At 67.0% G+C, this 115,343-nt stretch carries 101 protein-coding genes and 3 tRNA genes (2 of these 104 running past the window's edge); 49 read left to right on the plus strand and 55 right to left on the minus strand.

Annotated features, from left to right (window positions below):
* From fusA to ACJH5R_RS02520, 4 genes are all read right to left on the minus strand, one after another.
* A protein-coding gene (fusA, locus tag ACJH5R_RS02505) for an elongation factor G (RefSeq protein WP_406756269.1) crosses the window boundary here: on the minus strand, window positions 1-1,992 show its 5' portion. It extends 111 nt beyond the left edge of the window; the window shows 1,992 of its 2,103 coding nt (coding positions 1-1,992); it begins with the start codon at window positions 1,990-1,992; the stop codon falls past the left edge of the window.
* Between the two features lie 74 nt (window positions 1,993-2,066).
* Window positions 2,067-2,537 (minus strand): 30S ribosomal protein S7, encoded by a 471-nt coding sequence (gene rpsG / locus ACJH5R_RS02510; protein WP_024441009.1) that lies wholly within the window; start codon window positions 2,535-2,537, stop codon window positions 2,067-2,069.
* Window positions 2,537-2,911, minus strand: a complete 375-nt coding sequence (rpsL, locus tag ACJH5R_RS02515) for a 30S ribosomal protein S12 (RefSeq protein ID WP_007767794.1) — start codon at window positions 2,909-2,911, stop codon at window positions 2,537-2,539. The genes rpsG and rpsL overlap by 1 nt, the downstream gene beginning before the upstream one ends.
* 264 nt (window positions 2,912-3,175) lie before the next feature.
* Window positions 3,176-3,805 (minus strand): TetR/AcrR family transcriptional regulator, encoded by a 630-nt coding sequence (locus ACJH5R_RS02520; protein ID WP_406756270.1) that lies wholly within the window; start codon window positions 3,803-3,805, stop codon window positions 3,176-3,178.
* Window positions 3,806-3,942: 137 nt separating this feature from the next.
* Between ACJH5R_RS02520 and ACJH5R_RS02525 the strand changes: the two genes are divergently transcribed.
* Both ACJH5R_RS02525 and ACJH5R_RS02530 read left to right on the plus strand, forming a co-directional pair.
* Entirely contained in the window at window positions 3,943-4,308 is a 366-nt protein-coding gene (locus tag ACJH5R_RS02525; protein ID WP_406756271.1) for a DUF3060 domain-containing protein, read from the plus strand.
* Entirely contained in the window at window positions 4,305-4,715 is a 411-nt protein-coding gene (locus tag ACJH5R_RS02530; protein ID WP_406756272.1) for a DUF3060 domain-containing protein, read from the plus strand. The genes ACJH5R_RS02525 and ACJH5R_RS02530 overlap by 4 nt, the downstream gene beginning before the upstream one ends.
* Window positions 4,716-4,899: 184 nt before the next feature.
* On the opposite strand, the gene ACJH5R_RS02535 is transcribed toward ACJH5R_RS02530, so the two are convergent.
* From ACJH5R_RS02535 to ACJH5R_RS02585, 11 genes are all read right to left on the minus strand, one after another.
* Window positions 4,900-5,661, minus strand: a complete 762-nt coding sequence (locus tag ACJH5R_RS02535) for a crotonase/enoyl-CoA hydratase family protein (protein ID WP_406756273.1) — start codon at window positions 5,659-5,661, stop codon at window positions 4,900-4,902.
* The gene (locus tag ACJH5R_RS02540) at window positions 5,658-6,371 is read right to left on the minus strand and encodes a PaaX family transcriptional regulator C-terminal domain-containing protein (protein WP_406756569.1); all 714 of its coding nucleotides are present in this window, start codon (window positions 6,369-6,371) and stop codon (window positions 5,658-5,660) included. The genes ACJH5R_RS02535 and ACJH5R_RS02540 overlap by 4 nt, the downstream gene beginning before the upstream one ends.
* A 29-nt stretch (window positions 6,372-6,400) precedes the next feature.
* Window positions 6,401-7,336: a crotonase/enoyl-CoA hydratase family protein gene (locus tag ACJH5R_RS02545; protein WP_406756274.1), complete on the minus strand. Its 936-nt coding sequence runs from the start codon at window positions 7,334-7,336 to the stop codon at window positions 6,401-6,403.
* A gap of 14 nt (window positions 7,337-7,350) precedes the next feature.
* Window positions 7,351-8,991, minus strand: coding sequence for an acyl-CoA dehydrogenase family protein (locus ACJH5R_RS02550; protein WP_406781239.1), 1,641 nt, complete (start codon window positions 8,989-8,991; stop codon window positions 7,351-7,353).
* Between the two features lie 339 nt (window positions 8,992-9,330).
* On the minus strand, window positions 9,331-14,022 hold the full coding sequence (locus tag ACJH5R_RS02555) for a PGRS repeat-containing protein (protein WP_406781240.1): 4,692 nt from the start codon (window positions 14,020-14,022) through the stop codon (window positions 9,331-9,333).
* Between the two features lie 391 nt (window positions 14,023-14,413).
* Window positions 14,414-15,172, minus strand: a complete 759-nt coding sequence (locus ACJH5R_RS02560; protein ID WP_406756277.1) for a deoxyribonuclease IV — start codon at window positions 15,170-15,172, stop codon at window positions 14,414-14,416.
* A 62-nt stretch (window positions 15,173-15,234) separates the two neighbouring features.
* Window positions 15,235-16,716 (minus strand): glutamate--cysteine ligase, encoded by a 1,482-nt coding sequence (locus ACJH5R_RS02565; protein ID WP_406756278.1) that lies wholly within the window; start codon window positions 16,714-16,716, stop codon window positions 15,235-15,237.
* A gap of 164 nt (window positions 16,717-16,880) precedes the next feature.
* On the minus strand, window positions 16,881-20,831 hold the full coding sequence (locus ACJH5R_RS02570; RefSeq protein ID WP_406756279.1) for a DNA-directed RNA polymerase subunit beta': 3,951 nt from the start codon (window positions 20,829-20,831) through the stop codon (window positions 16,881-16,883).
* 38 nt (window positions 20,832-20,869) lie between these two features.
* Complete coding sequence (locus ACJH5R_RS02575) at window positions 20,870-24,394, minus strand: DNA-directed RNA polymerase subunit beta (RefSeq protein ID WP_406756280.1); 3,525 nt, start codon at window positions 24,392-24,394, stop codon at window positions 20,870-20,872.
* Window positions 24,395-24,779: 385 nt separating this feature from the next.
* A complete protein-coding gene (locus tag ACJH5R_RS02580) occupies window positions 24,780-25,832 on the minus strand; it encodes an ABC transporter ATP-binding protein (RefSeq protein WP_406756281.1) in 1,053 nt (350 codons plus the stop codon).
* A gap of 95 nt (window positions 25,833-25,927) precedes the next feature.
* Window positions 25,928-27,442 carry a carotenoid oxygenase family protein gene (locus ACJH5R_RS02585; protein ID WP_406781241.1) on the minus strand — a complete coding sequence of 505 codons (1,515 nt, stop codon included), beginning with the start codon at window positions 27,440-27,442 and terminating at the stop codon, window positions 25,928-25,930.
* A gap of 60 nt (window positions 27,443-27,502) precedes the next feature.
* On the opposite strand from ACJH5R_RS02585, the gene ACJH5R_RS02590 reads away from it, so the two are divergent.
* Window positions 27,503-28,222, plus strand: coding sequence for a TetR/AcrR family transcriptional regulator (locus tag ACJH5R_RS02590; protein WP_406756283.1), 720 nt, complete (start codon window positions 27,503-27,505; stop codon window positions 28,220-28,222).
* Between the two features lie 51 nt (window positions 28,223-28,273).
* Here the strand turns inward: ACJH5R_RS02590 and rplL are convergent, their stop codons facing one another.
* The 3 genes from rplL to ACJH5R_RS02605 form a co-directional block, all read right to left on the minus strand.
* Window positions 28,274-28,660: a 50S ribosomal protein L7/L12 gene (gene rplL / locus ACJH5R_RS02595; protein WP_308485633.1), complete on the minus strand. Its 387-nt coding sequence runs from the start codon at window positions 28,658-28,660 to the stop codon at window positions 28,274-28,276.
* Between the two features lie 53 nt (window positions 28,661-28,713).
* Window positions 28,714-29,340: a 50S ribosomal protein L10 gene (rplJ, locus tag ACJH5R_RS02600; protein WP_406781242.1), complete on the minus strand. Its 627-nt coding sequence runs from the start codon at window positions 29,338-29,340 to the stop codon at window positions 28,714-28,716.
* Window positions 29,341-29,600: 260 nt separating this feature from the next.
* On the minus strand, window positions 29,601-30,041 hold the full coding sequence (locus ACJH5R_RS02605; protein ID WP_406756285.1) for a DUF1772 domain-containing protein: 441 nt from the start codon (window positions 30,039-30,041) through the stop codon (window positions 29,601-29,603).
* A gap of 71 nt (window positions 30,042-30,112) precedes the next feature.
* Here ACJH5R_RS02605 and ACJH5R_RS02610 point away from each other — a divergent pair, with 71 nt between their 5' ends.
* Genes ACJH5R_RS02610 through ACJH5R_RS02620 form a run of 3 tightly spaced genes read left to right on the plus strand, consistent with a single transcriptional unit; the run spans window position 30,113 to window position 32,064 of the window.
* On the plus strand, window positions 30,113-30,436 hold the full coding sequence (locus tag ACJH5R_RS02610) for a winged helix-turn-helix transcriptional regulator (RefSeq protein WP_406756286.1): 324 nt from the start codon (window positions 30,113-30,115) through the stop codon (window positions 30,434-30,436).
* A 45-nt stretch (window positions 30,437-30,481) separates the two neighbouring features.
* Window positions 30,482-31,570 carry a dihydrodipicolinate reductase gene (locus ACJH5R_RS02615; RefSeq protein WP_406756287.1) on the plus strand — a complete coding sequence of 363 codons (1,089 nt, stop codon included), beginning with the start codon at window positions 30,482-30,484 and terminating at the stop codon, window positions 31,568-31,570.
* Window positions 31,567-32,064, plus strand: coding sequence for a carboxymuconolactone decarboxylase family protein (locus ACJH5R_RS02620; protein ID WP_406756288.1), 498 nt, complete (start codon window positions 31,567-31,569; stop codon window positions 32,062-32,064). Before ACJH5R_RS02615 ends, ACJH5R_RS02620 begins: the two co-directional genes overlap by 4 nt.
* Before the next feature lie 6 nt (window positions 32,065-32,070).
* Here the strand turns inward: ACJH5R_RS02620 and ACJH5R_RS02625 are convergent, their stop codons facing one another.
* From ACJH5R_RS02625 to ACJH5R_RS02635, 3 genes are read right to left on the minus strand one after another with little or no spacing between them, the layout of a single operon-like run.
* On the minus strand, window positions 32,071-32,985 hold the full coding sequence (locus tag ACJH5R_RS02625) for an ROK family protein (RefSeq protein WP_406756289.1): 915 nt from the start codon (window positions 32,983-32,985) through the stop codon (window positions 32,071-32,073).
* Window positions 32,985-37,154 (minus strand): NEW3 domain-containing protein, encoded by a 4,170-nt coding sequence (locus ACJH5R_RS02630; RefSeq protein WP_406781243.1) that lies wholly within the window; start codon window positions 37,152-37,154, stop codon window positions 32,985-32,987. Before ACJH5R_RS02630 ends, ACJH5R_RS02625 begins: the two co-directional genes overlap by 1 nt.
* 9 nt (window positions 37,155-37,163) lie before the next feature.
* The gene (locus ACJH5R_RS02635) at window positions 37,164-38,123 is read right to left on the minus strand and encodes a helix-turn-helix transcriptional regulator (RefSeq protein ID WP_406781244.1); all 960 of its coding nucleotides are present in this window, start codon (window positions 38,121-38,123) and stop codon (window positions 37,164-37,166) included.
* 61 nt (window positions 38,124-38,184) lie between these two features.
* Between ACJH5R_RS02635 and ACJH5R_RS02640 the strand changes: the two genes are divergently transcribed.
* The 6 genes from ACJH5R_RS02640 to ACJH5R_RS02665 all read left to right on the plus strand — a co-directional run bounded on the left by ACJH5R_RS02640 (window position 38,185) and on the right by ACJH5R_RS02665 (window position 43,662).
* Window positions 38,185-38,709 (plus strand): DinB family protein, encoded by a 525-nt coding sequence (locus ACJH5R_RS02640; RefSeq protein WP_406781245.1) that lies wholly within the window; start codon window positions 38,185-38,187, stop codon window positions 38,707-38,709.
* Between the two features lie 4 nt (window positions 38,710-38,713).
* Window positions 38,714-39,316 carry a DinB family protein gene (locus tag ACJH5R_RS02645; protein WP_406781246.1) on the plus strand — a complete coding sequence of 201 codons (603 nt, stop codon included), beginning with the start codon at window positions 38,714-38,716 and terminating at the stop codon, window positions 39,314-39,316.
* A gap of 50 nt (window positions 39,317-39,366) precedes the next feature.
* On the plus strand, window positions 39,367-40,725 hold the full coding sequence (locus ACJH5R_RS02650; RefSeq protein WP_406756294.1) for an ABC1 kinase family protein: 1,359 nt from the start codon (window positions 39,367-39,369) through the stop codon (window positions 40,723-40,725).
* Window positions 40,726-40,730: 5 nt separating this feature from the next.
* Complete coding sequence (locus tag ACJH5R_RS02655; protein ID WP_406756570.1) at window positions 40,731-41,636, plus strand: alpha/beta fold hydrolase; 906 nt, start codon at window positions 40,731-40,733, stop codon at window positions 41,634-41,636.
* A gap of 115 nt (window positions 41,637-41,751) precedes the next feature.
* The gene (locus ACJH5R_RS02660; protein ID WP_406756295.1) at window positions 41,752-42,615 is read left to right on the plus strand and encodes a cyclopropane mycolic acid synthase family methyltransferase; all 864 of its coding nucleotides are present in this window, start codon (window positions 41,752-41,754) and stop codon (window positions 42,613-42,615) included.
* A 156-nt stretch (window positions 42,616-42,771) separates the two neighbouring features.
* Window positions 42,772-43,662 carry a cyclopropane mycolic acid synthase family methyltransferase gene (locus tag ACJH5R_RS02665; protein ID WP_406756296.1) on the plus strand — a complete coding sequence of 297 codons (891 nt, stop codon included), beginning with the start codon at window positions 42,772-42,774 and terminating at the stop codon, window positions 43,660-43,662.
* Window positions 43,663-43,725: 63 nt separating this feature from the next.
* On the opposite strand, the gene rplA is transcribed toward ACJH5R_RS02665, so the two are convergent.
* From rplA to ACJH5R_RS02720, 11 genes are all read right to left on the minus strand, one after another.
* Complete coding sequence (gene rplA / locus ACJH5R_RS02670; protein WP_406756297.1) at window positions 43,726-44,433, minus strand: 50S ribosomal protein L1; 708 nt, start codon at window positions 44,431-44,433, stop codon at window positions 43,726-43,728.
* Window positions 44,434-44,570: 137 nt separating this feature from the next.
* Window positions 44,571-44,999, minus strand: a complete 429-nt coding sequence (gene rplK / locus ACJH5R_RS02675) for a 50S ribosomal protein L11 (protein ID WP_406756298.1) — start codon at window positions 44,997-44,999, stop codon at window positions 44,571-44,573.
* 25 nt (window positions 45,000-45,024) lie between these two features.
* Window positions 45,025-45,837: a transcription termination/antitermination protein NusG gene (gene nusG, locus ACJH5R_RS02680; RefSeq protein ID WP_406756299.1), complete on the minus strand. Its 813-nt coding sequence runs from the start codon at window positions 45,835-45,837 to the stop codon at window positions 45,025-45,027.
* A gap of 23 nt (window positions 45,838-45,860) precedes the next feature.
* Entirely contained in the window at window positions 45,861-46,304 is a 444-nt protein-coding gene (secE, locus tag ACJH5R_RS02685) for a preprotein translocase subunit SecE (protein WP_406756300.1), read from the minus strand.
* Between the two features lie 77 nt (window positions 46,305-46,381).
* Window positions 46,382-46,454, minus strand: a tRNA-Trp gene (locus tag ACJH5R_RS02690).
* A 159-nt stretch (window positions 46,455-46,613) separates the two neighbouring features.
* A complete protein-coding gene (gene hadC / locus ACJH5R_RS02695) occupies window positions 46,614-47,114 on the minus strand; it encodes a (3R)-hydroxyacyl-ACP dehydratase subunit HadC (protein ID WP_406756301.1) in 501 nt (166 codons plus the stop codon).
* 12 nt (window positions 47,115-47,126) lie between these two features.
* The gene (gene hadB, locus ACJH5R_RS02700) at window positions 47,127-47,555 is read right to left on the minus strand and encodes a (3R)-hydroxyacyl-ACP dehydratase subunit HadB (protein ID WP_406756302.1); all 429 of its coding nucleotides are present in this window, start codon (window positions 47,553-47,555) and stop codon (window positions 47,127-47,129) included.
* Window positions 47,542-48,018, minus strand: a complete 477-nt coding sequence (hadA, locus tag ACJH5R_RS02705; protein ID WP_406756303.1) for a (3R)-hydroxyacyl-ACP dehydratase subunit HadA — start codon at window positions 48,016-48,018, stop codon at window positions 47,542-47,544. The genes hadB and hadA overlap by 14 nt, the downstream gene beginning before the upstream one ends.
* 12 nt (window positions 48,019-48,030) lie before the next feature.
* Window positions 48,031-48,198: a 50S ribosomal protein L33 gene (rpmG, locus tag ACJH5R_RS02710; RefSeq protein WP_024440978.1), complete on the minus strand. Its 168-nt coding sequence runs from the start codon at window positions 48,196-48,198 to the stop codon at window positions 48,031-48,033.
* Window positions 48,199-48,235: 37 nt separating this feature from the next.
* Window positions 48,236-48,309 (minus strand) — tRNA-Met (locus ACJH5R_RS02715).
* Window positions 48,310-48,348: 39 nt separating this feature from the next.
* Window positions 48,349-48,421, minus strand: a tRNA-Thr gene (locus ACJH5R_RS02720).
* Window positions 48,422-48,607: 186 nt separating this feature from the next.
* Between ACJH5R_RS02720 and ACJH5R_RS02725 the strand changes: the two genes are divergently transcribed.
* Both ACJH5R_RS02725 and ACJH5R_RS02730 read left to right on the plus strand, forming a co-directional pair.
* Window positions 48,608-49,324 (plus strand): MBL fold metallo-hydrolase, encoded by a 717-nt coding sequence (locus ACJH5R_RS02725; RefSeq protein ID WP_406756304.1) that lies wholly within the window; start codon window positions 48,608-48,610, stop codon window positions 49,322-49,324.
* Between the two features lie 11 nt (window positions 49,325-49,335).
* A complete protein-coding gene (locus ACJH5R_RS02730) occupies window positions 49,336-50,169 on the plus strand; it encodes a hypothetical protein (RefSeq protein ID WP_406756305.1) in 834 nt (277 codons plus the stop codon).
* A gap of 45 nt (window positions 50,170-50,214) precedes the next feature.
* On the opposite strand, the gene ACJH5R_RS02735 is transcribed toward ACJH5R_RS02730, so the two are convergent.
* Genes ACJH5R_RS02735 through ACJH5R_RS02745 form a run of 3 tightly spaced genes read right to left on the minus strand, consistent with a single transcriptional unit; the run spans window position 50,215 to window position 52,188 of the window.
* Window positions 50,215-51,267 (minus strand): patatin-like phospholipase family protein, encoded by a 1,053-nt coding sequence (locus tag ACJH5R_RS02735; RefSeq protein WP_406781247.1) that lies wholly within the window; start codon window positions 51,265-51,267, stop codon window positions 50,215-50,217.
* 10 nt (window positions 51,268-51,277) lie between these two features.
* Window positions 51,278-51,739, minus strand: coding sequence for a cyanase (cynS, locus tag ACJH5R_RS02740; protein WP_406756571.1), 462 nt, complete (start codon window positions 51,737-51,739; stop codon window positions 51,278-51,280).
* Between the two features lie 11 nt (window positions 51,740-51,750).
* A complete protein-coding gene (locus ACJH5R_RS02745) occupies window positions 51,751-52,188 on the minus strand; it encodes an SRPBCC family protein (protein ID WP_406756307.1) in 438 nt (145 codons plus the stop codon).
* A 44-nt stretch (window positions 52,189-52,232) separates the two neighbouring features.
* On the opposite strand from ACJH5R_RS02745, the gene ACJH5R_RS02750 reads away from it, so the two are divergent.
* Genes ACJH5R_RS02750 through ACJH5R_RS02765 form a run of 4 tightly spaced genes read left to right on the plus strand, consistent with a single transcriptional unit; the run spans window position 52,233 to window position 54,776 of the window.
* Window positions 52,233-52,745 carry a redoxin family protein gene (locus ACJH5R_RS02750; protein WP_406756308.1) on the plus strand — a complete coding sequence of 171 codons (513 nt, stop codon included), beginning with the start codon at window positions 52,233-52,235 and terminating at the stop codon, window positions 52,743-52,745.
* Window positions 52,742-53,602 carry a cytochrome c biogenesis CcdA family protein gene (locus tag ACJH5R_RS02755; protein WP_406756309.1) on the plus strand — a complete coding sequence of 287 codons (861 nt, stop codon included), beginning with the start codon at window positions 52,742-52,744 and terminating at the stop codon, window positions 53,600-53,602. Before ACJH5R_RS02750 ends, ACJH5R_RS02755 begins: the two co-directional genes overlap by 4 nt.
* Window positions 53,603-53,650: 48 nt before the next feature.
* Entirely contained in the window at window positions 53,651-54,166 is a 516-nt protein-coding gene (locus ACJH5R_RS02760; RefSeq protein ID WP_406781248.1) for a hypothetical protein, read from the plus strand.
* Window positions 54,159-54,776, plus strand: a complete 618-nt coding sequence (locus tag ACJH5R_RS02765; protein WP_406781249.1) for an RES family NAD+ phosphorylase — start codon at window positions 54,159-54,161, stop codon at window positions 54,774-54,776. The genes ACJH5R_RS02760 and ACJH5R_RS02765 overlap by 8 nt, the downstream gene beginning before the upstream one ends.
* 80 nt (window positions 54,777-54,856) lie before the next feature.
* On the opposite strand, the gene ACJH5R_RS02770 is transcribed toward ACJH5R_RS02765, so the two are convergent.
* The 5 genes from ACJH5R_RS02770 to ACJH5R_RS02790 are packed head-to-tail and all read right to left on the minus strand — an operon-like array spanning window position 54,857 to window position 59,246.
* Window positions 54,857-55,615: a class I SAM-dependent methyltransferase gene (locus ACJH5R_RS02770; RefSeq protein ID WP_406756312.1), complete on the minus strand. Its 759-nt coding sequence runs from the start codon at window positions 55,613-55,615 to the stop codon at window positions 54,857-54,859.
* The gene (locus tag ACJH5R_RS02775; RefSeq protein WP_406756313.1) at window positions 55,608-56,732 is read right to left on the minus strand and encodes a 6-phosphofructokinase; all 1,125 of its coding nucleotides are present in this window, start codon (window positions 56,730-56,732) and stop codon (window positions 55,608-55,610) included. Before ACJH5R_RS02775 ends, ACJH5R_RS02770 begins: the two co-directional genes overlap by 8 nt.
* The gene (locus ACJH5R_RS02780) at window positions 56,729-57,895 is read right to left on the minus strand and encodes a zinc-binding dehydrogenase (RefSeq protein ID WP_406781250.1); all 1,167 of its coding nucleotides are present in this window, start codon (window positions 57,893-57,895) and stop codon (window positions 56,729-56,731) included. The genes ACJH5R_RS02775 and ACJH5R_RS02780 overlap by 4 nt, the downstream gene beginning before the upstream one ends.
* A 37-nt stretch (window positions 57,896-57,932) precedes the next feature.
* Window positions 57,933-58,760, minus strand: coding sequence for a cytochrome c biogenesis CcdA family protein (locus ACJH5R_RS02785; protein WP_406756315.1), 828 nt, complete (start codon window positions 58,758-58,760; stop codon window positions 57,933-57,935).
* The gene (locus tag ACJH5R_RS02790; protein WP_406756316.1) at window positions 58,761-59,246 is read right to left on the minus strand and encodes a protein disulfide oxidoreductase; all 486 of its coding nucleotides are present in this window, start codon (window positions 59,244-59,246) and stop codon (window positions 58,761-58,763) included.
* Between the two features lie 71 nt (window positions 59,247-59,317).
* On the opposite strand from ACJH5R_RS02790, the gene recC reads away from it, so the two are divergent.
* From recC to ACJH5R_RS02830, 8 genes are all read left to right on the plus strand, one after another.
* Window positions 59,318-62,617: an exodeoxyribonuclease V subunit gamma gene (recC, locus tag ACJH5R_RS02795; protein ID WP_406781251.1), complete on the plus strand. Its 3,300-nt coding sequence runs from the start codon at window positions 59,318-59,320 to the stop codon at window positions 62,615-62,617.
* Window positions 62,617-65,904 carry an exodeoxyribonuclease V subunit beta gene (recB, locus tag ACJH5R_RS02800; RefSeq protein WP_406781360.1) on the plus strand — a complete coding sequence of 1,096 codons (3,288 nt, stop codon included), beginning with the start codon at window positions 62,617-62,619 and terminating at the stop codon, window positions 65,902-65,904. Before recC ends, recB begins: the two co-directional genes overlap by 1 nt.
* Window positions 65,901-67,649, plus strand: a complete 1,749-nt coding sequence (recD, locus tag ACJH5R_RS02805; RefSeq protein WP_406756318.1) for an exodeoxyribonuclease V subunit alpha — start codon at window positions 65,901-65,903, stop codon at window positions 67,647-67,649. The genes recB and recD overlap by 4 nt, the downstream gene beginning before the upstream one ends.
* A gap of 51 nt (window positions 67,650-67,700) precedes the next feature.
* Window positions 67,701-68,009, plus strand: a complete 309-nt coding sequence (locus ACJH5R_RS02810) for a hypothetical protein (RefSeq protein WP_406756319.1) — start codon at window positions 67,701-67,703, stop codon at window positions 68,007-68,009.
* A gap of 181 nt (window positions 68,010-68,190) precedes the next feature.
* Complete coding sequence (locus ACJH5R_RS02815; protein WP_406756320.1) at window positions 68,191-69,075, plus strand: NYN domain-containing protein; 885 nt, start codon at window positions 68,191-68,193, stop codon at window positions 69,073-69,075.
* 137 nt (window positions 69,076-69,212) lie between these two features.
* Window positions 69,213-70,391 carry a glycosyltransferase gene (locus ACJH5R_RS02820; RefSeq protein ID WP_406756321.1) on the plus strand — a complete coding sequence of 393 codons (1,179 nt, stop codon included), beginning with the start codon at window positions 69,213-69,215 and terminating at the stop codon, window positions 70,389-70,391.
* Window positions 70,388-71,410, plus strand: a complete 1,023-nt coding sequence (locus tag ACJH5R_RS02825; RefSeq protein ID WP_406781252.1) for a glycosyltransferase — start codon at window positions 70,388-70,390, stop codon at window positions 71,408-71,410. Before ACJH5R_RS02820 ends, ACJH5R_RS02825 begins: the two co-directional genes overlap by 4 nt.
* Window positions 71,407-72,885 carry a glycoside hydrolase family 130 protein gene (locus ACJH5R_RS02830; RefSeq protein ID WP_406756323.1) on the plus strand — a complete coding sequence of 493 codons (1,479 nt, stop codon included), beginning with the start codon at window positions 71,407-71,409 and terminating at the stop codon, window positions 72,883-72,885. The genes ACJH5R_RS02825 and ACJH5R_RS02830 overlap by 4 nt, the downstream gene beginning before the upstream one ends.
* Before the next feature lie 21 nt (window positions 72,886-72,906).
* Here the strand turns inward: ACJH5R_RS02830 and ACJH5R_RS02835 are convergent, their stop codons facing one another.
* Genes ACJH5R_RS02835 through ACJH5R_RS02850 form a run of 4 tightly spaced genes read right to left on the minus strand, consistent with a single transcriptional unit; the run spans window position 72,907 to window position 78,547 of the window.
* Window positions 72,907-74,547, minus strand: coding sequence for a peptide chain release factor 3 (locus tag ACJH5R_RS02835; protein ID WP_406756324.1), 1,641 nt, complete (start codon window positions 74,545-74,547; stop codon window positions 72,907-72,909).
* A 34-nt stretch (window positions 74,548-74,581) separates the two neighbouring features.
* Window positions 74,582-75,235 carry a TetR/AcrR family transcriptional regulator gene (locus ACJH5R_RS02840; protein WP_406781253.1) on the minus strand — a complete coding sequence of 218 codons (654 nt, stop codon included), beginning with the start codon at window positions 75,233-75,235 and terminating at the stop codon, window positions 74,582-74,584.
* A gap of 10 nt (window positions 75,236-75,245) precedes the next feature.
* Window positions 75,246-78,119 carry an RND family transporter gene (locus ACJH5R_RS02845; protein ID WP_406781254.1) on the minus strand — a complete coding sequence of 958 codons (2,874 nt, stop codon included), beginning with the start codon at window positions 78,117-78,119 and terminating at the stop codon, window positions 75,246-75,248.
* Complete coding sequence (locus ACJH5R_RS02850) at window positions 78,116-78,547, minus strand: MmpS family transport accessory protein (RefSeq protein ID WP_406756327.1); 432 nt, start codon at window positions 78,545-78,547, stop codon at window positions 78,116-78,118. Before ACJH5R_RS02850 ends, ACJH5R_RS02845 begins: the two co-directional genes overlap by 4 nt.
* A gap of 235 nt (window positions 78,548-78,782) precedes the next feature.
* On the opposite strand from ACJH5R_RS02850, the gene ACJH5R_RS02855 reads away from it, so the two are divergent.
* Entirely contained in the window at window positions 78,783-80,201 is a 1,419-nt protein-coding gene (locus tag ACJH5R_RS02855) for an SDR family NAD(P)-dependent oxidoreductase (protein WP_406781255.1), read from the plus strand.
* 6 nt (window positions 80,202-80,207) lie between these two features.
* Here the strand turns inward: ACJH5R_RS02855 and ACJH5R_RS02860 are convergent, their stop codons facing one another.
* The 3 genes from ACJH5R_RS02860 to ACJH5R_RS02870 form a co-directional block, all read right to left on the minus strand.
* Entirely contained in the window at window positions 80,208-81,044 is an 837-nt protein-coding gene (locus ACJH5R_RS02860) for an SDR family NAD(P)-dependent oxidoreductase (RefSeq protein WP_406781256.1), read from the minus strand.
* Between the two features lie 2 nt (window positions 81,045-81,046).
* Window positions 81,047-81,523, minus strand: a complete 477-nt coding sequence (locus ACJH5R_RS02865; RefSeq protein ID WP_406781257.1) for a nuclear transport factor 2 family protein — start codon at window positions 81,521-81,523, stop codon at window positions 81,047-81,049.
* A gap of 153 nt (window positions 81,524-81,676) precedes the next feature.
* Window positions 81,677-81,811: a hypothetical protein gene (locus ACJH5R_RS02870; protein ID WP_268811455.1), complete on the minus strand. Its 135-nt coding sequence runs from the start codon at window positions 81,809-81,811 to the stop codon at window positions 81,677-81,679.
* Window positions 81,812-82,035: 224 nt separating this feature from the next.
* Here ACJH5R_RS02870 and ACJH5R_RS02875 point away from each other — a divergent pair, with 224 nt between their 5' ends.
* A complete protein-coding gene (locus tag ACJH5R_RS02875; protein WP_406781258.1) occupies window positions 82,036-82,446 on the plus strand; it encodes a hypothetical protein in 411 nt (136 codons plus the stop codon).
* 139 nt (window positions 82,447-82,585) lie between these two features.
* Here the strand turns inward: ACJH5R_RS02875 and ACJH5R_RS02880 are convergent, their stop codons facing one another.
* Window positions 82,586-84,250, minus strand: a complete 1,665-nt coding sequence (locus ACJH5R_RS02880) for an ABC-F family ATP-binding cassette domain-containing protein (protein ID WP_406781259.1) — start codon at window positions 84,248-84,250, stop codon at window positions 82,586-82,588.
* Between the two features lie 420 nt (window positions 84,251-84,670).
* On the opposite strand from ACJH5R_RS02880, the gene ACJH5R_RS02885 reads away from it, so the two are divergent.
* From ACJH5R_RS02885 to ACJH5R_RS02920, 8 genes are all read left to right on the plus strand, one after another.
* Window positions 84,671-84,919 (plus strand): hypothetical protein, encoded by a 249-nt coding sequence (locus tag ACJH5R_RS02885; protein ID WP_406781260.1) that lies wholly within the window; start codon window positions 84,671-84,673, stop codon window positions 84,917-84,919.
* Complete coding sequence (locus ACJH5R_RS02890; protein WP_406781261.1) at window positions 84,919-87,591, plus strand: Z1 domain-containing protein; 2,673 nt, start codon at window positions 84,919-84,921, stop codon at window positions 87,589-87,591. Before ACJH5R_RS02885 ends, ACJH5R_RS02890 begins: the two co-directional genes overlap by 1 nt.
* Window positions 87,588-88,583, plus strand: a complete 996-nt coding sequence (locus tag ACJH5R_RS02895) for a PD-(D/E)XK motif protein (protein ID WP_406781262.1) — start codon at window positions 87,588-87,590, stop codon at window positions 88,581-88,583. Before ACJH5R_RS02890 ends, ACJH5R_RS02895 begins: the two co-directional genes overlap by 4 nt.
* Window positions 88,580-90,604 carry a hypothetical protein gene (locus ACJH5R_RS02900; RefSeq protein ID WP_406781263.1) on the plus strand — a complete coding sequence of 675 codons (2,025 nt, stop codon included), beginning with the start codon at window positions 88,580-88,582 and terminating at the stop codon, window positions 90,602-90,604. The genes ACJH5R_RS02895 and ACJH5R_RS02900 overlap by 4 nt, the downstream gene beginning before the upstream one ends.
* Window positions 90,601-91,494, plus strand: a complete 894-nt coding sequence (locus tag ACJH5R_RS02905; protein ID WP_406781264.1) for a hypothetical protein — start codon at window positions 90,601-90,603, stop codon at window positions 91,492-91,494. Before ACJH5R_RS02900 ends, ACJH5R_RS02905 begins: the two co-directional genes overlap by 4 nt.
* Window positions 91,491-92,663, plus strand: a complete 1,173-nt coding sequence (locus ACJH5R_RS02910) for a hypothetical protein (RefSeq protein ID WP_406781265.1) — start codon at window positions 91,491-91,493, stop codon at window positions 92,661-92,663. Before ACJH5R_RS02905 ends, ACJH5R_RS02910 begins: the two co-directional genes overlap by 4 nt.
* Window positions 92,664-92,761: 98 nt before the next feature.
* The gene (locus ACJH5R_RS02915; protein WP_406781266.1) at window positions 92,762-93,172 is read left to right on the plus strand and encodes a very short patch repair endonuclease; all 411 of its coding nucleotides are present in this window, start codon (window positions 92,762-92,764) and stop codon (window positions 93,170-93,172) included.
* Window positions 93,173-93,212: 40 nt separating this feature from the next.
* Window positions 93,213-94,481: an ATP-binding protein gene (locus ACJH5R_RS02920; protein ID WP_406781267.1), complete on the plus strand. Its 1,269-nt coding sequence runs from the start codon at window positions 93,213-93,215 to the stop codon at window positions 94,479-94,481.
* A gap of 26 nt (window positions 94,482-94,507) precedes the next feature.
* On the opposite strand, the gene dcm is transcribed toward ACJH5R_RS02920, so the two are convergent.
* On the minus strand, window positions 94,508-96,463 hold the full coding sequence (gene dcm, locus ACJH5R_RS02925) for a DNA (cytosine-5-)-methyltransferase (RefSeq protein ID WP_406781268.1): 1,956 nt from the start codon (window positions 96,461-96,463) through the stop codon (window positions 94,508-94,510).
* A gap of 325 nt (window positions 96,464-96,788) precedes the next feature.
* Between dcm and ACJH5R_RS02930 the strand changes: the two genes are divergently transcribed.
* The 10 genes from ACJH5R_RS02930 to ACJH5R_RS02975 all read left to right on the plus strand — a co-directional run bounded on the left by ACJH5R_RS02930 (window position 96,789) and on the right by ACJH5R_RS02975 (window position 106,912).
* Window positions 96,789-98,051, plus strand: coding sequence for a hypothetical protein (locus ACJH5R_RS02930; protein ID WP_406781269.1), 1,263 nt, complete (start codon window positions 96,789-96,791; stop codon window positions 98,049-98,051).
* A gap of 123 nt (window positions 98,052-98,174) precedes the next feature.
* On the plus strand, window positions 98,175-98,939 hold the full coding sequence (locus ACJH5R_RS02935) for a S1 family peptidase (protein WP_406781270.1): 765 nt from the start codon (window positions 98,175-98,177) through the stop codon (window positions 98,937-98,939).
* Window positions 98,940-99,113: 174 nt separating this feature from the next.
* Window positions 99,114-99,386, plus strand: a complete 273-nt coding sequence (locus ACJH5R_RS02940; RefSeq protein WP_406756334.1) for a sigma factor-like helix-turn-helix DNA-binding protein — start codon at window positions 99,114-99,116, stop codon at window positions 99,384-99,386.
* Window positions 99,383-101,002: a carotenoid oxygenase family protein gene (locus ACJH5R_RS02945; RefSeq protein ID WP_406781271.1), complete on the plus strand. Its 1,620-nt coding sequence runs from the start codon at window positions 99,383-99,385 to the stop codon at window positions 101,000-101,002. Before ACJH5R_RS02940 ends, ACJH5R_RS02945 begins: the two co-directional genes overlap by 4 nt.
* 160 nt (window positions 101,003-101,162) lie before the next feature.
* A complete protein-coding gene (locus tag ACJH5R_RS02950) occupies window positions 101,163-101,654 on the plus strand; it encodes a sigma-70 family RNA polymerase sigma factor (RefSeq protein ID WP_046283350.1) in 492 nt (163 codons plus the stop codon).
* A complete protein-coding gene (locus ACJH5R_RS02955) occupies window positions 101,651-102,370 on the plus strand; it encodes an anti-sigma factor family protein (RefSeq protein WP_406781272.1) in 720 nt (239 codons plus the stop codon). Before ACJH5R_RS02950 ends, ACJH5R_RS02955 begins: the two co-directional genes overlap by 4 nt.
* 86 nt (window positions 102,371-102,456) lie before the next feature.
* On the plus strand, window positions 102,457-104,208 hold the full coding sequence (locus ACJH5R_RS02960) for a thiamine pyrophosphate-binding protein (RefSeq protein WP_406756337.1): 1,752 nt from the start codon (window positions 102,457-102,459) through the stop codon (window positions 104,206-104,208).
* Window positions 104,186-104,851, plus strand: coding sequence for an SRPBCC family protein (locus ACJH5R_RS02965; RefSeq protein ID WP_406756338.1), 666 nt, complete (start codon window positions 104,186-104,188; stop codon window positions 104,849-104,851). The genes ACJH5R_RS02960 and ACJH5R_RS02965 overlap by 23 nt, the downstream gene beginning before the upstream one ends.
* A 7-nt stretch (window positions 104,852-104,858) precedes the next feature.
* Window positions 104,859-105,881: a 3-oxoacyl-ACP synthase III family protein gene (locus ACJH5R_RS02970; RefSeq protein ID WP_406756339.1), complete on the plus strand. Its 1,023-nt coding sequence runs from the start codon at window positions 104,859-104,861 to the stop codon at window positions 105,879-105,881.
* The gene (locus tag ACJH5R_RS02975) at window positions 105,878-106,912 is read left to right on the plus strand and encodes a pyridoxal phosphate-dependent aminotransferase (protein ID WP_406781273.1); all 1,035 of its coding nucleotides are present in this window, start codon (window positions 105,878-105,880) and stop codon (window positions 106,910-106,912) included. Before ACJH5R_RS02970 ends, ACJH5R_RS02975 begins: the two co-directional genes overlap by 4 nt.
* 4 nt (window positions 106,913-106,916) lie before the next feature.
* Here the strand turns inward: ACJH5R_RS02975 and ACJH5R_RS02980 are convergent, their stop codons facing one another.
* Genes ACJH5R_RS02980 through ACJH5R_RS02990 form a run of 3 tightly spaced genes read right to left on the minus strand, consistent with a single transcriptional unit; the run spans window position 106,917 to window position 109,473 of the window.
* A complete protein-coding gene (locus ACJH5R_RS02980) occupies window positions 106,917-107,933 on the minus strand; it encodes an NAD(P)/FAD-dependent oxidoreductase (protein WP_406781274.1) in 1,017 nt (338 codons plus the stop codon).
* Window positions 107,930-108,430: an isoprenylcysteine carboxyl methyltransferase family protein gene (locus tag ACJH5R_RS02985; protein WP_406781275.1), complete on the minus strand. Its 501-nt coding sequence runs from the start codon at window positions 108,428-108,430 to the stop codon at window positions 107,930-107,932. The genes ACJH5R_RS02980 and ACJH5R_RS02985 overlap by 4 nt, the downstream gene beginning before the upstream one ends.
* Window positions 108,431-108,432: 2 nt before the next feature.
* Entirely contained in the window at window positions 108,433-109,473 is a 1,041-nt protein-coding gene (locus ACJH5R_RS02990) for a type III polyketide synthase (RefSeq protein WP_406781276.1), read from the minus strand.
* Window positions 109,474-109,617: 144 nt separating this feature from the next.
* Between ACJH5R_RS02990 and ACJH5R_RS02995 the strand changes: the two genes are divergently transcribed.
* Window positions 109,618-111,951 (plus strand): MMPL family transporter, encoded by a 2,334-nt coding sequence (locus ACJH5R_RS02995; RefSeq protein WP_406756343.1) that lies wholly within the window; start codon window positions 109,618-109,620, stop codon window positions 111,949-111,951.
* 17 nt (window positions 111,952-111,968) lie between these two features.
* Here the strand turns inward: ACJH5R_RS02995 and ACJH5R_RS03000 are convergent, their stop codons facing one another.
* Complete coding sequence (locus tag ACJH5R_RS03000; protein WP_406781277.1) at window positions 111,969-113,396, minus strand: protein adenylyltransferase SelO; 1,428 nt, start codon at window positions 113,394-113,396, stop codon at window positions 111,969-111,971.
* 34 nt (window positions 113,397-113,430) lie between these two features.
* Here ACJH5R_RS03000 and ACJH5R_RS03005 point away from each other — a divergent pair, with 34 nt between their 5' ends.
* Together ACJH5R_RS03005 and ACJH5R_RS03010 are read left to right on the plus strand one after the other, a co-directional pair.
* A complete protein-coding gene (locus tag ACJH5R_RS03005; RefSeq protein ID WP_406781278.1) occupies window positions 113,431-114,216 on the plus strand; it encodes a hypothetical protein in 786 nt (261 codons plus the stop codon).
* A gap of 70 nt (window positions 114,217-114,286) precedes the next feature.
* Window positions 114,287-114,754 carry a hypothetical protein gene (locus ACJH5R_RS03010; protein ID WP_406781279.1) on the plus strand — a complete coding sequence of 156 codons (468 nt, stop codon included), beginning with the start codon at window positions 114,287-114,289 and terminating at the stop codon, window positions 114,752-114,754.
* Between the two features lie 19 nt (window positions 114,755-114,773).
* On the opposite strand, the gene ACJH5R_RS03015 is transcribed toward ACJH5R_RS03010, so the two are convergent.
* Complete coding sequence (locus ACJH5R_RS03015; protein ID WP_406756347.1) at window positions 114,774-115,184, minus strand: hypothetical protein; 411 nt, start codon at window positions 115,182-115,184, stop codon at window positions 114,774-114,776.
* A 5-nt stretch (window positions 115,185-115,189) separates the two neighbouring features.
* Window positions 115,190-115,343, minus strand: partial view of an enoyl-CoA hydratase/isomerase family protein gene (locus ACJH5R_RS03020; protein ID WP_406781280.1) — the final stretch only. 629 nt of this gene lie beyond the right edge of the window; the window shows 154 of its 783 coding nt (coding positions 630-783); its start codon lies beyond the right edge, outside the window; the stop codon is at window positions 115,190-115,192.

Raw genomic sequence — 115,343 nt, forward strand, 5'->3', positions numbered from 1 at the left:
GTCTCCGACGTAGCCGAACATCTCCGACAGCGGCACCTGCGCCTTGACGACGCGCGCACCGCTGCGCTCCTCCATGGCCTGGATCTGACCACGGCGGGAGTTCAGGTCGCCGATCACATCGCCCATGTAGTCCTCGGGCGTGGTGACCTCAACGGCCATGATCGGTTCCAGGATCACCGGCTGCGCGGCAGCGGCAGCCTTCTTCAGCGCCTGCGAGCCGGCCACCTTGAAGGCCATCTCGGAGGAGTCGACGTCGTGGTACTGACCATCGGTCAGGGTGACCTTGATGTTGACCAGCGGGTAGCCGGCCAGCACGCCGTACTGCATGGCGTCCTGGGCCCCGGCGTCCACCGCGGGAATGTACTCGCGGGGCACGCGGCCGCCGGTGACCTTGTTCTCGAACTCGTAGGTCGCACCGTCTTCGCCGGTGAACGGTTCGATGTCGATGAGGACCTTCGCGAACTGGCCCGAGCCACCCGTCTGCTTCTTGTGGGTGTATTCGACCTTCTCGACCTTCTTGCGGATGGTCTCCTTGTAGGCCACCTGCGGCTTACCGACGTTGGCCTCGACCTTGAACTCGCGGCGCATGCGGTCCACCAGGATGTCCAGGTGCAGCTCGCCCATGCCGCCGATCACGGTCTGGCCGGTCTCCTGGTCCAGGTGCACCTTGAAGGTCGGGTCCTCTTCGGCCAGCTTCTGGATCGCCAGGCTCAGCTTCTCCTGGTCACTCTTGGTCTTGGGCTCGATGGCCACCTCGATGACCGGAGCCGGGAACGTCATCGACTCGAGCACGATCTGGTTGGCCGGGTCGCACAGGGTGTCGCCGGTGGTGGTGTCCTTGAGGCCGATCATCGCGTAGATGTGGCCGGCGAACGCCGAGTCGACCGGGTTCTCCTTGTTGGAGTGCATCTGGAACAGCTTGCCCAGCCGCTCCTTCTTGCCCTTGGTCGAGTTGACCACCTGCGTGCCCGACTCCACCTTGCCCGAGTACACCCGGACGTAGGTGAGCTTGCCGAAGAACGGGTGCACCGCGATCTTGAACGCCAGCGCCGAGAACGGCTCGTCGATGCTGGGCTTGCGGCTGATGACTTCGTCTTCCTTGCCGGGCACGTGGCCCTGCACCGACTCGACGTCCAGCGGCGACGGCAGGTAGTCGATCACCGCGTCCAGCATCGGCTGGACACCCTTGTTCTTGAACGCGCTGCCGCACAGCACCGGGTACAGCTCCGAAGAGACCGTCAGCTTGCGGATGCCGCCCTTGATCTCCTCGATCGAGAGCTCCTCGCCGCCGAGGTACTTCTCCAGCAGAGCCTCGTCGGTCTCGGCGACCGCCTCCAGCAGAGCGGTCCGGTACTCGTCGGCCTTGTCGGTCAGGTCGGCCGGGATCTCGATGGTCTCGTAGGTCTCACCGAGCTTGGTCTCGCCGCGCCACACCTTGGCGTTCATCTCGACCAGGTCGACGATGCCCTCGAAGTCGTTCTCCGCACCGATCGGCAGCTGAATCACCAGGGGACGAGCGCCGAGGCGCTCTTCGATGGTGCGCACGGTGAAGTAGAAGTCCGCACCGAGCTTGTCCATCTTGTTGACGAAGCAGATCCGGGGCACGTCGTACTTGTCGGCCTGCCGCCACACCTGCTCGGACTGCGGCTCCACGCCCTCCTTGCCGTCGAACACGGCAACGGCGCCATCAAGGACACGCAGGGAGCGCTCCACCTCGACGGTGAAGTCGACGTGGCCCGGGGTGTCGATGATGTTGATCTGGTTCTTGTTCCAGAAGCAGGTCACCGCGGCGGAGGTGATGGTGATGCCGCGCTCCTGCTCCTGCTCCATCCAGTCGGTCGTGGAGGCACCGTCGTGCGTCTCACCGATCTTGTAGTTGACGCCGGTGTAGTACAGGATCCGCTCGGTCGTCGTCGTCTTACCAGCATCGATGTGCGCCATGATGCCGATATTGCGGACCTTGTTCAGGTCAGTCAGCACATCCTGTGCCACAGCAGTCTTCCCACTCTTTCGGTTACTTCAATTGCTTGTTGTCGCAGGTGTGTCGGTTGGTTAGACCGACGTGGTCACCAGCGGTAGTGCGCGAACGCCCGGTTGGCCTCGGCCATCTTGTGGGTGTCTTCACGCCGCTTGACGGCGGCACCGAGGCCATTGCTGGCATCCAGGATCTCGTTCGCGAGGCGCTCGATCATGGTCTTCTCGCGGCGAGCCCGCGAGAAGCTCACCAGCCAGCGCAGCGCCAGCGTGGTGGAGCGCTCGGCACGCACCTCGACCGGCACCTGGTAGGTGGCGCCACCGACGCGGCGGCTGCGGACCTCGAGGGCCGGCTTGACGTTGTCCATGGCACGCTTCAGCGTCACGACCGGGTCGGTACCGGTCTTGTCGCGAGCCTGCTCGAGCGCGCCGTAGACGATGCGCTCGGCCAGCGACTTCTTGCCGTCCAGCAGCACCTTGTTGACCAACTGGGTGACCAGCTGGGACCCGTAGACGGGGTCGTTAACCAGCGGACGCTTGGGTGCGGGGCCCTTGCGCGGCATCAGCTCTTCTCCTTCTTCGCGCCGTAGCGGCTGCGGGCCTGCTTGCGGTTCTTGACTCCCTGGGTGTCCAGCGAGCCGCGGATGATCTTGTAGCGCACACCCGGCAGGTCCTTCACACGACCACCACGCACCAGCACCATCGAGTGCTCCTGCAGGTTGTGACCCTCACCCGGGATGTAGGCGGTCACCTCCACCTGGCTGGTCAGCTTGACGCGGGCCACCTTGCGAAGCGCCGAGTTCGGCTTCTTGGGGGTGGTGGTGTACACGCGGGTGCACACGCCCCGACGCTGCGGGCTGCCCTTGAGGGCCGCGGTCTTCACCTTGGCGACCTTGTCGCGGCGACCCTTGCGGACCAGCTGCTGAATGGTTGGCATCTACCGGCTTCCTGTATCGCTGTTCAAAACTCTCGTAAATCCTGCGGTCTGTGCCCCACCGCTACCCCGCGGTCGGGCGTGTCGCATGGGCCGCTGCGGATTCCTCCGCTGCATAATGGACATGCGAATTAGGCCAGGCGCGCGCGTTATGTCACCAAACGCGCCTCGGTGGCCAGGCACGAGCTACCACAATACCCGGCAGCACTCCAGCAGGTCAAAGCGCGTGCCCAGCGTCCCCCGCGGCCCCTCCCACCTGCTCGGTGTCTACTGGGTGCGGCTGTCCATCGCCGAGGCCAGCCTGCGCACCATGTCGGAGAAGACGGCGTCGGTGTCCACGTCATCCATCACGCCGGTCATCTCCAGCAGGACAAATCCGTGCATGGCCGCCCAGAACTCCAGGGCGGCGTGAAACGCCCGGTCTCCTTCGAGCCCGTAGGACGCCAAAACCTCGATGACCGGGGCGGCGGCGCGGCTGGCCGCGGCGGTGTACTCCGGGTCGTCGCCGCCCAGCGGCATCCGGGTGAACGCCGAATACCGGCCCGGGTGGTGGTGGGCGTAGCTGCGGTAGGCGCCGGCCATCACCAGCACCGCGTCGTCGCGGGCGCGGCCCTGGCCGACCTGGGTCAGCATCTCCAGAATGTCGTCGATGACGCGCATGCGCATGGCGCGGCGCAGGTCACCCAGGCTGTGCACGTGGTTGTACAGCGACGGGCCCTTGGTGCCCAGCTGGGTGGCCAACGCGTTGATGGTCAGCGCGTCCCAGCCCTCCCGGTCCAGGAAGTTCAAGGCCGCGTTGACGATGGCTTCGCGGCTCAGCTTGACCGGGCGCGCCCCCGATTTGCCGTTGGCGCGCGAGCGACCCGCCGCGGCGGGCGGGTCTGGTCGAGCTGACATGGCGTACGCCCTTCGTATCGTGCGGCAGGAGATCAGCACAGAACTCTAATCGAACGATTAGTAGGGGAACCCGAGTACGCGCCAGCTGGTGCGACGTAAGCTTTGCCGAAATTGCGTCCGCCGAGAGGGGCCCGGAGATGAAATGGACTGCGCTGGCTGGTGCGCTGCTGGGTCTGGCCGCCGGTTCACTGGGGGCAGCCACAAGCGCGCACGCCGTGCCCGGCGACATCCACATCTACGGGGTGCACGAGACCCACACCCTGGACTGCAACGGCGGGACGCTGTTCATCAACGGCGTCAACCTCACCATCCATGCGATGGGAACCTGCTGGGCGGTGACCACGCAGGGTTCGCAGAACACCGTGATCGCCGACACCATCGTCAACGACGTCACCGTCTACGGCAACGACACGACCGTGTACTACCACAACGGCGACCCGCTGCTGTTCGACCGCGGTCGTGAGCTGGGGATGACGAACCGGCTCGCGCGCGTACCGGCGTGACCCAGGTTCGCCACGTAGCACTGGGCTCGTTGCTCGCCGGCGGAATGACACTGCTGGCGACCGTGCTCACCGGCTGCGAGTCGGCCGCGCCGCCCAAATCCGCCCGGATCTCGAAGAACTATGACGGGCAGTTCTCCAACACCATCAGCCTCGAGTCGTTCGGCTCGACGTCGCCGGTGGACTGCGCCGACGGCAAGTCGCTCAATGTGCTCGGGTCGAACAACAAGCTGACCGTCCGGGGCCGCTGCGAGGCGGTGAGCGTGACCGGCTCCGACAATCGGATCACCATCGAGCGGGTCGACAAGACGCTGCAGATAACCGGACTCAACAACACCATCAGCTATCGCGGCGGCGATCCGAAGATCGACAACCGCGGGCCGGGCAACACCATCGCCGACAAGCGCTGACCCGACCCAGGCCTCGCTACGCCGCCCGGCGGTCGCAAGCGCGGCGAAGCCGGGCGCAGCGGGCCGCCGGCATCAGGCCGCCCGGCGGTCGCAAGCGCGGCGAAGCCGGGCGCAGCGGGCCGCCGGCATCAGGCCTCCCGGCGGTCGCAAGCGCGGCGAAGCCGGGCGCAGCGGGCCGCCGGCATCAGGCCTTAGCGCCGTGGCGGCCGGCCCCGCCGGCGAAGCGGCCCGCCCCGCGCAGCGCCTCCTCGGCCACCCGCTCGATGCTCTCGAATTCCTGTTCCATGGCATGAGATTCGCTCATGCCCCACTGCCGTAGCGCCGACAGCCGATCCGAGCGCAGGCAGCCCTGCGGCAACTCGGCCAGTTCCAGAGCCAGCTGCTCGGCTGCCGCGCGAGCCTGCCCGACGGGGACCACCCGATTGGCCAGTCCGATCGCCAGCGCCTCCTCGGCGTTCACCGCACGGCCGGTCAGGATCAGGTCCATGGCGCGGCTGTGGCCGATCAGTCGGGGCAACCGCACGGTGCCGCCGTCGATAAGCGGCACACCCCAGCGGCGGCAGAACACGCCGAAGGTCGCGTCGGCCTCGGCCACGCGCATGTCGCACCACAGCGCCAGCTCCAGGCCGCCGGCCACTGCGTAGCCGCTGACCGCGGCAATCACCGGTTTGGACAACATCATTCGGGTCGGACCCATCGGACCCGGCCCGCTGCGGTGAGTCTGGTTGGCGTTCGGGGTGCCCAGCGCCTTGAGATCGGCTCCCGCGCAAAAGGTTCCGTTGTCTCCCCACAGCACGGCCACCGACGCGGTGTCGTCGCGGTCGAACTCGTCGAATGCCTGGTACAGCGCGGCGGCGGTCGGGCCGTCGACGGCGTTGCGCGCGTGCGGACGATCCAGGATCACCGTGGTGACCGGGCCATTGCGCTCCACGCGCACCGCGCTCATCGCAGCACCGCCTCTCGGTCCGCATCGCGTCGCGCGACCAGTTCGGCAGCGAACTCCGCGTAGCGACTGCGGATCCGGGTCCCCGGCCAGTCCGCCGGAAGCAGTTCCGGTGGCAGCACCGGGTCACGACGCAGGTGGCGGACCATGGCCGCGGCGATGACGAAACGGCTTGGCACGTCCTGGGCATCGGCCATCGCGGCGAGCAGTTCGTGGCCGGTCTGCGTCCAGCCCGCCAGATCCCACAGCGTGGCGGCCAATTCGGCCGGCTTCTCGTCACGCGCGGTGAGCAGCCGGGTGTAGCCCTCGAGCCCGTCACCCAGCTCGACGTCAATGTTGTCCGGGCGCATCCAGAAGCCTTCACGCAGCTCGGCGAACCGCCGCTCGGCCAGCCCCGAGCGCAAGGCGGCCCGGGTTCGGGCGTCACAGCCGATGCTGGTGATCACCACGGCCAGCCAGTCGCCGTCCCAGTTCCTGGTCTGCGGATTGAGCGCCGCATCCTGTTGGCGTTGGCGCGCCAGCAGACGCTCGGAGAGTCCGTAGCCCTCTGCTGAGCGGACCAGGTCTCCGGCGGCGACCAGTCGGGTGAGCGCCACCCGCAAGGCCGTTTCTTTGATACCGAAATCTGTTGTCAGCCGAAGCAATTCAGCAGCGGTTGCCGACGCAGGGTGAGCCCCCAGCAGCACCGAAAGGACTACCGATCGGGCCGTCATACGCACTGTGTCGGACATCGGGTTGTCTCCTAAACCCCGGAGGTCTTTCGACCGTAGTCCCCGAACGGCTCGTCGCGGTGGCGCACCGCGTCACGGAACCCGTGCTCCACCGCGTCGGCGACGAATGCGTGCCCCTCCGGCGTGTGGCGCGCCACCCCATCGAACACGGTGCTGACCATCCTGCTGGTGGTCACGCCCTGCTGCAGCAGCGCGGTGTTGAGTGCGAGCTTGGCCATGATCAGCTGGTTGACCGGCATGGCGGCGATGCGGGCAACCAGGCGTTCGGTGCGCTCATCGAGATCAGCCGGGTCGGGGGCCTCGATCGCCAGACCCCATTCGGCGGCCTGGGCTCCGGTGATGCAATCTCCGGTCAGCAGTAGGCGTTTGGCGCGCTGGTCGCCGAGCCGGTGCGCCCAGAGCCCGGCCGCCGGCACCCCCCACACCCGCATCGGCGGGTACCCGATCTTGGCATCGGAAGCCGCGATCACCTGGTCGGCGTGTAGGGCGATGTCGGTGCCGCCGGCCACGCAGTAGCCGTGGATCTTGACCACGGTGGGCTTGTCGGCGTGCATCAGCGAGGCGAAGCCGCGGACGAAGCGGCTCATCATCTGGTAGTCGATCATCGGGTCCCACGGCTGATCCGGCCGGTGGTTGGTGGCCTGGGTCTTACCGTCGAGCACGCTGCCCCGGTAGTTCTCCCCGCCCGCCGACGACGACCCTTCGGCGTAGGCACCCAGGTCGAATCCGGCGCAGAATCCCTCGCCGCGGCCCGACACCAGGATCACGTGCACGTTGGGATCCAGATCAGCACGCTCCACCAGAGCCGACAGTTCCAGCGGGGTGTCCGCGGTGATCGCGTTTCCGTGCTCGGGCCGGTTGAAGGTGATCCGGGCGATGCGGTCGGTGACCTCGTAGGTCATGGTCCGCAGGTTGTCGAATTCGACCGGGGCGATGTGGTGTCGCATGGCGTGCGCCGACCTCAGCCCTTGACCAGAGCACGCTCGAGGATCGGCCCGAGGTCGAGGCCGGCCGGCAGGGTGCCGAACGCACCGCCCCATTGGCCGCCGAACCGAGTCGCCAGGAAGGCCTCGGCGACGGCCGGATGGCCGTGACGCACCAGCAGCCCGCCCTGCAGCGCCAGGCAGATGTCCTCGGCGATCTTGCGCGCCTGATACTGGGCGGCAACCACGTCGGCGCCCAGGCCCGCCAGTTGGCCCTTCAGCGCGTCGACGTGGGCGTCAAGCCGGCGATCCTGCCCGGCCGTCTCGGCCAGCTCGTCGAAGAGCACCGCCACCGAGTCGGGTTGAGTGGCCAGGGCACGCAACGTGTCCAGAGCGCTGACGTTGCCCGACCCCTCCCAGATGCCCATCAACGGCGCCTCCCGGTACAGCCGCGGCATCAAGGAGTCCTCGATATAGCCGTTGCCGCCCAAGCACTCCATCGCCTCGGCGGCGTGCGGGGTGGCGCGCTTGCACACCCAGTACTTGGTGGCCGCCAGGCCGATCCGGCGCAGCAGGCCCTCTCGTTCGTCGCCGCGGACCGCCTTGTCGGTGGCACCGGCCATCCGCATCGACACCATGGTGGCGGCCTCAGCCTCCACGGCCAGGTCGGCCAGGACGTTGCGCATCAGTGGTTGATCGATCAGATAGGCGCCGAACGCCTTGCGGTGCTGGGCGTGGTAGATGGCGCGGGCCAGGCCCATCCGCATGCTGGTAGCACTGCCCAGCGCACAGTCCAGCCGGGTGAGGTTGACCATCTCGATGATGACCGAGACCCCGCGGCCCTCCTCCCCCACCAGCCAGGCGGTCGCGCCGTCGTACTCGATCTCGCTGGAGGCGTTGGCGTGGTTGCCCAGCTTGTCCTTGAGCCGTTGCAGCCGCATCCGGTTGCGGGTGCCGTCGGGCAGGATCCGAGGCAGGAAGAAACAGCTCAGTCCGCCGGGAGCCTGCGCCAGCACCAGGAACACGTCGCACATCGGCGCGGAGGTGAACCACTTGTGCCCGGTCAGGCTGTAGCTGCCGTCGGCTCCCCGCACCGCCTGGGTGGTTCCGGCGCGCACGTCGGAGCCGCCCTGCTTCTCGGTCATCGACATGCCCGCGGTGATACCGGCCTTGGCGGCCGGCACCTTCAGCTCGGGGTCGTAGACCCGGCTGGTCAGCAGCGGCTCGTAGGTCTTGGCGAGTTCGGCGTTGTTGCGCAGCGCGGGCACGATCGCGTACGTCATCGAGATCGGACAGACGTGGCCCGGCTCAGCGGTCCACACCCCGGTTTGAGCGGCGCGCACCACGTGCGCGCCGGGCCGCGGGTCGGCCCACGGGGCGGCGTGCAGACCGTGGGCGATCGCGGTGCGCATCAACTCGTGGTAGGCCGGGTCGTACTCCACTTCGTCGATCCGGTTACCGACGACGTCGTGGGTGTGCAGCACCGGCCGGTTGCGGTCGGCCAGCGCGCCCCAGCGTTGCACCTGCTTGGATCCGGAGAGCGCCCCGAGGTCGGTGACCTCGTCGACGCCCCATTGACCGCCCTCGCGGATCAGCGCCTCGATGAGGACCGGGGACGACGCGGGATTGAAGCCTTCCAGCGGAAGGACCTGGTTGGTGACGATATGCGTGTCGGCCATAGCCGAATATTACATTTTTTGTACGCACGCACAATAGGTGTAATCAAATTGGTGCTCGGCAAACAAAAACGGCGGTCACGGCCCGGGGTCGGGAGGTTCCGGGCTGTGACCGCCGTCGTTTTTGGGCGCCGGACTAAGGGCTGCGCAGTCCCCCCACACCATGCTGGTGTCGCTCAGGCATTTGGACCCCCTCCAGTCCCGAGTCGTCTGCGCAGCTGCCGCGGTCACGGCGCTTAGCAAAGTTGTAGCACACAACCGACCCAATGTCGCCTACTAAGCGCCAAATCAGTCAAAACGGATGTTTTCTGGCGCACCAGCGCCCGGGCAGAACCCGTGGTTCTACCCGGGTATGCCGGCTTGGCCGGGGGTGCCATCGGCGCCGCCCGCTTCGCCCGGCGTGCCGCTGGGGCCGGGGCCTTCCGAGCCGGGACCGGTTCCGCCAGCACCTCCGCGGCCGCCCGCGCCGTCGCCGTTGGGGCCGACCAGCCCGCCCTGCCCGCCGGCTCCGCCGGCGCCACCCCAGCTGCGTTCGAACGCATCGCCGCCAGTGCCACCGGCACCGCCGACGCCGCCGACCGCCCCGGCACCCTTGGCGTCACCGCCGTCGCCGCCGGCGCCGCCACGGCCGCCCGAAGCCCAGCTTGACCCGGAGTCCCAGGAGTCCAAGTACTCGGCGCCGGTGCCGCCGCCACCACCACCGCCACCACCACGGCCACCGTCGGTGCCGATCCCGCCGCTGCCACCGTTTCCTCCGGGGATGGCTTTCCCGCCGCCACCGTTGCCGCCGTGGCCGCCCTGGCCGTTGATCCCGCCGGTACCGCCGTTCCCGCCGGTTCCGCCGCGGCCGCCCTGGCCGGTCTCGTGGCCTCCCGATGGACCGACTCCGCCTGCCGCACCGCCAGCACCGCCGTCGCCGCCGTGGGCGCCGTCACCGCTGCCGATGCCGCCGTCGCCGCCGCGTCCGCCGTCGCCGCCGTGCGCGCCGTTGCCGCGGTCACCGCCGGCACCGCCGGCCCCACCGGCGCCGCCGGACTGCACGCCGTCGGCGGTAGCGGGCGCCCCGTCGCCGCCCTTGCCCCCGTTGCCGCCGGCACCGCCGGCTCCGGTGTTGCCGGCATGACCGTCGGGAGCCCGGGTGCCGTCCTCCCCGATGCCGCCGTGACCGGCGTTCCCCGCGGCGCCGCCGTACTGGCTGCCGGCACCGCCGTTGCCACCCTGGCCGGCTGCGGCACCGTTGCCGCCGCCGGCCCCATTACCGCCGTCGCCACCGGCCCCACCGTCACCGCCGTTGCCAGCGTCGCCGCCTTGCCCGCCGGCGCCGTGGCTGGCGTTGCCGCCTTGGCCGCCGTTGCCACCGACGCCGCCGTTACCGCCGTCGGTGCCGTCAGTGCCGTTCCCGCCGGAACCGGCCTGGGCGTCGGTGCCAGCCGCACCGTTGACCGTCCCACCAGTCCCGCCGGTCCCGCCGTCGCCGCCGTTGCCGGCCTGGCTGCCGCCAGCGCCGCCGTTTCCGCCAGTGCCACCGGCGCCGCCGTTCAGGCCGACACCGGCGCCGGAGCCGCCCGTACCCCCCGCGCCACCGGTCCCGCCGTCGCCGATCGCCGCGGCGGCACCACCGTTGCCTCCGGTCCCGCCGGCCTGAACGGTCGTGTTGCCGGCGGGGTCGGTGATGATCTGGCCGTCGCCACCTTTACCGCCGGTGCCGCCGACACCGTCCTGGCCGACCGCGCCGTCGCTACCGGCTGGGACGTGCCCGGGCGTACCGGAGCCGCCGGGCGCCCCGGCGCCGCCGTCGCCGCGGACACCGCCGGTCCCACCGTCGCCGCCGTGGCCGGCGCTGGCACCGTCACCACCGCCGGCGCCTGCACCGCCTTGTCCGCCGATCCCGCCGGCGCCGCCCTGACCACCGGTCCCGCCGATGCCGCCTACACCGAACGGGGCCTGGGTACCGCCGACCTGACCGCCGGCACCACCGTTGCCGCCGGCGCTGGCCGCGCCACCGACACCGCCGTTGCCGGCCGTGCCGCCGTGGCCACCGTCGCCACCGCTTCCGGGTGCGGCATTGGCGCCGTCGAGACCGGCGCCGCCGGCGCCGCCTTGACCACCGACGCCACCATTGCCGCCGTTACCACCCGCGCCGGGTACCGGAATGCCGAGGATGACCCGGCCGTTGCCGCCGGTCCCGCCGTCACCGGCGGCACCGGCCTTGCCTCCGGCACCGCCGTCACCGCTGACGCCCACGGTGCCGTTGGTGGCGCTGCCGCCCTGGCCGCCGACACCGCCGTTGCCGCCGGTCCCGCCGTCTCCGCCGTCGCCGCCCACACCCCCGACGAAGGGTTCCACATCGGCACCGTCGCCGCCGCGGCCACCGCTGCCCCCGGTGCCGCCGACGCCACCGGTGCCCCCCGCCCCGCCGTTGCCGGAGATCGAGCCGCCTGCACCGCCGGCCCCGCCTACTCCTCCCTCACCCCCGGTCCCGCCGTCGCCGCCATTGCCGGCAACCGGGTTCATCAAGTTCCCGTCGGCACCCCGCGGACCGGCCGTGCCGACGCCGCCGCTACCGCCGGTGCCGCCCTGGCCGCCGCCGCCGATCGAACCCGCCGCCCCGCCGCGTCCTCCCGCACCACCGTTCTGCGCTCCGCCGGGCAGCACCTGCCCGTCGCCTCCCCTGCCCCCGGAGCCGCCATCGCCGCCGGTACCGGCTTGTCCTGTGGCACCACTGGCGGCCGGTCCGCCGGCCCCAGCGCCGCCGCGCCCGGCCACCCCGGCCTGCCCGAAATCGGCGCCGTTGCCGCCGGCCCCACCGGCCCCAGCAGTGTCACCGGTACCGCCACCGGCACCGGCGCCACCGGCGCCCGCAACACCGGCATCGCCCCCGTCACCGGCATTGCCGCCGTGGCCGCCGACACCCCCGGTCGAGACGCCGCCGGCGCCACCATGACCGCCGGCGCCACCGGAACCGGCGCCACCACCGTTACCGCCAGCCGCACCCGAATCCGCGGCCGCATCCCGACCGACACCACCGTCACCACCACGACCACCGACCCCGGCGTTACCACCCGCGCCCCCGTTGCCCGTGGTCGCAGCACCACCGACACCACCGTCACCACCGCGGCCGGCGGCAAGACCCGCACTGCCGTTGCCGTCAGTTCCGGTCAGCCCGTTCGCCCCGTCGGCACCGGCACCACCAGCACCGCCGGCGCCACCGTTCGCGCCACCGCCGGCGGCACCCCCGACACCACCGGCACCACCGTTCTGGGCAACCGCCGCACCGCGGGCGTCGGTGATCACCACACCGTCAGCACCCCTCCCGCCGGCACCGCCATCGGAATCGGCTCCGACCGAACCCGCGGCACCGTCGCCAGCGGCCGTGCCCGCCGCACCACCGGCGGCACCAGCACCGCCCCTACCACCGGACCCGGCGGTGTCACCAGCACCACCACCGGCACCGGCACCACCGGTGCCCGCGATTCCGGCGTCCCCACCACTGCCGGCGTTGCCGCCGCGTCCGGTCGCGCCGTGCGCCGCCGTGCCGCCGGCGCCCCCGGTGCCACCGGCCCCACCGGCACCGGCGTGGCCGCCATCACCGCCGGCGGCACCCGACCCCGCGGCCGCATCCCGACCGACACCCCCATCGCCGCCGCGACCGCCTGCCCCGGCGTTACCGCCCGCACCACCGTCACCCGCCACACTGCCGCCGGCCCCACCGACCCCACCGGAGCCGCCGTGCCCGCCGGCCACGCCCGCGGTGCCGTCCCCGTCGGCACCGGTCACCCCGTTCAGCCCGCCGGCTCCGGCACCGCCGATACCACCGGCACCACCGTTGCCGTGATCCCCGCCGGCACCACCGACACCACCGGCACCGCCGTCGGCCGGAGTGCCGTCGGACAGCAGGCTGGTCCCGGCGATACCGGCGCCGCCGGCACCGCCGGCACCACCGTGGCCGCTCAGGACGGCGCCCGGCTGTACGAAGCCGGCGGCGCCGATGTCACCGCCACGGCCACCGGCCCCGCCGTTGCCGCCGCCCAACAACCCGTCGCCCCCGGCACCGCCGGCGCCGCCCTCGCCGGCCAGGCCGGAATAGTTGCCACCTTGGGCGAACAGCAGTGGGCTGGCGCCCAGGTGCAGCCCGAAATGTCCGCTGCGCCCACCGACGCCCGCGTCACCACCGGCGCCACCGGCGCCACCGTTGCCGCCGGGACCATCGGGTGGCGACACACCCGCACCGCCAGCGCCACCGACACCACCGTTGCCGCCCAGCCCGCCGGTGCCGATGATCCACCCGGCGCGGCCACCGCTGCCGCCATGCCCGGCGTCGCCGCCGGCAGCACCGCCGGTACCGGCCAGGCCCGCACCTCCGGTGCCGCCGGCACCACCGAACCCGAACCACGCCCCGGCGTCGCCGCCGGCACCGCCGATACCACCGGCCAGCGCAGTGGTGCCGACGCCGCCAGCGCCACCGGCCCCGCCGTCACCGAACAGCCACCCGCCCGCGCCCCCCGCACCGCCAGCCGCAGCGGCGGCCCCGATACCGCCGGCACCACCATTGCCGAACATTCCGGCCATCCCGCCGACGCCACCGGCGCCGCCGTCGACCCCGGCCGCGCCGGTTCCGCCGTCGCCGAACAGGAATCCGCCGTCACCGAGGTCGCCGAACAGACCCGAACTCCCCAGGATCGACTCGTTGGCTCCGGTGAACCCGTCGATCCCGTCGCCGATCAGACTGCGTCCGAACAACTCGATGAACGGTGTGTTGATCAGGCTGAGCAGCTGCTCGTTCTGACCGATGAAGTCGTCAACAAGGTCGTGCAGCGGCAGGTAGAAGAGGTCGTGGTACCAGCCGGCAACCGCCACATCGAACGCACCGAGCGGATCCGACCAGTCGATGTCGGCCACGCCGAATCCGGGCGCCGCGGACGCCTCTGCGGCGCTCGCGACGATTCCGTCGAGAAACTCATCGGCGATATCCGCGTGCGCTACCGGCGTCGTCCCAAACGCCAGGAACGCGGCAACCGCGGAACTGACGCCCACCCCGCGACGCAGCCTTCGCGTTTGCCCCTGACGGCCGCGACCACCCGAGAACCGACCTACCGGACGTGACATTCCCAGCCTTCCGTCAGAGCTGTGAAAAGGCTAGCCGTGACACAGCAAACTGTGAGTATTTTTACCTACGTACATAACCCCACTTATATAGCCTGCACAACGGATTGCCCGAAATCGTCTCAAATATCGCCATGAACTGGACTTTTGCGCGCCGCATACAACGGTTCACCCAAATCCCAATGCGGCCGTTACCTGAACAAAAACTGAGCGAATCGGCCGATTTTCACGCCCGAGGGATCCATCAGGTTGATATCCGTCCACCTGCGCGGAACCGACTGGCAGGTAGCGCACCGACGATCACCACCGGTGTGTGGGAGGGCTACCGCAGCCGGTCTTTGAGGAACGCTATGTCGGCCTTGCGGCCCTCTTCTGCGGTCTCGCAGATGACCGGGGCGCCGGCGGCCTCAACCACCGCGACCAACAGGTCCGGCTCGATCTGGCCGGTACCGAAGTTGGCGTGCCGGTCGCGCCCGGAGCCGGGGGCGTCCTTGGAGTCGTTGCAGTGCACCAGATCGATGCGTCCGGTGATGGCCTTGATGCGCTCCACCGCGTCGGGCAGCGATTCCCCGGCCGCCCAGGTGTGGCAGGTGTCCAGGCAGAACCCGACGCCGGTGTCGCCGATGTGGTCCCACAGTTTGGCGATGGTGTCGAAGTGCCGGGCCATCGCATGATCACCGCCGGCGGTGTTCTCCAGGTACACCGGGACGCTGGTCTCCAGCCGGTCCAACGCCTTGCGCCATCGAGCGAACCCGGCCTGCGGGTCGTCGTCATCGGCGGTCACGTGTCCGCCGTGCACGATCACCGCGACGGCGCCGATGTCGGCGGCCGCGTCACAGGTCTGCTGCAGGATGGTGCGCGACGGGATACGCACCCGGTTGTTCGGCGAAGCCACGTTGATCAGGTACGGCGCGTGCACATAGATCGGCAGCGCCGCCTCGCGAAGCTGCGCCGCGTCCTCGCGCGGTTTGGGGGGCTTCCAGCTCTGCGGGTTGCCGAGGAAGATCTGCACCACGTCGGCACCCTCGGCTTCGGCGGCAGCCAACGGATTCTGCGGGCGCACATGGGATCCGATCAACACGGCGGTCAGCCTAGTCCGGCGACGATGCGGGCGAGGGACGAGCCGGTTGAGGAGCCGGACAATCAGGCCAGTCCGGTCGGCCAGGTATGCACCGGCTCGTTGGTGTGCATGTGCCTGCAGTACCGGCTCAGCATCTCCGCCAGCGCCTCGGGCCGACTCAGGCCCTGAGCCTGCAATGCGCGGACCGTCGACACCTGCCAGGTGGCGCCGTTGCGTCCCGTCGCCGCCCGATCCGCGATGATGCCGAGGAACCGATCGGCCACCTCGGCGGCAACACCCCACTCGTCAAGGCCTTGGCGGGCCAGTGGCAGCAGCTCGCGCTGAGTCAGTTCCGCCACACTCACCTCGCCCAGCTCCGGCCAGAACAGTCGCGCGTCCATGCCGTGGCGAGCGGCCCGGCGAAAGTTGTCGTGCGCCACCGCAAAACTCATCTGGGTCCACAGCGGGCGCTGCTCGCGGGCCAGGCTGCGCAGCAGACCGTAGTAGAAGACCGCATTGGCGACCATGTCGGCGACGGTGGGGCCCGAGGGCAGGACCCGGTTCTCCACACGTAGGTGCGGCCGTCCGTCGACCACGTCATAGACCGGGCGATTCCAGCGGTACACGGTGCCGTTGTGCAGACGCAGCTCTGCCAGTTGCGGGGCGCGTCCCTGCGCGAGTTCGTCGGCCGGATCCTCCTCGGAGACCTCGGGCAGCAGCGACGGGAAGTAGCGCACGTTCTCCTCGAACAGGTCGAAGATCGACGTAATCCACCGCTCCCCGAACCAAACCCGGGGCCGCACTCCCTGGTTCTTCAGTTCGTCGGGACGCGTGTCGGTGGACTGGGTGAACAGCTCGACCCGGGTCTCCGCCCACAGGCGGTGGCCGAAGAAGTAGGGAGAGTTGGCACCGATCGCCAGTTGTGGACCGGCCAGCACCTGCGCGGCGTTCCAATGGTTGGCGAACTCGGCCGGCGAGACCTGCAGGTGCAACTGCATGCTGGTGCACGCCGACTCCGGAGCGATGTTCTCTGCATGCAGGTTCAGTGGTTCGGGGCCGTCGATGTCGATATCGATGTCTTCGCCGCGCGCGGCGAAGATCGAGTCGTTGAGTGCTGCATAGCGTGCCGAATCGCTCATCCAGTCACCGGCCAGATGCTCGGGCATCAGCGTCGGCAAGATGCCGATCATGACAATGCCCGCGTCGTGTTTCCGGGCCTTGGCCTGCGCGTCGTTGAGGCTGGCCCGCACCTCTGCTTCCAGATCCAGTGCGGCCCGCTCCGTGAACTGGCGGGGCGGCACGTTGAATTCGATGTTGTAGGAACCTAATTCACGTTGAAATGCCGGATCGTCGATCGACGACAACACGCCGGCGTTCGCCATGGCCGGCCGGTAGTCGTCGCCGATCAGGTTGCCCTCGATCTCCATACCGGTCAGCGGCGGCTCACACTCGAAGCTGGCCTGCGCCAACATCGTCTCGAAGACGTCCAGGCACTGCTGAATCTTGTGCCGGTATTGGCGGCGCTGGGTGCGGGAGTAGCTGGTGCGGTCGACTTCGTCCCCCATCTCAACGATGCAACCTGGTCGGCTGCGGGGCCGCAACCCGGCGCGTCCGCCGAGTGTGAATCCTGCGACACGACACGCCGCGGGGACGTCGCAGGATGCACACTCGGCGACAGATACGAAAAGAACCCCGGGGGTATACGCCCCGGGGCTCTTTTCGTCGTCGACTAGCGGTAGTCGCTGTACCCGTAGTCGTCCAGCGGAACCGCGGCACCGGTGGCGGCGCCGAAGTCCGGGCTGTAGTACTGATCCTCGTAGGACGGGATCGTGTACGCAGCGGCCCGGGCCTCTTCGGTGGGCTGCACGGCGATGTTGCGGTACCGGTTGATACCGGTGCCGGCCGGGATCAGCTTGCCGATGATCACGTTCTCCTTCAGGCCCTGCAGCTTGTCGCTGCGGCAGTTGATCGCCGCATCGGTCAGCACGCGGGTGGTCTCCTGGAAGGAGGCCGCCGACAGCCACGAGTCGGTGGCCAGCGACGCCTTGGTGATACCCATCAGCACCGGACGTCCGGCCGCGGGCTCCAGACCCTCGGCCACCACGCGACGGTTCGCGGTCTCGAACTCGGCCCGCTCGGTCAGCGAACCGGGCAGGAACTCCGTGGCGCCCGAGTCGATGATGGTCACCCGGCGCAGCATCTGCCGGACGATCACCTCGATGTGCTTGTCGTGGATCGACACACCCTGGGCCCGGTAGACCTGCTGGACCTCGTTGACCAGGTGGATCTGCACCTCACGCGGGCCCTGCACACGCAGCACCTCGTGCGGGTCCGCCGAGCCCTCCATGAGCTGCTGGCCGACCTCGACGTGGTCGCCGTCAGACAGCAACCGCTCCGAGCCGTCCTCGTGCTTGAACACGCGCAGCCGCTGACGCTTGGGCAGCTTGTCGTAGACCACTTCCTCGCCACCGTCATCCGGCACGATCGTGATCTTGTAGAACTTCTCGCCCTCTTCAAGCTGCACCCGCCCGGCGACGTCGGCGATCGGCGCCTTGCCACGCGGAATCCGGGCCTCGAACAGCTCCTGCACACGCGGCAGACCACCGGTGATGTCGTCACCGACACCACCCTGGTGGAAGGTACGCATGGTCAGCTGAGTACCGGGCTCACCGATGGACTGGGCGGCGACGATGCCGACCGCTTCACCGATGTCGACCAGCTTGCCGGTGGCCATCGATCGGCCGTAGCACGTGGCGCAGACCCCGGTTCCGGTGGCGCAGGTCAGCACCGAACGCACCTTGACGCCTGTGATGCCGGCAGCCAGCAGGGCCTCGATCGACGGGTCGCCGAGGTCGTGACCGCGCTCGATGACGACCTTGCCCTTCTCATCGACCGCGTCGACGGCCAACGTGCGGGCGTAGGCCGACGTCTCGATGAACGGGTTGCGGATCAGCGATCCATCCGCGGCCACCTCGGCGAGGTCCACCATGATGCCGCGCTCGGTGCCGCAGTCGTGCTCGCGCACGATCACGTCCTGAGAAACGTCGACAAGACGACGCGTCAGGTAACCCGAGTCAGCGGTACGCAACGCGGTGTCCGCCAAGCCCTTTCGAGCGCCGTGGGTGTTGATGAAGTACTCCAACACCGTCAGGCCCTCACGGAACGAGGACTTGATCGGGCGCGGGATGAACTCACCCTTCGGGTTGGTCACCAGACCCTTCATGCCTGCCAGCGTCCGGGTCTGGGTGAAGTTACCCGTAGCACCGGAGTCGACGATCGTGATGATCGGGTTGTCGGCCGGGTAGTGGTCACGCAGCGCCTGACCCACTTCCTCGGTGGCTTCCTTCCAGATCTCCACCAGCGCCTCGTTGCGCTCTTCGCGGTTGAGAGCACCACGCTGGAACTGCTTCTCCAGCTTGTCGGCACGCTCCTCGTAGGAGTCGAGGATCTCCTTCTTGCGCGGCGGCACCAGCACGTCGGCCATCGAGACCGTGACTCCCGAACGGGTGGCCCAATGGAAGCCGGCGTCCTTGAGCTTGTCGACGGTCTGGGCGACCACGATCATCGGGTAGCGCTCGGCCAGGTCGTTGATGATGACGGCCTGAACCTTCTTGTGCATCTGCTTGTTCACGAACGGGTACCCGGTCGGCAGCAGCTCGTTGAACAGCACCCGGCCCAGCGTGGTCTCGGCGATCCAGGCGCCGCCCGGACGCCAGCCGTTCTCGCCGAACAGCTCGGTCTCCACCTCGGCCGGCGGCCGCAGCTGGTCCAGACGCACCTTGATCTTGGCCCGCACGGAAAGCGCACCGCGGTCGACAGCCATGATCGCCTCGGCCGGCGAGGAGTACACACCGGTCTCCGGACGGTCCTTGGCGGCCGGGGTGTATTCGCCTGCGTCACCGGAGATCTCGGTGGTCAGGTAGTACAGCCCGGTAACCATGTCCAGTCGCGGCATGGCCAGCGGACGGCCCGAGGCCGGCGACAGGATGTTGTTGCTCGACAGCATCAGGATGCGGGCCTCGGCCTGCGCCTCGGCGCTCAGCGGCAGGTGCACGGCCATCTGGTCACCGTCGAAGTCGGCGTTGAAGGCCTCACAAACCAGCGGGTGCAGCTGAATTGCCTTGCCTTCCACCAGCTGCGGCTCGAAGGCCTGGATACCCAGGCGGTGCAGCGTAGGTGCCCGGTTGAGCAGCACCGGGTGCTCGGCGATGACCTCTTCGAGGACGTCCCACACCTGGGGGCGCTGCCGCTCCACCATCCGCTTGGCGCTCTTGATGTTCTGCGCGTGGTTGAGGTCAACCAGTCGCTTCATCACGAACGGCTTGAACAGCTCCAGAGCCATCAGCTTCGGCAGACCACACTGGTGCAGCTTGAGCTGCGGACCGACCACGATGACCGAACGGCCCGAGTAGTCGACACGCTTGCCGAGCAGGTTCTGACGGAACCGGCCCTGCTTGCCCTTGAGCAGGTCGGACAGCGACTTCAGCGGACGGTTGCCCGGTCCGGTGACCGGCCGGCCGCGGCGGCCGTTGTCGAACAGCGCGTCGACGGACTCCTGCAGCATCCGCTTCTCGTTGTTGACGATGATCTCGGGCGCACCGAGGTCGATCAGTCGCTTGAGGCGGTTGTTGCGGTTGATGACCCGGCGGTACAGGTCGTTGAGGTCGGACGTGGCGAACCGGCCACCGTCGAGCTGCACCATCGGACGCAGCTCCGGCGGGATCACCGGCACCGCGTCGAGCACCATGCCCATCGGGGAGTTACCCGACTGCTGGAAGGCGGCGACCACCTTGAGGCGCTTGAGAGCACGAAGCTTCTTCTGCCCCTTGCCGTTCTTGATGATGTCGCGCAGCAGCTCGGCCTCGGCGTGGATGTCGAAGGTCTCGATCAGCTTCTGGATCGACTCCGCACCCATGGCACCGGTGAAGTACTCGCCGTAGCGGTCCACCAGCTCGCGGTAGACGGTCTCGTCGACGATCAGCTGCTTGGGAGCCAGCTTGACGAAGGTGTCCCAGATGTTGTCGAGGCGGTCCAGCTCACGCTGCGACCGGTCGCGCAGCTGACGCATTTCACGCTCGCCGCCGTCGCGAACCTTGCGGCGCACATCGGCTTTCGCACCCTCGGCCTCCAGCTCGGCCAGGTCGGCCTCCAGCTTCTGGGCGCGGGCTTCCAGGTCGGCGTCCCGCTGGTCCTCGACAGCCTTCTTCTCGACGACCATCTCGGCTTCCAGCGTGGACAGCTCGTTGTGGCGCATCTCGGTGTCGACACTGGTGATCACGTAGGCCGCGAAGTAGATGATCTTCTCGAGGTCCTTGGGCGCCAGGTCCAGCAGGTAGCCCAAGCGCGACGGCACGCCCTTGAAGTACCAGATGTGGGTGACCGGGGCGGCCAGTTCGATGTGGCCCATCCGCTCACGACGCACCTTGGCGCGAGTCACCTCGACGCCACAGCGCTCACAGATGATGCCCTTGAAGCGCACCCGCTTGTACTTGCCGCAGTAGCACTCCCAGTCGCGAGTCGGTCCGAAGATCTTCTCGCAGAACAGGCCGTCCTTCTCGGGCTTGAGCGTGCGGTAGTTGATCGTTTCCGGCTTCTTGACCTCACCGTAGGACCATTGCCGGATGTCCTCCGCGGTCGCCAGGCCGATGCGGAGCTCATCGAAGAAGTTGACGTCGAGCACGTAACTCCCTTTCCCCTTGCGGGTTTAGTAGCGAGTAATTAAGCGAGGTCCTCAACAGAGGCGGATTCGTTGCGGGACAGGTTGATTCCCAGGTTGGCGGCTGCCCGCTCCAGGTCCTCGTCCTCGCCTTCGCGCAATTCGATCGCCGCACCGTCCTTCGCCAGCACCTCAACGTTGAGGCACAGCGACTGCAGCTCTTTGAGCAGCACCTTGAAGGACTCCGGGATACCCGGCTCGGGGATGTTCTCGCCCTTGACGATCGCCTCGTAGACCTTGACACGGCCGACCGTGTCGTCGGACTTGATCGTCAGCAACTCCTGCAGCGTGTACGCCGCACCGTAGGCCTGCATGGCCCAGCACTCCATCTCACCGAACCGCTGGCCACCGAACTGCGCCTTACCACCCAACGGCTGCTGGGTGATCATCGAGTACGGGCCGGTGGAACGGGCGTGGATCTTGTCGTCCACCAAGTGGTGCAGCTTCATGATGTACATGTAGCCAACGGTCACCGGGTACGGGAACGGCTCACCGGAGCGACCGTCGAACAGCATCGCCTTGCCGTCACCGTTGACCATGACCTCGCCGTCGCGGTTGGCCAGCGTCGAGGAGAGCAGACCCTGCAGCTCCTCTTCGCGGGCACCGTCGAACACCGGGGTCGCGGTACGGGTGTCCGCTCCGGCCGAGTACAGCTCCTCGGGGAGCTTGTCCGCCCAGTCCGGCACGCCGGCCGCCACATCGATGTTCCAGCCGGTCTTGGCGATCCAGCCCAGGTGGGTCTCCAGGATCTGACCGATGTTCATACGACGGGGCACACCGTGGGTGTTCAAGATGATGTCGACCGGGGTGCCGTCCGGCAGGAACGGCATGTCCTCGGCCGGCAGGATCTTGCCGATGACGCCCTTGTTGCCGTGGCGTCCGGCCAGCTTGTCACCGTCGGAGATCTTGCGCTTCTGCGCGACGTAGACGCGCACCAGCTCGTTGACGCCGGCGGGCAGCTCGTCGTCGTCCTCGCGGGAGAACACCCGGATGCCGATGACCTTGCCGGACTCACCGTGCGGCACCTTCAGCGAGGTGTCGCGGACTTCGCGGGCCTTCTCGCCGAAGATCGCCCGCAGCAGCCGCTCCTCGGGCGTCAGCTCGGTCTCACCCTTGGGGGTGACCTTGCCGACCAGGATGTCGCCGTCGCGGACCTCGGCGCCGATGCGGACGATGCCGCGCTCGTCGAGGTCAGCCAGCACCTCATCGGAGACGTTCGGGATGTCCCGAGTGATCTCCTCGGCGCCCAGCTTGGTGTCGCGGGCGTCGATCTCGTGCTCCTCGATGTGAATCGAGGTCAGCGTGTCCTCCTCGACCAGCCTGTTGGACAGGATGATCGCGTCCTCGTAGTTGTGCCCTTCCCACGGCATGATCGCCACGAGCAGGTTCTTGCCCAGGGCCATCTCGCCGTTGTCGGTGCACGGGCCGTCCGCGATCACCTGGCCGGCCTCGACACGCTGGCCGGCGTCGACGATCGGACGCTGGTTGGCGCAGGTGCCGTGGTTGGACCGGTTGAACTTGCGCATCCGGTAGGTCTGCCGGGTGCCGTCATCGGCCATCACCGTGACGTAGTCGGCGGACACCTCCTCGATGACACCGGTCTTGTCGGCGACGATCACGTCGCCCGCGTCGATCGCGGCCCGCAGCTCCATGCCGGTACCCACCAGCGGCGCCTCGCTGCGCACCAGCGGAACCGCCTGACGCTGCATGTTGGCACCCATCAGGGCACGGTTGGCGTCGTCGTGCTCGAGGAACGGGATCATGGCCGTGGCCACCGACACCATCTGGCGCGGCGAGACGTCCATGTAGTCGACCTCGGCCGAGGACACGTACTCGACCTCGCCACCCTTACGACGGACCAGAACGCGGTCCTCGGTGAAGCGGCCGTCGTCCTCCAGCGGCGAGTTGGCCTGCGCCACAACGTGGCGGTCCTCCTCGTCGGCGGTCAAGTACTCGATGTCATCGCTGACCACACCGTCGTTGACCTTGCGGTACGGCGTCTCGATGAAGCCGAACGGGTTGACCCGCGCGTACACCGACAACGACCCGATCAGACCGATGTTGGGGCCTTCCGGGGTCTCGATCGGACACATCCGGCCGTAGTGGGACGGGTGCACGTCACGAACTTCCAGGCCGGCCCGCTCACGGGACAGACCACCCGGGCCCAGCGCCGACAGGCGGCGCTTGTGGGTCAGACCCGACAGCGGGTTGTTCTGGTCCATGAACTGGGAGAGCTGGCTGGTGCCGAAGAACTCCTTGATCGCGGCGACCACCGGGCGGATGTTGATCAGGGTCTGCGGCGTGATGGCCTCGACGTCCTGGGTGGTCATCCGCTCGCGGACCACGCGCTCCATCCGGGACAGCCCGACCCGGATCTGGTTCTGGATCAGCTCACCCACGGTGCGCAGACGCCGGTTGCCGAAGTGGTCGATGTCGTCGACCTCAACGGGAACCTCGACGCCGCCCGGCACCGTCATGGTGGCGGACTGACCATCCTGAGCGGCCTGGTGCAGGCGCACCAGGTACTCGATGGTGGCCACGATGTCCTCTTCGGTCAGCGTGGTCGGCTGCGACTCGCCCGGGTTGGCGGTCAGGCCCAGCTTCTTGTTGATCTTGTAGCGACCCACGCGCGCCAGGTCGTAGCGCTTCTCCTTGAAGAACAGGTTCTCCAGCAGGGTCTGCGCGGATTCCTTGGTGGGGGGCTCGCCCGGACGCAGCTTGCGGTAGATGTCCAGCAGCGCCTCGTCGGGGCTGGCGGCACTGTCCTTCTCCAGCGTCGACATCATGATCTCGGAGAAGCCGAAGCGCTCCCGGATCTGCTCGGAGGTCCAACCCAGCGCCTTGAGCAGGATGGTGACCGGCTGACGACGCTTGCGGTCGATACGGACGCCGACCAGGTCGCGCTTGTCGACGTCGAACTCCAGCCAGGCGCCGCGGCCCGGGATCACCTTCACCGAGTGCAGCGTCTTCTCGGTGGACTTGTCGATGTTGGCGTCGAAGTACACACCGGGCGAGCGCACCAGCTGGGAGACCACCACCCGCTCGGTGCCGTTGATGATGAAGGTGCCCTTCTCGGTCATCATCGGGAAGTCACCCATGAACACCGTCTGGCTCTTGATCTCGCCGGTGTTGTTGTTGATGAACTCCGCGGTGACGAACAGCGGGGCCGCGTAGGTCATGTCCTTGTCGCGGCACTCCTCGACCGGAGCCTTGACCTCGTCGAACCGCGGGTCAGAGAACGACAGCGACATCGAGCCGGAGAAGTCCTCGATCGGGGACAGCTCTTCGAGAACCTCTTCAAGGCCACCCTTGGGCGCAGCACCGGTCTGCTGGGCCCTCTTCTCGCGCCACTCCGACGCCCCGATCAGCCACTGGAACGAGTCGGTCTGCACGTCCAGCAGACCCGGAACCTCAAGCGGTTCGCGCAGCTTGGCAAAGGAGACCCGATTCGGGGCCCCGGGCACAGAACTATTGGGAGAATTCTGGGTAGTAGAAGCGTTCTTTTTGCTCTGGCGGGAGACTGCCAAGATGCATCCTTCCAGCACCTAATGCGGCCAGCGGATCCCGGCTCTCACCGGACCCCGTTCGCTGCGAATATTCGACCGTTGGTTCGGCTGGCGAACGATCTGTCCGGTCTCACGCACAGCCAAACCACGAGGTAACAAGCCAAAACGAGCCAAAACGTGACTCAGGCTGGTAACGCGGTGTTCGGGTGCGGGTAAGGGATGGGCAGGAGGAAGCCAGCGCAACGTCCAACAATAGCGCAGGCTGACGCAATCCTCAACTGCGATGTCCCGGGGCCCTGTCGGTGCTGGCTGACCTCCGCCGGGCTCTCCGCACGTGTGCTGGTGACCAGATTGGACCGTTTAGGTCCGTCCGTCAAGAGCTGACACGGCGCGAGCCTGCACGGATTCAGCCAGGCGGGGTCGGGATCGACGCGGTGGGAGCCTCTTCGTCTGCCGGGAACTCGTGCACGGCGTACTTGTGAGTGCCCTCGAGATCGTCCCGGATGGCCGCCTGCGCGTTGGGCGGCAGGGTGTGCAGGATCTCGCGCACCCGGGCCCTGCGACGTGCCACGCCCATGCGCTCCGGCAAGCCGGGAGTCGCGCTGAGCTGGGGCGGCACGCCCTCGATCTCTTCGACGCCGCCGTCGCTCTGGCCGGCGGCGATCATGGCCTCCTCGGCCGCCGCGGTCGCCTGGTCCTTCTCCTCGGACATGCCGATGGGACCGATGCGCCGGCCGTTGAGGAACTGGCGGACCACCGGCTCCTCGGACGTCAGCAGCACCTCGCGGGGCCCGAACATCACCAACTCCTTGCGGAACAGCATCCCGATGTTGTCCGGCACGGTGCGCGCGATGTTGATGTTGTGCGTAACGATCAAGATGGTGGCGTCGATCTGGGCGTTGATGTCGATCAGCAGCTGGCTCAGGTACGCCGTGCGGACCGGGTCCAGACCGGAGTCCGGCTCGTCGCAGAGGATGATCTTCGGGTCGAGCACCAGGGCGCGGGCCAGACCGGCACGCTTGCGCATACCGCCGGAGATCTCACCCGGGAACTTGTAGCCGTCATTAGGCATACCGACCATCTCGAGCTTCTCCATGACGATGTCACGGATTTGGCTCTCGGACTTCTTGGTGTGCTCACGCAGCGGGAAGGCGGTGTTGTCGTAGATGTTCATCGACCCGAACAGAGCGCCGTCCTGGAACAGCACGCCGAACAGCGTGCGGATCTCGTAGAGCTCCTTGGCCGAACACTGCAGGATGTCGGTGCCGTCGATGACGATCGAACCGCGCTCGGGGCGCAAGAGGCCGATCAGCGACTTCAAGAACACGGACTTGCCGGTACCGGAGGGTCCGAGCAGAACGCTGACCTCTCCCTCGGGAATAGTCATAGTGACGTCTTCCCAGATCCGGGCCGATCCGAAGGACTTGGTAAGCCCCTGTACCTCGATGGCGACACCCATTAGTGAGGTCCTTCCGCAACGTCTGTTCGTGCCACGACTGGCTTGTGGCTTGGGCCACTGTAGCGCACAGGTGCGACCCTTATCGGCGGTCCGCCTCAGTCGGCGGGTGTCCAATTGCCATGGAAGCCCATCGGAACCCGTTGTGGCAGGTGAACGGTGGCTACAGGCTCACAGGTCGCGGCGTCGAGTATGACTAATTGCCCCTCGTTCTGGCCGCGGTGGTGGCCCATTCCCATCAGAATGCCGTCGTCCTCGGCCAAATTCTCGTTCAAGCCCCCCGGGCGCGGCACGAATGACATCTCGCCGAGCACGAGCTGCGGGTCGATCGGAGCGGTGATACTCGAGCCGGTCAGGTAGTCGTGCTTGTACAGCGTGGTCGACATCTGGGCCTGGACGTCGCCGATGAAGCCGCCGTTGATCCCGACGGCGTAACCGAAGCGGTGCTTGGACCCCAGCAGCGCGTCGTTGATCCGGGGAAATTCCTGCGGTCGGTCATCACGAGACTCGGTGCGCACCGCGCCGGTGTCGAGGTTGATGGTCCAGCGGTCCAGCATTGGCGGGGCGTCGCCAGGGCCGCGCCGGTCGACGTCGAAGACCTTCGCGTAGCGCACCACGTCGAGCACCAGCAGTTCGTGCCCGGCCGGCGAGACCTCGGTGTAGGCGTTGAGCGGGTGGAAGACATAACAGGGCTCGACGTCGAACCACCGCACCTTCGGCTCGCCTTCACGCGGCATCACTCCGATGCGCGCCGGATAGTCGGCATTCCACGAGTACGGCAGCCCGCCCGGCGGCCGGCTGTCGCGATTGACCATCGCGGTGATCGGGCTGGGCACCCGAACCCGGCCGACCAGGCTGCTCAACACCATCCGTGCGGGCGCCTTGAGCCAGCGGGGCATGCTCACCGGCAACACCTGCGCCGAGTCGAAGGTGACCGGTAGGTCATAGACCACGACGTACTTCTCGGTCAGGGAGAAGTCGTGCATCATCGGCGAGCCGGTGACTTCGATGTCGACGGTGCGCCGGGCACGCCCGGCGGTGTCGATGACCGAGTACTGCACGGTGTTGCCCCGCGCGAACGAGTACGAGACGGCGTGCAACTCACCGCTGACCGGGTCGCGGTGCGGGTGCGCCGTGTAACCCCCGGCCAGGGTGCCGTCGAAGTCGCAGGTGCCCACCGTGTCGAGTTCCTCGGTGAGCTCATAGTTGGCGACGCCGCCTTCCACCAGCGCGAGCGTCTTGCCGGCATGGCCGAGCACATTGGTGTTGGGGCCGACGGACTGCATGCCGGCCCGCACGTCGATTCGGCCCGGCAGCGGTTCGCCCAGCGCGGCACAGACCGCCGGCGTGCGCACCCAGCGGTTGCGGTACCAGCGGGCCCGGCCATCGCTCAGCGCCACGCCGTGCACCATCGGGTCACCGGTGAACCAGTGATAGCTGGCCGGATCGACCTCGGCGACCGGATTGGGCCCGTTGCGCAGGTAGCGGCCGTCGAGATAGTCCGGGATCTGTCCGGTGACGTGCAGGTCGGTGGCAGTCAGCTCGACCTGCACGGGCCCCATGACGCCCTCGAGATACGGGTTCGCGACGGGGGCTGTCTGGCTGGTCGTCATACCGACTCCTATAACATTGTTATTTCAACGTTATGAGCACCGTACGCTGGCTGTGAAACGATGGCAACCGTGACTTCGCAGCCCGAGCGGACCGTACGCGACGACCTGCTTGCCGCGGCCCTCACCCTGCTCGACCAGCACGGTCCCGACGCCTTGCAGACGCGCAAAGTGGCCGGCACAGCTGGAACTTCAACGATGGCGGTCTACACCCACTTCGGTGGAATGCCGCAGCTGATCGCGGCAATCGCCGAGGAGGGCCTGCGCCAGTTCGATGCGGCCCTGACGATCCCCGCCACCGATGATCCCGTCGCCGACCTCTTGGCCACCGGCATCGTCTACCGCAATTTCGCGATCGAACGGCCGCACCTGTATCGGCTGATGTTCGGCAGCACCAGCGCGCACGGCATCAATGCGCCCGCCCACAACATGCTCACCCTCGGTACCGCCCAGATAGACGTCGAGGTACCCAGCTTCGCGCACCTGGTCCGGGGCGTACACCGATCAATACAAGCGGGGCGGCTCACCGTGGCCCCGAGCGACACGGCCGACACCGCTGACGCCGCCGTGGTGGCGGCCGCCGCGCAGTTCTGGACGGTGATGCACGGCTTCATGATGCTGGAGCTGGCCGGCTTCTTCGGCGACGTCAACGACGGGCTGTCCGCGGCGATACAGGTGTTGAGCCCGATGACGCTCAGCCTCCTGGTTGCCCTCGGCGACACCCCCGAGCGGGCGGCACAGTCGCTGGCCGCGGCGGGCGCCGGGCTCAATACCGCCGAATAGCAGAAGCCCCCGGAACCTCGCGGGTTCCGGGGGCTTGCGCCGTAGTACGAACTACTTGACGGTCACGGTGGCGCCAGCCGCCTCGAGCTTGGCCTTGGCGTCCTCGGCAGCCTCCTTGGCGACCTTCTCCAGCAGCGGCTTGGGAGCGCTGTCGACCAGGTCCTTGGCTTCCTTCAGACCCAGGCCGGACACGACCTCGCGGACGACCTTGATGACGCCGATCTTCTTCTCGCCAGCCGACTCCAGGATGACGTCGAACTCGCTCTGCTCCTCGCCAGCCTCAGCGGCGGGGGCAGCGCCCGCGACGGCGGCCACGGCGACCGGAGCCGCAGCGGTGACGTCGAAGGTCTCCTCGAACTGCTTCACGAACTCCGACAGCTCCAGCAGGGTCATCTCTTTGAAGACGTCGAGCAGCTCTTCGGTGGAAATTTTGGCCATGATTTCGGTCCTTTCTGATTCCGGTTAGGGAAGTTGGGTTGGGTTGTGGCTAGTTATTCGGCGGCTTCGGCCGGAGCCTCGGCGGTCTCCGCCGGAGCTTCGGTCTCGGCCGGGGCCTCGGCCTCCGCGGGAGCCTCGGCCGGGGCCGCGGCAGCAGGTGCCGCCTCGGCAGGCTTCTTCTCCTGCAGCGCGGCCGCCAGGCGAGCCATCTGCGATGCCGGCGCGGCGAACAGTCCGGCAGCCTTGGACAGGTTGGCCTTCATGGCACCGGCCATCTTGGCCAGCAGCACCTCGCGCGACTCCAGGTCGGCGATGCGCTCCACCTCGGCGACGGTCAGCGCGCGACCGTCCATGTAGCCGCCCTTGATGACCAGCGCCTTGTGGTCCTTGGCGAACTTCTTGATGGCCTTGGCGGCATCCACGGGCTCGCCCTGGACGAACGCGATGGCCGTCGGGCCCGTGAAGAGCTCGTCGAGCCCTTCGACTCCGGCCTCGGCCGCGGCCAGTTTGACCAGGGTGTTCTTCGCCACCGCGTAGGTTGCCGCACCGCCGAGCGAACGCCGCAGCTCCGCCAGGTTCGCAACCGTCAGACCGCGGTACTCGGTGATCACGGTGGCGGCCGAGCCGTTGAACTGCTCGACGATCTCCGCGACGGCGGCGGTCTTGTCAGCCCGCGCCATGCATACCTCCTCGGTGTCGCTGTTGTTGTCTCAAAAGTTTGTTCCACCCGGGAAATAACGAACGCCCCGACGCAGGATGCGGTCGGGGCGTCACAATGTGTGCCGGCGATGCCGGTGCCTCGTCCTCCTGCGTGGGCCGCCGGGATGTTCCCGGACCTTCAACCGATTGCTCGGTGACCGACGGTCTGTGGTGGATCGCCACACACCATAGCGTGACGAGGGCCGATCGACCAAAACGGCGTCCGCCGACCCAGCCGGACCTAGGCCTGCACCACGCCGATCGCCAGCAGCACGAAGATCACCGCCAGCATCGCCACGCGCAACCAGTGCAGCCGATCCCAGCGCGCGGCAAGCACTCGGGACACCTCGTCGGGGGCACGCCAGGCCGCGATCTTGTTGTTGATCGGCACCAGCACCGCCACCGACAGGATCACGACGGCCACCATCAAGATCGCGCCGGCACCGATGAGCCAACGCTGCGAGCCCGCGACGGCGGCGACCCCCAGCAGCAGCGCGAACGAAGCCAGGTACCAGAACGGCATCACCTTCCCCAGCAGCCCGGCTCCGTCACCGCGCGCGACCCAGAAGGCGTCGTCGGGCAGGCGTCCGAGGATTGGGCGCAAAAACGCCGCCACCGCGAACTCCGAACCCAACAGGGTTCCGACCACTACCAGCGCGAGAATCTCCACAATCTGCTTCACAACAACCGACTGTGATGGCTATGCTGACAAAAAACAAGGTACTGACAAATTAGTCAGCATAAGGAGCGCTGGTGGCGGCATCGAAGACACTGATCAGCGACTGCCCGATCGACGCCGCACTGTCGGTGATCAATGGCCGTTGGAAGGGCACCATCCTGTGGCGCCTGGCCGACGGGCCGATGCGCACCGCCGAGCTACGCCGCAGCATCCCGGGGATCACCGAGCGAATGCTCATCCGTCATCTGCACGAGCTCGTCGCCGACGGCGTCATCGACCGCCATGACGCCGGCACCGTGCCGCCGTGTGTGCACTATTCGGTCTCCGAGTACGGGATGACGCTGGCCCCGGTGCTGGCCCAGCTCTGCGATTGGGGACGGATCCACCTTTCGCGTTGACTCGGGGCCCCCAGTGGCCAACCAATCGCTTGCTAGGCTCCTGTGATGAGCGACACCATTCCCACCCTCGTCTGGGGCACCGGGAACGTCGGACGGCTGGCCATCCGCGCCGTCGACGCCCACCCGGCACTCGAACTCGCGCACGTCATCGTTCATGACCCGGCCAAGGTCGGCCGCGATGCGGGTGACCTGGGCGGGCTCGGCCGCACGCTCGGGGTCGCTGCCACCGATGACGTCGAAGCCGCCCTCGCCGCAGGTCCCCGCGCGGTGGTCTACGCCGCCTCCGGCGACATCCGCCCCGACGACGCCCTCGCCGACGTCTGCCGCGCGATCCGCGCCGGCGCCGCCGTGGTCACGCCGTCGCTCTATGCCCTGTACGACCACCGCAGCGCCCCGCCCGAAATTCGCGAACCGGTCGAGAAGGCCATCGCCGACGGCGGCGGATCGTTGTTCGTGTCTGGCATCGACCCCGGCTGGGGCAACGACATCCTGCCGCTGCTCGTCAGCGGGCTCGCCGCCCGTGTCGACGGGATCCGCTGCCAGGAGATCTTCGACTACACGACCTACGACCAGCCGGATTCCGTCCGCCACCTCGTCGGTATGGGGCACCCGCTCGAGTACGACCCGCCGATGCTGATGGCGACCGTCCCGTCGATGGTGTGGGGCGGCCAGGTCCGGCTGATCGCTCGGGCGCTGGGTATCGAACTGGACGACATCCGCGAGCACGTCGAACGCCGCGCCCTCGACCGCACCGTGACGACCGCCGCGATGGGCGACTTCGAGGCGGGCACCCAGGGCGCCGTGCGGTTCGAGGTCCAGGGCATCGTCGACGGCGAGGCCCGCATCGTCATCGAACACGTCACCCGGATCGACCCGTCCTGCGCGCCCGACTGGCCGCAGCCGCCGGACGGCGACGACGGCGCCCACCGCGTCATCATCGAAGGAAGCCCCCGGGTAGAGGTGACCGTCGAAGCCACCGAAAACGGCAACCGCTCCGAGGGCGGCAACGCCACCGCGGTCGGCCGCATCGTCGGCGCCCTCGACTGGCTCGTCGCCGCCGGTCCCGGCCTGTACGACGCCCTCGACGTCCCGCTGCGCTGGATCCCCGGCCGAACCTTCGGAGGTACGAAGTGAACATCGACATCCCCGAGGGCCAGGACGCCATCGAGTACGTCTGGGGCAGCCTGGTGCCCGGGATCGGCCCGGCGGCGGCGAACTTCTCCCTGGCTGTCTACGCCCACTCGACGCTGGGCCTGCGCGAGTTCGAGGCCGCGCGACTGCGCATTGCCCAATTGAACGGCTGCCTGTTCTGCCAGGACTGGAGAACCGAACGCGACGGCGTCAAGGTGGAAGAAGAGTTCGCCGAAGCAGTAGAACAGTGGCGCACAACAGACCGCCTGGACGACAGGGCACGCCTGGCCGCGGAATACGCGGAACGCTACGTCCTGGACCATCACGGCTTGGACGACGAGTTCTGGACCCGCTTCGCGGGCCACTACGACCAGCGTGAGGCCGTGGAACTGACGATGTCCCTGGGCTCCTGGCTGGCCTTTGGCCGGTTGAACAGGGTCTTCGGCCTGGACGCGATCTGCTCCCTGCCCAGCCACGCGATGACGCAGACCCCCTAAGCAGCGTCAAGGCAAGGTGGCCAGCACGGCCGCCCCCACCAACCCGGCGTCGCCGCCGAGTTCGGCGGGCACCACCTGCAGGCCGACCACGAAGTCCAACCCGGCACGCTGCGCCAGCGCGGCCCGCAGCGGGTCGAACAACAAGGCACCGGAGCGGGCGACTCCCCCGCCGATCACCACCAGATCCAGGTCGCACACCGCGGCCACCGAGGTGATCATCACCGCCAGCGCGTCGGTGCCGCGCCGAAAAGCCCGCAGCGCCACCGGGTCACCGGCGTCGGCGGCCGCGGCGAGCGTCTTGGCATCTGCCCCGGGAGCTTCCGGCGCCCAGCCGTTGGCCAGCGCCCAGCGCACCATCGACGGCCCGGAGGCGATGGTCTCCACGCAGCCGCGGCCACCGCAGCGGCACCGCTCCCCATTGGGATCGACGACGACGTGCCCGACGTGGCCCGCGTTGCCGGTTCTGCCATGAACCGGTGCGCCGTCGAGCACCAGACCCCCGCCCACCCCGGTCGAGACCACCATGCCCAGCATGGAGCGGGTGCCGCGCCCGGCGCCGTGCCGATGTTCGCCCAGCGCCATGCAGACGCCGTCGCCGCCCAACCGGACCGCTACCCCGGGCACCGCGGCAGCCACCCGGTCCCGCAGCGCGAACCCACGCCAGCCCGCGATGTTGACCGGGCTGACCGTTCCGGCGTTGACATCGATGGGTCCGGCCGAGCCGATCCCGACGGCGTCCACCCGCCCACCGGCCCGTTCCAGGGCGTTCTCGATCAGCTCGGCAACCACCGCCCACACCACCTCGGTGCCCTGGTCCGCTCGGGTGGGCAGGGTGGCGGTGTAGGACAGGGCCCCGTCGGGGTCGACCAGGCCGACGGCGATCTTGGTGCCGCCGACGTCCAGTGCCAGGACCGGGGCCATCAGTCGACACCCACCGTGACGGGCGCCCGCACCGCCAGTCGCGCCGCGGTCGAATAGGCCAGCGCACCCGCCCCACCGACCCGGACCAGCGCCCACCAGGTGCCCGGCCCAGCCCATACGGGCGGGGCGATGTCGAAGGTCACCGCCACCTGACCACCGGCCGGCACCACCGCACCCAGCGCCGGTGGGCCGGCCCATTCCCAGCTACCCCAGGGGCTGATCAGGTGCGCCTCGACCGCCAAGTCGGCATGCGCGTCGGTGCCGACCGTGACCGTCAGCCGAGCAGAGCGGCCGGCAGTGACTTCAACGTCGGGCGGATCGTCCACGTACAGCAGCCGGTCAAGACCCGGATCGCCGACGCGGACCACCGCCACGTCTTCGACCTGCTGGAGCCAGGCCCGCGGCACGTCACCGGACAGGCCGAGTCGAGCGCGCAGCGGATAGAGCCCCGGGGCGGCGTCCCCTGGAACCGTCACCGCCACCGGGACACGCATGTGGTCCCCGGCCGCCAGCCGCACCGGTTGTTCGGTCGGTGTGACCACCCAGCCCGGCGGGCACCGCCACGTCACCGCACCGGACAGGGCGGCGTCGATGCAGTCACTGGCCACGGTCAGCTCCAGTTTCAGCAGTGCGCCCGGATCCGCGTCGACCCGGTGCGGATGCAGAGCCGGGGTCACCGGCAGACCGCCCAGTGGCGCCGGGCCGCGGTTGTGCAGCCAATAGCGGGCGTAGAGCGGTTGGGCTGCCTCGGATTCGGGTGCCATGGGACGGCCGGTGCCCAGGTTTTCACTATCGAGGCGCGCGGTGACGGTGGCGATCTCGTAGCCGTGCAGCCGGTCCGGGGCCGGATGTTCGCGGGGCTGTTCCAGCAGGTCGGCGCGGCCCAGCACGGTCACCGGCCCCAGGTCGCTGCGCAGCGTGACGGCGGCGTCGGCGCCGCGGGTCTCGACCAACCGCAGCGCGACGGTGTTCGGGTCGACCGGCTGCGCGCTGCCGCGCGCCATCGGGTTGCCCGCCGCTTTGAGCGCCCCCAGGCCGACCCCCTCGGCCGGGTCAAGACGCAGCAGCGAACCACTCGCGGGCAACGGCCCGCCGGCCCCGGCGACCGGAACGGCCAGCAAGGGATCGCCGAATGCGGCGCTGCGCTCAGGAATCGCCGCCTGGCGCCAATCGCCGTCGCCGGTCACCAGTGCGTAGTCGAACGTGTGCGTCCAATGCTGCAGTTGATACGCGCTGCCGTCGGGCGCCGTACGGCGCGGGTCGTCTTCCCAGGCCGCCGACGGCCAGCTGGTGCACGAACGCAGCAGCGCGGTGTGCAACGTGCCAGCGGAGTCCACCGCGAAACTGGGCACGCCGCGGTTGATCAGGGCGACGGTGCGCGCCTCGAAAGGCTCCATCTCCGCGCGGGCGTCCTGGTCCACCGCGATCTCGGCGTCGGCCAGGTCGTCGGCCACCCGGGCGATCTCGGCCACCAAACTGTCGTCGTCGCGGCCGGCGATCACCAGCACCGGCAGGTCGCGGGGGCCGGTGAGGTCCGCCCCGGGAACCCAGACCTGCGCGAGGGGTTTGGCCGCCGGCACCCACACCCGGGCCCGGCCGTGGCGCTCGAGCTGGCGGTGCAGCTCGTCGGTGTAGGCCGGATCGGCGGCGGCCAGCACCGCGCGGGTGAAGGCGTTGCACTCCGGCCCACCCAGCGCGATGCGGGTGTCGGGCAGGTTGGAGTCGACGTCGAGGTTGCCATAGCGGGGCCCGTCGGCCGCCGAACTGGTGGCGGTGACACCGGCGCGCACCAGCGCGACCATCAGCTCCCGCGCCGGCGTGCCATCGGTAATCACTTCGGCCACCGCGACCGCCCGGCTGCCGTCGCCGACACTGATCCGGGCCGTCGCGGACAGACCGAACCAGCGGTTGGCGGGGGTATCGAGGGTCCGCGGGTGCTGCGCGGCGTCCACCGAGCGACCGCTGGGCTCATGCAGCAGGCCGAAACCGCGGCCGATGACGGCGTCGGCCACCTCGGCGACCGGCATGGCACCGGGCACCGGGCAGGGCCAGCGCAGCCGCAACAGATGATCGGCGCCGGTGAACTCCTCAATGGTGGTGGAGCAATCCACCCGATCCATGCCGTGCCACAGGGTCAGGGTCTGGGTGTAGGTCAGCACGTTGCGGATCCGCCCGGACACCACCAGCCGCTCCCCCAGCGGCCCGCGGTAGGCCTGGACGGTGACGTCGCGGGCGACCGCGGAGGTGAACAGGTTCCCGCTGGGCACCAGGTGCCAGGGACCTTCCCCGGACTGCGGGTGCCGCGGGTATTCGTCGTAGACGGCGAGCTGGTTGCCCAGGCCGCCGTCGATGATCATTTCGCGCCCCTGGTGCTGCCACGAGGTGATGCCGCCGCCGCGGTCCGGGTCCGCGATCAGCTGGTGGTACTCGTTGCTGATCCCTGCGCCGGCCACCGGTTGCCAGCCGTGGGCGTCGCCGGTGGGCCTGAGCCGGTAGGCCTGCCAGCCCAGCGACGGCACGTGCGCCAGCCAGCTGACGGTGCTGCCGCCATCCTCAACGTGGGCCGGGCATTCGGTGCCGTCAGGGGCAACCACGCGTACCCCGGCCGACAGCGGTGTTTTCAGGTGCACCGTGACGAGGTCGGTGCGGTCGGCGGCCACCGGGTTCCACACCACGGCACCGGCACCGCCACCGTCACCGGAATCGACCAAGCCCGACAGCACCGCCAGTGCGTTGTCGCGAGCGTCGGTGCCCAGCTGCCAGGCGTCGCGCCAGCCGGTCAGCAGGTCCAGGTAGACCTGGTCGGCCTCCGACCCGGTGATGGCGTCATGGTGGGCGCCGTAGGAAAGTTGCGCCCAGGCCTTGGCCAGTGCCGCCTCCGGGTAGTCCGCCCCGGTCAGCGCCGCGGCGAACACCGCAAAGCGCTCCGCACCCAGGACCGCCTGCTCGGCGGCCCGGTTGGCCTGCTTGGTGTCGATATAGGAGACGTGGCAACCGGTGTAGATCGGGTTCATGTCGCGGGTCTGCGGGGACGGGTCCGCGCCGCGTTGCTCCAGTTCGGCGCGCACCGCGGCGAAGAACTCGCTCGGCAGGGCGCAGACGAACTTCGGCCAGGTGTAGCGGGCGTTCCAGGCCCGGTGGATGTCGGTGATCCAGCGGTTCGGCGGGGTGAAGTCGGTGCCCACCGGCAGCAGAACGTTGCGGGTGGCAGCGACCTTCTTCATCTCGGTGAACAACCGATAGACGTCGTCCTCGGCGGCGGCCAAGGTCGCACACGAATCCATCCACCACCCGGCCGCATAGTGCGCCGGCATGTAGTGGGTCAGCAGGCCACGCCCGGACGGCGCGATCCATTCGAACTCGGATGCGAACTGCATCCGGCGCGGGTCGCCCCGATCGGCCATCGGGCCCCACTGGTGAAACGGCCCGCGCGCCCAGGCGCTGGCGGACAGGCCGGCGTCGGCGACCAGCCCGGGGAACTGCGGATCGTGGCCGAACACGTCGAGCTGCCAGGCCGTCGCCGGTTCGGCGCCCATGATGTCGCGCTGAAAGCCCATCCCGGCCACCAGATTGCGGATCGTGGTCTCGGCGTCGGTGAGGTTGGTCGACGGCTCGTTGTAGGTGCCGCCCATCACCTCGACCCGGCCCTGCTCCATCAGCCGGCGCAGCTCGGCGCGGTCCTGCGGGTGGGTGTCCCAGTACGGCTTGAGGTAATCGACCTCGGCCAGAACGAACTTGTACTCGGGGTTGTCCCGCGCCCAGTCCAGGTGGCCACGCACCAGGTTGAAGCCGTTGGTCTGCCGGCACGCGCCGAGCGGGCTCTCGGTCCACACGCTGGTGTAGTTGGCCTGGGTGTTCCACCACACCGGGTCGTAGTGGAAGTGGCCGACCATGAACATCGTCCAGCCGGGCTCCGCCACGGTGAACGTGAAACGGCTGTCATTGACCTGGGCGGACCGCTGTTGTCCCGGCACCGGATCGTCGACGGTCACCGGCACCTCGATGACACCGCTTCCGGGCTCGGCGACGGCCTCGCCGAACAGGCCGTCGCCGACGATACGAACCGCTGTCGCCACGTCGGCGTCGCGGTAGTCCACCCGGACCAGTTGCGCGGGCCCGTTGGCCGGCCCGACGAACTTCTCGGTCGATTCGACCTCGAGGATCCGCATGCCACAAACCTACGGATGCCCGGCCGCCGCGCGGAGCCTTTCGGCCACCGTGCGCGCCGCTGCCATCACCTCCGGCGGCTCCAGGATTTCGAACGCAGCACCCACCATCGCGAAGTACAACACCATCCGCTCCGGATCGTCGGCCCCCGCGGTGACGATGCACGCGTGGTCACCGTCGGGCTCGATCGTCACCGCCGTCGGCGAGAAATGCTGCGCAACGATGTCCTTGGCGGCGTAGTAGCGCACCCTCGCGACGTGCCGATAGGGCGAGGCGGTGATCGCCTGCTGCACATAGCCGGCGGCATCCGGTGCTGGCCGCGGTACGAACGTCGTGCCCAGCGCCTGCACCGCGGCCATCCGGTCCAGCCGCAGACTGCGCCAGTCGTTGCGGTCCCGGTCGTAGGCCAGCAGATACCAGCGGCGGCCGGTGGTCACCAGCTGATAGGGCTCGAGTCGGCGCTGGGTTCGTGCCCCGGCGCGGTCGGTGTAGCCGGCGGCGACATGCTCGTGGTCGCGGCAGGCCCGGGCCAGCGACATCAGAACGTCGGGATCCACCGACTCCGCCCCGGCGTCGGGTGTCAACGTCACCGTCGCCTGGCGCACCGCGGCGACCTGCGAGCGCAGCCTCGCCGGCATCACCTGGTGCAACTTGCTCATCGCGCGCAGTGCGGCCTCGGCCACCCCGGACACGCTGCCCCCGGCGGCCAACCGCAGGCAGACGGCCACCGCCACCGCCTCGTCGGGGTCGAGCAACAGCGGAGGCAGCGCGGTCCCGGCGCCGAGCTGATAGCCGCCGCCACGGCCCTTGCTGGCCTGTACCGGATAACCCAGCTCCCGCAGCCGCTCGACGTCACGACGCACGCTGCGGGTGGTCACCGCCAGCCGCTCGGCCAGCTCCTGCCCGGTCCAGACCCGGCGGGCCTCCAGCAGCCCGAGTAGCCGCAGCACCCGACTCGTCGTCTCCGACACGCCCACCAGTCTGCCGAAGATTTAGGACAGAACTGTCCTATTTACGTGGAACGCTCAAAGCATGCCGGACCCGACCACCTACCTGGCCAACCAGCTCGACTGGCACTGGCAAAACCTGCTGCGCCCACGGCTGGCCGGCCTTACCGACGACGAGTACCTGTGGGAACCAGTGCCGGACTGCTGGACCGTGCGCCCGGGCGGTATCGACTTCGCGTTTCCGGCTCCTGAGCCGGCGCCGTTCACCACCATCGCCTGGCGAATGGCGCACGTCATCGTCGGTGTGTTCGCCATGCGCAACCACCACCACTTCGGCGGGCCGCCGGCCGACTACCAGAGCTGGCCCTACGCACGCGACGCCGCCACGGCGCTGCGCCAACTCGACGACGCGTATGCGGGCTGGATCGCCGGGGTGCGTGGCCTCGACGAGGTTGCCTTGGGTCGGCCCATCGGAGCGGCGGAGGGGCCGTGGGCCGACCACACCATGGCGGAGCTGGTCTTGCACATCAACCGTGAAGCCATCCATCACGGAGCCGAAATCGCATGCCTGCGCGATCTGTACGCGCACCGACCCGATCGAAAGGACTGAAACCATGCCCGGACTTGCCCCACCGGTGACCGATGAACGCCACGCGCTGCGCGAATTCGTCACCTACCACCAGGGCGCCTACTTCGCGGTGGCCTACGGCCTGACCGACGAGCAGGCTCGCGCCACCCCGACGGCCAGCGCCCTGTCGATCGGCGCTTTGATCAAGCACGCCACCGGGATGCAGCACGCCTGGATGTCCCGCGTCGCCACCGCACCGGCCGCCCCGCCCGCGGACAGCCGGCCGCGCGAGGAGAAGGAACGCGAGTATCAGGACCAGTACGTGCTGCGCCAGGACGAAACCCTGGCCGGGGCGCTGGAGGCGTTCGCAACCCAGAACGCCGAAACGCTACGCCTGTTGGAGTGCACCGACCTCGACGCCGCGGTGCCGGTACCGCGCGACGCACCGTGGTTCCCCACCGACGTCGACGCGTGGACCGTGCGCTGGGTGTTCCATCACCTGATCAACGAGCTCGCCCGCCATGCCGGGCACGCCGACATCATCCGGGAGAGCATCGACGGCGCCACCATGTACGAACTGATCGCCGGGGTCGAGGGTTGGGAGCCGACCGCATGGCTGACCCCCTGGCGACCGGGCGCCACGGCCTAGGGCGGTGCGCTGGCGGAGAACTTCCTTCGCCGATTTGGCAGACTGCAGCAATGAGTTCGACCCCACCCCGACAGGTGGCCCAGCTGGATCGGGTGCCGCTGCCGGTTGAGGCGGCCCGCATCGGTGCCACGGGCTGGCAGCTCATCCGCGCCGTCACCCGGGTTTTCACCCGGTTGCTCCGGCCGGGGCCGGTCCAGCAGAAGGTGATCCGCGAGCTGCCCCAGACGTTCGCCGACCTGGGCCCCACCTACGTCAAGTTCGGCCAGATCATCGCCTCGAGCCCCGGCGCGTTCGGCGAGCCGCTGTCCCGGGAGTTCCGTGGACTGCTCGACTCCGTCCCGCCGGCCGACTCGGACGCGGTGCACAAACTGTTCGTCGAGGAACTGGGCGCCGCACCGCAGGAGTTGTTCGCGAAGTTCGACGAGACCCCGATCGCATCGGCCTCCATCGCCCAGGTGCATTTCGCCACGCTGCACAGCGGCGAGGAGGTGGTGGTCAAGATCCAGCGGCCGGGCATCCGCCGACGGGTCGCGGCCGACCTGCAGATCCTCAAACGCTTCGCCCAGGTTGTCGAGCTGGCCAAACTCGGCCGGCGACTGTCGGCCGGCGACGTGGTCGCCGACTTCGCCGACAACCTCGCCGAGGAGCTGGACTTCCGCATCGAGGGCCAGTCGATGCAGACCTGGGTGTCGCACCTGCATGCCTCCCCACTGGGCCGCAACATCAAGGTGCCCGACGTGCACTGGGACTTCACCAGCGAACGGGTGCTGACGATGGAGCGGGTGTCGGGCATTCGCATCGATGACGCCCCCGCCATCCGCAAGGCCGGCTTCGACGGCGTGGAGCTGGTCAAGGCGCTGCTGTTCTCCACCTTCGAGGGTGGTCTGCGGCATGGCTTGTTCCACGGCGACCTGCACGCCGGCAACCTGCTGGTGGATGACGAGGGCCGGGTGGTGTTCCTGGACTTCGGCATCATGGGCCGGATCGATCCGCGCACCCGTTGGCTGTTGCGCGAGCTGGTGTACGCACTGCTGGTCAAGAAGGACCACGCCGCGGCCGGCAAGATCGTGGTGCTGATGGGTGCGGTGGGCACCGTCAAGCCCGAGGGCCAGGCCGCCAAGGACCTGGAGGCATTCGCCACCCCGCTGACCATGAAGTCGCTGGGCGACATGTCCTATGCCGACATCGGCAAGCAGCTCGGGGCGCTGGCCGATGCCTACGACGTCAAGCTGCCCCGCGAGCTGGTCCTGATCGGCAAGCAATTCCTCTATGTGGAGCGCTACATGAAACTGCTGGCTCCGCGCTGGCAGATGATGTCCGACCCGCAGCTGACCGGCTATTTCGCCAACTTCATGGTCGACGTCAGCCGCGAGCACAAAGACACCGACGACAACAACCCGGGAGTATGACCGTGGTGGAGATGCGCAGCGGTACCGCCCGCTCGGGGGATCTGGACATCTACTACGAGGACATGGGAAACCCCGAGGACCCGCCGGTGCTGCTGGTGATGGGCCTGGGCGCCCAGTTGCTGCTGTGGCGCACCGGGTTCTGCGAGAAGCTGGTCGCGCACGGTTTGCGGGTGATCCGCTACGACAACCGCGACGTCGGCCTGTCCAGCAAGCTGGGCCGCAGTCATGCCCGCGGCGCGCTGGTCCCCCGGATGGCGCGGTTCTGGCTGGGCAAGCCCAGCCCGGCCGTCTACACCCTTGAGGACATGGCCGACGACGCAGCCGCCCTGTTGGATCACCTGGACATCGAGCAGGCGCACGTGGTCGGCGCCTCGATGGGCGGCATGATCGCGCAGGTGTTCGCGGCGCGGTTCGCGGCCCGGACCCGGTCCTTGGCCGTCATCTTCTCCAGCAACAACCGACGCTTCCTGCCCCCGCCGGCACCGCGGGCCCTGATGGCGCTGCTGACCGGGCCGTCACCGGACTCCCCCCGCGACGTGATCATCGACAACGCGGTGCGGGCCAGCCGGATCATCGGCAGCCCCGGCTACCCGACACCGGAAGACCGGCTGCGGGCCAACATCATCGAGGCCTACGAACGCAGTTACTACCCATGGGGCATCGCCCGGCAGTTCGGCGCCATCTTGGCCAGCGGCAGCCTGGCAGCCTATGACCGGCTGATCACCGCGCCGACCGTGGTCATCCACGGCCTGGCCGACAAGCTGATGCGCCCGTCGGGGGGACGGGCGGTTGCCGACGCCATCGATCGCGCCCGGCTGGTGCTGTTCGAGGGCATGGGCCACGATTTGCCTGAGGAATTGTGGGATCCGGTGATCAGCGAGCTGACCACGACGTTTGCTACCGCTAAGTAGCTTGTCGGCGACTCCGCGGTGGCCTAAACCACACCGAGGTGCTCATAACAGACGGACAACGGTAGTCTGTGCACACCCTCCCCTCATTTATACAAGATCGCGAGCGAACTGAGCCATGCCGAAATTGGAACCGAAGTACGAAGAACTGCAGTCGATCTACGACATCTCCAACGAGTTCTACGAGCTGTTCCTGGGTCCGACGATGGGCTACACCTGCGGGTTCTACCCGGACAAGGACACCACCTGCGACGAGGCACAGATCGCAAAGTTCGACTTGGCCCTGGGCAAGCTGGGCCTGGAGCCCGGCATGACGCTGCTCGACATCGGCTGCGGTTGGGGGGCCTGCATGCAGCACGCGGTGGAGAACTACGACGTCAACGTCATCGGACTCACCCTCAGTGGCGAGCAGCGCGAGTACGCGATCGAGAAGCTGTCCAAGGTGGACACCAACCGCAGCATCGAGGTGCGACTGCAGGGCTGGGAGGAGTTCACCGACAAGGTGGACCGGATCGTGTCGATCGGCGCGTTCGAGCACTTCGGCCGCGACCGCTGGCCGGCCTTCTTCGACATCACCTACAACGCGCTGCCCGACGACGGCCGGATGCTGCTGCACACCATCACCGCGATCAGCGGGCAGGACGAGGCGCAGGCCAAGGGCATTCCGATGACGATGTCGCTGGCCAAGTTCACCCTGTTCATCATGAGGGAGATCTTCCCCGGCGGGCAGCTTCCGTCGGCGTGGTTGCCCCGCAAGTACGCCGCGGACGCCGGTTTCTCCGTGACGCGGGACGACGAGATCGGCCCGCACTACGCACGCACGCTTGAGGACTGGGCGGCGATGTTGCTGGCCAACAAGGAGCGGGCGATCGAGGTGCAGGGCCAGGAGGCCTACGACCGTTTCGACAAGTACCTCAACGGCTGCGTGGAGCTGTTCCGCAACGGCAACACCAGCGTCCACCAGTACACGCTGCAGAAGTAGCAGCGACCGGCCTGCCGCGGGTTCCGGCTTGGCTACATGTCTCGTCAACCGTTTCACCCCCGACCCGCTAAGCTGCAACAGTTGAACGGCACGGACAACAAGGCGGTTGTCACGTCCGCTCACAGCGGGTTTCATCAGGAAGGCAACCAGTCACAGATGGTGGACAAATCGACCCGGACTGCAGATATGCGTCCGAAATTCGAGAACATCCAGGCCCACTACGACCTGTCCGATGACTTCTTCGCGCTGTTCCAGGACCCGACTCGGATGTACAGCTGTGCGTACTTCGAGCCGCCGGACGCCACCTTGGAAGAAGCCCAAATCGCCAAGCTCGACCTGAACCTGGACAAGCTGGACCTGCGCCCGGGGATGACGCTGCTGGACATCGGTTGCGGCTGGGGTGCGACCATGAAGCGCGCCGTCGAGAAGTACGACGTCAACGTCATCGGCCTGACCCTGTCGAAGAACCAGCACGCCTACTCGCAGAGCCTGCTGGACGCCATCGACACCGACCGGTCACGGCGGGTCCTGCTGCAGGGCTGGGAACAGTTCCACGAGCCGGTGGACCGGATCGTCTCGATCGAGGCGTTCGAGCACTTCGGTTTCGAGAACTACGACAACTTCTTCAAGAACAGCTACGACATCATGCCGGCTGACGGCCGGATGACGATCCAGAGCAGCGTGAGCTTCCACCCCTATGAACTCAACGCGCGCGGCAAGAAGCTGACGTTCGAGACCGCGCGGTTCATCAAATTCATCCTCACCGAGATCTTCCCGGGCGGCCGGCTGCCCACCACCAACATGATGGTGGAGCACGGCGAGAAGGCCGGTTTCACTGTGCCCGAGGCGCTTTCGTTGCGGCCGCACTACATCAAGACGCTCAGGATCTGGGGCGACGCACTTGAGGCCCACCACGCCGACGCTGTCGCGATCCAGTCCGAAGAGGTCTACGAGCGCTACATGAAGTACCTGCGCGGCTGCGAGTACTACTTCACCGACGAGGCGCTGGACGTCAGCCTGGTCAGCTACGCCAAGCAGGCTGACTAGACCCCACCGTCACAGCGAAAAGCCCCCGTCACGCGCTAGCGTGCGGGGGCTTTTCGGTATGTCTTATTCGGCCGCGAAGTTGCGGGTGACGGCCGGGTCCACCGGAATGCCGGGGCCGGTGGTCGTCGAGATGGTGACCTTCTTGAGGTAGCGCCCCTTGGACGACGACGGCTTGAGCCGCAGCACCTCGTCGAGGGCGGCGCCGTAGTTCTCCGCCAGCTTGGCCTCTTCGAACGACGCCTTGCCGATCACGAAGTGCAGGTTGGCCTGCTTGTCGACACGGAAGTTGATCTTGCCGCCCTTGATGTCGGCGACGGCCTTGGCCACATCCGGGGTGACGGTGCCGGTCTTGGGGTTGGGCATCAGGCCACGCGGGCCCAGCACGCGGGCGATGCGGCCCACCTTGGCCATCTGGTCCGGGGTGGCGATCGCGGCGTCGAAGTCGAGGAACCCGCCCTGAATCTTCTCGATCAGGTCGTCGCTACCGACCACGTCGGCGCCGGCGGCGATGGCCTGCTCGGCCTTCTCGCCGACCGCGAACACCGCCACGCGGGCGGTCTTACCGGTGCCGTGCGGCAGGTTGACGGTGCCGCGGACCATCTGGTCGGCCTTACGCGGGTCGACACCGAGGCGGATGGCCACCTCGACGGTGGCGTCCTGCTTGGTCGACGACGTCTCCTTGGCCAGCTTGGCGGCGGCCAGCGGGGTGTAGAGGTTGTCGCGGTCCACCTTCTCGGCGGCAGCGCGGTAGGCCTTGCTGGTCTTGCTCATGGTTTATCCAATCTCAGATGGTTGGTCGTGGTGAAAGTCGGGCCGAAGCTGGCCCTCCCACGCTTTCGTTGCGTTGAGTCTGCGTTCACGGCGGTGCTTACTCGCACTTTTACGCCGTCAGCGCAGGATCAACAGCCTTACTCGACGGTGATGCCCATGGAACGGGCGGTACCGGCGATGATCTTGGCGCCGGCCTCAATGTCGTTGGCGTTGAGGTCGGCCTTCTTGGTCTCGGCGATCTCGCGCACCTGGTCCCAGGACACCTTGGCGACCTTGGTCTTGTGCGGTTCGGCCGAGCCCTTGGCGATACCGGCGGCCTTGAGCAGCAGCCGCGCCGCGGGCGGGGTCTTGAGCGCAAAAGTGAAGCTGCGGTCCTCGTAGACGGTGATCTCCACGGGGATGACGTTGCCGCGCTGGCTCTCCGTCGCGGCGTTGTACGCCTTGCAGAACTCCATGATGTTCACGCCGTGCTGACCAAGCGCGGGTCCGACCGGCGGCGCGGGGTTGGCCTCGCCAGCCTTGATCTGAAGCTTGATCAGCCCGGCGACCTTCTTCTTCGGGGCCATGAGGGGGTGTTTCCTTTCCTACGTACTAAATCTTCGAGACCTGGTTAAAGGCCAGTTCCACTGGTGTCTCACGACCGAAGATGGACACCAACACCTTGAGCTTCTGCTGTTCGGCGTTGACCTCGCTGATCGAGGCGGGCAGCGTGGCGAACGGACCGTCCATGACGGTGACCGACTCGCCGACCTCGTAGTCGACCTCGATGATCGGCCGCTCCAGACCGCCTTCGCTTGCGGCGGTGCTCACCGCACCCGCTCCGCCCCGCGCTTGCTTCTTGGCCGCGCCCTGCGGCAGCAGGAACTTGACCACGTCGTCCAGCGGGAGCGAGGTCGGCCGCGAGGTGGCGCCGACGAACCCGGTCACACCGGGGGTGTTGCGCACCGCCGACCAGGAATCGTCGGTGAGGTCCATCCGAACCAGGATGTAGCCCGGCAGCACCTTGCGGTTGACCTGCTTGCGCTGGCCGTTCTTGATCTCGGTGACCTCTTCGGTGGGAACCTCCACCTGGAAGATGTAGTCGCCGACGTCGAGGTTCTGCACGCGGGTTTCGAGGTTGGCTTTCACCTTGTTCTCGTAGCCGGCGTAGGAGTGGATGACGTACCAGTCGCCCGGCTTGGAGCGCAGCTCGGCTTTCAGCGCCACCGCAGGGTCGAGCTCCTCAGCCGACTCCTCCTGGGCCGCCTCGGCGGCCTCGGTGGCCTCAGACTCGGGAGCCTCGGTGGCCTCATCAGCCTCGGGGGACTCGGTGGCCTCCACCGCGGAGTCCTCAGCGGGAACCTCGGTGGTCTCCGCCACGTCGACCGGCTCGCCCGCAGGCGTATCGCCGTCGAAGGTAGTCACGGTTGTCAGTCCTTCCTATAACTTCACTCGCCGAACACCAGCAGCACCAGCCGGGCCCATCCGTAGTCTGCCCCGGCGACCAACGCCACCATGAAGACCAGGAAGGCCAGCACCACCGCGGTGTAGGTGACCATCTGCTTGCGGTTCGGCCAGATCACCTTGCGAAGTTCGCCGACGACCTGCTTGAGGAAGTTCAGAACGAAGACGAACGGGTTGCGCGAGGGGCCTTCCGCCTTCTTCTTCGCCTTCTTCTTCTTGGCCTTCGCGGCGTCGTCGGCGTCCAATTCGGTAGCCGTGGATTCCACGTCGTCGCCACCATCGCCTGCACCACGACGCGAACGCTTACCGGTAGGTCGCAGCGGGTCGCCGACCTGCCTGCTCACCACGGCCGTGCGACTGCTGCGGCCGGATTCGGCATCGCTGTCGCCGTCGGCTGCGGCGTCGGGACGGTCGAGCTCGTCGGTCACCGCATGCTCCTTCGTTGTTCGCGCTTACCTCGTTGCCGTACCGCGCATGGTGTCCAGTGTCCACCATGGCACGTCAGCAGGGGCGACAGGACTTGAACCTGCAACCTGCGGTTTTGGAGACCGCTGCTCTGCCAGTTGAGCTACGCCCCTTCGCGGTTGGCGCACCAACCTGCGGGTTCGGGAACTTCACCTGTGCGCCGTCGCCGGCTCACACAATTCGCGCGCCCCCCGTTCGCCTCACGGAAAGCGCGCTAATGCTCGGAAAACCCCGAGGTCCGAGTGTACCTCGCCGCAACGGCCAGTTACTAATCAGGCTGTTCGGACGACCTGACCGGATTCGGCATCCCACCGAAGGTTGACCGAATCGTCACCGTCGTGACCCATCATCGTCGTGAACGCTTCGAGCACCACATCGCCATCCTGGTTGGTCAAGATGTTGCGGGTCGTGACGATGTCAGCACCGAAACGCTCGACTACCGAGGCGATCTCCATCCGGGCGTAAAGCGTGTCGCCGGCCTTGATCGGCTTGATGAATTTGAAGCCCTGGTCCACCTGCACCATCTGCATGGTGGTGTAGCCGGTGTCGACGTGGCGGAAGAAGTCGGACTGCACCAGCTTCGCCAGAATCGCCACGAACGTCGGCGGCGCCACCAGCGAGTCGTAGCCCAGCTTGGCCGCCTCCGCCTCGTCGTGGTAGGCGGGGTCCTCAGCCTTGATGGACCGAGCGAACTCGCGGATCTTCTCGCGGCCCACCACGAACGACTCGGGGTAGCGCCAGATCATGCCCCGGATATCAGTTTTGATCGCCATCGCTGCGCGCCCCTAGGCCAGCTTGGCCGAAGCGACCGCCCGCCCGAAGATCTTCTTGCCACCGGTGGTGGCGGTGAGCGCAATGGTCACCGTCTTCGATTCGGAGTCGACAGACTTCACCCGGCCGGTGAAGGTGATCTCGGCGCCCTTGCCATCGTTGGGCACCGGCACCACGGAGGTGAAGCGCACGTTGTATTCGGTCACCGCGCCCGGGTCACCCACCCAGCCCGTGACGTAACCGCCACCGAGCCCCATGGTCAGCATGCCGTGGGCGATCGCGGTGTCCAGACCGACCTGCTGGGCGATCTCGTCGTCCCAGTGGATCGGGTTCAGGTCGCCGGACACGCCGGCGTAGTTCACCAGATCCTGCCGCGACAGCGGAATGACCCGCTCGGGCAGCTGATCGCCGACCTTGACCGAACTGAACTCACGCAACGCCATCGGTGAAACCCTTATCTCCCTCGCCGGCGCGGCCCGCCAACGTCGTATATGTCTTCTGCACGATTTCACCGGCGTGGTTGGTGACCACCTGCTGGGTCACGATGATGTCGGTGCCATGTGCACGGCGAACGGATTCCACCGACACATCGCAGTAAAGTCGGTCGCCTTCCTTGATCGCCCGGTAATACTCGATCTTCTGGTCGACCTGGACGATCTGAGCGTCGTCGGTGGTGACACCGCAATGTTCGAAGAAACCCGAAATCGCCATGTGACCGAACACCGAGATGAAGGTCAGAGGGGCAGCCAGCCCGTCGTAGCCGAGGTCAGCTGCCGCCCGCAGGTTCAGGCTTGCCGGGTCCGTCGCCTTGACCGCGCGCGTGTACTCGCGGATCTTCTCCCGTTCCACGTCGTAGTGGTCGGGATAGCGGTAGTGCGCCCCGGCGAGACGGTCGGCCAACGACACGGTCGGCCTACCTTAGCGAGATTCGCGGTGCGACTCGTGCTTGCCGCAGTTGGGGCAGAATTTCTTCAGCTCCAGCCGGTCGGGGTCGTTACGGCGGTTCTTCTTGGTGATGTAGTTGCGGTGCTTGCACACCTCACAGGCCAAGGTGATCTTCGGCCGCACATCAGTACTGGAGGCCACGTCTGTCGTCCTTCTTCACATGTCGTATTGCTTGCAGTAGCGGTGGGGAGGCTCGATCTCCCGACCTCACGATTATGAGTCGTGCGCTCTAACCAGCTGAGCTACACCGCCCCGATCGGCGCTAGTCGGCGCACCGACTGGCGTCCACCGAGCCCCCTAACGGAATCGAACCGTTGACCTTTTCCTTACCATGGAAACGCTCTGCCGACTGAGCTAAGGGGGCCTTCACCTACAGCGACCCGTTGGGCGCTGCAAGCCTGTAGAAGGTTACAACCTCGCCCACGAGGTCACCAAACCGCGACGACAGAGGCTGGCCAGAGCCTGCTGACTTAATCGCGAGTAAGCGGCGGCGATCTGCTGCGCCCGGCTTCGCCGCGCTTGCAATCGCCGCTGCTTTAGGCTGGAGGGCGTGCCCGAATCCGACCGGCTGTATTTCCGCCAGCTGCTCTCTGGACGCGATTTCGCGGCCGGCGACCCGATGGCCGCCCAGATGCGCAACTTCGCCTACCTCATCGGCGACCGGCAGACCGGCGACGCCGTAGTGGTCGACCCGGCCTACGCCGCCGGTGATCTGCTCGACGCGCTCGAGGCCGACGGTATGCGACTGTCCGGCGTGCTGGTCACCCATCACCATCCCGATCACGTCGGCGGCAAGATGATGGGCTTCGAGCTCAAGGGGCTGGCCGAGCTACTGGAGCGAGTCAGCGTTCCGGTTCACGTGAATACCCATGAGGCACAGTGGGTTTCACGGGTGACCGAGATTCCGATGACGGACCTGACCGCGCACGATCACGGCGACAGGGTCAGCGTCGGCGCCATCGACATCGAGCTGCTGCACACGCCCGGTCACACCCCGGGCAGCCAGTGTTTCCTGCTGGACGGTCGGTTGGTCGCCGGCGACACCTTGTTCCTGGAGGGCTGCGGCCGAACCGATTTCCCGGGCGGCGATTCCGACGAGATGTACCGCAGCCTGCAGCAGTTGGCCGCACTACCGGGCGACCCGACGGTGTTCCCCGGCCACTGGTATTCGGCGGACCCGAGCGCGGCACTTTCCGAAGTCAAGCGATCCAACTACGTATTCAGCGCCGCAAGTCTGGACCGGTGGCGCATGCTGATGGGCGGATGAGGGGATAGCTGATGGGATCAGTTGAGGACCGCTTGTACGACGTCGCGCACGCGGGCGCGGATGCCTGGCTGGCCTGGGCCGCATGGCTGGCCATCGGTATCACCGTGCTGGCACTGTTCTATTTGAACCGTCAACTGCAGCGCAACCGCCGGCTGGCCGCCGAGCAGACCCGCCCGCACGTGGCGATGTTCATGGAGCCGCACGCCGCCGACTGGCACGTCATCGAGCTGGTGGTCCGCAATTTCGGCAAGACCGCCGCCTATGACATCCGGTTTTCGTTCGACCAGCCCCCCACCGTGGCGCGCTACGAAACCGCCTCGGACGGCTACGCCGACGTGGTCGCGCTGCAGCTGCCCGAGGAACTGACGGTGCTGGCGCCCAACCAGGAGTGGCGCACGGTGTGGGACTCGGCGATCGATCGGGCCGAGCTCGGTGAGGGCATCGAGTCGCGGTTCACCGGGACGGTCAGCTACGCCAACAGCCCCGACGAGCCGAAGGGCTGGTTCGGGCGGCGCGGCAAACAACCGCGGTACGAGAACAAGGTGGCGCTCGACTGGAAGGACCTGCCCCCGGTGCGGCGGGTCGAGTTGATGACGACGCACGACCTGGCCAAGCGGGAGAAGCAGAAGCTGGAGCTGCTGCGCAGTCTGCTCAGCTACTTCCACTACGCCAGCAAAGAGACCCGCCCGGACGTGTTCCGCGGCGAGATCGAGCGGATCAACGGGGCGGCCCGCGAGATCCAGGACCGGTTGCGCGGTCGTGAGCAGCTGGAGGCTTCCGGCAACACCGACATCACCGTGCGGCTGGGCGACGCCAGCGCCGAGTTGGGCAAGCACCGCACCTGAACCCGGAGGTTCGGCGAGGCTGGAACCGCCGAACAAACCCCGGCATCAGTCGGTTCCGGCTGAGCCCTTGCTTGGGTAGTGCGACGCGCGGAAGCGCCGCAGGTAGGCCGCCCAGTCCCAGGTCGACAGGAACTCGCTCGCCGCGGTGTAGCCGTTGTCGTAGAGCTTCTCGAGCCGGTCACGGGAGATGCCGAAGTCCAGCACGCTGACATCGGTGGAGTTGACCTTGATCGCACGCACACTGACCCACGGCTGGTTCAGGTAGGTCTGGTCGTGGCCGACCAGCATGGTGCTGATCAGGTTCTCCAGCAGTAGTGACTGTCCGAACAGCCGCAGCGGCCGCAACACCGGAACCATGGCACCGATGCCGTCGGACATCTCCGGGACGACCGTGACCCCGAAGGTGGGCCACAGCGGTGCTCGGCCGTCGAGCCGGTCGAAGGTGTAGATCGGGAAGTTCGACAGCACTCCACCGTCGACCAGGGTGGATCGCAGCCCGCCGGCGCTGGTCAGCGTCACCGGACGGTAGAAGAACGGGACGGCCATCGAGGCGCGCACCGCGTCGGCGACGGACTGCTCGTCGGGATCGAGCCCGTACACCCGCCGGTAGTCCCACGGCAGCCGCACCAGCTGCCCGGTCGTGACATCGGTGACGGTGACCACGGCGCGGTAGCGTCGCTCGGGCATCAGGTTGTCGGCCTGGTAGGCCAGATCTCCCCAGGTGCTCACCCCCAGATTCGCCAGCTCACCGCGGATCCAATCGTGCGCGACATCGCCGCGGTAGAGGGCACTGTCGCGCAGGAACCCCCACACCGGCCCGACCAGCGGGATGGGCGCCGCGTCGCGCCAGGTGTGCAGCGGAACCGACAGGGCCAGATCCTTCACCTGCGCCGCGGTCAGCTGGTCGCCCTGGGCAGCAGCGGCCAGAATCGTGCCCACCACCGAGCCGCCGGACACCCCGGAGATGCGCTGCACCGAGTAGCCGGCGTCCATCAGAGCGACCACCGCTCCGACCAGCCCGACGAAGCGCACTCCCCCACCGGACAGCACCAGGTCGGCGGTCAGTGGCGGGGTGTCGCGCGCTCCACGAGTGGCCATCGACCGGCACTCAGTCCGCTGAGTTCCATTCGTAGGGAAGGAATTTACCGTCGAAGGTGATCACCACCCGGTCGCCTCCCGGATGGGGTTTGCGCTCGATGTCCATGCTGAAGTTGATGGCGCTCATGATGCCGTCGCCGAACTGCTCGTGGATCAGCTCCTTGATCGCCGGGCCGTAGACGCCCACCGCTTCGTAGAGCCGGTAGATGGTCGGGTCGGTGGGAGGCGCGGTGAGCCCGCCCCGCATCGGTACCGCGGCCAGCACCGGCACCACCGCCGGGTCCAGCCCGAGCAGGCCGGCCAGGACCGTGCCCAACTCGGTGGGAATGGGGTGCTGGCCCAGCAGTGCCGAGGTGGTCCACACGACCGGCTTGTCGATTGCGTCGGCCAACTCCTGCCAGGTCAGCCCCTTGGCGAGGCGGGCGGCGATGATCTGCTCGGTGATCTGGCTTCGGTTCATGGCTTCCAGCATGCCCGGCTTGGTCACGCTTCGAAATAGCGACGCAGGTTGTCCCACATCGCGGCGTGCGAGCTGCCGCCGTCGCGCAGCACGGTCTTCATCAACATCCGTGGCGCGCTGATGTCGACGTGCTCGTGCAGCCTGGTGCCGCCGGCATGCGGGCGAACCGTCATGGTGGACCACATCTCGATACCGGGCCGCTGCAGGGTGTGGGTCCAGATCTCGCCGGGTACGCAAGTACGCAGTTCCACCCGGCAGGTGAACCGGATCGGTATTCCGTACAGACGCATGCGATGCGGCGCCAGGTACCGGGTCACTCCGTCGGCGCCGCCCGGGATCTGCCGCACGTCGACCAGCATCGGGTGCAGGGCTTCGTAGTTCACCAGATCGGCCAGAAACGCCGCCACGGTGTCCGGCGGCGCAGCGATGTCGGCGGTGTGCTCCAGGCTTCCGCGTGCCATGGCAGAACCTTAGCCTCGCAGGATCCGATGGCATACTCGCCGGTATGCCGCATGACAAGGCCCCGGGGCGTCGCCGATCGGCCGTACTGCTCATGGCCGTGGCGGCGATAGCCGTACTGATCTTCGGCTGCGGGTCGCAAACCCGGGCCGAGAACGCCCAACTCGATTTCGCTGCCCAAACCCTCGACGGCCGACCGTTTTCCGGCGCGAGCCTGGCCGGCAGGCCGGCCGTGTTGTGGTTCTGGGCGCCCTGGTGTCCGCTCTGCCAGCGAGACGCACCGATGGTCGCCCGGCTGGCCGCTGCACACCCCAAGGTGACGTTCGTCGGCGTGGGCGCACAGGACCGGCTGGACGCGTTGCGGGCATTCGCCGCCAAGTACGGCGTCGACGAGTTCACCGAGTTGGCCGACACCGACGCCGTGGTGTGGTCCCGGTTCGGCGTGACCCGACAACCCGCGTACGCCTTCATCAACTCCGACGGACGGGTCGAAGTGGTGACGGGCTCGCTGGCCGAGGCCGAGCTGAACAGACGACTGCAGGCCCTGACGGGTTCGTGATCGACACCGCCTCACTCAGTTTCGCCCTGGGAGCGGGGCTGGTGGCGGCATTGAACCCCTGCGGGTTCGCGTTTCTCCCCGGCTATCTGGGCCTGGTGATCGCCGCCAGCCGGGACACCTCACGCCCGGTCGCGCTGGCCCGGGCAGCGGTGGCGACCGTGGTGATGGCGACCGGATTCCTGACGGTGTTCGGGATCTTCGGACTGGCCGTCTCACCGTTGATCGCTTCGGCGCAGAAGTATCTGCCGTTCGCCACTTTGGTGATCGGCGTGGCACTGCTGGCGATGGGCGCCTGGCTGGTGTCCGGCCGCGACATCGCCGTGCTAATGCCCAACACGGCGGGCGGAACACCCACGGCGCGCCTGGGGTCGATGTACGGCTACGGCGTCGGCTATGCCGTGGCGTCGCTGTCGTGCACGATCGCGCCGTTTCTGGCGGTGATCAGCACGACCTTCCGACAGGGCTCGACGATGTCCGGCGTGCTGGCGTTCGTCGCCTACGCGGCCGGCATGAGCATTACCGTGGGCGTTGCGGCGCTGGCGGTGGCATTGGCGGGCTCCGCTGCCAGCTCGGCGTTGCGGCGGGTGTTGCCGTATGTGGGACGGATCGCGGGGTTGATCGTGCTGCTGACCGGGTTGTACGTCAGCTATTACGGTTACTACGAAATTCGGTTGTACTTCGCCGAGGGGGACACCGATGATCCGGTGATCGGTGCGGCGGGCGCAGTGCAGTCCTGGTTCGCCGATCGGGTCGACACGCTGGGGGTGTGGCCGCTGCTGGGCGCGCTCGTCGCGCTGGCGGCAGGTGCATTGGGCTGGCGCGCGCTGAGACGCCGCCCCGGGCCCACTCCCGAATAATTGTTTCGATTGTTTCAATCCTAGGCGGCGGCGAGTAGTATCGAACGCATGCCCATCGCCGTCGCCCCGATCGCCCGTCAGGTCGCCGAACGCGCCCGCACCGACGCCGGGTTCGCCCTTGTCCTCGACGCGCTGCTAGAGGCCCCCACGGCACCGCAGGGCACGTTGGAGCGCATCGCCGCCCACGCCCTGAACGATCAGCGTCGCGCTGCCCTCGTCGATGACTTCGTCGCCGGGGCGCTGCCCACCCCGAAGGTCCAAGATCTGCTGCGACTGGGCACGCCGCAGGCGGTGCACCGGTTGCGCAGCCGAGGCAAACTCATCGGCGCGGCCGTGGGCAACCAGACCTGGTTCCCGGCCTGGCAATTCGACGACGCCCGGCTGCGCCCCGAGCTGCCCGAGATCCTGGAACTGCTGGGCCGGTTCACCACCGACCCGTTGGCTGCCGACCGCATCATGCGGCTCACTCATGACGAGTTGGGCGGTGTCTCGATCGCCGAGGCGCTGCGCCACAGCGAGACCGCGCCGGCCGCGCGTCGACTGCTCATCTCGCTCGGTGCCTGAACTTCCCGCCGGTTATCGGGCCGCGTTGCCCGAGGCCCGGCCCAGTGGTCTGCGCCGTCGCCGGATCGCTTCTGGAACGCAGCTGTGGCGCCTGGACGCCGAGCATCCCGACCAGTGGACCTGGGACGGGTTCGACCAACCACGCTATCGCTTCGATCCGCCATCGGGCGCATTCCGCACCCGTTATGCGGCAACCGATCTCGTCGGCGCGTTCCGAGAACGCTACCGACTGACCGGGCTGATGATCCCCGGTGATCACGCCCGTCACCACTTGGTGCGACTGTCCGCTGCCCGCCACCTGCGGGTGCTCGACCTGCGCACCGACCGCAACCTGGATGCGCTCGGCGTCGACGACCAGATCAGCACCGGCCAGCACGACACCGTGTGGGCCAGCTGCCAACAGCTCGCGGACGCCGTTCGGCGCTGGTGGCCCGAGCCCGACGAGTGCCCGGACGCGATCGTCTACCGCTCGCGCACCACCCCGGAGACCTCCGTCAACTACGCGTTCTTCGCCACCGCACCGTTCGACGTCGAGTCCTGGCCTCTCGCGGAACGCCCGGATGTGACGGCGGATCTGGTGCTGCGGCACGGGTTTACCGTCGCGTACTGAGCCTGGCGCCCCACTGTGAATATCACGACGCATCGTCGGCGTGTCACGTCGTGGATTTCACACTCGGCGGCGCCCAGCGCTCAGCCCGGCTTCGTTGCGGTGACCAGCCGGGTCGACGCCCAGGGCCCGCCGTACCACATTCGCCAGCCCAGGTTGCGCCACGTCACGTCACGCCAACCGATTTCACGCAGTTGGGCTGCGTGGTGGCGGATCTCCCACAGGTCGGCGATGGCCAACCGGCCGCCGGGCCGCAGCACCCGGGCCGCCTCGGCCAGCGCACGCCGGCGGCCCTCGCGGGACCCGATGTTGTGGATCGCCAGGTTGGACACCACCACGTCGACGCTGGCGTCGGGAAGCGGCAGCGCGGTCATGTCGCCGGTGCGCACCTCGATCCGGTCGGCGACGCCTTCCAGTGCGGCGTTGGCCAGGGTGGCATCAGCCGAGTTGTCGGTCTGGTCGGCCTGCCACAGGTCGACTCCGATCGCCCGCCCGTCGGGCAGCCGTTTGGCTGCGGCGCACAACACCGCACCTCGCCCACATCCCATGTCCAGCACCGTTTCGTCGCCCCGCAGCCGCAACCCGTCGAGGACGTCGTCCCACACCGCGAACTTGCCGGACCGCGTCGCGTGCCAGAACAGCCCGACCTGAGCCAGGATGCCGGCGTCGAGGACCAATGCCACCGCCCCGGCCCACTGTGGACCGCGAGCCAGGGCGAAGCCGCCGTAGATCGCCAGCGCAGCGCACCCGATCGCCAGGGCGGCGAGCTGCCCGCCGAGCGAGACCCGGTGAAACGACCCGTCGATGCCATAGTCGCCGCGACGGTGCGGTGCCTCAGTCATGACGCAGGCCCTCGTCGCCGAACCTGATACCCAGGTCTCGGGCGGTCTGGATCGAGTCACAGTCCAGCGGCACGGTTTTCTGTCGGCGGGTGGCGTCAGCCAAAGGCACGTAATCCACCGTCGGTGGGTTGAGCGCCACCATCACCCCGCTGTGGCCTTCGTCGAGGGCCCGCACCGCGGCGGCGCCGAACCGCAGCCCCAGCAACCGGTCCACCGACGACGGCGAGCCGCCACGCAACAGGTGCCCGAGTACGACGGCGCGAGACTCGCGCCCGGTGAGCGCCTCGAGTTCGGCGGCAACTTTGGCGCCCACGCCGCCCAGGCGTTCGGCCTGGCCCACCGCCTTGCCCGCCACGGTGAGTTCGCCATCCACCGGTTTGGCGCCTTCGGCGACACAGACAATGGAGTACGTCGAACCACGTTGTGCGCGTTCGTTGATCAGCTCGGCCACCGGCTCGAGCCGATACGGGATCTCCGGGAGCAAGATGGCATGCACCCCGGACGCCAGCCCGGCGTGCAGCGCGATCCAGCCGGCGTAGCGGCCCATCACCTCCACCACGATGATGCGGCTGTGCGAGGTCGCGGTGGGAAACAGCCGATCGATGCACTCCGAGGCGAAGTCGACCGCGCTGTCGAATCCGAACGTCGCCGCGGTGCACTCCAGATCGTTGTCGATGGTCTTGGGTACCCCGACCAGCCGCAGCCCGGCCTCATGCAGGTGGTTGCCGATCGCCAGGGAGCCGTCGCCGCCGATGGTGATCAACGCATCGATCTCGTGCTGCGCAATGCGCTGCAGCACCTCGTCGGTACGGTCCTGTTCGCTCCAGCTGCCATCGGGCTGCTGCACCGGGTAGGCGATCGGGTTGCCGCGATTGGTGCTGCCCAGGATGGTGCCGCCCTGGTGGATGATGCCGCGCACCCGGTCACGGGTCAGCTCGATCAGCCCGCCGTCGGGGTAGTCCTCACCCAACAGCAGCCCGTTGTAGCCGTCGCGGATCCCGACCACATCCCAGCCCCGGCTTCGGCCGGCCAGGGTGGCGGCGTAGATGACGGCGTTCAGGCCGGGTGCGTCACCGCCACCAGTGCTGATCGCGATGCGCTTGATGCTCGCCGTCACGCGTCGACCTCCTGCACCGGGCTCTTGGGATCGATCAGGATCTTGGCGTGCAGAGCCGGGTCGCCCAGCATGTCGAACGCGTCCGCCACCCCGCCCAGTCCGACCGTGCCGGTGATCAGCGGCGAAACGTCAACCTTGCCCTCGGCGATCATGTGCAGGGTGTCGCGGAATTCCATTGGTGTGTAACCCAATACGAACCGAAGGTCGGTTTCCTTGTTGATCGCGATCGCAGGCCGGATCGCGTCGGTTCCCATACAGACCCCGACCACCACCACCCGGGAGAACAGTGGAGCGCCGGCGATGACGCCGTCGATGACACCGGGCACCCCCACGCACTCGAAGATCACCGGACGGTTGGGCGTGGCGGCGCCGACGGCTTCGGCGGCCCGCCAGACATGCCACCAGGGCAGCCGTGCCTTGTAGAGCTTTTCGACCGTGCCCACCGCCAGGCCCAGCGCATCCGGCGCCTTCTCCAGGTGACCGTGACCGGCCGCCGCGGCATACGGCGAGTCCTGTGCCGGGTCGACAACGATGTCGGCGCCGCACCGCGTGGCCAACGCGCGGCGGCCGGGTGAGAAGTCGCTGGCGATCACCGTGCGCACGCCGCGCGCTTTGAGCATGCACACCACCGCCAGGCCGATCGGTCCACAGCCGATCACGATCGCCACGTCGCGTTTGCGTACCTCGCCGCGCCGCACGGCATGCCAGGCGACCGCCATCGGCTCGGTGAGCGCGGCCGCCTCCGCCGACAGCCCGTTGGGAACGGGCAGAGTCAGCGACTGCTCGACGAGCATCTGCTCGGCGTAGCCTCCCGGCGCCGATTCCGACAGCCCCACCGCATGGACAGCATCGCCGCGCCGCAACAGCGGCAGTGCGACCACCCGGGTGCCGGGGCGCGGCGCCTTGCGGGTGCGGGGACCGTGATCGAGTACTTCGCCGCAGACTTCGTGCCCGAGCACCACCCGCTGATCCGAACGCATGAAGCCGTCGTATCCGGTCAAGGCCATGACATCGGCGACCTCGTCGCAGTGCTGGCGAGCGTGCAGATCCGATCCACAGATGCCGCACCGCAGCACGTCGATGAGCAGCTGGCCTCTGGCTGGAATCGGAGTGGGCAGGTCGACGACTTCGAGTTCGCTGTTAGTGCAGCTGACGGCTTTCACAAATTCCAGCCTACGAGGGTGCGCAGTAGGCGTGGTGTCAACGACCGGGGCGTCGAGCACGCAGCGCCGCTCCCAGCAGGAAGACAGCCAACACCACCAGCCACGGCCAGGCCCCGTGCTGGTGCACCCACCCGGCGAGCGTGCCCTGTAACCGTCCGGCCGCGGCCAGCACCGGATCGCTTGCGCTGGCGTCGCTCTCGAACAGGCGAAGTTCGTGGTAGCCGTAGTAGCCGACGTAGAGTCCAACGGCCACCAGCAGCGCGCCGCTGATCCGGCTGGCGTAGCGCGTGATTCGGCGTATCCGATCGATCAGTGCGGAGCGAGCCAGCGCCACCGCGATCGCCAATACCCCGACCAGCAGCCCGAACCCCGCCGCATACGCCAGATAGGCCAGCACCGCGTCGTGGCCACCGCGCAGTGCCGCCCCGGTGACCGCCAGAAACGGACCGATCGTGCAGCCCAGCGAGGCGCAGGCGTAACCCACCCCGTAGCCGAGCATCGACCCGATCCGGGCGGTGGGCGCCCATCGCCCACCGAAGGAGCCGACCGCCAGCCGGCGGCCCGCCAGCAGCCAACCGCCGAGCACGACCAGCACGATGCCGATCACCACTGTGGCGTAGGGCAAGTAGCGCTCCACCCTGGTGGCCACCGTGACGGTGAGCAGCCCAAAGGCGCCGAACACCGCCAGAAAGCCCAGGGTCATCGCGGCGGTGGCCGCCAACGCCCGGCCCACCGCGCCCGCCCCGCCGGCCCGTTCACCGCGCACCACCAACGCCAGGTAGGCGGGTAGCAGCGCGAACCCACACGGATTCAGGGCCGCCACCAGGCCGGCGGCGAAGGCCAGTCCCGGCAGGTTCTGGTTCACCTACGTCAGCGCCGCGACCCGGTCGGACAACTCCTGTTGTGACATCGCCGAAGTCGGGTTGTTCACGAATGTCGAGGTGCCATCGGAGCGCTCGAATACGTAGGCGGGCTGCCACGGCACCCCGAATCGCGCCCAGATCGAGCCGTCGGCGTCGTTGAGGTTGGTGAAGTTCAGGTGGTACTTGGCCGCAAAGTCCTGCATCGACGCCACATCGGAGCGCCCCGCCACACCGATGAAGACCACCCGCGGGTTGGCGGCCGCTACCTGGCTCACCGACGGCGCCTCGGCGTTGCAGAACGGACAACTGGGCCTCCAGAACCACAGCACCGCGGGTTTGCCCTGCAGGCTGGCGCCGTTGAACGGGGTCCCGTCGATGGTGGTGGTGGTGAACTGCAATCGATCATCTGCGGCCGTGGCGGCCGGTGGGCCGGCCAGCCCGACGACCAGTGCGGCAACGGCGGCCAGTATCAGCGTGTAGATCCTCATAAAATGCACCACGATCGCGACCGGCCGATGGTTCAGCCCACGCGTCGGGGCCGCGGTTTAGGGTGGCCGCGATGGGACTGCACCTGCACCGCGCCGAGCGCACCGACGTCCTCGCCGACGGCCTCGGTGCGCTGTTGGCGACGCCGCCGGCCGACCCGTTCGCCCAGGAGCTGGTGCTGGTGCCGGCGCGCGGGGTGGAGCGCTGGCTGTCCCAGCGCCTGTCGCACGTGCTGGGCGCCGGTCCCGGGGGCGACGGGGTGTGCGCGGGCGTGGAGTTCCGCAGCCCGACCTCGTTGATCGCCGAGATCATCGGCGCCGGCGACGAAGACCCGTGGTCGCCTGATGCCATGACCTGGCCGCTGTTGACGGTGATCGATGCGAGCCTGTATGAGCCGTGGTGTGCAACGCTGGCAAGACATTTGGGTCACGCCGACCCCAGTCCGGAGGGTGAGCTGCGCCGCGGCCGACGCTATGCGGTGGCGCGCCGGCTGGCCGGATTGTTCGCCTCGTATGCCCGCCAGCGGCCGCAGCTGCTCGTCGACTGGAGCGCCGGCCAGGCCACCGACGGTGCCGGCGCAGCGTTGCACGACGACTTGGGCTGGCAGCCGCCGCTGTGGCGGGCGCTGGTGGCTGCCATCGGTATCGATCCCCCGCACGTTCGGCACCGCGATACCGTCGCGCGCCTGCGCCAGGCGCCGATCGAGACGCTGCCGCCGCGGCTGTCGTTGTTTGGGCACACCCGGTTGGCGTGCACCGACATCGAGTTGCTGGATGCTCTGGCCACCCATCACGACCTGCACCTGTGGTTGCCGCACCCCTCCGACGCGCTGTGGCGCTCACTCGACGACGTCCATGGCACCGTGCCGCGCACCGACGACGACACCCGGCACCGTGCACACCATCCGCTGCTGGAGACCCTGGGCCGCGATCTGCGTGAGCTGCAGCGCGGTCTGCCGGCCAAGCGCGACAGCGATGAATACCTGCGTGCCGTAACGCGGCCGGACACACTCTTGGGCTGGCTGCAATCCGATCTGGGCGCCAACGCGCTACGCCCCCAGGGCCGCAACCACGCGGTATCCGACCACTCGGTGCAGGTGCACAGCTGCCACAGCCCGGCCCGTCAGGTCGACGTACTACGCGAAGTCCTGCTCGGGCTGCTGCACGACGACCCGACGCTGGAGCCCCGCGACATCGTGGTGATGTGCCCGGACATCGAGACGTATGCGCCGTTGATCGTCGCCGACTTCGGTCTGGGCGAGCTGGCCGGTGACACCCACCCGGCGCACCGGTTGCGGGTGCAGCTCGCCGACCGGGCGCTGGCCCAGACCAATCCGCTGCTGGCGGTGGCGGCCGAACTGCTGGAGATCGCCGGCAGCCGCGCCACTGCCACCGCCGTGCTCAATCTCGCCCACACCGACCCGGTGCGGGCGCGGTTCGGCTTCACCGACAACGATCTGGCCCAGATCACCACGTGGGTGCGTACCGCCAACATCCGCTGGGGTTTCGATCCGCACACCCGCGAGCGCTACGGGCTGTCCCACATCGTGCACAACACCTGGCGATTCGGGCTGGACCGCATCCTGACCGGGGTGGCGATGTCCGACGATTCGCAGGCCTGGCTCGATACCGCGCTCCCCCTCGATGATGTCGGCAGCAGTCAGGTGGAGCTGGCCGGGAAGCTGGCCGAGTTCGTCGCACGGCTGCAGTCGGCGGTCGACAAGCTGGACGGCACTCGCCCGCTGGCGGAGTGGATCGCCGCGCTGCGCGACGGGGTCGCCGAACTGGCCGATGCCGGCACGGATGCCTGGCAGAGCGCGCATCTGCAGCGCGAGCTGGCGCAGGTACTCGAGGACGCCGCGGACCGCAGCGACATCGCGCTGCGGCTGCCCGATGTGCGGGTGCTGATGGCCGGGCATCTGGCCGGGCGCCCGACCCGGGCCAACTTCCGCACCGGAACGCTGACGGTGTGCACCATGGTGCCGATGCGCTCGGTGCCGCACCGGGTGGTGTGCCTGCTGGGCGTGGACGACGGGGTGTTCCCCCGGCTGGACCTGCCCGACGGTGACGACGTGCTGTCGCGGCGCCCGATGACCGGGGAACGTGACATCCGTTCTGAGGACCGGCAATTGCTGCTGGATGCGATCACCGCCGCCACCGACAAGCTGGTGATCACCTACACCGGCGCCGACGAACACAGCGGCCACCCCCGCCCGCCCGCCGTCCCGCTGGCCGAGTTGATCGACGCGCTGGATCAGACCACGCCGCAGCCGGTGCGCGAGCACCTGGTTGTGGAGCATCCCCTGCAGCCCTTCGACGTCAAGAACGTCGAACCCGGCCGGCTGATCCCCGACGTGCCCTTCACCTTCGATCCGACCGTGCCGCTGGCGGCGCGAACCGCGGCCGGAACCCGCCGCGACGCGCAGCAGTTCATCACCGACCCACTGCCTCCCCCACCACCGGCAGACGTTGCGCTGACCGACCTGCTGAAGTTCTTCAAGGACCCGGTCAAGGGCTTTTTCAGCGCGCTGAACTACACGCTGCCGTGGGAGGTCGACGAGGTCGAGGACGGTATGCCCGTCGAGATCGACGCGCTCGGCGAATGGGCGGTCGGCAACCGGATGCTGCACGACATGCTGCTGGGCATCGACCCCGCCCAGGCCATCGCGGCCGAATGGCGGCGCGGCAGCCTGCCGCCCGGGCAACTGGGCTGGCGCACCGCCAAACAGATCCGGGACCGGGTCGTGGGATTGGCGGCCGCGGCGCGCGAGCATCGCACACGTGCTCCGGCCACCTACGACATCGATCTGGATCTCGGCGGTGGTCGCCGGCTGACCGGCACCGTCACCCCGGTGTTCGATGCGGCCACGGTGTCGGTCAACTACTCCAAGCTGCGCGATACCCACCTGTTGCAGGCCTGGATTCCGCTGGTGGCGCTGGCCGCCCAGCGTCCCGACGTCGAATGGAGCGCTCGCTGCATCGGCCGGGCCCGCGACGGCGAACGCGCCCTGCAGCGGCTGTTCGGGCCGCCCCCCAATCCGATCGAGACGTTGCGGGAGCTGTTGTGGCTCTACGACATCGGGCGTTGCGAACCGCTGCCGCTGCCGATCAAGACGTCGTTCGCGTGGGCCGAGAAGCGTCACGCGGGCCGCGACCCGGTCTGGTATGCGAGCAGCAAATGGGCCACCCAGCGCTACCCCGGCGAGGACGCCGAACCCGCCAGCGTCCGGGTCTGGGGCCCACGCGCACCGTTTGACGTGTTGCAGCGGCCGCCCCGTCCGGGCGAGGAGATCGACGGCGAGGACACCCGACTAGGCGCGCTGGCGGCCAGACTGTGGCTGCCGCTGCTGCGCGCGGAACGGCGGGCGCGCTGATGGAACGCTTCGATCTGCTGGGCCCGCTGCCGGCCCTGGGCACCACCACAGTGCTGGAGGCCAGCGCCGGCACCGGTAAGACGTTCACGCTGGCCGGTCTGGTGACGCGTTATCTGGCCGAGGGGCACGCCACGCTGGACGAGATGCTGCTGATCACCTTCAGCCGGGCGGCCACCAGGGAACTGCGTGACCGGGTGCGCCGCCAACTGGTGGAGACGCTGGCCGCCCTCGACGGCACCGGCACGCAGGAACCCAATGATCTCCTCGCGCATCTGTGCAGCGGCAGCGCAGACGAGCGGGAGCTGCGCCGCCGGCGACTGCGTGATGCGTTGGCCGGATTCGACGCCGCGACCATCGCCACCACTCACCAGTTCTGTCATCTGGTGCTCAAATCGCTCGGCATCGCCGGTGACACCAGCGCCGGCGTCGAGTTGGTGGAAAGCCTCGACGATCTGGTGATCCGGGTCGTCGACGACCTGTACCTGGCGAATTTCGGGACGCAGCGCGACGAGGTGGCACTGAGTTACGCCGACGCGCTGAAGCTCGCGCGGGTGGTGGTCGCCGACCCGTATGCCCAACTACGCCCGCAAGATCCCGAACCGGGCACGGTGGCCGAGGTGCGGCTGCGCTTCGTCGACGCGGTGTGCACGGAGTTGGAGCTGCGCAAGCGCCGCCTCGGGGTGCTCGGGTACGACGACCTGCTGCGCCGGCTGGCCGGTGCGCTGGAACCCGAAGATTCGCCGGCCCGTGAACGGATGCGGCAGCGCTGGCCGATCGTGATGGTCGACGAGTTCCAGGACACCGACCCGATCCAGTGGCAGGTGATCGAACGCGGCTTCGTCGGGCATTCGGCGGTGGTGCTGATCGGCGACCCCAAGCAGGCGATCTACGGGTTCCGCGGCGGCGACATCTACACCTACCTGCAGGCGGCGCGGACCGCCGGGCAGCAGCGCACGCTGGCGGTGAACTGGCGCAGCGACTCGGCGCTGGTCGGTGCGCTGCAGACGGTGATGGGCGGTGCGGCGCTGGGTGATCCGCAGATCGTGGTCCACGACGTCGAGGCCGCCGTCGGCGGTACCCGGCTGGCCGGTGCGCCCAGCACGGCGCCGTTCCGGCTGCGGGTGGTCGGCCGCGCGACCTTCGGCGTCGCCTCAGACCGTGTCGCCCCGATGCCCAAGCTGCGCCGCCATATCCCCGATGATCTGGCTGCCGACGTCGCCGCCCTGTGGGCCAGCGGCGCGACCTTCGACGGCAGACCGATCAGCCCAGGTGACGTGGCGGTGATCGTCGAGAACAGCAGGGACGCGGCCGCCTGCCAAGAAGCCCTGCTGCGAGCCGGAATTCCCGCGGTGTTCACCGGTGACGCCGATGTGTTCTCCTCGGCCGCGGCCGCCGACTGGTTGTGTCTGCTGGAGGCGTTCGAAGCAACCCATCGCGGTGGGTTGGTGCGGGCCGCCGCGGCGACGGTGTTCTTCGGCCACACCGCCGCCGCGCTGGCCGACGGCGGTGACGCGTTGACCGACAAGGTGGCATCGACGTTGCGGGACTGGGCCGACGAGCTGCGGCTACACGGTCCGGCGGCGGTGTTCGAGGCGGCGCAGTTGGCCGGCCTCAAGCGCCGCCTGCTCGGCGAGTACGGCGGGGAACGCACCATGACCGACCTGGCGCACGTGGCGCAGTTGCTGCATGAGGCCGCGCACCGCGACCGGCTGGGCCTGCCGGCGTTGCGGGATTGGTTGCGCCGCCAGTGCACGGAAGGAACCGGCGGTGGGCAGCACAATCGTCGACTGGATTCTGACGCCGCAGCCGTGCAGATCCTGACGGTGTGGGGCTCCAAGGGTTTGCAGTTCCCGATCGTGTACCTGCCGTTCGCGTTCAACCGGCACATGTTCGACGAGGCCATCCCGCTCTATCACGAAGCCGGCGTCCGCTGCCGGCACGTCGGCGGACCGGACAGCTCGGACCACACCGAGGTGCAAAGGCTGAGCCTGGCCGAGGCCGCCCGCAATGACATTCGGCTGGCCTATGTGGCGTTGACCCGGGCGCAGTCGCAGGTGGTGGCGTGGTGGGCGGCGTCCTACGACGAGCCCAACGGCGGCCTGTCCCGGCTGCTGCGCGGCCGGTGCCGCGGCGAGGCGCCGGTGCCGGATCGCTGCGAGCCCAAACCATCCGATGACGAAGCCCTGGCCTGTTTTCGGGAGTGGGAGGCCGCCGGCGGTCTGGTTATCGAGGAGTCGGTGATCGCCCCGTTGGCCCCGGTCACGCCGGCGCAGCCTCCGGATGACTTGGAAGCGCGGCACTTCCACCGGCACATCGACACCGGATGGCGTCGCACCTCGTATTCGGGCCTGATCCGGCACGCTTCGGAAGACGGGGCGCTCGGGGTGCACAGCGAACCGGAGCTCTCGGCCCGCGACGACGAGGCCGACGACGTCCCGGTGGCGGTGGTGGCGGCGCCGCCGGCCGGGGCGGATCTGGTCTCACCGATGGCCGAGCTGCCCGCCGGGGCGGCTTTCGGCTCGCTGGTGCACGCCGTGCTGGAGACGGCCGATCCTTTCGCTGTCGACCTGGCAGCCGAACTGGAAACCCACGTATGTCAACACGCCGCCTGGTGGTCGGTGGAGGCCGATCCTGCCGTGCTGGCGGCTGCCTTGGTGCCCATGCACGACACCCCGCTGGGGCCGCTGGCCGATGGGCTGACACTGCGCGATATCGGCACCCGGGACCGGCTGCGGGAGCTGGACTTCGAGATCCCGCTGGCCGGCGGGGATGTTCGGGGCGTGGCGCCGGACGTGCGGCTGGCCGAGGTGGGCTTGCTGTTGCGCGAGCACCTGCGGCCCGACGACCCGTTCGCCCCGTATGCCGACCGGCTGGCCACCGAGGCCCTGGGCGGCCAGCCGCTGCGCGGGTATCTGTCCGGGTCGATCGACGTGGTGCTGCGGGTGCCCGAGCAGCGCTTCCTGGTGGTCGACTACAAGACCAACCGGCTCGGCGACACCGCCGCCGACTACGGGTTTGATCGGCTCACCGCCGCGATGCTGCATTCGGACTACCCGCTGCAGGCGCTGCTGTATACCGCGGTGCTACACCGCTTCCTGCGGTGGCGGCTGCCCAGCTACGACCCCGAGCAGCATCTGGGCGGGGTGCTGTATCTGTTCGTGCGTGGGATGTGCGGCCCGGACACCCCGGTGCTCGACGGGCACCGTGCCGGGGTGTTCGACTGGCGGCCGCCGGCCGCACTGGTGGTGGCGCTGTCGGATCTGTTGCACGCCAGGCGGGCGGCATGAGCGAGCTGTTGGAGTGGCGAGTGGCCTCCCGAGCCACCGGGCTATTGCGGGACTTCAATCAGGCCGGTGTGCTGGATGCCGCCGATGTCCATGCTGCCCAACGCATCACAGCATTGGGTGGTGAGCCCGATGAGACGGTGGGCTTGGCGCTCGCGCTGACCGTGCGTGCGCTGCGTCATGGGTCGGTGTGTCTGGATCTGTCGTCGGTGGCCGCCGACACCGACGGCGCGGAGGTGACCTGGCCGGAGCCAGAGGCCTGGTTGGCCGCGGTGCGTGCCAGTCAGCTGGTGCAGGCGCAGGTGCTGCGGCTCTATGACATCCCTTCTGGCGGGCTGCTCTACCTCGACCGGTATTGGCGCGAGGAGGAGCAGGTCTGCACGGACCTGTTGGCGTTGTCGGCGCCGGGGACAGCACCGACTCAGTTGCCCGCCTTTGAGCGACTCTTTCCGCCCGGCAAGTTCGATGAGCAACGGGCGGCCGCCGAAATCGCACTGTCACAACCGGTTACGGTGCTGACCGGGGGGCCGGGCACCGGCAAGACGACCACGGTGGCGCGGCTGTTGGCGCTGTTGGCCGAGCATGCCGAGCGGTCCGGGACGCCCGGGCTGCGGATCGCGTTGGCTGCCCCGACCGGCAAGGCCGCGGCCCGGCTGACCGAGGCGGTCGCGGCGGAGGTGGCCGAGCTGGAGCCGGTGGATCGGGCGCGGCTGGCCGGACTGGGTGCGACCACGTTGCACACGCTGCTGGGTTCGCGCCCGGACAGCTCGGTGCGGTTCCGCCATGATCGGGCCAACCGGTTGCCGCACGATGTGATCGTGGTCGACGAGACGTCGATGGTGTCGCTGACGCTGATGGCCCGGCTGCTGGAGGCGATGCGCCCCGATGCCCGGCTGATTCTGGTGGGTGACGCCGACCAGCTGGCGTCGGTGGAAGCCGGCGCGGTGCTGGCCGATCTGGTGGACGGGCTGGCGGCCCGGCCGGACACCCGGGTGGCGACGCTGCGGACGTCGCACCGGTTCGGCGAGTCGATCGGCGCGCTGGCGGTGGCGATCCGCGACGGCGATGCCGATCAGGCGATCGCGCTGCTGGCCGCCGGGGGCGAACACGTGGAGTGGATCGACACCGACCACGCGGCCGACGTGGCCGAGCGGTTGGCGACTCTGGTGGTCCCGCACGCGTTGGCGGTGCGCCAGGCCGCGCTGCTCGGTGATGCCACGGCGGCATCGGCGACGCTGGACGAGCACCGGTTGCTGTGTGCACACCGGGAGGGCCTACACGGGGTGCGGCACTGGAACCAGCAGATCCGCCGCCTGGTGGCCGAGCAGACCGGTGACCCGATGTGGACCGAGTGGTATGCCGGCCGGCCGTTGCTGGTGACCGCCAACGACTACGGGCTCGGGCTGCGCAACGGCGATACCGGGGCGGTGGTGGTCCGCAACGAGGGACTGCGCGCGGTGATCTCCACGGCGTCCGGGCCGCTGGAGTTCGCCACCAGCCGCCTCGCCGAGGTCGAGACCATGTACGCGATGACGATCCACAAGAGCCAGGGCAGCCAGGCCGGCGAAGTGACGGTGCTGATGCCGCCCGTCGAGTCGCGACTGTTGACCCGGGAGTTGTTCTACACCGCGGTGACCCGGGCCAAGACGAAGGTGCGGGTGGTCGGGTCGGAGGCCTCGGTGCGGGCTGCGCTGGGCCGCCGGGTGGTGCGGGCCTCCGGGCTGGCGCTGCGCCTTCGGGAGGCGTGAGGTTCCTTTTCGGACACCGAGGTGTCAGACCCCCGGCTTACCGTCGCGACCATGGGGAATCGCCAACAGTCGGCCAGCAACGGAACCGGCTTCGCCATCCTGTTGTTCATCGTGCTGCTGTGGTGGCTGCGCTGGCTCATTCTGGCCGGCGCCGTGATCACCGTGCTGGTGATCGTCACACGCCGGGTGCTGCGCAGCTACACCGCGTACCGCGCCGCCGAATTGAGCCGGCTAGGCAGTATCCGCCAGCGCGCTGACGTTCAGAACGCCCAGGTGCTGCGCGGTGACCCGCACGGGTTCTTCGGGCAGTACCCACTGCCGGACCCGGAGCTGATCCCGCGGTGGTACCGGGCCGGCTAGGCGCGCGCCGTCGGGCCGGTAGGCGCGTCGTCGAGCCGGACCATGTGGACCGTTGCCCGCCTCTGAGCGACACATCGCACCCACCCCGAACCGCCCGCGCGGTTGTCGCTCAGAGGCGGGCACCTCCCCCATCCCCGCCAAGCCGTTAGGGATGAGGCCGGTGGTACGCCACACTGGAACCATGACGGAATCCGGCGATACCCGGGTCGCGGTCTACCTCGACTTCGACAACATCGTGATCTCCCGCTACGACCAGGTCAATGGGCGCAGTTCGTTTCAAAAGGACAAGTCCAAGGGCTTGGCCAAGCAACCGGAGCGCCTCGCCCGGGCCACCGTCGATGTCGGGGCGATCATCGACTTCGCCTCGTCGTTCGGGACGCTGGTGCTCACCCGCGCCTACGCCGACTGGTCGGCGGAGGTCAACACCGGCTACCGGGCGCAGCTGGTGGGCCGAGCGGTCGATCTGGTGCAGTTGTTCCCGGCGGCCGCCTACGGCAAGAACGGCGCCGACATTCGGTTGGCGGTCGACGCGGTCGAGGACATGTTCCGGCTGCCGGATCTGACCCATGTGGTGATCGTGGCCGGCGATTCCGACTACATCCCGCTGGCCCAGCGCTGTAAACGCTTGGGCCGCTACGTCGTCGGCATCGGAGTGGCCGGCTCCACGAGCCGCGCACTGGCTGCGGCCTGCGACGACTTCGTCAGCTACGACGCGCTGCCCGGAGTGCCGGTGTTCGAGCCCGCGCCGGCCGCCGCCGACGCAGACGCAGACGAGCCGAAGCGGCGCACTCGCCGGGCCAAGGAGGAGCCCGAGGAGCCGCCGCAACCAGATCCGCAGGACACCGCCACCGCACTGCTTATCCGCGCGCTGCAGATCGGCCTGGAGAAAGACGACGTCGAGTGGCTGCACAACTCGTCGGTCAAGGCACAGATGAAGCGCATGGATCCGTCTTTCAGCGAGAAGGCCCTGGGCTACAAGTCATTCAGCGACTTCCTGCGGTCCTACTCGGATCTGGTGGAGCTCGACGAGAGTTCGACGACGCGGCTGGTGCGGTTGCGCGGGTGAGGCCGGCGAAATAGGGGTGTACGCTGGAAAAAGTTGGGAACCGAGCCAGTCCGGGATGAGTCAGCATTTCGCCGTTGATCTTGTAGAGCAATCGCTCGCACCGGGCACACCGGTGACGGCAGTACGTCGGGATCACCATGAATGCTCTGTTCGCTTGCCCACCTTTTACCGCTCTTAAGACGCAACAACGATTTTCGAGCCCCCCGAGTTTCGGCATCGTCAGTACGTATCCACCGACCCCGTGCGGGCTGGCGACCTTCACCGCTGCTCTGTGCGACGGACTGTCCGCCAATGGCTCCGAGGTCAGCGTCGTGCGCATTGCGGACGGGACGCCGTCCAGCAGTGCCCGGGTCGTCGGGGAGCTGGTCAATGGGTCGGCGGGCTCGGTGGAGGCCTGCGCAGAATTGCTCAACCAGAGCGATGTCGCGATCATCCAGCACGAGTACGGGATCTATGGCGGCGCCGACGGGAAAGAAGTGCTCGACCTGATAGACGGGTTGCGCATCCCGTCCATCATCGTCGCGCACACGATCCTCAAAAGCCCTACCCCACACCAGCGTTCGGTATTCGAAGCGATCGCGGCCAGGGCAGATCAGGTGGTCGTCATGTCGGAGGTCGCCAGTCAGCGCCTACGCCACGACTTCAACATCGATCGCCGCAAAGTCACCACGATCCCGCATGGCGCGGCCGTGCCCCGGCAGGCCGCACTAAAGCGTTCAGGCCGACCCACCCTGTTGACCTGGGGGCTACTGGGGCCAGGCAAGGGCATCGAGCGAGTGATCGACGTGATGGGGTCCCTGCATGATCTCCCCGGGCGGCCGCGCTACCTGGTAGCCGGCCGCACGCACCCGAAGGTTCTGGCCGCCGATGGCGAGGCCTACCGTGACGCGCGCGCCGCACAGGCGCGCAGCAGCGGTGTCGAAGACTCGGTGTCTTTCGACCCCGCCTATCGCTGCGTTTCGTCACTGGTCGCACTGGTGCAGTCCTCGGCGGCGGTCGTCCTGCCCTATGACTCCACCGATCAGGTCACGTCCGGTGTGCTGGTCGACGCCATCGCGTGCGGCCGGCCGGTGGTCGCCACCGCCTTCCCGCACGCCATTGAGCTTCTCGGCACCGGGGCGGGCATCGTCGTCGGGCACGATGACCCCGACGCGCTCGCCTCCGCCCTGCGCAGGGTGCTGACCGACCCGCGCGTGGCAGGCTCGATGGCCGCCGAGGCCCGCCGACTGGCCCCGACGATGGCCTGGACGAGCGTCGCCCATGCCTATCTGGGCTTGGCGCGCCGCCACCTCGCACAGCGGCCGGCATCGGTATGACCATCACCGCACCGGCCCCGGTCTTCGACCATCTGCTGCGCATGACGGACCATCGGGGCACCTTCGAGCACGCCTGTTTCGCCGAGCCTCGGCGCGAGCACGGCTACTGCGCCGACGATATGAGCCGCGTTCTCGTCGTTGCCACCCGCCAGCCGCGCGCCGACGGGGACGTGCACCGCCTCGCCAGTGTTGCGGTGCGGTTCCTGAACGAGGCGCAAGCCCTCACCGGCGCTTGCCGCAACCGGATGGACAGCTCCGGAGGTTGGACGGATGAGCCTGCCATGGAGGATTGCTGGGGTAGATGCGTCTGGGGACTCGGGACGGCCGCCGCGCACAGCGACGTGGGCTGGGTGCGCCAGTCGGCCATCGTGCAGTTCGAGCGCGCCGCCCAGGGGCGGTCGATCTGGCCGCGCGCGATGGCCTTCGCGGCATTGGGGGCCGCCGAACTCCTGACCGTCAATCCCGAGCACCGCGCAGCCCGCGAGCTCGTCACCGACTACGCCGCCACCGTCGCCGAACCGAACGACAACCCCGCCTGGCCGTGGCCCGAGGAACGACTGACCTACGCGAACGCGGTCCTGGCCGAGGCGATGATCGCAGCCGGCACTGCGCTCGACACGCCGACACTGTGGGAGCGCGGTCTGGACCTGTTGGAATGGCTGGTCGGATACGAAACGGCAGACGGACACCTCTCCCCCACCCCGGCGGCGGGGCGGGGCCCCACTGATCTACGGCCCGGATTCGACCAGCAGCCGATCGAGGTGGCCACGCTCGCCGACGCGTGCGCACGCGCCGCCGGCGTCGACGCCAGGCAGATCTGGCCGGACGGGGTCCGAGCGGCCGCGGCGTGGTTCCAGGGCGACAACGACGCGGGACAGCCGATGTGGGATCCCGACACGGGCGGCGGATTCGACGGTCTGCACGCCGACGGGGTGAATCGCAATCAGGGCGCGGAGTCGACACTGGCCGTGCTGTCGACCCTGCAGCAGGCTCAGAACTTCTCGACTGTGCCGCAATGACTTCGGTGCTTGACGGACTGGTCGTGCGCAGCCCCCGTCGGCTTGCGGCCGACCCATCTCGGGTCATCACCCGGCTCTTCGTACCCGGCCAGGAGGGTTTCGAGTACCAGGAGTCTCGCGCGGGCGCAGTGCTGGCACGGATCCTGGCCTTGGACGAGGACGAGGCGCGGTCGTCGTTAGACGATGTCGTGGCACGCTTCGACGGGCGGCACCGCGATCTGGTCGGCACCTTCGGCCGGCACGCCCGGGAACTCGCCGACCGGCTGGACCCCGGCCGCGAGCTCTCCGAAATACGGATGCTGCTGCTGGGCGCGGCGTTCACCAACGAGTACGCCATTGAGGGTGCCGCGCTGTGCAATCCCAGCATCGTGGCCCACCCAGACCAGGCGGGAGCGGCAGCGGGCGGCCTGCGATTCGTGTTGAGCATGCGGGGCATCGGGGAAGGACATCGTTCCTCGATCGGGTTCCGCACCGGCGTCATCGACGCGGCGGGATGCGCCACCATCGATGATCAGAGCCGCTTCGCCACCGCCGGAGCAGCGACACCGACCCTGCTGGACGCGGCCGTCTTCCGCAGTGAGCTCGCCCGCCTCGACGATGCGGGCGAGGCCAGTCGCTACGTACTCGATGCGCTCGGTGACCGATTCACCCGCGCGGAACTCGATCAGCGACTCGCCACCCTGGAGAACCATCTGAGCACCCGTGGACGTGCCGGAGAAACGATCTCGGTGATCCGCGCCATCGCAGACCGCACCTACGCCGTCGAATTCGCTGACAGCGTCCCGCTGTCCGAGCGGGTGCTGTGGCCAGCGATCGAGGTTGAGCAGGCCGGGATGGAGGACGCCCGTTTCGTCCGCTTCACCGATGATGACGGAGCCGTCAGGTGGCTAGCCACCTACACTGCCTACAGCGGAACCCGTATCAACCAACAGCTGTTGGAGACAAAGGATTTTCGATCCTTTACCTCCACACCGATCGTCGGACGCGCCGCGGCCAACAAGGGCCTGGCGTTGTTTCCGCGCCGGATCCACGGGCGATTCGCGGCGCTGTCGAGGGCAGACCGCGAGTCGAATGCGATCGCCTACTCCGACCATTTATCGGTGTGGCCGAGCGCGGTTCCCGTCCAGCGACCGGCGCAGGCATGGGAGGCGGTGCAACTCGGGAACTGCGGTCCGCCCATCGAGACCGAGGCGGGCTGGCTGGTGCTCACTCACGGCGTGGGCCCGATGCGTACCTACCGCATCGGAGCGATCCTGCTCGATCTCGACGATCCGACCCGGATTGTCGGTCGGCTACGCCAACCGCTGATGAGCCCCGCCACCGACGAGCAGAACGGCTATGTGCCCAATGTGATCTACTCCTGCGGCGCTCTGGTACATGCCGACACCCTGGTACTTCCCTACGGTATCGGCGACGCCGCCATCGGCATCGCCACCGTGCCACTTCCCGAATTGCTTGCCGCGCTGTGTGATTGACCGCTGACGGCGGCGGTTCGGTTACCCCTCGGCGGCCACCAGGGACCGCAGCTGTACGTCGGGGTTGTCGCGCTGGAAACCCTGCAGCCGCCACGCGTTGGAGAACAACACCAGGTGCACGCCGTCGGTGCGGATCAAGACTTCCGCCAACGACTGTTTGTTGACGAAGTCGACGTCGCCGGCGTCCACGATCCGCGCGACCTGATACGGCAGCGGTTCCAGCGTGATCGGCGCGCCCATTTCGCTGGCCATGCGGTGTGCGGCCACCTCGAACTGCATCGGTCCGACCGCGGCGAGCACCGGCGCCTGCTCTCCCCGGCGATCGGAGACCAGCACCTGCACGACACCCTCTTGGTCCAACTGCTCGATGCCACGACGGAACTGCTTGTGCTTGCTGGGATCGACGTTGCGTGCCACCGAGAAATGCTCGGGCGAGAAGCTCGGGATCGGCGGGTACTGCACGGGCACTTCGCAATACAACGTGTCGCCCGGACGCAGGGCGGCAGCGTTGGCCAACCCGATCACATCACCGGGCCAGGCGGTGTCCAAGGTGGAACGCTGCTGGCCGAACACCGACTGGGCGTACTTGGTGACAAACGGCTTGCCGCTCGCGGCGTGGGTGAGGACATCGCCACGTTCGAAGGTTCCCGAATACACCCGCGCGAAAGCGATGCGATCGCGGTGGGCCGAGTCCATGCCGGCCTGCACCTTGAACACGAAGGCGCTGAACGGTGCGTCGGTGGCGCGCCGGCCGCCGTCGACGTCGAGCGCCCCGCCGGGAGCCGGCGCTAACTCGGTAAGCACGTCGAGAAGCTGATTCACCCCGAAGTTCAACGCCGCCGAGGTGAACAGCACCGGTGTCGCCGTGCAGTCCAGGAACGCCTCGCGGTCGAAGTCGGATCCGTCGGCGGACAGCAGCTCGCACTCTTCGACCGCGGTATCCCAGTCATCCCCGGCCGCGGCCTGCGCATCGGCCGCGGCGATGTGCTCCTCGGGTGCCGCGGTGGCGCCGCCGGCGGTACGGGTGAACCGGATGAAGTTTCCAGACCGGCGATCGAGCACCCCGTCGAATTCTCCGGCGATGCCGACCGGCCAGGTCAGCGGGGTGGGCCGTAACCCGATGCGGGTGTGGATCTCGTCCATCAATTCCAGGGCATGCCGGCCGGGACGGTCCCATTTGTTGATCACGGTGATGATCGGGATCCGACGATGACGGCACACCTGGAACAGCTTGAGGGTCTGCGGCTCGAGGCCTTTTGCGGCGTCGATGAGCATCACCGCGGAGTCGACGGCGGTCAGCACCCGGTAGGTGTCTTCGGAGAAGTCGGCGTGGCCGGGAGTGTCGAGCAGGTTGATGACGCAGTCCTGCCCCTTGGGGGTGCGGTACGGGAACTGCAGGGCCGTCGACGTGATGGAGATGCCTCGGGCTTTCTCCATCTCCATCCAGTCCGAAACCGTGGCACGACGACCAGACTTGCCGTGCACCGCACCGGCCTCGGTGATGGCCTTGGCATGCAGCACCAGGGCCTCGGTCAAGGTGGATTTGCCGGCGTCGGGATGGCTGATCACGGCGAAGGTGCGGCGCCGGGCTGCTTCGGAGGAGATCCGGCCGGTTGGCGGCGCTGCGGCGACCGTCGGCGAATCCAGGGCGTTGTCGGTCATTGCGTCAGCAAGTGTATGGGCGATCTGGAACAAATCAATAATCGGTCCCGGCGTCGGCCGCGTGGCGATCGGTCTGCGCGTTCGCCGCGAGAACAGCGGGAAGGACCAGCGTGTCGATGACCTGCCGGGCGAACTTTGCGTCGAAGCTCTGACCGCTCATCACCCGGATCAGACCTACCCCGGCCAGCACATCGGCGACCAGCGACCAGTCGCGCCCGGACGCCACCTCGCCACGGTCGGCGGCCCGCTGCAGGATGGTGGTCACCACCCGCCGGCCCTTGAGCAGAAGCATGTCGTCGAGCGCCGAGGCCAGATGTGGATCATGGGCGGCCTCGACCGCGACCCGCAACACCACGTCGTTGGGGATCAGCGCGTCGTCGGTGCGCGCCATCCGTCCCACCAGCGCGTCGAAGTCGCCGACAAGGCTGCCGGTGTCGGCGACGTCATCGTCCATCAGGTCGGGCCGCCAGTACACCAGCGCATCGGCGATCAACGCAGCCTTCGACGACCAACGGCGGTAGATGGCGGCCTTGCCGACACCGGCGCGCGCCGCGATGTCGTTCATGTTGGTGTCGTCATAGCCGTTCTCGGCCAACGCGGCCAATGCGGCATCGAGGATCGCGGGATCACGCGACCGATCGAGTCGCCCATCGGTGCGCCTGCGCAATTTCGATCCGGTGTCTGCCATCGCCAGACACCTACGATGTGGGTTGCGGAATGGGCGCGGTGTTGTCTTCGGCCGGCTGCGGTCCGGGTCCGCTGCGGCCCCGTCGGGTGATCTCAAAAGTGTTGAGCGGCCACCAGAACCAACGGCCCAGCGCCGCAGCGATCGACGGTGTCATGAACGCCCGGACGATCAACGTGTCGATGATCAGGCCGATACCGATGGTCGTACCGAGCTGGCCGACCACCCGCAGGTCACTGACGATCATCGCCATCATGGTGAAGGCGAACACCAGGCCCGCCGCGGTGACGACACGCCCGGTAGCCCCCACACCTCGGATGATGCCGGTGTTGAGCCCGGCGTTTATCTCTTCCCGCAGGCGCGAGACCACCAGGAGGTTGTAGTCCGAACCCACTGCCAGCAGGATCACCATCGACAACGGGATCACGATCCACTGCACGCCCAGGCCCAGGATGTCCTGCCAGAGCAGGACCGACAGTCCGCACGCGATACCCAAGGATGCGGCCACGGTGCCGACGATCACCAGGGCGGCCACCACGCTGCGGGTGATGATCAGCATGATCGCGAAGATCAGTATCAGCGACGCGATCAGCACAATCATCAGGTCGATGACGACGCCGTCCTGCATATCGGCGTACAGCGATGCGGTACCGGCCAGCGAGACCTTCGCGCTGGCCAGCGGGGTGCCCTTGAGGGCATCGGCGACAACGTCTTTGAGGTCCCGGACATGTGCGATGCCCTGCACCGAGGCCGGGTCGCCCTGGTGGGTGATGATCATCCGGACCGACTGGTGATCGGGCGACATGAACATCTTGATGCCACGCTTGAAGTCAGGATTGTCGAACACATCCGGCGGCATGTAGAAGAAATCGTCGTTCTTGGCCTGATCGAAGTACAGGCCAATCTCCGTCTCGCCCTTAGCCAATTCCTGTTGCTGGGCCTGGGTTCCGGCCATGGTGCTGTGGGTCGCGAGCATGAAGTCGCGCATCGTCGTCATCGAGTCGATGGTGTTCTGCAGAACCGGCAGCATCTGCGGCAGCAACTTGTCCAGACGGTCCATATCGACGGTGAGATTCTGTATCTGTTCGTCGAGTTCGTCGATACCGTCCATGGTGTCGAAGATCGATCGCAGTGAGTTACAGATCGGGATGTCGAAGCAGTGCGGTTCCCAGTAGAAGTAGTTGCGGAACACCCGGAAGAAATCATCGAAATCGGCGATATGGTCACGCAATTGATCAGTGGTGTCCGCCATGTCGTGGGTCCTGGCGACCATGCTGTGCGTGACTTCCGTCATCTCCTTGGTGATGGCGTACATGCGCTCCATGTTGGCGACGGTCTTGCTCATCTCGTCGGCCTGTTCGAGCATCTGAGCCGAGTTGTCGTTGTTGAACTTCGCGGCCTGCAGGGTGCCGGCGTTCTGCGCACCGAGCAGGAATGGGATCGAGCTGTGCTCGATCGGTGCACCCAGTGGGCGGGTGATGGTCTGCACCCGATCGATGCCCCGCATGCGAAAGACGCTCTTGGCGACCTTCTCGATCACCAGCATGTCTGCGGGTGTGCGCAGGTCATGATCGGTTTCGAGCATCAACAGTTCGGGGTTCATCCGGGCCTGGGAGAAATGGCGGTCCGCGACGGCCATGGCCAGGTTGGCCGGCATGTCGGCGGGAGTGAACTTCTGGTCGTTATACTGCGGCACATACGTCAGCAAGCTGATGAAGCCCACGACGGCAAGCGCGCTGCTCATCAAGATGACCGGGACGGGCCAGCGGACCGTGATGGTTCCGACCTTGCGCCAGTTCCGCGTCGAGAGTTTCTGTTTGGGGTCGAGCAGCCCGAACTTCGATGCCACGGTGAGTATCGCCGGGGCCAGGGTCAGTGAGGCGGCGATGACGACCAGAATCGCGATCGCGCAGGGCGGCCCCATGGTCTGAAAGTAGGGCAGCGTGGTCATGCTCAGGCACATCAAGGCGCCGACGATGGTCAGCCCCGAACCCAGGATGACGTGCGAGACGCCACTGTAGGAAACATAGAACGCCTCTTCGGGATCGAGGCCGTTAGCTCTTTCTTCGTGATATCGGCCGAGGAGAAAGATCAGGTAATCCGTGATCGCGGCGATGGACAACATCGTCACCATGCTCACCGCATACGGGGTCAGGCCGATGATGTTCATGTTGCCGGCCGCGGCCGTAACGCTCATTGCGGCAAACAGTCCCAGGCCGATGGCGACCATCGAGATCAGCATCGTCACCACCGAGCGATAGATGGCGAGCAGCATCACGATGATGATGGCGACCGACACGAACTCGAGCCGATGCATGCTTTGGTGGCCGGCCACACTGGTGTCGGCGTTCAGGACCGTATTGCCCGCGACATGGGCCTTGATACCCGGCGGCGGGGTCACCGACGCAACGATGTCGCGCACCGCCGCCACCGACTCATGGCTTTCGGTGGTGCCCTGCGAGCCATTGAGGAAGATCTGCACATAGGCGGACTTGCCGTCCACACTCTGCGAACCCGCCGCGGTCAGCGGATCACTCCAGAAGTCCTGAACGTTCTGCACGTGCTCGTGATCGGCCTCGAGTTTGGCGACGATCTCGTCGTAGAACTTGTGCGCGGCCTCCCCGACCGGCTCATCGCTCTCGAGCACGACCATCGCCGTGGAGTCCGAATCGTACTGCTGAAATACCTTGCCGATATTGAGCATCGCCGCGTACGACGGCGCACCGGTAGGGCTGATCGGGACCGACCGGGTGGCCGCGACCTCGCCCAGTGACGGGATCACCGCCCCCAGGACGATCACCAGGAGCACCCAGAACAAGATGATCGGCACCGAGAACACCCGGACCATCCGGCCTAAGAAGGGGCGGTGGGTCTGCGGCTCGCTCATACGGATTTCACCAAGCAGTAGATGAACGGTTTGATGGTGTCGTCGCTGGCCCGCTCATCGCGCACTTCGTCGTCGACGGTCACCCGGCATCGAAGGTCGCGGGTGTTGCGATCGCCCTGGGCCATGATGTTGGCCGACATCGACGGCAGCGTCGTCACGATCGTGAACGACCAAGGCAACGACGCGTTCTCGACGAGATTCGGTTGCCCATTCTCGTCGAGGTAGTTGAGGTTTGCGGTCCCACCGGTCCCGGTGATCTCGTAGGTGATGTGCTTCGGATTGAAGTTCTCGGTGATTGCGGACCCTTCCGCCAGGTTCGGGCCTTGGTGTCCCAGAGATTCGCGAATCCGGGAAATGGCATAGCCGCCCAGTGCCACGACAACCACCAGCAAGAGCGGAATCCAGAACCGCTTCATCAGTCGGAACACCGGGTGCATGCCTCTCGGTCGTTCGGGTCGATCAGATCCAGACGGGGGCAACCCGGCTCGCGCGACGCCCAATTCAGGCGAAGAAACCATGCTGCCAACCGATACGGAACCCGAGTTCCGCGCGTAGAGCGTTGCTTAGATTACCTGATGATTTGACCGCGTGGAACTGCCTTGATCCCGATCGCGGGTCTGTCGTGTTCTTGCCGGTCGTTACGGGGCCGTACCCTTACCAGGCGTGACCGTCATCGACCCGGAAAGGCTCGCCACCTGCCTACAGGTGCTCGCCGAGATCGACTCGCTGCCACCGGAGCACCCGGACGCCGTGGCCGTGCGCCGGGCCACCGCGCGCATGTTCAAGGCGGTCAAGAAGGCCCGCCGGACCGCCCGCCGCGACGCGGTGGCCGCCGCCGACCAGGCCGTCATCGCCGCCACCGCCACCGGGGCGCCGGGCCGCATCGACGACGAGACGCAGGGCATTCCGCTGGTGTCTGCCGCGGTCGGGGCGTCGGCGGGCACGCTGCTGCGCTCGCGGGCCTGCTACATCTGCAAGACCCACTACACGCAGGTGGACGCGTTCTATCACCAACTCTGTCCGGGCTGCGCCGCGATGAGCCGGGCCAAACGCGATGCGCGTACCGACCTGTCCGGACGACGCGCCCTGCTCACCGGCGGGCGCGCCAAGATCGGCATGTACATCGCGCTGCGGCTGCTGCGCGACGGCGCGCACACCACCATCACCACCCGATTCCCCAACGATGCCGTGCGGCGCTTCGCCGCGATGCCCGACAGCGCCGACTGGCTGGACCGGCTGCAGGTGGTGGGTATCGACCTGCGCGACCCGGCCCAGGTCGTCGCACTGGCCGACACGGTCGCTGCCCAGGGCCCGTTGGACATCCTGATCAACAACGCCGCGCAGACGGTGCGGCGCGCGCCCGGCTCCTATGCCGCCCTCGTCGAAGCCGAGCGCACCCCCGCAGGCGAGCTGGTCGACGTGATCACCTTCGACCATGTCAGCGACGCCCACCCAGCGGCCCTGGCCGGCAGCCTCGCCGAGCACCAGCAGCCCCACGCACTGACCGAACTGGCCCTGACCGCCCGCAGCGCGTCCCCCGAGCGGATCGCCGCCGGCGTCGCCATCGACGCGGGCGGGCTGCTGCCCGACACCGCCGCCGTCAACAGCTGGACCCAGCACGTGCACGAGATCGACCCACTGGAGTTGCTCGAGGTGCAGCTGTGCAACCAGACCGCGCCCTTCATCCTGGTGAGCCGGCTTCGCCCGGCCATGGCGGCGGCTACCGCGCGCCGTAAGTACGTGGTGAATGTGTCGGCGATGGAGGGGCAGTTCAGCCGTCGCTACAAGGGTCCGGGCCACCCGCACACCAACATGGCCAAGGCCGCGCTGAACATGCTGACCCGCACCAGTGCCGGCGAAATGCTGGAGAACGATCGCATCCTGATGACCGCGGTGGACACCGGCTGGATCACCGATGAGCGCCCGCATCCCACCAAGCTGCGACTGGCCGAGGAGGGATTTCACGCCCCGTTGGATCTGGTCGACGGCGCCGCGCGGGTCTACGACCCGATCGTGCGCGGGGAAGCCGGCGAAGACCTGTACGGGTGCTTCCTCAAGGATTACGCGCCGAGCAACTGGTAGGCGCCGTCAGTACAGCGGCCCGCCGCCGAACAGTTCGCGGTGCGAGTCCGGCTGGTTTCCCTCGATGTCGGTGACGCCGTAATCCAGCGCGGCCTCGGCGGTGATCAGGGTGTGCCCGCTGCGGGCAGCTAGGTCGGGATCATTGGCCAGGGCGGCGACGACGCGGCCGATGAACTCCGGAGTTTCGGCGTTGGCCAGCGGGAAGCCTTGGAAGTTGTCCAGGCCACGGGCCATGAAGCCCTGCATGACTTCGTTCTTCACCAGCCCGGGCCAGAGCGATACCGCGCTCACCCCGGTTCCGGTCAACTCGACGGCCATGTCGGCGGCCATCTTGTCCAGCCCGGCCTTGGACATGCCGTAGAGCACCGAGTGCAGGTGCCCGCGGGCCCCGAACGAGGAGATATTGGCGATCAGGCCGGCCCCGCGCGGGACCATCAGCTGCGCGGCATGCACCGAGGCGACGTAGTGGGCGCGCAGGCCCACCCCGATCAGGGTGTCCCAGTCCGACAGTGGGCGCTGCCAGAACTTCTCGGTGAACCCGGCGAACCCCTTGGGCGCCGCCCACACGTTGTTGACCAGCAAATCCAGCCGGCCGTCCTGCTCGTCGCCGATGCGGGCGAACAGCTTCGCGATCTGCTCGTCGTCGCGGTGGTCGCACTGGACACCGATGCCGCGCCCGCCGCGCTCGGTGACCTCCCGCGCAGTCTGATCCAGTGGCCCGTCGGCCCCGACTTCGCCGCGGGCGGTGACGTAGACGGTCCAGCCGTGCGAGCCGAGCGCCAGCGCAACTCCCTTGCCGACGCTGCGGCTGGCGCCGGTGACCAAGGCGATTCGGGTGCTCATCTCTAGGCCTCCACGATGGCGTCGTCGCCGAGGGGCCGGGTGATCACCCAGAGTTGGCGGAAGTGACTGCGGGCCATTTTCCAGGCGCCGTCCTCGATCACGTAGTCGTCGTCGTACTCGCCGGTGAGCAGGCGTTCGGTGCGCTCAATCATGTTGAGCTGCCGGAACTTCAGCGTCCATCGTCCAGTGGCCGTGCCGGGGCCGGTGATGGCGATATCGGGATGCATGCCGTGGTGCATGTCCAGGATCACCGGTTTGCCGTCCACCTTGTGCAGCGCGATCTTGGTGAATACCGCGGCGATCTGATCGGCGTCGTCGAACCCGCCCAGGGGTCCGTAATGAATGTCGGCCCCGCGATTGATGAAGCAGGCCCGGAAGGTTTCGGGGTCCTTGGCGTCACACGCCCGGAAGTAGCGGTGCTTGAGGGCTTTGATCGCCTCGATCTGTTCGAGCGCGGTGAGCCGCTCCTCGGGTGTCATCGCTCGACGATAGTTGTCGCGTGTGCAGGCGGTGAGATGGTCCCCACCCGCCACAGGCGTACCGCGACTGGCGGTATGACATGAGTTCGAATCGGATAGCGCCGGGGATATCAGCCGGTTAGATCTTGCAGCTGACCGACCGCCGCGGTGGAATCAGCAGATTTGGCCGGCGAAGAAGGCGGCCGACACCAGACCGACGCACAACGCCAGGGTGGCATGACCCATCATGCCGGCGCCGACGGTCGCGGTGGCAGCGGTGGCAGCCAAGCCGCTCAGAAAAGTGGTCATTGCCCCATCTCCTGTGGTGTGCATCACATCAAGGTTTCCAACGTGGTCTACACCACATCATACCTCTAAGGAAAATGCCAGCCCCGTCCCATTCACCGGAAAGTCGCCGGACTGTTGTGGGGTTCGGCGGCCGGCGCGATAAGACCGCGGGGCGGCCTTGCGAGCGTCGAGCGCTTGTGGATAGACAGACTTCTCATGCCGCCGGTTCCGCGTACGCTGCCACCATGCCGCCGAAGGACCTCGAGTCACGGGTCAGCGCCCTGGAGGTGCAGGTGGGCGAGTTGCGCGGCCGGGTCAGCGCCAGCGAACGCGACGCCGCGGCAGCCCGGGTGCTCGCCGGTGGGGCTGATCGCGACGTGGGTGAGATCCGCGGTGAGATCCGTGACTTTCAGCGGGCCACCATCGGGAGCTTCAACGCGCTGCGCCAGGACATGGTCGATGGCTTTCGACAGATCGACGAACGGTTCGCGCAGGTCAACGAGCGGTTCGCGCAGGTCGACGGAACGTTCGGACAGGTCGCTACCGGCTTCGCCGAGATGCGCGCCAAGTTCGACATGACCGCGGCCGGACAGCAGCGCATCGCCGAGCTGATCCAAACCGTCATCGACACGCAAGCCGGCAACGGCTCGGAGTGACCGATACTTCGAATGCGGTAGAGGTTTCTTGCGGCGATCGAGCCGTTCTGGACTCTGGCGTAAACGCTGTTTCCCAACGGCTCGGGCTGACGCTTCGATCGTTGGCCGGCTCACGGCCGCCTCGGATAACCGCTTCCGCCTACAGCTCGGTAACACTCCCGGCTTCGACCCGCCAGGAGCGGTCCAACCGGACGTTCTGCAACATCCGGCGATCGTGGGTCACCAACAACAGCGCACCGTCGTAGGTTTCCAGTGCCTGTTCAAGCTGTTCGATGGCGGGCAGATCGAGATGGTTGGTCGGTTCGTCGAGGACCAGCACGTTCGTGCCGCAGGCCTGCAGCAACGCCAGGCCGGCGCGGGTACGTTCCCCGGGCGAAAGGTCGTCGACCGTGCGCTCCACATGGTCGGCGGTCAGCCCGAACTTCGCCAGCAGGGTGCGCACGTCGGCGGTCGACCAGTCCGGCACCCGTTGCTCGAAGCGATCGACCAGACGGGCGGGGCCGGTGAAATCGGCGCGCGCCTGGTCGATTTCACCGATAGCGACGTTGGCGCCCAGACTTGCGCGGCCGGCGTCGGGCTGCTGACGACCGAGCAGCAGTCGCAGCAACGTCGACTTTCCCGCCCCGTTGGGGCCCACGATGCCGATCCGCTCGCCGGCATCCACCTGTAGCGACACCGGTCCGAGGACGAAATCGCCTTGCCGCACCACGGCATTGTCGAGTGTCGCGACTACCGAACTGGACCGTGGCGCAGCCCCGATGGTGAACTGCAGCGTCCATTCCTTGCGGGGTTCGACGACCTCTTCGAGGCGGGCGATCCGGCTCTCCATCTGGCGCACCTTCTGCGCCTGCTTCTCGCTGGACTCGGTGGCGGCGCGGCGGCGGATCTTGTCGTTGTCGGGCGCCTTGCGTATCGCGTTGCGGACGCCCTGACTCGACCATTCCCGCTGAACACGGGCCCGGGCCACCAAATCGGCCTTCTTCTCGGCGAACTCGTCGTATTGCTCACGCCGGTGCCGGCGATTGATCTCCCGTTCCTCGAGATAGCTGTCGTATCCGCCGCCGAAGACGGTCGTGGTGTTCTGGGCCAGATCCAGTTCCAGGACACGAGTGACGCTGCGGGCCAGGAACTCTCGATCGTGGCTGACCAGCACCACCCCGCCGCGGAGATCACGGACGAACTGCTCCAGCCGGGCCAGCCCGTCCAGGTCGAGATCGTTGGTCGGCTCATCGAGCAGGACGATGTCGAACCGCGACAGCATCAGCGCGGCCAGGCCCACCCGGGCGGCCTGTCCGCCCGACAATCCGGTCATCAGTGTCGACTCGGGCTGCACCGCCTCGGCATCCAATCCGAGGTCGGCCAGCACCGCCGGCACCCGGTCCTCGAGGTCCGCCGCGCCCGTCACAAGCCAATGGTCCAGCGCAATGGAGTAGGCGTCGGCCGGATCGGTACCCGCGGGAGCCCGATCCGGATCGGCCAGGGCCGCGGCCGCGGCGTCCATGGCCTGCGCCGACTGTGCACAACCGGTCCGGCGAGCGATGTAGGCGCCGACGGTCTCCCCTGCCACCCGCTCGTGCTCCTGCGGCAGCCAACCGACGAACGCATCGGCCGGGGCGATGTTGACCGCACCGTCGAGCGGCTCCAGATCGCCGGCCAGGATCCGCAACAGGGTGCTCTTGCCGGCGCCGTTGGCACCCACGACGCCGATGACGTCCCCCGGTGCCACGGTCAGATCGACGCCCTCGAACAGCGTGCGGTGCGCGAAGCCGCCGGCAACGTTCTTGGCGACGAGTGTTGCGGTCATCGGTACATGGTCGCAGGGGCCGGGCGCGGGATGGAGGGATGGCGGTGTGCGGGAAGGCGTTGTGTTCATCTACCGGTACGCCGACGACGTCCGGCTCCGGGCAAGCCGCGGCCTGCCAACGCTGCGAGCCGCTCGTCTCCGAAGTCACGGCTGACACGACGATCGGGATCCTCTCCGAACGACTCATCGACATCACAGACACACTCGCCCCTTCGGCCCGAGACCTCTTCACCGATGCGGAAACCGCGGCCTCCGAGACTGGGACGCTCCACCAAGACGCCAGCAAGCGGAATTGACCCTAGAACCCTGCCCGGAATCGACCGCTCTGTCAGCGCCCCGCGGTATCTTCCACCATGAAAAGACACTGGCGAGTGACCTTGGCGGGCATTCCCGGCGACGAAACGTGCACCGAGGAGGCAGATGGCGCTGATCACACGGTTCAAGTACCGAAGCGACAGAACCGTCAGTTACAAGACTCGCGTGGAATGCGGATGGACTTCGGACAAGGCTGAGGGCCTCCTCCAGTTGGAGACCTATGCGTCGGACGGGACCACAAGCCAAGTCCTACAGATCGATCAGCAACGCGCCGGCGAACTGATGGAAATCATCGCCCAGGTATTCCCGGAACTTTACTTGTACAACTCAAGTCGTAAAGCTCAGGAGAGCTGATGGAACTGACCGTCGACGGCCCGGAAAATCTCGACGATCTGGCTGCCGAGGACCCGCATGTTCGAGCGTTGGCGCGAATTATTCGCGACACTCCCTCGTTGACTCTGGAACAGGCGGTTGCCGAGCTCTCCGAAACGGGAGATCCGCTAAAGGCAGAGGCTGCCGCTCAACGGATTCGTGAGTTGAACGAGCGGATCCGCAACGCTCAGATCCCGACATCGGTGGTCGCGGGCAACATCGAGTCCTGGTACCCGGGACCGCGAACAGCGGATAAGAACTGGGCAGCGCTCGTCGAAATCCTCACCGAGGAGGGTTGGAACGACGGCATGATTACCGACCTCGACAAGTCGTCAACCAAAGTGGTTGCTAACCTACCGAATCCAGCCGATCAGGGCGAATACCATTGCTGTGGACTAGTTCTCGGTTACGTCCAAAGCGGAAAGACCACCAACTTCACCGCCGTAATCGCAAAAGCCGCCGATGCCGGCTACCGAATGTTCATCGTCCTGTCGGGAATCCATGACGCCCTTCGGCAACAGACACAGGACCGTTTGAACGAGCAACTTTGGGAACGCAACAGCAATATCTGGCACCGTCTCACCGACGAACAAGATTTCCGGCCGACCGCGAACGTCGACGCGTTGCTTTCAATCCAGCGTCAGTGCGTTCTCGCGGTGGTCAAAAAGAACGGACCGCGACTCAGGGCCCTCAAGAGGTGGTTGTTCGCGGCACGTCCCGAAGTGCTTGCCGCCTGCCCCGTTCTCATCATCGACGACGAGGCCGATCAAGCGACCGTTAACACCGCCAAACCCGATCGGCAGCCTTCACGCATCAACGGCCTTATCCGCGACATCGTCAACAAGGTTCCGAAATCCGCCTACGTTGGTTATACCGCAACCCCTTTCGCAAACGTCCTCATCGATCCGGGCGACTACCAGGATCTATACCCGCGCGACTTCATCGTCGACCTCCCGCGCCCGCTGCCATACATCGGTCCGGAAGCCATCTTTGGCCGCGAGCCCTTGGACTTCGATGCCAACGACGTCGGCGACGACGGACACGACTTCGTGCGGTCCGTTGGCGTAGACGAATTGGATGACCTCAAACCGAAGGGTGCAGCCAAGCGGCACGAATTCGATCCACGGGTGACCGACAGCCTCGATGAGGCCTTGCGCTACTTCCTGATGAGCACGGCGGCCCGCCGCCTCCGTAACAAGGGAAACCCCCACGCAACCGCGCTCGTCCACACCTCACAACACATCGACGTCCACGAACGAACTGCCGACGCCATCCGAAACCATTTGGGGCTACTCAATATGCGCCTCCAGCGCGGTGACGCGGCCTTGCTGGAGACGCTCCGTACGCAATGGGAAACGGAATGTGACCGCGTCGCAGCAGTCGACTTCGACCTCGACAAGGTGAGCTGGGACGACATCGCCGGCGTGATACCCGCGGTCGCCACCGCGGCAGAGGTAATCGTCGACAACTCCAGGAGCCCGGAGCGCCTGTCGTTTGACGATGACAATCCGCGCGTGATCGTCGCAGTCGGCGGCAATACCCTCTCCCGAGGGCTCACCTTGGAAGGACTGGCGGTCTCGTTCTTCGTCCGCACCGCGTCGGCTTACGACACTCTCTTGCAGATGGGCCGCTGGTTCGGCTATCGAAAAGGGTACGCCGATCTGACCCGCATTTGGATGACTGACGAAATGCGCGGTTGGTTCCACCATCTCGCCACCGTGGAACAAGAGATCCGCTACGACGTGGAGCGACTCGAGGTCGAACATCTGACCCCGGAGCAGTTTGGCGTAAGGATACGTACGCACCCCTCATTGGCCATAACTTCCGCCGCCAAAATGCAACACGCACGCACAGCAGAGGCCTCGTACGCCGGCCGCCGCCTGCAGACCATACTTTTCAACCACCGCGACCCAGACTGGTTGGCAGACAACGTCGAAGCTGCACAGACGCTTCTCGCGACTATCCAACCCGAGAAGGTAAGGACTCCACGTGACGGGATAACAATCTTCGAAGGCATTGATTCACAACACATCGTCAGCTTCCTGTCGATGTACCACTTTCACGAGAACAGCCGCGACCTCGACAGCCCATTGATCAGCCGCTACATCCTCGACCGGCGCGACGAGGGGGAGATCCTCCGCTTCAATGTCGCGGTTATGGGTCGTGCGGCCGATTCGGACTACTTGGGATCCATCGACCTGGGAACCGGTAGCCAAATCGGCTGCATCAATCGCGCAAGGCTCCTCCAGATCGGGACCAACACCTACGCCGACATCAAGGCACTGATGAGCCGCCACGATCGAGTCATCGATATTCGACTACCGGAAGGCACGCTGACAGCTGAGACCAAACCCGCCGAACTGGCGAAGTTCCGTAGTGCTCCAGCGCGGGGCGGCTACGGAGATGGATCGGGTCTGCTTCTCCTGTACCCAGTGTCAAAGGACAGCAGGCCCGTTCGCGGTACCTCCAAGACCCGTGAATCTTTGGACGCCGTGGAGCACGTGATCGGAGTCGGCTTCGTATTTCCCGAAAGTCGTTCCACGAGAGCAAACGTCGAATACGTCACCGCTGACGTCGCCTCCATGCCCGACGTCGAAGTCGAGGTTCCCGACGAAGGTGACGAACCGGTCGAGTCCGAGGCGGAACTTGCGTGATCGACGAAGTTCGCCTTGCATATGCAGCGCTCGCCACACATGGGACGGCCGAACGCCGCGGCTTGGTCACACTCGCCGTCGACTCGGTCGATGGCGCGTGGGTGGCCATGGATGAACACTCACGCCAACACCTCCTCCTGCAGACGGAGTCGGAAATCGAAATCGACCCAGGCGTTACAACCCTGGTGGTTTCGACGCGTCCACTGCGTATCGCTGGCCAGGACATCCGTGTCCTCGACATCACATGTCTCTTTGCGTCGTTGTCCGAGGTCTTCGATCACTTCGCGTCAGCAGTCGTCGAGCGGATTGCCGCTGCAACGGAGGAGCCTGCAGATGCGGTTAAGAGCGTTCTCGCAAGCTGGAAGAACTTCCTTGTTCCACCATCAGGGCCACCGAGCCTCGACAAGATCGCGGCAACCCTCGGGGAACTTCTTGTCGTGAGGGATGCCGTAAAGAACTCTGGGCGTGTTGACATCGGCTTCTGGTCGGGGCCTTTCGGCCAGCGTCATGATTTCCGAGGCGGGATGACTGCCGTGGAAGTCAAAACAACGCGGGCCCACACTGGTTATCGAGTCACCATCCACGGCGAGGACCAACTCCTGCCTCCAGACGGTGGACAGCTTTATCTGCACTTAGTGCGCTTGGAGTTTGTCCAAGGCGGCCCGCTACGCCTGACGGCTGTGGTGGATGAACTGCTGGAAGCCGGAGTATCGGCGGCACAGCTCTTCGACGCGCTGACCGCCAGCGGAGTTCCAGCGGTAGACCTACCCGCTACAGACAAGACGACCTTTGACGTCCTTGAGCGCATGACAATGCCGGTCGATGATCAGATACCGCGAATCGTTCCCGCTTCCTTCAGCGGCGGCAGGCGTCCGCAGGGAGTCGTGGACATCACTTACGTCATTGACCTCTCTGACACCGCGGGCCGTGCTTTGGAAGACGACGAGTACAAGGCAATCACGATGACCGTGGCGGCGGGGCCGACCGCATGATGTCGATGGAGCGCTACTCGGAGCCATACAACGCAACCGGCGGATTGGCCGCAATCGGTGTCTTGAATCAGCTCGGACGGCCAGACACTGAACCACTAGAGGTATTAGTGCGTGAGGCAGTGCAGAACTGCTGGGATGCCAAGCGACCGGATTCAGCACGAATCCGTGTCGCCATCGGACGCTCGACTCTCGATCAGGCTGGCGTGTCGTTCTTGCGAAGCCAAGTCCTTGTCAACCCTCCGCCGGGGCTTGCGCTTGGTCACGAAATGCGCGAAGGCATGCACACGCTCTACTTCGCAGACTTCGGCACCCACGGTCTTGCCGGACCGACGCGCGCCGACCGCCCCGGTGAACCGCGCGACTTCGTCGATTTCGTTCGAAACATCGGCCAACCCCCGGATAAGGATTTCGGCGGCGGGTCATTCGGGTACGGCAAGGCCGCCTTCTACATCGCAAGCGCCGCGCGCACCGTAATCATCGACAGCCTGTGCAGGACCGACGACGGCCAGCTCGAAAGACGGCTTCTGGGTTGCGCACTCGGTCAGACCTTTGATGTCGAAGGCGTGCCGTTCACCGGCCGGCATTGGTGGGGCCGAATGGAAAATGGGGTCCCCGAACCAGTGACCGGCCGCTACGCAGAAGAGATCGCCGCTGCTCTGGGTCTTCCGCCGCGGAACGGCGCAGACGATCTCGGCACAACAGTGCTCATCATCGCGCCATCAGTAACGATTGAAACCGGCGACGGTACTGACCCCACTATGGATTTCATCGCAGAAGCGATTGCGTGGAACTTCTGGCCCCGCATGATCGACACGGCCGGCGGCGCGCAAAGCACCATGAAGTTCTCAATAAGTGACAACGGCAAGAAAGTCCGCATTCCCACACCACGGACACACCCACAACTCCGAGGGTTCGTCGAAGCGATGGACAGACTGCGTCAAGACCCCGACGCTAGCCTCGACGACGAATTCATGATCGACTCGGAAGTCCGCAGCCTCAGACCGGCCAGAAAATTGGGGCGACTCGTAGTCAAAAAAGACCCAGTAGCTCTTGCTGATCTGCCTGACCGGCCGGTGCCCCTCGGTGCGCGACGCACAAGGACATCTGTTCACCACATTGCATTGATGCGCGCACCGGAACTCGTGGTTACGTACATGGAGGGACCTATCCCTCTGGCCGGCCGGATGGGATATGCGGGGGTCTTCAAGTCCGCACTAGATATAGATGAAGCCTTCAAGGCCGCGGAGCCGCCGACCCATGACGATTGGGTGGCACGCTCAGTGGTTGACAGACACGCACGTTCCTTCGTCAACATCGCTCTGGAACGCATCCAGGCACAGTGCCGACTTGCCGCCGGCTACAACGCCACTGTCCGACACGTCAATGACGCGGACGCAATCCCGTTGGGCGAGTTCGCTGATGCACTTGCAGCACTCATGCCCGGACAGGAGGGCCCCGGAGCCCGCCGGCCAGCAACACAACGGCCGACAACCAAACGACGGCGCCGCGCGCCCGGCCATAAGGACGTCGATGCGGTTACCGAGGACGTCTGGGTAGACGCCACCCCTACCGATGCCGCCGCTCAAACCGGCAGCAGCATAGACGGCAGTGGGGACGAGACTGACGCAACGGACGGCGCCGAACAACAACATTCGACAACTCGGCCGCCCCCTAAACCATTGCCGCTGCCCCAAACTAAAACCGGAGGCACGCCCAGCCCCGCGATATCAGCTGATGGAACGGCAGTCATTGCTTATCCCTTTGAACTCAGGACAAAGGGCAACCGAGTCTGGCTCGAAGCCGCGGTCGAGGTAATGACAAACGACGGCGGGCAAGTGGAGACCGAGCCGCCGGTCGGCTACGAGCCACCAGCGGTGCACGCCTGGATCGCACCTTCGGGCCTCCGGTACAGCTCAGCGACAATCATTGTCGGACCGGACGATTCCGACGGGCACTGGACTGTAGAAGTCGCTCTACGGGAGGAAATGATGCGTGTCGACCTCAGGGTGGGGCGCGCATGAAGACACCCAAAGCAGTCCCATATCTATTGCCTCCGGAAACTGCCGTGGCGGCTCAACCGTGGTGTTTCACCGATGGAGCGGAAGTCGGCGATCGACTCGATCACTGGGACCCCTTCGTCGAATTGGACTTGGCGCGGATCGTTGAAGTCGACCTGGAGGAAACGCGCCGGGGGTGCCAGCTGTCGGGGAACGCAGCTTTCGCCTTGGTGGCGACGTGGTCCTCTAGCAGAACCCGCATGACCGGTGACGGAACGATCGTCGAGTTGGGGACCCTCCGCGGCACAGTCCGGACTGCACTCACGATGACAGTCCCAGGTAGCGAATCCGGAGGCCGATTGACTTTGCGGACGCGGCTTGTCCTTAGGTACCCAGGCGAAGAACCTTCACCGATTTCTCCCCGACGAATCGGAGCCATTCTCTGGGAGGAGGAATGCAGCGTCGCAGTCGAAGGCGGGGCTGCTCGATTTCCCATCACCGCGGCAGACTTCAAGGCCATTGCGTACTGCCCAGACAAGGCGGCGTGGTTCCTTGAGTGGGATCCCACTGACTTGGAAGCACCCGTGCTGGGAGGCATGCGACTCCTGGTCAATTCAGGCCACGAGTCGATCCCCAACATGCTGAGATCGGGCAGTTCCGACCCGCGCGCAGCGGTACTCCGCTCCTTCGTCACCTTCGACGTCGCCAGGTCACTCATCGCGGGGGCCCTCCGGAACGACCGATTTGTGGATGACCCGGAAAGCTTTGAAGATGGGACAATCGGCCGCATGATCTTCGAATTGATAGCACTCTGCTGGCCGGGGAAGCCGATCCCCGCGATGCGGTCACGTATCGGCGAAGATGCGGCCCTGGTGAACGCTGAAATCCAGGCCAGATTCGGGATACTCGCATGATCGTCCTGCCGCGGATTGCCAGGCACTCAGCCACAGAGTTACTCAAGGTCCACCTCGGTAGTGGACTAGCTGAAATCGCAAGCAGTATGCGTGATTTCACTCCGACGATCACCTATACACCCGTCGGAGGTCAGCGCGTCGAAACGCATGAACTCGAGCAGCTGCGGACCGACATTCTGGCGCTCGCACGTGAACACGGTATGCCTGATCGGATCACCGAGCCCTCCGTCTTTGAAGGCCGAGGGGCCCGGCTCCTGCGCGAATCATTGCCGATGTCCGCGAACGAAGCCTCCCACGAGGAGGTATGGAGCTACCTAACCTGCTGCTGGCTTCTCGATGTGGCGGTGTGGCGATTCGGCGCTGACGCCGACAAACGACGATTCATCGGGAATGTCAACCGCAACACTTTCCGCCGGCTTTGGTGGCGTGCCGAGATCCTCGGCCCAGATATCGACCTGACGCAACTGGGCGAGGACGAACTCGTCAACATCATGGAGCGCCCGACCATAGCCAGCGACCGCCGGCTCGCACGAACGGTGGCCTTGGAGTTTCTTGCCCGCGTTCACGAGGGCGCAGCCGACTCCCGCATGCAGCTCATGCGCGAAGCGATGAAGAGGCTTCTACGGCTTACGCCGCTGATGGCGTTTCAGGCCCTCGCCGATCACGAACTGCGTGCGGTAGTCGAGCAGTGTTTCACCGCGGCCGCCGAGGGGCTCGCCGGCGGAGGGTCGACCGGCACTGGGCGACATCGACAGAAGGTCGGCCAGGATGCTTCATTGGGCCCGCGCGAATTGCCACCGGTCAGCCCGGGGGTAACGGTCGTTGAACGCATGACAATCACGGATGAGGATTCATTCGGCAGCACGGCAGTGGAGGCAGTCAATCCCGACTTCGACATCGCTGCAAGCAAGGCGCTATCCATTGCTAAAGGCGTCGGCCGCGTCACCAACACGAGTCTGCGCGAGCTCGTCCCCATCACATCAAGCGAAGCCCGCGAGGTGCTCCAGAGCCTCGTACGTGACGGCCTGCTCGCCAGCCGGGGCGTCCGCAGGGGGACTCACTACATCCTGAGCGATTCGGTAAGCGCTGTTGACCGCGCGTGGCCGCCCACTGTGCCTCCGATCGACGCGGGCCAGCCTGAAACTGAGCAGCACGAGGCATCGAAATGAAGGCCACGTCTGCGCCATCTGCAACACGTACGGGAAAGGAAGCGGACGGGGTAACGCGCCGAAGGCCGAAGCCGCTAAGCGAGCTAGTCAGCCGCCAGATGAGCGCTATGCCAAGCAGGGATACCAGCACGGAGATGGCTTTCCGAAGGGAACTGCACAGTCGTGGTCTCCGCTATCGGACCCACCTCAAGACGCTTCCCGGCAAACCCGACATTGCGTTCACCCGGGCTCGCATCGCGGTCTTCGTCGACGGTTGCTTCTGGCATCGCTGCCCCGACCACGGCACTACGCCAAAGAACAACGGGAAATGGTGGGCGGACAAACTCGAAGCGAACGTCGCCAGGGACCGAAGAAATGACGATTACCTGCAAAGGTTGGGCTGGATTACTGTGCACGTCTGGGAGCATGAGGACCCATCGACCGCGGCCGAAGCGATTAGCGAACTCTGGCGAACCCGCGTGCAGGAAACGACACGATGCGGCCTAGCCAACGATGTCGGACGTACGTGAGATCCTGGACTCGGACTAGACAGGGGACGATGTGACACGCATGACGGCTGTGGCGCCGTCGGCAGCTCGGCTGACCGACTCGCTGCGCGACATCGGCTACGACTTCAGCTCAGCCGTAGCTGATCTGGTTGACAACAGCATCACGGCAGGCGCGACGCAGGTCGACATCCTCGTGGAGTTCGACGCCAAACAGTCGAGGGTGCTGATAGCTGACAACGGACACGGAATGACCATCAACGGACTCACAGAGGCGATGCGCTTCGGGAGTCGCCGCGCGTACGGCCGGGGTGATCTAGGACGCTACGGATTGGGGCTCAAGACAGCGTCCTTGTCACAGGGACGATCGCTCACCGTCCTTACGCGCAAAGAAGGGATTCGACGGCCTATCCTCACTCGGCAATTGGACCTCGATCTGGTGATCGAATTCGACGATTGGCTGATCATCGAGCCCGAACGCACCGCGACTCTTGATAGTGCCCGCAAGCTTCTTGAGGACGGCTGCGGCACAGTGGTCGTCTGGGAGAAACTCGACCGCGTCGTGCCATCACGCAACGCCGCGGGAGGCTGGGCGCGCAGGCGATTTGAGACGATCGCCGACAAGGCGGCGCAACACCTCTCGATGGTCTTCCATAGATTCCTGGCTGACGAAGCCAAGACTGGACCGGTGGCCATCACCGTGAATGGAACGAAACTGCAGCCGTGGGACCCGTTCGCCCGCAGCGAGAGGCTCACAAAGGAACTCGCTGAAGATATCTTCGAAATACAACACGGTGACACAACCGGCTCGGTAACCCTGCGCCGGTACGTGCTCCCCGGGCGGGATCAATTCAGCAGCCATGCTGAATTCGAAAGACACTCAGGCCCTTTGAAGTGGAATCGCCAACAGGGTCTGTACACCTACCGCGCCGACCGGCTGGTCCAGTGGGGCGGCTGGTCCGGCATCCGGGCCATTGACGAACACACCAAACTAGCCCGTGCGAGTGTCGACTTCGACACCGACCTCGACTCTGCCTTCAATATCAACGTCGCAAAAATGCGCGTCTCGATTCCTGCGCAACTCCGGCAGATGATCGAGCGACCGATCAATGAAATGTGTTCGATCGCCGATGAGGTCTACCGGAAAGCCGCAGGCTCCAAACCGTCGGAGGAGAAGAAGAAAAACGGCAGCGACCAGCTCACTCAAGCGTCGGAAATCGGCTTGGCATTGCAAGCCGCCGCATTAGAAGCAGGCGAGTACAAGGCATTCAAGAGGATTGCCTCGATCCTGCGCAAATCCGATCCAGATGTGGCCGACGCCCTCGGCATCTGATCACACCGCAGAAACAACCGCGGAAATCACACGCCGTCGCGAGCGCAGTGGGAGTTAAGAGGACACTCCTCACATGTCGGGTGTTCCGGCCTGCAGAGGCTGTTGGCAAGCTCTATCAGGCCGAGATGGGCATGGCGAGCGTCGGGTCCGAAGCCGATCATCCGTGCAACCGCCATTCGACCGTCGGTCATTTTGTTCTTACGATCAACCGCATTCGCCTGGAAGCGCCGCGCTACTCGAAGCACGCCCTTTGTGACAAGAACCGGTTCGTCGAGCCCCTCATCCTCGTGACCGAGGGAACCACCCGGAACCACCAGCGCCGCCAAGTCGATCACGGAGTCCGGAAGCGCCGTAGCACTCTTCACTTCCTCGGCGCAGCCGTCTAGGATCCGCGGCGACTCGTGGAGGCGCTGAGCCAGAGCGATAACCGTCTCGGCTCGGTTGAGGCGCCCGACGGTCCGTGACATATCGATGAGACCTTCGAGGAGGTCCGAGTCAACCGATCGCCGCTTCGGCTCCGGCGTTAACTTCTGAATGATGGGCCAGAGTCGACGAATGACTTGTGGAGATGCGCGATCGAGCAGCACCTCACCAGCGACAACCTCCCAGCGGGATGTGGCAGCCAGCCAAGGCAGCGCGAGGAATTCACTCCGTTGTCTGAACCAGGCGGAGAGCTCAATGCTCAACCGGCGGGTGCTGATGCCCGGATGGTCGGCCCGCTCGATTGACTCAAGGACACCAGTCCCGATGACGAAGCCCAGTTGCGGCGGAACCGCATTGCCGATCTGACGGAAGGCCGCCGATGGCGGTCCGTCGAAACGAAATTGATCGGGAAAGGTCTGAAGTCGGGCTGCTTCGCGAACCGTCAGCGTGCGACTCTGGCGTGGGTGGATGTACCAGTACCCATCTTTAGCGATGTGCGCCGTGATCGTTCGGGAAAGATCGTTTTCGTTGAGGCGGTTGTACTTGTCATCAAAGATGTCGCCCCGGTACCGCTGGTGTTCGGCCCTGAGATCGGTGTATTTCGTGTCGTGCGTCATGCTTTCAAACGCTTCACGATCATCGTCACGGACAGGGCGCGTGATGTGATCGAAGACTTTTCCCGCGTCAGCGTCCGCTACTGCAGAACGCATTTCGCGTTGAAACTGAGTGAGCGGCCCGCTGTAATCTGACCAACCCTCCGCGCCGCCTTCTGGACGCCAGCCACCGTCGACCTCCGGAAGATCACCAATAGCGTTCCATACGGTTACTTTTTGCCGAACCTCAGGAGGCCATGTGAATTTCAACTTCCCCTTGAGTGCCACAAGAATCAGCCGCTGCCGGAACTGCGGAACCCCATACCGCCAAGCATCGACGACGCGTTCCTCGACGCTGTATCCGAACTGTTCGAGGGATTCCACGATGCTTCGCAGGATGAACATGTCGCGGTCCAGCGCCATGTCGGGAACGTTCTCCATGATGACCGCGCGAGGCTGCGCTACGCGGATGATCTCGAGATAGGACAGCCATAGATCTCGTCGTTGGTCGTGCCTGTCACGCAAGCCTGACTCGACTTGGTGGCGGATCATCGACCGGCCTGCTTTCGAGAAGGGCTGGCACGGTGGTCCGCCGGCGATGAGATCCACGCGGGCCGCCTTACACAGCTCGGCGACTTCGCGGACGACTTCGGGGTCGGCGAGGTCCCAGTCGACTGACATGCCACCAAAGTGGTGGGCATGAGTCCGGTTGGCGAAGGGCTCGTGGTCGGCACCGAGGACTACTTTGTACCCGGCTTTCTGCAGCCCTAGGCTCAGCCCGCCAGCGCCACTGAAGAAGTCGGCGGCCAAGCGTTCGCCCTGTCGCCGCAGGCGCTCGGTGTACTTGAGAAACAACTCAATGTCGTCGGTGTGGTCGCGGTGCGGCTGGAGATTGATGAAAGGGCCGCGGACTAGTCTGACACCATAACCGCTGCTCTTTCGGGGTTTCTGGGTCTTGGCTGGCACGACATAACTCTAACCGGCCCAGCCGACACAGACCTCACGGACCGATTCGGGTCCTAGACGGTATGGGGGCGACTTGAGGCCGAAGGCCTCCGGCTGCAGTCGGACGTGGGTTGCTGATATCGAGTGAACACTCCGAGCGACGAACGCCGTGGGCCGCCGACCGAACGCCTGCTCATGTCTTACCTCGCTTCCACGCTATTTCGGGCCAATGCTAGGCGGGACGTCCGACAGCCGGGCCGGGATCGCACTGATAAGGCGCCCTCCCCGACCCTCGATGTCGGCGCACCTGCTTACACTCGGCCAAAGTCCACCTCTGGAGGCCATCGTGAGTGACGACGTAGACAATCTTCCCGGTCCCGCAAATGGCGAAATCGTCGTCGTCACGCAACCGGAGGGGGTATTGATCGGAGGCGATCCCGAGGCTGTCGAGTCGTACCTAGACCGCCTTCGTGAGTCGGCGGGCCGTGCCGTCCAAGTGGCTGGCGTCAGCAAAGCCTCGCTGGGCAATGCCACCGGTCTGCTCGCCGGTGTCACTACGATGCTGGGCCAGGCTGGCAAGTTCGTGCAGCTGCACCCTGACAGCATCAAGGCCATCCAGAGAGACAAGCTGATTCCAGCTTCCCCGGGGTTCTTTCGGATGACTACCCGCGGCGCCGACAACAAGTTTGTCGAGCAGCTGCAGTGGCGACCGACCGCGATGGGCCCGCAGACTCTGATGTCTGCCCAGATGGTCGCCATGCAACTGGCACTCAAATCAGCGATCGCCGAGGTGGAGGATGCGGTTCGCTGCGTCGAAGGCAAGGTCGAGCAGGTCCTTCACCTTGCCCAAGCTGAACGCGCAGGCGACGTCTTGGGCAGCAATATCATCACTACACGCAAGGTCAACTACCTGGAGAAGCACGGTTCCCTCCCGGACGCGGATTGGGATGCTGTCGCAGGGCTTGGCCCGGCATTGAACATCACTATCGAGCAGCTTCGAAGTCACGTGAAGAGGGTCCTGGATTCATTGGCTCCTGGGTTGCCCGTCCAGGAAAGAGCACAGAAGCTGCAGGCCGTGGTCGACGAGAGCTTGATCGGGGAAACGCTGAGCTTGCTAGTAGTCGCCGAGGAGTCGATGTACAAGTGGCAGCGAGTGCGGCTCGCCCGAATCGAGGCCAACGAGCCTGACCATTTATCGCACGCGATTGAGGACGCCCGCGAACTGCTGATGCACCACCTGTCGGAGGACGCGAAGCTATACCAGCGAGCACGCCAGGTCATCGACGAGGTCGCTAAGACCGACGCCATCGAGGGATTTCGCTTCATGTCGACGAAGCAGCTGGCGCACGACCGCAATCAGCTGATGACCGAGCTCAACGCGTTTGCCCGAGCCCGACGAAATCAGGTTGACGTCTGGACTGCGTTGGAAGCGCCTGGAATTCGCGACGCAGCCGAAGCGAGCGTCAAGCTGGCAAAGAAATCGGCGCGCCGAGCGCTTGCCGCAGCGGGTCAGGGGCTGATCAATTTCAGCGATCGCTTGGCCGAGCGAACAGAGGAAAAAGAGTCGCTAGTTCGCCGCCAGCCTAAGGCCGAGGAACCAAACAAATAGCCATTGATTCCGAATTGCCGAAAATGTGCCACTCGGTCACGCCGGCGTTTCTCCATCCCCTGTTCACCCTCCGCGTAACCGCCCCACCTGCACATCCGCCCCACCCTCGGTACCCTCGCCCAGATGGCCGCCTTTCGACGACCCCCGCCCAAAATCCTGCTCAAGCGCCTGTCCATCGCGGCCGGCGTCGTAACAGTCCTGGCGGGCATGGTCTGGGTCAGCCGCGCCCAGCCGGTGCAGCAGCTCATCCCGCAGCCGCCGGCCGAGGCGATCGGCCCCGGGGTCGGCATCAATGTGTCCTCTACCGGCAGCTCCGAGGCCACCAGCTGCACCGCGGGATTCCTGGTACGCAGCAAGGATGGCCGGCCGGGACTGTTGTCGGCGGGGCACTGCAACAAGCCCGGCGGCTCCGGCACGGTGTCCATCCACAACGGTGCCCTCTACCCCACCGTCGGCGCCTTCACCCAGAGCGTCTACGACGGCAAGGACGGCAACAACATCGGCTTGATCACCTTGGATGACCCCGACAAGTTCCCGCTGACCTCCGAGGTCGATGGACACCCGGTCAGCGGCGTGGCCGAGCGCGTCAACATCGGTGACACGCTCTGTCATCTAGGAGTCCGCAGCGGCGAGCCGATGTGCGGTCCGGTGGCTGCCAGCGAAAAGGACAAGGTCAGGTTCGCCGCGGCTACCACCTGCGGTGACGCGGGTGGCCCGGCCTACCGGATGCGCCCCGACGGCACCGCCGAAGCGGTCGGCATCCTCACCGCGGAGTCCGACGGCGAGGATCCCGAGACGGCCTGCGCTGAGCCACGCGAGTCCTCCGTCGCGCAGCTGATCAAGCCGTGGCTGCAGGCCTGGCAGCTGACGCTGGTTACCACGACGTAAAGCCTCTACCGCAGCCGCCGGGCGCGCGCGACACTGAACCGGACGGGACGCTGCCCCGTGTCACTTCCGGGAGGCTGGTGCATGGGTAGAGGAAGACCAGCGGCAGATCGACACTCGACCGCGGCCACGCCGCGGCCGGACCCTTCTGCGCGTACGGGCAGGGCCTGAACCGCCATGACCACCGACGACCAGGCCCGGGCCCGCCTCAGCAGCGCTTCAAGCGCCATGCACCGCGACTTTGCACCGAACCGAGCCATGGTCGCCGCCGCGCTGGCGCAGCTCTCCGCCGAACACCGGGCCCTGCTACGTCGTGCCTATTACTTCGGATGGAGCACCGAGCAGATCGCGGTCGATCTGGAAATCGCGGAGCGCAGCGTGAAGACCCAGCTGCACTACGCGCTGCGGACACTGCAACAGACACTGCGAGATATGGGAACGGTGCAATGACGTTTGACCACGAGTACGGCCTGTGGGATGCCGCCTATGTGCTGGGGTCACTCTCGGAGTCCGACTATCGCGAGTTCGAGACGCACCTGGACGAGTGCCTGCTGTGCCAGGACGCCGTCACCGAGCTGTCCGAAATGCCGGCTGTCCTGTCGTTGCTGGATGAAGAGGACTTCACCGAATCCAACGGCGTGACAGCCGACGGCGAATTCACCGCGGGTCGCGCAGCCGCCGGTGTCATCCGTCAGGTCAACGGCCATGACTCTGGTGCTGCGGTGGCAGTTCTTCAGCCGCCGGAGACGGTCTTCAGGGTCTTTCGCCCCGGCAACTACGCTCCGGTCCCCGACGAGCTCACCGAGTTCGATCTGCCCGTCGACGGCAGCATCCCGCCGGAGTTGAACGGCTGGTATCTGCGCAACGGCCCCAACCCCCGCGAGGCGGGCGGGCACTGGTGCACCGGCGACGGCATGGTGCACGGAGTTCGGCTGGAGAACGGCCGGGCCGCCTGGTACCGCAACCGCTGGGTGCGCACCGAGAGCTTCGAACACCCCCTGCCGCTGTTCAACGCCGACGGCAGCCGCAATCTGCACTCCAGCGCGGCCAACACGCACGTCATCCGGCACGCCGGCAAGACCCTGGCGCTGATGGACACCGCATTGCCCTACGAACTGACCCCCGACTTGGACACGCTGGGCGCCTACGACTTCGCCGGCAAGCTGATCGATTCCATGGCGCCACATCCCAAGATCTGTCCGATCACCGGCGAGTTGCACTTCTTCGGATACGGCGACCTGACCCACCCGCACATCAACTATTACCGCGCCAGCGCCGACGGTGCGGTCCAGGTCCGCCGTCCGATCGATGTTCCCGGCCTGACGCTGATGCACGACTTCGCGCTGACCGCGCAGCATGTGGTGTTCCTGGACCTGCCGCTGGTCTTCAACCCGCAAGTTGCGCTCACCCGACGAATCGAACGCGATCCGCCCTACCGGTGGGACGACGACTACGGCGCCCGCCTGGGTGTGCTGCGCCGCGATGATCCGTACGGTCCGGTTCGCTGGTTCGACATCCACCCGTGCTATGTCTTCCACGTCGCCAACGCCTTCGACGTGTCGTCGGCCCAGGGCGACGCGATCGTGATGCAGGTGGTCCGCTACCCGGAAATCTGGCGCGACAACAGCGATTTCGAGACCGACGCCTCGCTGTGGCGCTGGACGATCGACTTGGACGCCGGCGTCGTACACGAGGTTCAGCTCGACGACCGTGACATCGAGTTCCCCCGCGTCGACGACCGGCGGGTGGGCGCTGCGGCCCGCTACGCCGTCGCCGTCGGCACCGACGGGCTGGTCCGCTATGACTTGGCGCGCGACAGCGTCGAGGTCCACCGGTTCGGCGTCAACGGTATGGCCGGCGCACCCGATGAGGCGGTGTTCGCTCCGGCTCCGGGGCAGACCGACGAATCGGCCGGCTGGTACCTGAGTTACGTCTACAGCCCGGTCCGTGAGTGCAGCGAACTGGTGATCCTGGGCGCGTCGGAGTTCGACGCCGAACCCGTCGCCCGGGTGCGGCTGCCGCGTCGCGTTCCGCACGGTTTTCACGGCAGCTGGATTCCTGACTGAGGTGCCAAAACATGAACCGAGCGGTTCAGCGAGGCTCGACGAAGGAGAGCCGAAGCTGGGACCGCCGCATGAACCGAGCAGGCATCCACGTCGTGTCATTAGGCAGGAGGTGATCAGCTTGCCTCGCATTGGCATACCGCCAGACCACGAAGCCGCGCTGATGAAAGCGCTCTACGACGAGCACGCCGCGGTGTTGTGGCGTTACGCCCTGCGCCTGACCGGTGACGCCAGCCGTGCCGAAGACGTGGTGCAGGAGACGCTGCTGCGCGCCTGGCAGCACCCGGAGGTCATCGGCGATACCGAGCGCTCCCCTCGTGCCTGGATGTGCACCGTGGCGCGCAACATGATCATCGACGAACGGCGCAGCGCCCAGTACCGCCACGTGGTCGCCACGCTCGACGAGACGACCACGCCCGAGCAACCCACCCGCGACGAGGTGGACACCGCCCTGGACCGGATGTTGATCGCCGACGCCATGACGCACCTGTCTGCGGAGCACCGGGCGGTGATCGAACGGTCCTACTACCGTGGCTGGAGTACGGGCCAGACCGCCGAAGACCTGGGGATCGCGGAGGGAACAGTGAAATCGCGCCTGCACTACGCGGTGCGGGCTCTGCGACTCGCCCTGCAGGAGATGGGGGTGACACGATGATGTCGCCGCGGGAGATCGGTCCGGCCTGCGGGCCGGTCGAGGGTGAGCACCCATACGCCATGTGGGATGCCGCCTATGTGCTCGGTTCGCTGTCTGCGGCCGACCGCCGGGAATTCGAGGGACACCTGGCCAACTGCCCGCAGTGCCGGGACGCCGTGACCGAAATCAGCGGCGTGCCCGCCCTGCTGTCCCAGCTCGACGGCAACTGTGTGGCGGCGATCAACGAATCCGACGCGGCGGAGCCACCCCCGCCGGCCAACCTGCTGCCGGCCCTGTTGACCGAGGTGCACCGGCGGCGCCGGCGTACCCGGCTGATGGCGTGGACGGCCTCGGCCGCGGCGGCCGCCGTGCTCGGGATCGGTGTCCTGCTGGGCATCGGCTCGGCGACCACGCCGTCACCCCACCCCGATGCGGTGCCGATGGCCCAAGTGGGAACGACGGCGCTCGCCTCCACGGTGGCGGTCAGGGACGAATCCTGGGGTAGCTACATCGATCTGAGTTGTGTCTGCCTGGCACCGGTGAACGCTCACCACGACACCCTGGCGCTGGTGGTGGTCGGCCGCGACGGCAGCCAGACCCGGCTGGCGACCTGGGTCGCCGAACCCGGGCACACCGCGACGCCGGCCGGCAGCATCTCGACTCCGTCGGATCAGATCGCCTCGGTCCAAGTGGTGTCGGCCGACAACGGCCAGGTCCTGCTGGAGCGCACGCTGTAACGAGCCCGGGTCATCGGATCCTTCTTCGAACCAACGCCCGCCGCAAACCGTGTCAATGACATCGTCATCACGAGTTAGGCGGGCAGATGTCCAGGATCGCTTCCGTGGTCGATTTCATTGTCGCCCAGCTGGCGGCGATGGGAGTCGGTCACATCTTCGGCGTCGATGGCGCGAACATCGAAGACCTATACGACGCAGCGTATTTTCGTCCCGACATCACGGCGGTGCTGGCCAAGCATGAGTTCTCGGCCGCCACCATGGCCGACGGTTACAGCCGCAGCGGTGCCGGGTTGGGGGTGGTCGCCGCGACGTCGGGCGGGGGCGCGCTGAACCTGGTTGCCGGGCTCGGTGAATCATTGGCCAGCCGGGTTCCGGTGCTGGCGCTGGTGGGCCAGGCCCCGATCACTTTGGACGGTCGAGGCAGTTTCCAAGACACCAGTGGCCGCAACGGTGCACTCGATGCACAGGCCTTGTTCTCGGCGGTCTCGGTCTTCTGCGAGCGGGTGATGAACCCCGAGGACATCGTGGCCGCCTTGCCCCGGGCGATCGCCGCGGCACGCGGCGGCGGGCCCGCGGTGCTGTTGCTGCCCAAGGATGTTCAGCAGGGCTTCGTCACCGCCGGCCCGTACCGCAACGGCGGCGACACCGGCGGCGATCCCGTCGTGATCAGCGACCCGCATCCGATCGTCCACGCGCTGCGCAACGCCCATGGACCGGTCACGATCATCGCCGGCGAACAGGTGGCGCGTGACGACGCCCGCGCCGATCTCGAGAATCTGCGGGCACTGCTGCGCGCACGGGTGGTGTGCGTCCCCGACGCCAAAGACGTCTCGGGCACTTCGGGTTTGGGATCTTCGTCGGCACTGGGTGTGGCCGGCATCATGGGCCACCCCTCGGTAGCCGATGCACTGACCGGCAGTGCGCTGTGCCTGGTGGTGGGCACCCGGATGTCGCTGACCGCCCGCGCCGGTCTCGAAGCGGTGCTGGGCTCCATCCACACGGTATCGATCGGTTCGGCGCCGCCGTATGTTCCGTGTACGCACGTGCAGACCGCTGATCTTCGGGTGTCCCTACGCGCGATCGCCCGCGAGCTCTCCGGAGCCGGGCGCCCCCGGTGGCTGCGGGTGCCCGAGACGGTGCCGCACACCGAACTGAATCCCCCGCCTTACGCCGGCCCCGGGGTGCGCTATCGCGACGCGATGGCCGTGCTGGACCGCGCGTTGCCTGCCGGGACCGACATCGTCGTCGATGCGGGCAACACCGGCGCTGCGGCCATCCACTACCTGCCGCCGCGACGCGACGGCCGTTTCCTGGTCGCACTGGGGATGGGCGGGATGGGCTACAGCTTCGGGGCCGGGATCGGGATGGCTTTCGGCCGTGGTCGGCGCACCGTGGTGATCGCCGGCGACGGTGCGTTCTTCATGCACGGCATGGAGATCCACACCGCCGTGCAGTACCGGCTTCCGGTGCTGTTCGTGCTGCTGAACAACAACGCGCACGCCATGTGCGTCACCCGCGAGCAGCTCTTCTATGACGGCTTCTACAGCTACAACCGCTTTACGCCCAGCCAGCTCGGTGACGGCCTGGCGTCGATGTTCCCGGGGCTCAGCGCGATCGACGTCGACGACCCGGGCACATTCGGCGCGGTCGTGGAGTCGGCGTTGGACCGTGAGGGCCCCTCGGTGATCAGCGTCGAGTGCGCCGCCGACGAGATACCACCGTTCGCGCCGTTCCTTTCTGCCGATGCGTCACCGAAAACCACTGCTCCAGTAGCTCATAACGGCAAGGTTCCAACCCACGAGGAGGATCAATTCGATGTCGCTGCCCGCCCTCGCTGATATCAGCGTCCACACCGGTACGCCCGGACCCATCGACGGCTTGGTCCGGGTCGAGACCAGTCCGCGGGAGGTCGCCACCCCGATCATCATGGAGATGATGCATTCGGTCTATCCCCACGACGTGGTGTTCGGCGACTACTGCACCGTCAACGACTACATCGACTGTCCGCCCGACGAATTGTTCGACTACCTCTCCGATACGCGATGCCTGGAAGAGTGGACCTACAGCCTGCGCGGCTTCACCCCCACCGACGAAGCAGATCTCTGGCTCGCCTACGACCGACTGGGTTCGGAGACCAAGATCTACACCCGCACCGTCTTTAACCGGGAAGCCCTCACGGTGGACTACCACTGCGCCTGGGATCAGCCCGACCACCTGTGGATGATCTACCTGATCCGGATCGTCGACGCCCAGGTGGTGCTGAACAAGCCCGGATCGGTTGTGCTGTGGACCAATTGCCACCACCCGTTCTACGACCACAATCCCTATCCGGACACCGCGCCGCCGCAGCGCCCGGTGTGGGTCGGCGACTTCTGGGACATGTTCAGCGCCGGCCACCTGCTGGAGCTGAAGAATCTGAAGGCGATTGCCGAATACCGGCACCACAACGGCCTTCCGGTCACCCCATTCTGGATGCGATGAGGCGATCATGAACCAATCAGCCGTCAGCCTGATCGACGTCTCCAGCTACCTTCCCGGCGAACCCATCGGCGCCGACTATTACGCGCAGTTCGCCGAGTCCGATGCGTTGCGCGACAACCTGATGTTCCGCGCCCCCCGATTCCGCCATCATGTCGGCGACGACGAGTCCGCGGTCGACATGATCGAGCAGGCGGCGCAGGGAATCATCGAGCGCCACGGCCGCGACGTCATCGAGAACGTGGACATCTTGATCACCCACACCCAGTTGCCGGACATCCCGTTCTGCGGCGCGGGCGGCGGGGTCGCCCACCGGCTGGGAATGCGTCCATCCTCGGTGCTGGATCTGCACAATGGCGGATGCGCCGCTTTCATCCTGGGGCTCAATGTGGCTCGCCAGTTGTTGTCGGCCGGACTGGGGCAAAGCGCGTTGATCGCGATCGCGCAGAACGCCGCCGGCCAGGTCTTCGACCATCCCGCCGTGCGCAGCAAGTCGCAGGCGTCGGTTCCCGGTGACGGCGCGGCGGTCGGACTGCTCACCCGATCAGATCAATCGCCCATCATCGACGTCGAATGCCGCACCTACGGCCAGTACGCCGGCGACATGACCTACAACACCGACCCGCCCCGCAAGTGGTGGCAGCCCGGGCCGGGCGCCGCCTACATCGGTTTCACCGAAGACAAGATCACCAAGGTGCTCGCGCGCGGCAACCGGCAGGTCCCCGAGGTCGCCCTCGCGGTCTGTCATCGCAACCGCCTGTCTCCCTCGGATATCGGACTCCTGGTCACCAACCAGCCCAACCGGATCTTTCTGCGCAATTGGCGCGAAGCGCTCGAAGTGCCCGAATCACGACACGTCGACACCTTTGATGAGTGCGGCAACCTGTTCGGCGCCGGCATCCCGATCAACCTGGATCGGGCTATAACCGGCAACCGGCTGCAGCCGGGCGAGGTGGTGGTGATGGCCGGCTTCGCACACGCCGGCGACTTCGCCGGTGCGGCGGCCATCCGATGGGGCGGACGACCGCAATGACCTCGGCGGCGCAAGCGGATTCGGGTACCACGCATCTTCGCAGCGCACTGCCGCCGGCCGTCGACCCGTGTGCGTTGTCGCTCAACGAGAACCCCCTACCGCCGCTGCCGGCGGTGCGCGCGGCGCTGGTTGACTTCATCGGGGCGGCCAACCGCTATCCAGAATTCCTGCCCACCCAACTGCGCCGACTGGTAGCCGACCATGCCGGGGTGGCCGAGGAGAGCGTGGCACTCGGCCCGGGCGCGTCCGGGCTGGCTATGCGGGTGCTGCAGACAGCAGCATCTCCCGGCGAGCGGATCGTACTGAGCAAGCCCACTTTTGAGGGCTACCCCGCCTTCGCCCAGATGACCGGCTTGACCGCGGTCGACGTGCCCCTCGACAGCTACGGCCATTACGACCTGACCGCGATGGCCCAGGCAACCGCCCAGGGTGCCCGGGTGGTGGTGTTGTGCCGCCCGCACAATCCGACCGGAACGCTGGAAACCGTCGCCGATGTCGAACGGCTGGTCGCGGACGTTCCCGCCGACACCATTGTGCTGCTGGACGAGGCCTACATCGAGTTCGTCGCACCGAACCAGCGCATCGACGTTCCCAGACTCATTGCACGCTTCCCGAATGTGATTGTGCTGCGCACTTTCTCCAAGGCCTACGGCCTGGCCGGGCTACGAATCGGCTACGCGCTGGCGGCACCGGAGCTGGCCGGTCTGCTGTGGTCGATGCAGCTGCCGTTCGGCATCAGCGCCGGCTGCACGGTGGCGGTGGCCGCTTCCTACCAGGCAGAAGCACAACTGGAGCAGCGCATCGCCCACATCGTCGCCGAACGGAGCTATCTGCGGACCCGGCTGCGGGCATCGGGGGTGTACACCACCGATTCCCACGCGAACTTTGTGTACCTGCCGGCGACCGACCGGCCATGGAGCGAGATCTTCTCCGCCAGTGGGCTGCGGGTCCGGAACTATCCCGACGGCGCGGTGCGCATCACCATCGGCTCGCGCGGCTCCACCCAGATGGTTTTGTCCGCCATCGAGTAGCGCCTCAATGTGCCAGCAGGTGCACCGCACGGTCGAACACCGCAGGCAGCGCACAGCAGGCGGGGACCACAGCCCGTCGGGCCGGCTGCCACGCGCTGGCCAGCACCAGACCTCGGGTGAGCAGTCGATAGCGGCGGGTAATGGAATGCCAGGTGCGCTCGTAAGACAACGGGTTGCCATCGACTATCGCCGCCACGGCCGCAGCGGCCTGTTTGACAGCCAGGCTGACGCCCTCGCCGGTCAGCGCATCCTCGTAGCCGGCCGCGTCACCGACCAACAGCACCCGGCCGACAACCCGGCGCGAAACCAATTGCCGCATCGGACCGCAGCCGCGGACGGGACCGCGTGGAGCGTCGGCCAGGCGGGCCGCCAAGGACGGAAACCAGTCCAGCTGCGGGCGGTTCGGCGACAAGATGGCCACCCCCACCAGGCCCGGCTCTACCGGCGTCACGTAGGCCTCCCCCCACCGTGACCAGTGCACCTCGACGAACTCCGACCACGCCGGAACCTGGTAGTGCCATCGCAGCCCGTAACGCCGCGGTGTCCCTGCGACACAGGAGATCCCCACGGCGCGGCGAACGACCGAATGCAGCCCGTCCGCGGCGATCAACCATCTGGCCCGGATGCCGCCCGCCGTTACTCCCCCGGCGTCTTGGACGACGGCGTCCACCTTCGTGGCGACCCAGTCGACGTCGTTCTGCTTGGCCTGATCGGTCAGGGCGGCATGCAACGTCGTGCGCCGCACGCCGCGTCCCGGGCCATTGCGAAAAGGCGCCTCGGCCCGGCGCTGCTCGTCGAGATAGTTGATGCCGCGCAGCGGCATACCGACCGGGTCCACCCCGAGCGACTTCAACACGGCCAGCCCGCCCGGCATCAGGCCCTCCCCACAGGCCTTGTCGATCGGGCTGGCCCGGGGATCGGCAACGATCACCGAAAGTCCCTGCTGTCGAGCACACAACGCGGTAGCGAGGCCCCCCGGCCCGCCGCCGACGATCAGCAGGTCGGTGTCGAAGCCGATCACCGGTACCCCAGCGCGACGTTCTCCACCCGAATCCGCTCCCGTAACACCGCCGCGTTGGCCAGACCGAACCAGAGCGCGGTCAGCCAGGCGGTGTGGATCAGCGGCAGTGCTAACCCCTCGCATACCACTGCCACATAGTTGGGATGATGGATCCAGCGATACGGACCGCCGTGCACCAGAGGGCTTTCCGGCAGAACGATCACCTGGGTATTCCAGCGCCGGCCCAGTGTGCGCACACACCACCAGCGCAGTACCTGGCTCAACATCGCGACCGCAAACATGGGCCAGCCCAGCCAGGGGATAAAGGGCCGGTGCAACAGCCATACCTCGGCAACGCAGCTGACCAGCAGCGCCGAGTGGATGCTGACCATCACCGGATAGTGCTCGTGCCCGAACTCGATGCCGCCATTGGCGAACGCCCACCGCGCGTTGCTGCGGGCCACCACCAACTCGATGAGTCGTTCGATGCCCACCACCCCAACCAGCAAGTAGTACACGCCTACCACTCCAGCAGCACGAGTTCGGCGGAGAAACCCGGCCCCATCGCGATCATCAACCCGAGCGATCCGGGCGGCGGAGGATCGGATTCGATGCCGTCGAGAATGTCCAGGACGGACACCGAGGACAGGTTTCCGTGATCCCGCAACGAATTTCGGGTCGGCGTCAGCGCCTCGGACCGTAGGTGCAGCAGGTTCTCGATCGCGTCGATGATCTTCGGTCCGGCGGCGTGCACTATCCAGGTCGAGATGTCGTCGCTGACCAGGCCGTGATCGGCCAGGAATTCGCGCACGTTGTCACCGAGATACTTCTCGACGATCGTGGCGATCTCCACCGACAGGACGATGCTGAAGCCCTCGCTGCCGATCTTCCATCCCAGGATGTCATCGGTGTCGGGGTAGGTCTGGCTTCGCGTCGCCAACAGCCTCGGACCGCGTGCCGCGCGTCGGGCGCCCGTCGCGATGACCGCCGCGGCGCCGTCACCGAACAGGCTGGCGGCAACCAGATTTGCCACCGAGAGGTCTTCGCGCTGAACCGTCAAAGAGCACAGTTCGACGGCGACCAGGGCGGCCACATGGTCGGGGAAGGCGCGCAGGTAATCGTGGACCCGGGCCAGGCCCGCCGCGCCGGCGACACAGCCCAACCCGAACAGCGGGATGCGCTTGACGTCGGAGCGAAGGCCGATCCGCGACACCAACCGCCCCTCCAGCGAGGGAACGGCCAAGCCGGTGACCGTCGTCGAGAACACGACATCAACGTCGGCCGGAGCGATTCCGGCGCGATCCAGCGCCTCCAGCAGCGCCCGCTCGCTCAGATCCAGAGCGATGTCAAGGTATTCGTCGTTCGCCTCGGAGAAGCCGCTGAGCTTCGGGTACCGCGCCAACGGCAGCGCCAGCTGGCGGGTCGCGACACCACTGTGGGCGGCGAACCGCTGAAAGTCGGGGCCAGCGAAGTCCGACAGAGCGGCCATCACCTCACCCTGACGGTGTTGGTGAGAAGGGAATTCCACGGCTACGGCGGCCACGGTCGGAGTGTTGTCCATGTCGAGGTCACGGTGCCGCCGCGGCGCTGGTTCAACGGCTCGGCATAGCTGGCGAATATTGAACGCCTGCGCCATCGACTACGTATCTTGTCGGTAGGGGTGCCGCTGCACCTCCGGTTGACCATATCGGCGGAAGGTCACTACGTGCTGCACCGGATCGCCCTGCTGGCCCTCGCCGCTCCGCGACGCGTCCTCGTCCTGGCCGGGCTGGTGATGGTCGCAGCCGCGGTGTTCGGGATCCCGGTGGCCGACAGCCTGTCCGCGGGCGGCTTTCAGGACCCCGGTTCGGAGTCCGCGCAGGCCACCGCGCTGCTGACCGACAAGTTCGGCCAAAGTGACCAGCAGTTGCTGATTCTGGTGAGTTCCCCCGAAGGCGCCGACAGCGACCGGGCCCGCACGGTCGGCACCGAGATCGCCGGAGTCCTGCAGCGCTCGCCGCACGTCTTCAACGTAGCCTCGCCGTGGACGGATCCGCCCTCGGCGGCCGCCCGACTGACCAGCACCGACGGTACGGCCGGTCTGATCGTGGCCAACCTGCGCGGCGGCGAGAACGACGCGCAGAAATATGCCCGCACCCTGGCCGACCAGGTGGCACACGACCGCGACGGGGTCAGCGTTCGCGCCGGCGGTGGCGCGATGGTCTATGCGCAGATCAATCACCAGAATCAGCATGACCTGCTGCTGATGGAATCGATCGCGATCCCGCTGAGCTTTGCGGTGCTGGTGTGGGTTTTCGGCGGTCTGCTGGCGGCCGCGTTGCCGGTGGCGCTGGGCGGACTGGCGATCGTGGGCTCGATGGCGGTGCTGCGGCTGATCACGCTGGGCACCGACGTGTCGATCTTCGCGATGAACCTCACCACCGCGATGGGCTTGGCGCTGGCGATCGACTACACCCTGCTGATCATCAACCGTTACCGCGACGAACTGGCCGAGGGCGTCGCCCCCGATCGAGCCCTGATCCGGACGATGACCACCGCCGGTCGCACCGTGCTGTTCTCGGCGATCACCGTCGCGCTGTCGATGGCGGCCATGGTCTTGTTCCCGATGTACTTCCTCAAGTCGTTCGCCTACGCCGGGGTGGCGACGGTGACGTTCGTGGCGATCGCGGCGATCGTGGTGACCCCGGCGGCGATCGCCCTGCTGGGACCCCGTCTCGACGCACTGAACCTGCGACGGCCGATTCGGCGGCTGCTGCGGCGCCCTGAGCCCGTCGCGCGACCGATCGAAGAGGGATTCTGGTACCGGTCAACGAGATTCGTTTCCCGCCACTCGGTGCCGATCGGTCTGGCCGTGGTCACGCTGCTGGTGGCGGTCGGAGCGCCGTTCCTCGGCGTGAAGTGGGGCTACCCCGACGACCGGGTGCTGCCGCGAACAGCCTCGGCGCACCAGGTCGGCGACGCGCTGCGCGAGCAGTTCGCCGACGACTCCGACCGGGCGGTGCCGATCGTTGTTCGTGAGGCGAACGGCATCGCGCCACAGGAGTTGGATCGCTACGCCGCCGAACTGTCCCGGGTCCCGGAGGTGTCCTCGGTGTCGGCGCCGACCGGCACCTTCGTCGGCGGCGACCGGGTGGGCGATCCCTCGGCGGCCACCGGGATCAAAGACGACACCGTGTTGCTGACCGTGGCCAGCACCGCCCCGCTGTTTTCGCAGCGTTCCGAAACCCAGCTCGATCTGCTGCATCAGGTGCCGGCACCCGGTCAGCGGACGGTGCAGATGGGCGGGCTGGCGCAGATCAACCGGGACAGCGTCGACGCGATCACCGACCGGCTGCCACTGGTGCTGGGGCTGATCGCCACCATCACGTTCGCGCTGCTGTTCCTGCTCACCGGCAGCGTGGTGCTGCCGATCAAGGCGCTGATCCTCAATGTGTTGTCGCTGTGCGCCGCGTTCGGGGCGCTGGTCTGGATATTCCAGGACGGGCATCTCGGAGCGCTGGGCACGACGCCCACCGGCATGTTGGTCGCCAACGTGCCGGTGCTGCTGTTCTGCATCTCCTTCGGGCTGTCGATGGACTATGAGGTCTTCCTGGTATCCCGGATCCGGGAGTACTGGCTGGCCTCGGGGCGCACCCGCGCCGACAACGACGAGAGCGTGTCGCAGGGATTGGCGCATACCGCTCGGGTGATTACCGCCGCGGCCCTGATCATGTCGATCTCGTTCGCAGCGTTGATCGCCGCACAGGTGTCGTTCATGCGCATGCTCGGCCTCGGTCTGACCTTGGCGGTGCTGGTGGATGCCACGCTGATCCGGATGGTGTTGGTGCCGGCGTTCATGCACCTGATGGGCAGTTGGAACTGGTGGGCGCCCGCACCGCTGGCCCGGCTGGCGCGGCGGTTCGAGATCAGCGAGAACGGCGGTTCAACGGGGCGCCACGCCGCGCCCCCGGGACTTCGGACCCCGCATGTGCCGGCGCAACATGGCGCGCATCGGGCTCACCGGAGCACGCACGAAGCCGCACTATCCACCCCGGACTGATTGGCCGTCCGCGGCCGTCAGGTCCCGCAGAATGTGCGGTAGGCCCCGAATTCCGGCGGTGCCGGAGCGGCATATGCCGCCACGTCATCCCGTTGCCGGTAGGGCTCGGTGATCACGTCCAACAGCTTTTGCACCGGCGCCAGGTCGCCGCGCATCGCGGACGTCAACGCCTGCTCCACCAGGTGGTTGCGCGCAATGTAGACCGGATTGACCCTGTCCATCGCGTCAAAGTCGGGCTGCATGGCCCGCCAGCGCCCCAGCCAGTCACCGAATACGGCGGGCAGGGAGCCGGTGTGCCCGCGCCCGGCCGCCGCCAGCTGCCGGAAGAACGAGGTGTAGTCCACCTGGTTGTCGGTCATGAGCGCCAACGCCTGATCAATCAGCGCGGCAGCCTCCACGCTGCCGGTCAGCCCGAACTTCGCCAGCATCCCCGCCGACCAGAGGCCGTGATAGCGCGGCATGAACCCTTCGAGGGTTTCCACCGCCACCGACAGCGCCAGCTCCTCGGTGGCGGCAAAAAGCGGCAGGATGGTCTCGGCGAACCGGGCCAGGTTCCACTGGGCGACCAGCGGCTGGTTGCCGTAGGCGTAGCGCCCGGCGTGGTCGATGGAGCTGAACACCGTCGCCGGGTCGTAGGCCTCCATGAATGCGCACGGGCCGTAGTCGATGGTCTCCCCGGAGATGGTCATGTTGTCGGTGTTCATCACGCCGTGCACGAAACCGACCAGCATCCAGCGTGCGATCAGCGACGCCTGGGCTTCTACGACCGCTTGAAACAGTGCGAGGTAAGGGTTTTCGGCCTGTGCGGCGTCGGGGTAATGCCGGGCGATCGCGTAGTCGGCCAGCCGGCGCAGCAGCCCCAGATCACCGGTGGCGCGGGCCTGCTGGGCGACGAGCTGGAAACTGCCGACCCGCAGGTGGCTGGCGGCAACGCGGGTCAGTACCGCCCCGGGCACCGGCGCCTCGCGTTGCACCTGGGCTCCGGTGGCCACCACGGCCAGCGAGCGGGTGGTGGGGATCCCCAGCGCGTGCATGGCTTCGCTGATGACGTATTCGCGCAGCATCGGGCCGACGACGGCCAAACCGTCGCCGCCGCGGGCGAATGGAGTCGGCCCGGAGCCCTTGAGGTGGATGTCGTGACGGCGGTCGCCGTCGAGTTCGCCGAGCAGCAGGGCGCGACCATCTCCGAGCAGCGGCACATAGTTCCCGAATTGGTGTCCGGCATAGGCCTGGGCCACCGGGGTGGCGCCGTCGGGAACGTCGGTACCGGTCAACAGCTTTAGCCCGTCAGGGCTTTTCAGCCAGGCCGGATCCAAGCCCAGTTCGGCGGCCAGCTTCTCATTGAGCACCAGCAGCTTCGGTTCCGGCGGAATGGCGGCCCGCCAGGGCTGGGCGAGTTCGGGGAACTCACTGGCAAAGTCGGCGGTCAGTATCGGGGACGCCATCTGGCCAGCCTACGCAACCGCTACCGTTGCCACGGTGACGGAACGGCGCCGCTGGGACACGGCGAAGACGGCGGTATGGCGGATCGGGACCGCCGTCGTCGTCGCCGCGATCTTCATCGGCCTGTACCAGGTGAACCGCACCCACCCGGCGCACCCTCTGGTCCCGATCCCGATGGCGCACGCGATCGGGCCCGGCATCGGCATCAGCGTCTCCCCCGGCGGCGACGCAGCCAGTATCAGTTGCACCACCGGATTCCTGGTACACACCCGCGACGGCCGACCCGGGCTGCTGGTAGCCGGGCACTGCAACCCGGGCGGCGGGCCCGGGCAGGTGGTGATCCGCCACGGCGGCGCTTTCGCCTATCGCACCATCGGCACGTTCACCGAGACCGTCAGCGACGGCAGCAACTGGGATGACTACGACATCGGGCTGATCACCCTGGACAACCCCGGCACGATTCCCTTGACTTCGGTCATCGATGGGCATCCGGTGGTCGGGGTCGCCGAGTATGTGTCCGTTGGCGATGTGCTGTGCCACTACGGAATCCGCAGTGGCGGACCGGTGTGCGGTCCGGTGGTGGCCAGTGAGGCGAACAAGGTCCGGTTTGAAGCCGGCGGTACCTGCGGCGACTCCGGCGGACCGGTGTACCGACTGCGTGACGACGGCACTGCCGAGGCGGTCGGCATCTACATCGCGGTGTCCGACGGTACCTACTCCGAGCCCAAGTGCGAAGACCCGCATCCCTTCTCGATCGCCCAGACCATCACACCGTGGCTGTCGGCCTGGGAGCTGACATTGGATACCACCACCGGCCGCTGATACAGCCGGTGGTGGTGGCCGTCACACAATCCTCGTAGCCTGGTGAAACAAGGTCCAGGAGGGCAGTGCGGTGAGTGTGTCAGAGCAATCTTCGGCCCGGACGCGGATGTTCGCTCGCGTTATCGGTCCGTTCCTGGTCATCGTCACTGTGGCGGCCCTGTCTCGTCTCCCGCAGGTGTGGGCGCAGGCCTCGGACTTCGGACCCGATCCGTTGTTGCTGTGGGAGGCTGGGGCGTTCACCCTGTTGGCCGGATTGGCGGTGGTGGCGCTGCACCCGCTTTGGCGCGGCGCAGCGGCCATCTGCGTCTCGGTGACGGGTTGGATCACCCTTCTCAAGGGGCTTGCGTTGACGGTGTTTCCCTACGCCGGTTTGTCGAGCGTGAACATCGCGATGCGCGCCGAGGGTTGGGCGCGCGCCGCCTACGTCCTGTTCGCACTGGTCGGGCTGTATCTGACCTACGTCGGATGGGCGCCGCTGCGGAATCGCCCGTATCCGCAACCGGCGAGCAGTGATCGGGATCTGCGCTCGGCGGCGTGATCTGGGCGGAACGCGACCTTCAGCCGGCTGCTGCAGCGGTGCGGATACCCCGCAACAGGTAGTTCGTCGCGACGACGTGCATGCGTGTCCCGATCACCAGGGCCCGATAGATGCCGCCGTGCAGTCCGGGGAATGCCGCGTAGCTGTGGGCATGCAGGCGCGTCGCACCTGCCTGATCGTCGGTGAGCTCGAACACCAGCCGGTACCGCGAGAAGCGATGCTGTCCCGCCAGTACGATCCGTTGCTGCTCAACGCTTTCGGCCACGGCGAAACCAGCGCGGGGCCGCAGTCCGAGCGGCGCGAGCAGCGGATTGCGTTCGTTACCGTGCAGCATGGCCTCGACATAGCGCTGCAGAGCGCTCCACACCCGGCTACGGGGCGCGTCGATCCGCAGCGTGTGCTCGTCGATGTAGGGCAGGTCACTGGTCATGGCATTCACCTTGTCTGGGTCGGGATGGCGTGGCGAAATTCGGCGGACGCCAAACAACGGGCCTGTTCGGTGACCGCTGCCCGTAGGCCGGCGGCGTCGTCAAGGGTCCGGCCCGCATCGATGGCACGCCGGGCCCCACGGACCGCGATCCTCGGTTGG

This window comes from Mycobacterium sp. SMC-19 (genome assembly GCF_045310815.1).
GTDB lineage: Bacteria > Actinomycetota > Actinomycetes > Mycobacteriales > Mycobacteriaceae > Mycobacterium.

Excerpts from the sequence above, each read along its gene's own strand:
- rpsG (WP_024441009.1), bottom strand. The coding sequence starts at position 2,537 with ATGCCGCGCAAGGGCCCCGCACCCAAGCGTCCGCTGGTTAACGACCCC.
- rpsL (WP_007767794.1), bottom strand. The coding sequence starts at position 2,911 with ATGCCAACCATTCAGCAGCTGGTCCGCAAGGGTCGCCGCGACAAGGTC.
- ACJH5R_RS02520 (WP_406756270.1), bottom strand. The coding sequence starts at position 3,805 with ATGTCAGCTCGACCAGACCCGCCCGCCGCGGCGGGTCGCTCGCGCGCC.
- ACJH5R_RS02525 (WP_406756271.1), top strand. The coding sequence starts at position 3,943 with ATGAAATGGACTGCGCTGGCTGGTGCGCTGCTGGGTCTGGCCGCCGGT.
- ACJH5R_RS02535 (WP_406756273.1), bottom strand. The coding sequence starts at position 5,661 with ATGAGCGCGGTGCGCGTGGAGCGCAATGGCCCGGTCACCACGGTGATC.
- ACJH5R_RS02540 (WP_406756569.1), bottom strand. The coding sequence starts at position 6,371 with ATGACGGCCCGATCGGTAGTCCTTTCGGTGCTGCTGGGGGCTCACCCT.
- ACJH5R_RS02545 (WP_406756274.1), bottom strand. The coding sequence starts at position 7,336 with ATGCGACACCACATCGCCCCGGTCGAATTCGACAACCTGCGGACCATG.
- ACJH5R_RS02550 (WP_406781239.1), bottom strand. The coding sequence starts at position 8,991 with ATGGCCGACACGCATATCGTCACCAACCAGGTCCTTCCGCTGGAAGGC.
- ACJH5R_RS02565 (WP_406756278.1), bottom strand. The coding sequence starts at position 16,716 with ATGGGGGACGAAGTCGACCGCACCAGCTACTCCCGCACCCAGCGCCGC.
- ACJH5R_RS02580 (WP_406756281.1), bottom strand. The coding sequence starts at position 25,832 with ATGGGTGTCGCCATCGAGGTACAGGGGCTTACCAAGTCCTTCGGATCG.
- ACJH5R_RS02585 (WP_406781241.1), bottom strand. The coding sequence starts at position 27,442 with ATGACGACCAGCCAGACAGCCCCCGTCGCGAACCCGTATCTCGAGGGC.
- ACJH5R_RS02590 (WP_406756283.1), top strand. The coding sequence starts at position 27,503 with ATGGCAACCGTGACTTCGCAGCCCGAGCGGACCGTACGCGACGACCTG.
- rplL (WP_308485633.1), bottom strand. The coding sequence starts at position 28,660 with ATGGCCAAAATTTCCACCGAAGAGCTGCTCGACGTCTTCAAAGAGATG.
- rplJ (WP_406781242.1), bottom strand. The coding sequence starts at position 29,340 with ATGGCGCGGGCTGACAAGACCGCCGCCGTCGCGGAGATCGTCGAGCAG.
- ACJH5R_RS02615 (WP_406756287.1), top strand. The coding sequence starts at position 30,482 with ATGAGCGACACCATTCCCACCCTCGTCTGGGGCACCGGGAACGTCGGA.
- ACJH5R_RS02625 (WP_406756289.1), bottom strand. The coding sequence starts at position 32,985 with ATGGCCCCGGTCCTGGCACTGGACGTCGGCGGCACCAAGATCGCCGTC.
- ACJH5R_RS02630 (WP_406781243.1), bottom strand. The coding sequence starts at position 37,154 with ATGCGGATCCTCGAGGTCGAATCGACCGAGAAGTTCGTCGGGCCGGCC.
- ACJH5R_RS02640 (WP_406781245.1), top strand. The coding sequence starts at position 38,185 with ATGCCGGACCCGACCACCTACCTGGCCAACCAGCTCGACTGGCACTGG.
- ACJH5R_RS02645 (WP_406781246.1), top strand. The coding sequence starts at position 38,714 with ATGCCCGGACTTGCCCCACCGGTGACCGATGAACGCCACGCGCTGCGC.
- ACJH5R_RS02650 (WP_406756294.1), top strand. The coding sequence starts at position 39,367 with ATGAGTTCGACCCCACCCCGACAGGTGGCCCAGCTGGATCGGGTGCCG.
- ACJH5R_RS02660 (WP_406756295.1), top strand. The coding sequence starts at position 41,752 with ATGCCGAAATTGGAACCGAAGTACGAAGAACTGCAGTCGATCTACGAC.
- ACJH5R_RS02665 (WP_406756296.1), top strand. The coding sequence starts at position 42,772 with ATGGTGGACAAATCGACCCGGACTGCAGATATGCGTCCGAAATTCGAG.
- rplA (WP_406756297.1), bottom strand. The coding sequence starts at position 44,433 with ATGAGCAAGACCAGCAAGGCCTACCGCGCTGCCGCCGAGAAGGTGGAC.
- rplK (WP_406756298.1), bottom strand. The coding sequence starts at position 44,999 with ATGGCCCCGAAGAAGAAGGTCGCCGGGCTGATCAAGCTTCAGATCAAG.
- hadC (WP_406756301.1), bottom strand. The coding sequence starts at position 47,114 with ATGGCGATCAAAACTGATATCCGGGGCATGATCTGGCGCTACCCCGAG.
- hadB (WP_406756302.1), bottom strand. The coding sequence starts at position 47,555 with ATGGCGTTGCGTGAGTTCAGTTCGGTCAAGGTCGGCGATCAGCTGCCC.
- ACJH5R_RS02730 (WP_406756305.1), top strand. The coding sequence starts at position 49,336 with ATGGGATCAGTTGAGGACCGCTTGTACGACGTCGCGCACGCGGGCGCG.
- ACJH5R_RS02735 (WP_406781247.1), bottom strand. The coding sequence starts at position 51,267 with ATGGCCACTCGTGGAGCGCGCGACACCCCGCCACTGACCGCCGACCTG.
- cynS (WP_406756571.1), bottom strand. The coding sequence starts at position 51,739 with ATGCTGGAAGCCATGAACCGAAGCCAGATCACCGAGCAGATCATCGCC.
- ACJH5R_RS02745 (WP_406756307.1), bottom strand. The coding sequence starts at position 52,188 with ATGGCACGCGGAAGCCTGGAGCACACCGCCGACATCGCTGCGCCGCCG.
- ACJH5R_RS02750 (WP_406756308.1), top strand. The coding sequence starts at position 52,233 with ATGCCGCATGACAAGGCCCCGGGGCGTCGCCGATCGGCCGTACTGCTC.
- ACJH5R_RS02760 (WP_406781248.1), top strand. The coding sequence starts at position 53,651 with ATGCCCATCGCCGTCGCCCCGATCGCCCGTCAGGTCGCCGAACGCGCC.
- ACJH5R_RS02770 (WP_406756312.1), bottom strand. The coding sequence starts at position 55,615 with ATGACTGAGGCACCGCACCGTCGCGGCGACTATGGCATCGACGGGTCG.
- ACJH5R_RS02790 (WP_406756316.1), bottom strand. The coding sequence starts at position 59,246 with ATGAGGATCTACACGCTGATACTGGCCGCCGTTGCCGCACTGGTCGTC.
- recC (WP_406781251.1), top strand. The coding sequence starts at position 59,318 with ATGGGACTGCACCTGCACCGCGCCGAGCGCACCGACGTCCTCGCCGAC.
- recB (WP_406781360.1), top strand. The coding sequence starts at position 62,617 with ATGGAACGCTTCGATCTGCTGGGCCCGCTGCCGGCCCTGGGCACCACC.
- recD (WP_406756318.1), top strand. The coding sequence starts at position 65,901 with ATGAGCGAGCTGTTGGAGTGGCGAGTGGCCTCCCGAGCCACCGGGCTA.
- ACJH5R_RS02810 (WP_406756319.1), top strand. The coding sequence starts at position 67,701 with ATGGGGAATCGCCAACAGTCGGCCAGCAACGGAACCGGCTTCGCCATC.
- ACJH5R_RS02815 (WP_406756320.1), top strand. The coding sequence starts at position 68,191 with ATGACGGAATCCGGCGATACCCGGGTCGCGGTCTACCTCGACTTCGAC.
- ACJH5R_RS02820 (WP_406756321.1), top strand. The coding sequence starts at position 69,213 with ATGAATGCTCTGTTCGCTTGCCCACCTTTTACCGCTCTTAAGACGCAA.
- ACJH5R_RS02825 (WP_406781252.1), top strand. The coding sequence starts at position 70,388 with ATGACCATCACCGCACCGGCCCCGGTCTTCGACCATCTGCTGCGCATG.
- ACJH5R_RS02830 (WP_406756323.1), top strand. The coding sequence starts at position 71,407 with ATGACTTCGGTGCTTGACGGACTGGTCGTGCGCAGCCCCCGTCGGCTT.
- ACJH5R_RS02835 (WP_406756324.1), bottom strand. The coding sequence starts at position 74,547 with ATGACCGACAACGCCCTGGATTCGCCGACGGTCGCCGCAGCGCCGCCA.
- ACJH5R_RS02840 (WP_406781253.1), bottom strand. The coding sequence starts at position 75,235 with ATGGCAGACACCGGATCGAAATTGCGCAGGCGCACCGATGGGCGACTC.
- ACJH5R_RS02845 (WP_406781254.1), bottom strand. The coding sequence starts at position 78,119 with ATGAGCGAGCCGCAGACCCACCGCCCCTTCTTAGGCCGGATGGTCCGG.
- ACJH5R_RS02860 (WP_406781256.1), bottom strand. The coding sequence starts at position 81,044 with ATGAGCACCCGAATCGCCTTGGTCACCGGCGCCAGCCGCAGCGTCGGC.
- ACJH5R_RS02865 (WP_406781257.1), bottom strand. The coding sequence starts at position 81,523 with ATGACACCCGAGGAGCGGCTCACCGCGCTCGAACAGATCGAGGCGATC.
- ACJH5R_RS02870 (WP_268811455.1), bottom strand. The coding sequence starts at position 81,811 with ATGACCACTTTTCTGAGCGGCTTGGCTGCCACCGCTGCCACCGCGACC.
- ACJH5R_RS02875 (WP_406781258.1), top strand. The coding sequence starts at position 82,036 with ATGCCGCCGAAGGACCTCGAGTCACGGGTCAGCGCCCTGGAGGTGCAG.
- ACJH5R_RS02880 (WP_406781259.1), bottom strand. The coding sequence starts at position 84,250 with ATGACCGCAACACTCGTCGCCAAGAACGTTGCCGGCGGCTTCGCGCAC.
- ACJH5R_RS02885 (WP_406781260.1), top strand. The coding sequence starts at position 84,671 with ATGGCGCTGATCACACGGTTCAAGTACCGAAGCGACAGAACCGTCAGT.
- ACJH5R_RS02890 (WP_406781261.1), top strand. The coding sequence starts at position 84,919 with ATGGAACTGACCGTCGACGGCCCGGAAAATCTCGACGATCTGGCTGCC.
- ACJH5R_RS02900 (WP_406781263.1), top strand. The coding sequence starts at position 88,580 with ATGATGTCGATGGAGCGCTACTCGGAGCCATACAACGCAACCGGCGGA.
- ACJH5R_RS02905 (WP_406781264.1), top strand. The coding sequence starts at position 90,601 with ATGAAGACACCCAAAGCAGTCCCATATCTATTGCCTCCGGAAACTGCC.
- ACJH5R_RS02910 (WP_406781265.1), top strand. The coding sequence starts at position 91,491 with ATGATCGTCCTGCCGCGGATTGCCAGGCACTCAGCCACAGAGTTACTC.
- ACJH5R_RS02915 (WP_406781266.1), top strand. The coding sequence starts at position 92,762 with ATGAGCGCTATGCCAAGCAGGGATACCAGCACGGAGATGGCTTTCCGA.
- ACJH5R_RS02920 (WP_406781267.1), top strand. The coding sequence starts at position 93,213 with ATGACGGCTGTGGCGCCGTCGGCAGCTCGGCTGACCGACTCGCTGCGC.
- ACJH5R_RS02935 (WP_406781270.1), top strand. The coding sequence starts at position 98,175 with ATGGCCGCCTTTCGACGACCCCCGCCCAAAATCCTGCTCAAGCGCCTG.
- ACJH5R_RS02940 (WP_406756334.1), top strand. The coding sequence starts at position 99,114 with ATGACCACCGACGACCAGGCCCGGGCCCGCCTCAGCAGCGCTTCAAGC.
- ACJH5R_RS02945 (WP_406781271.1), top strand. The coding sequence starts at position 99,383 with ATGACGTTTGACCACGAGTACGGCCTGTGGGATGCCGCCTATGTGCTG.
- ACJH5R_RS02950 (WP_046283350.1), top strand. The coding sequence starts at position 101,163 with ATGAAAGCGCTCTACGACGAGCACGCCGCGGTGTTGTGGCGTTACGCC.
- ACJH5R_RS02955 (WP_406781272.1), top strand. The coding sequence starts at position 101,651 with ATGATGTCGCCGCGGGAGATCGGTCCGGCCTGCGGGCCGGTCGAGGGT.
- ACJH5R_RS02960 (WP_406756337.1), top strand. The coding sequence starts at position 102,457 with ATGTCCAGGATCGCTTCCGTGGTCGATTTCATTGTCGCCCAGCTGGCG.
- ACJH5R_RS02965 (WP_406756338.1), top strand. The coding sequence starts at position 104,186 with ATGTCGCTGCCCGCCCTCGCTGATATCAGCGTCCACACCGGTACGCCC.
- ACJH5R_RS02970 (WP_406756339.1), top strand. The coding sequence starts at position 104,859 with ATGAACCAATCAGCCGTCAGCCTGATCGACGTCTCCAGCTACCTTCCC.
- ACJH5R_RS02975 (WP_406781273.1), top strand. The coding sequence starts at position 105,878 with ATGACCTCGGCGGCGCAAGCGGATTCGGGTACCACGCATCTTCGCAGC.
- ACJH5R_RS02990 (WP_406781276.1), bottom strand. The coding sequence starts at position 109,473 with ATGGACAACACTCCGACCGTGGCCGCCGTAGCCGTGGAATTCCCTTCT.
- ACJH5R_RS03000 (WP_406781277.1), bottom strand. The coding sequence starts at position 113,396 with ATGGCGTCCCCGATACTGACCGCCGACTTTGCCAGTGAGTTCCCCGAA.
- ACJH5R_RS03015 (WP_406756347.1), bottom strand. The coding sequence starts at position 115,184 with ATGACCAGTGACCTGCCCTACATCGACGAGCACACGCTGCGGATCGAC.